The 115,343-nt window shown below is 55.8% G+C and carries 97 protein-coding genes and 2 pseudogenes (1 of these 99 running past the window's edge); 37 read left to right on the forward strand and 62 right to left on the reverse strand.

Going from position 1 to position 115,343, the window contains the following annotated elements:
* Positions 1–109: 109 nt before the first annotated feature.
* The 3 genes from ACR0IY_RS08235 (at position 110) to ACR0IY_RS08245 (ending at position 6,242) form a co-directional block, all read left to right on the forward strand.
* Positions 110–1,087 carry an HpcH/HpaI aldolase/citrate lyase family protein gene (locus tag ACR0IY_RS08235; RefSeq protein WP_480672110.1) on the forward strand — a complete coding sequence of 326 codons (978 nt, stop codon included), beginning with the start codon at positions 110–112 and terminating at the stop codon, positions 1,085–1,087.
* A 169-nt stretch (positions 1,088–1,256) separates the two neighbouring features.
* Positions 1,257–2,405, forward strand: a complete 1,149-nt coding sequence (locus ACR0IY_RS08240) for an amidohydrolase (protein WP_480672112.1) — start codon at positions 1,257–1,259, stop codon at positions 2,403–2,405.
* Positions 2,406–3,062: 657 nt separating this feature from the next.
* Positions 3,063–6,242: an AAA family ATPase gene (locus ACR0IY_RS08245; protein ID WP_480672113.1), complete on the forward strand. Its 3,180-nt coding sequence runs from the start codon at positions 3,063–3,065 to the stop codon at positions 6,240–6,242.
* 33 nt (positions 6,243–6,275) lie between these two features.
* On the opposite strand, the gene ACR0IY_RS08250 is transcribed toward ACR0IY_RS08245, so the two are convergent.
* From ACR0IY_RS08250 to ACR0IY_RS08275, 6 genes are all read right to left on the reverse strand, one after another.
* A complete protein-coding gene (locus ACR0IY_RS08250) occupies positions 6,276–7,334 on the reverse strand; it encodes a 2Fe-2S iron-sulfur cluster-binding protein (RefSeq protein ID WP_480672115.1) in 1,059 nt (352 codons plus the stop codon).
* An 8-nt stretch (positions 7,335–7,342) separates the two neighbouring features.
* On the reverse strand, positions 7,343–7,816 hold the full coding sequence (locus ACR0IY_RS08255; RefSeq protein WP_480672117.1) for a hypothetical protein: 474 nt from the start codon (positions 7,814–7,816) through the stop codon (positions 7,343–7,345).
* Between the two features lie 2 nt (positions 7,817–7,818).
* Complete coding sequence (locus ACR0IY_RS08260) at positions 7,819–8,976, reverse strand: aromatic ring-hydroxylating oxygenase subunit alpha (RefSeq protein ID WP_480672119.1); 1,158 nt, start codon at positions 8,974–8,976, stop codon at positions 7,819–7,821.
* Positions 8,977–8,985: 9 nt separating this feature from the next.
* Positions 8,986–9,249 (reverse strand): hypothetical protein, encoded by a 264-nt coding sequence (locus tag ACR0IY_RS08265; RefSeq protein WP_480672121.1) that lies wholly within the window; start codon positions 9,247–9,249, stop codon positions 8,986–8,988.
* Positions 9,246–9,836 (reverse strand): TetR/AcrR family transcriptional regulator, encoded by a 591-nt coding sequence (locus tag ACR0IY_RS08270; RefSeq protein WP_480672123.1) that lies wholly within the window; start codon positions 9,834–9,836, stop codon positions 9,246–9,248. Before ACR0IY_RS08270 ends, ACR0IY_RS08265 begins: the two co-directional genes overlap by 4 nt.
* Positions 9,837–9,952: 116 nt before the next feature.
* Positions 9,953–10,804, reverse strand: a complete 852-nt coding sequence (locus ACR0IY_RS08275) for a Rossmann-like and DUF2520 domain-containing protein (RefSeq protein ID WP_480672125.1) — start codon at positions 10,802–10,804, stop codon at positions 9,953–9,955.
* A 178-nt stretch (positions 10,805–10,982) separates the two neighbouring features.
* Here ACR0IY_RS08275 and ACR0IY_RS08280 point away from each other — a divergent pair, with 178 nt between their 5' ends.
* The 7 genes and pseudogenes from ACR0IY_RS08280 (at position 10,983) to ACR0IY_RS08310 (ending at position 19,321) form a co-directional block, all read left to right on the forward strand.
* Positions 10,983–11,348 carry a putative quinol monooxygenase gene (locus tag ACR0IY_RS08280; RefSeq protein ID WP_480672127.1) on the forward strand — a complete coding sequence of 122 codons (366 nt, stop codon included), beginning with the start codon at positions 10,983–10,985 and terminating at the stop codon, positions 11,346–11,348.
* 96 nt (positions 11,349–11,444) lie between these two features.
* Positions 11,445–11,660, forward strand: a pseudogene (locus ACR0IY_RS08285) (double zinc ribbon domain-containing protein); the annotation flags it as partial.
* Positions 11,661–11,780: 120 nt separating this feature from the next.
* A complete protein-coding gene (locus ACR0IY_RS08290; RefSeq protein ID WP_480672771.1) occupies positions 11,781–14,900 on the forward strand; it encodes an adenylate/guanylate cyclase domain-containing protein in 3,120 nt (1,039 codons plus the stop codon).
* A gap of 42 nt (positions 14,901–14,942) precedes the next feature.
* Complete coding sequence (locus tag ACR0IY_RS08295) at positions 14,943–15,884, forward strand: hypothetical protein (RefSeq protein ID WP_480672129.1); 942 nt, start codon at positions 14,943–14,945, stop codon at positions 15,882–15,884.
* A complete protein-coding gene (locus tag ACR0IY_RS08300; protein ID WP_480672131.1) occupies positions 15,871–16,347 on the forward strand; it encodes a hypothetical protein in 477 nt (158 codons plus the stop codon). Before ACR0IY_RS08295 ends, ACR0IY_RS08300 begins: the two co-directional genes overlap by 14 nt.
* Positions 16,344–18,248 carry a GMC family oxidoreductase gene (locus tag ACR0IY_RS08305; protein WP_480672133.1) on the forward strand — a complete coding sequence of 635 codons (1,905 nt, stop codon included), beginning with the start codon at positions 16,344–16,346 and terminating at the stop codon, positions 18,246–18,248. Before ACR0IY_RS08300 ends, ACR0IY_RS08305 begins: the two co-directional genes overlap by 4 nt.
* Positions 18,245–19,321: a ferritin-like domain-containing protein gene (locus ACR0IY_RS08310; protein ID WP_480672135.1), complete on the forward strand. Its 1,077-nt coding sequence runs from the start codon at positions 18,245–18,247 to the stop codon at positions 19,319–19,321. The genes ACR0IY_RS08305 and ACR0IY_RS08310 overlap by 4 nt, the downstream gene beginning before the upstream one ends.
* 61 nt (positions 19,322–19,382) lie before the next feature.
* Here the strand turns inward: ACR0IY_RS08310 and ACR0IY_RS08315 are convergent, their stop codons facing one another.
* Both ACR0IY_RS08315 and ACR0IY_RS08320 read right to left on the reverse strand, forming a co-directional pair.
* Positions 19,383–19,967, reverse strand: a complete 585-nt coding sequence (locus ACR0IY_RS08315; RefSeq protein WP_480672137.1) for a UbiX family flavin prenyltransferase — start codon at positions 19,965–19,967, stop codon at positions 19,383–19,385.
* Positions 19,964–21,472 carry a UbiD family decarboxylase gene (locus ACR0IY_RS08320; protein WP_480672773.1) on the reverse strand — a complete coding sequence of 503 codons (1,509 nt, stop codon included), beginning with the start codon at positions 21,470–21,472 and terminating at the stop codon, positions 19,964–19,966. Before ACR0IY_RS08320 ends, ACR0IY_RS08315 begins: the two co-directional genes overlap by 4 nt.
* A 136-nt stretch (positions 21,473–21,608) precedes the next feature.
* Between ACR0IY_RS08320 and ubiT the strand changes: the two genes are divergently transcribed.
* The 5 genes from ubiT to ACR0IY_RS08345 all read left to right on the forward strand — a co-directional run bounded on the left by ubiT (position 21,609) and on the right by ACR0IY_RS08345 (position 25,752).
* Positions 21,609–22,151 carry a ubiquinone anaerobic biosynthesis accessory factor UbiT gene (ubiT, locus tag ACR0IY_RS08325; RefSeq protein WP_480672139.1) on the forward strand — a complete coding sequence of 181 codons (543 nt, stop codon included), beginning with the start codon at positions 21,609–21,611 and terminating at the stop codon, positions 22,149–22,151.
* Positions 22,151–23,128: a ubiquinone anaerobic biosynthesis protein UbiU gene (gene ubiU, locus ACR0IY_RS08330; RefSeq protein ID WP_480672775.1), complete on the forward strand. Its 978-nt coding sequence runs from the start codon at positions 22,151–22,153 to the stop codon at positions 23,126–23,128. The genes ubiT and ubiU overlap by 1 nt, the downstream gene beginning before the upstream one ends.
* 4 nt (positions 23,129–23,132) lie before the next feature.
* Positions 23,133–24,035, forward strand: coding sequence for a ubiquinone anaerobic biosynthesis protein UbiV (gene ubiV, locus ACR0IY_RS08335; RefSeq protein WP_480672141.1), 903 nt, complete (start codon positions 23,133–23,135; stop codon positions 24,033–24,035).
* Positions 23,999–25,297: an NnrS family protein gene (locus tag ACR0IY_RS08340; protein ID WP_480672143.1), complete on the forward strand. Its 1,299-nt coding sequence runs from the start codon at positions 23,999–24,001 to the stop codon at positions 25,295–25,297. Before ubiV ends, ACR0IY_RS08340 begins: the two co-directional genes overlap by 37 nt.
* A 191-nt stretch (positions 25,298–25,488) precedes the next feature.
* On the forward strand, positions 25,489–25,752 hold the full coding sequence (locus tag ACR0IY_RS08345) for a hypothetical protein (RefSeq protein ID WP_480672145.1): 264 nt from the start codon (positions 25,489–25,491) through the stop codon (positions 25,750–25,752).
* A gap of 49 nt (positions 25,753–25,801) precedes the next feature.
* Here the strand turns inward: ACR0IY_RS08345 and ACR0IY_RS08350 are convergent, their stop codons facing one another.
* Positions 25,802–26,695, reverse strand: coding sequence for a helix-turn-helix domain-containing protein (locus tag ACR0IY_RS08350; RefSeq protein ID WP_480672147.1), 894 nt, complete (start codon positions 26,693–26,695; stop codon positions 25,802–25,804).
* A 662-nt stretch (positions 26,696–27,357) separates the two neighbouring features.
* Here ACR0IY_RS08350 and ACR0IY_RS08355 point away from each other — a divergent pair.
* The 3 genes from ACR0IY_RS08355 to ACR0IY_RS08365 all read left to right on the forward strand — a co-directional run bounded on the left by ACR0IY_RS08355 (position 27,358) and on the right by ACR0IY_RS08365 (position 32,033).
* Positions 27,358–28,326, forward strand: a complete 969-nt coding sequence (locus ACR0IY_RS08355; RefSeq protein WP_480672149.1) for a hypothetical protein — start codon at positions 27,358–27,360, stop codon at positions 28,324–28,326.
* A gap of 512 nt (positions 28,327–28,838) precedes the next feature.
* Positions 28,839–29,252, forward strand: a complete 414-nt coding sequence (locus tag ACR0IY_RS08360; RefSeq protein ID WP_480672151.1) for a hypothetical protein — start codon at positions 28,839–28,841, stop codon at positions 29,250–29,252.
* Between the two features lie 33 nt (positions 29,253–29,285).
* The gene (locus ACR0IY_RS08365) at positions 29,286–32,033 is read left to right on the forward strand and encodes an aminotransferase class I/II-fold pyridoxal phosphate-dependent enzyme (protein ID WP_480672153.1); all 2,748 of its coding nucleotides are present in this window, start codon (positions 29,286–29,288) and stop codon (positions 32,031–32,033) included.
* Positions 32,034–32,224: 191 nt separating this feature from the next.
* Here ACR0IY_RS08365 and ACR0IY_RS08370 read toward each other — a convergent pair whose 3' ends face one another.
* The gene (locus tag ACR0IY_RS08370; protein ID WP_480672155.1) at positions 32,225–33,502 is read right to left on the reverse strand and encodes a tetratricopeptide repeat protein; all 1,278 of its coding nucleotides are present in this window, start codon (positions 33,500–33,502) and stop codon (positions 32,225–32,227) included.
* A gap of 126 nt (positions 33,503–33,628) precedes the next feature.
* Positions 33,629–34,507, reverse strand: a complete 879-nt coding sequence (locus ACR0IY_RS08375; RefSeq protein ID WP_480672157.1) for a LysR substrate-binding domain-containing protein — start codon at positions 34,505–34,507, stop codon at positions 33,629–33,631.
* Between the two features lie 118 nt (positions 34,508–34,625).
* Between ACR0IY_RS08375 and ACR0IY_RS08380 the strand changes: the two genes are divergently transcribed.
* From ACR0IY_RS08380 to ACR0IY_RS08390, 3 genes are read left to right on the forward strand one after another with little or no spacing between them, the layout of a single operon-like run.
* Positions 34,626–35,375, forward strand: coding sequence for an SDR family oxidoreductase (locus ACR0IY_RS08380; RefSeq protein WP_480672159.1), 750 nt, complete (start codon positions 34,626–34,628; stop codon positions 35,373–35,375).
* A 50-nt stretch (positions 35,376–35,425) separates the two neighbouring features.
* The gene (locus tag ACR0IY_RS08385; protein WP_480672161.1) at positions 35,426–36,190 is read left to right on the forward strand and encodes a maleate cis-trans isomerase family protein; all 765 of its coding nucleotides are present in this window, start codon (positions 35,426–35,428) and stop codon (positions 36,188–36,190) included.
* Positions 36,191–36,202: 12 nt separating this feature from the next.
* Positions 36,203–36,592, forward strand: coding sequence for an ectoine synthase (locus ACR0IY_RS08390; RefSeq protein ID WP_480672163.1), 390 nt, complete (start codon positions 36,203–36,205; stop codon positions 36,590–36,592).
* Positions 36,593–36,738: 146 nt separating this feature from the next.
* On the opposite strand, the gene speB is transcribed toward ACR0IY_RS08390, so the two are convergent.
* The 4 genes from speB to ACR0IY_RS08410 form a co-directional block, all read right to left on the reverse strand.
* The gene (speB, locus tag ACR0IY_RS08395) at positions 36,739–37,704 is read right to left on the reverse strand and encodes an agmatinase (protein WP_480672165.1); all 966 of its coding nucleotides are present in this window, start codon (positions 37,702–37,704) and stop codon (positions 36,739–36,741) included.
* Positions 37,705–37,726: 22 nt separating this feature from the next.
* Positions 37,727–39,007, reverse strand: a complete 1,281-nt coding sequence (locus tag ACR0IY_RS08400; protein WP_480672167.1) for a TRAP transporter large permease — start codon at positions 39,005–39,007, stop codon at positions 37,727–37,729.
* Complete coding sequence (locus tag ACR0IY_RS08405; protein ID WP_480672169.1) at positions 39,004–39,618, reverse strand: TRAP transporter small permease; 615 nt, start codon at positions 39,616–39,618, stop codon at positions 39,004–39,006. Before ACR0IY_RS08405 ends, ACR0IY_RS08400 begins: the two co-directional genes overlap by 4 nt.
* Positions 39,619–39,687: 69 nt before the next feature.
* Positions 39,688–40,701: a TRAP transporter substrate-binding protein gene (locus ACR0IY_RS08410; RefSeq protein WP_480672171.1), complete on the reverse strand. Its 1,014-nt coding sequence runs from the start codon at positions 40,699–40,701 to the stop codon at positions 39,688–39,690.
* Between the two features lie 139 nt (positions 40,702–40,840).
* On the opposite strand from ACR0IY_RS08410, the gene ACR0IY_RS08415 reads away from it, so the two are divergent.
* Positions 40,841–41,734 (forward strand): LysR family transcriptional regulator, encoded by an 894-nt coding sequence (locus tag ACR0IY_RS08415; RefSeq protein WP_480672173.1) that lies wholly within the window; start codon positions 40,841–40,843, stop codon positions 41,732–41,734.
* A gap of 60 nt (positions 41,735–41,794) precedes the next feature.
* Here the strand turns inward: ACR0IY_RS08415 and ACR0IY_RS08420 are convergent, their stop codons facing one another.
* Positions 41,795–42,691, reverse strand: coding sequence for a LysR family transcriptional regulator (locus ACR0IY_RS08420; protein ID WP_480672175.1), 897 nt, complete (start codon positions 42,689–42,691; stop codon positions 41,795–41,797).
* An 85-nt stretch (positions 42,692–42,776) separates the two neighbouring features.
* Here ACR0IY_RS08420 and ACR0IY_RS08425 point away from each other — a divergent pair, with 85 nt between their 5' ends.
* Positions 42,777–43,223 (forward strand): PACE efflux transporter, encoded by a 447-nt coding sequence (locus ACR0IY_RS08425; protein WP_480672177.1) that lies wholly within the window; start codon positions 42,777–42,779, stop codon positions 43,221–43,223.
* 514 nt (positions 43,224–43,737) lie between these two features.
* Here the strand turns inward: ACR0IY_RS08425 and ACR0IY_RS08430 are convergent.
* Together ACR0IY_RS08430 and ACR0IY_RS08435 are read right to left on the reverse strand one after the other, a co-directional pair.
* The gene (locus ACR0IY_RS08430; RefSeq protein ID WP_480672179.1) at positions 43,738–43,980 is read right to left on the reverse strand and encodes a glycine zipper 2TM domain-containing protein; all 243 of its coding nucleotides are present in this window, start codon (positions 43,978–43,980) and stop codon (positions 43,738–43,740) included.
* Between the two features lie 396 nt (positions 43,981–44,376).
* A complete protein-coding gene (locus ACR0IY_RS08435) occupies positions 44,377–44,679 on the reverse strand; it encodes an SH3 domain-containing protein (RefSeq protein ID WP_480672181.1) in 303 nt (100 codons plus the stop codon).
* A gap of 170 nt (positions 44,680–44,849) precedes the next feature.
* Between ACR0IY_RS08435 and ACR0IY_RS08440 the strand changes: the two are divergent.
* The 4 genes and pseudogenes from ACR0IY_RS08440 to ACR0IY_RS08455 all read left to right on the forward strand — a co-directional run.
* Positions 44,850–45,574, forward strand: a pseudogene (locus tag ACR0IY_RS08440) (ATP-binding cassette domain-containing protein); the annotation flags it as partial.
* Between the two features lie 106 nt (positions 45,575–45,680).
* The gene (locus ACR0IY_RS08445; protein ID WP_480672183.1) at positions 45,681–47,177 is read left to right on the forward strand and encodes a trimethylamine methyltransferase family protein; all 1,497 of its coding nucleotides are present in this window, start codon (positions 45,681–45,683) and stop codon (positions 47,175–47,177) included.
* A gap of 4 nt (positions 47,178–47,181) precedes the next feature.
* The gene (locus tag ACR0IY_RS08450) at positions 47,182–49,599 is read left to right on the forward strand and encodes a GcvT family protein (RefSeq protein WP_480672185.1); all 2,418 of its coding nucleotides are present in this window, start codon (positions 47,182–47,184) and stop codon (positions 49,597–49,599) included.
* Positions 49,600–49,604: 5 nt separating this feature from the next.
* Positions 49,605–52,019: an FAD-dependent oxidoreductase gene (locus ACR0IY_RS08455; RefSeq protein ID WP_480672187.1), complete on the forward strand. Its 2,415-nt coding sequence runs from the start codon at positions 49,605–49,607 to the stop codon at positions 52,017–52,019.
* A 35-nt stretch (positions 52,020–52,054) separates the two neighbouring features.
* Here the strand turns inward: ACR0IY_RS08455 and ACR0IY_RS08460 are convergent, their stop codons facing one another.
* From ACR0IY_RS08460 to ACR0IY_RS08485, 6 genes are all read right to left on the reverse strand, one after another.
* Positions 52,055–52,978, reverse strand: a complete 924-nt coding sequence (locus tag ACR0IY_RS08460; protein ID WP_480672189.1) for a GlxA family transcriptional regulator — start codon at positions 52,976–52,978, stop codon at positions 52,055–52,057.
* A gap of 106 nt (positions 52,979–53,084) precedes the next feature.
* A complete protein-coding gene (locus ACR0IY_RS08465) occupies positions 53,085–54,344 on the reverse strand; it encodes an aminotransferase class V-fold PLP-dependent enzyme (protein ID WP_480672190.1) in 1,260 nt (419 codons plus the stop codon).
* Positions 54,345–54,363: 19 nt separating this feature from the next.
* Positions 54,364–55,377: a glutamate cyclase domain-containing protein gene (locus ACR0IY_RS08470; RefSeq protein ID WP_480672192.1), complete on the reverse strand. Its 1,014-nt coding sequence runs from the start codon at positions 55,375–55,377 to the stop codon at positions 54,364–54,366.
* Positions 55,378–56,640, reverse strand: coding sequence for a PLP-dependent aminotransferase family protein (locus ACR0IY_RS08475; protein WP_480672194.1), 1,263 nt, complete (start codon positions 56,638–56,640; stop codon positions 55,378–55,380). It abuts the gene before it with no gap.
* Positions 56,637–58,121 carry an aldehyde dehydrogenase family protein gene (locus ACR0IY_RS08480; RefSeq protein ID WP_480672196.1) on the reverse strand — a complete coding sequence of 495 codons (1,485 nt, stop codon included), beginning with the start codon at positions 58,119–58,121 and terminating at the stop codon, positions 56,637–56,639. Before ACR0IY_RS08480 ends, ACR0IY_RS08475 begins: the two co-directional genes overlap by 4 nt.
* Positions 58,122–58,239: 118 nt before the next feature.
* Positions 58,240–59,616 carry an aminotransferase gene (locus tag ACR0IY_RS08485; protein WP_480672198.1) on the reverse strand — a complete coding sequence of 459 codons (1,377 nt, stop codon included), beginning with the start codon at positions 59,614–59,616 and terminating at the stop codon, positions 58,240–58,242.
* A gap of 106 nt (positions 59,617–59,722) precedes the next feature.
* Here ACR0IY_RS08485 and ACR0IY_RS08490 point away from each other — a divergent pair, with 106 nt between their 5' ends.
* Positions 59,723–60,649, forward strand: a complete 927-nt coding sequence (locus ACR0IY_RS08490; RefSeq protein ID WP_480672200.1) for a LysR family transcriptional regulator — start codon at positions 59,723–59,725, stop codon at positions 60,647–60,649.
* A 1,202-nt stretch (positions 60,650–61,851) separates the two neighbouring features.
* Here the strand turns inward: ACR0IY_RS08490 and ACR0IY_RS08495 are convergent.
* The 8 genes from ACR0IY_RS08495 to ACR0IY_RS08530 all read right to left on the reverse strand — a co-directional run bounded on the left by ACR0IY_RS08495 (position 61,852) and on the right by ACR0IY_RS08530 (position 69,663).
* Positions 61,852–62,475, reverse strand: a complete 624-nt coding sequence (locus tag ACR0IY_RS08495; RefSeq protein WP_480672202.1) for a class I SAM-dependent methyltransferase — start codon at positions 62,473–62,475, stop codon at positions 61,852–61,854.
* Positions 62,476–62,484: 9 nt separating this feature from the next.
* Positions 62,485–63,231 (reverse strand): CDP-diacylglycerol--serine O-phosphatidyltransferase, encoded by a 747-nt coding sequence (gene pssA / locus ACR0IY_RS08500; RefSeq protein WP_480672204.1) that lies wholly within the window; start codon positions 63,229–63,231, stop codon positions 62,485–62,487.
* A gap of 15 nt (positions 63,232–63,246) precedes the next feature.
* The gene (locus tag ACR0IY_RS08505; protein ID WP_480672206.1) at positions 63,247–63,918 is read right to left on the reverse strand and encodes a phosphatidylserine decarboxylase; all 672 of its coding nucleotides are present in this window, start codon (positions 63,916–63,918) and stop codon (positions 63,247–63,249) included.
* A gap of 364 nt (positions 63,919–64,282) precedes the next feature.
* Positions 64,283–65,560: an MGH1-like glycoside hydrolase domain-containing protein gene (locus ACR0IY_RS08510; RefSeq protein WP_480672208.1), complete on the reverse strand. Its 1,278-nt coding sequence runs from the start codon at positions 65,558–65,560 to the stop codon at positions 64,283–64,285.
* Between the two features lie 12 nt (positions 65,561–65,572).
* Positions 65,573–66,613 (reverse strand): ABC transporter ATP-binding protein, encoded by a 1,041-nt coding sequence (locus tag ACR0IY_RS08515; RefSeq protein WP_480672210.1) that lies wholly within the window; start codon positions 66,611–66,613, stop codon positions 65,573–65,575.
* Positions 66,614–66,636: 23 nt separating this feature from the next.
* A complete protein-coding gene (locus ACR0IY_RS08520; protein WP_480672211.1) occupies positions 66,637–67,473 on the reverse strand; it encodes a carbohydrate ABC transporter permease in 837 nt (278 codons plus the stop codon).
* Positions 67,470–68,315: a carbohydrate ABC transporter permease gene (locus ACR0IY_RS08525; protein ID WP_480672213.1), complete on the reverse strand. Its 846-nt coding sequence runs from the start codon at positions 68,313–68,315 to the stop codon at positions 67,470–67,472. Before ACR0IY_RS08525 ends, ACR0IY_RS08520 begins: the two co-directional genes overlap by 4 nt.
* Before the next feature lie 79 nt (positions 68,316–68,394).
* Positions 68,395–69,663, reverse strand: a complete 1,269-nt coding sequence (locus ACR0IY_RS08530; protein ID WP_480672215.1) for an ABC transporter substrate-binding protein — start codon at positions 69,661–69,663, stop codon at positions 68,395–68,397.
* 213 nt (positions 69,664–69,876) lie between these two features.
* On the opposite strand from ACR0IY_RS08530, the gene ACR0IY_RS08535 reads away from it, so the two are divergent.
* The gene (locus ACR0IY_RS08535) at positions 69,877–70,887 is read left to right on the forward strand and encodes a LacI family DNA-binding transcriptional regulator (protein WP_480672217.1); all 1,011 of its coding nucleotides are present in this window, start codon (positions 69,877–69,879) and stop codon (positions 70,885–70,887) included.
* Between the two features lie 183 nt (positions 70,888–71,070).
* Here the strand turns inward: ACR0IY_RS08535 and ACR0IY_RS08540 are convergent, their stop codons facing one another.
* Both ACR0IY_RS08540 and ACR0IY_RS08545 read right to left on the reverse strand, forming a co-directional pair.
* Positions 71,071–74,391 (reverse strand): ATP-binding protein, encoded by a 3,321-nt coding sequence (locus ACR0IY_RS08540; RefSeq protein WP_480672219.1) that lies wholly within the window; start codon positions 74,389–74,391, stop codon positions 71,071–71,073.
* Between the two features lie 453 nt (positions 74,392–74,844).
* Positions 74,845–75,990 carry an aromatic ring-hydroxylating oxygenase subunit alpha gene (locus ACR0IY_RS08545; RefSeq protein ID WP_480672221.1) on the reverse strand — a complete coding sequence of 382 codons (1,146 nt, stop codon included), beginning with the start codon at positions 75,988–75,990 and terminating at the stop codon, positions 74,845–74,847.
* Positions 75,991–76,121: 131 nt separating this feature from the next.
* On the opposite strand from ACR0IY_RS08545, the gene ACR0IY_RS08550 reads away from it, so the two are divergent.
* From ACR0IY_RS08550 to ACR0IY_RS08560, 3 genes are all read left to right on the forward strand, one after another.
* Positions 76,122–77,048: a LysR substrate-binding domain-containing protein gene (locus tag ACR0IY_RS08550; protein WP_480672223.1), complete on the forward strand. Its 927-nt coding sequence runs from the start codon at positions 76,122–76,124 to the stop codon at positions 77,046–77,048.
* Positions 77,049–77,682: 634 nt separating this feature from the next.
* Entirely contained in the window at positions 77,683–78,735 is a 1,053-nt protein-coding gene (locus tag ACR0IY_RS08555) for a hypothetical protein (RefSeq protein WP_480672225.1), read from the forward strand.
* Between the two features lie 31 nt (positions 78,736–78,766).
* Positions 78,767–79,816 carry a TAXI family TRAP transporter solute-binding subunit gene (locus tag ACR0IY_RS08560; protein WP_480672227.1) on the forward strand — a complete coding sequence of 350 codons (1,050 nt, stop codon included), beginning with the start codon at positions 78,767–78,769 and terminating at the stop codon, positions 79,814–79,816.
* 10 nt (positions 79,817–79,826) lie between these two features.
* Here ACR0IY_RS08560 and ACR0IY_RS08565 read toward each other — a convergent pair whose 3' ends face one another.
* The 3 genes from ACR0IY_RS08565 to ACR0IY_RS08575 all read right to left on the reverse strand — a co-directional run bounded on the left by ACR0IY_RS08565 (position 79,827) and on the right by ACR0IY_RS08575 (position 83,847).
* Positions 79,827–81,449 (reverse strand): ExeA family protein, encoded by a 1,623-nt coding sequence (locus tag ACR0IY_RS08565; protein WP_480672229.1) that lies wholly within the window; start codon positions 81,447–81,449, stop codon positions 79,827–79,829.
* Positions 81,450–81,985: 536 nt separating this feature from the next.
* Complete coding sequence (locus ACR0IY_RS08570) at positions 81,986–82,639, reverse strand: DUF1826 domain-containing protein (RefSeq protein ID WP_480672231.1); 654 nt, start codon at positions 82,637–82,639, stop codon at positions 81,986–81,988.
* Complete coding sequence (locus ACR0IY_RS08575) at positions 82,636–83,847, reverse strand: GTP-binding protein (protein WP_480672233.1); 1,212 nt, start codon at positions 83,845–83,847, stop codon at positions 82,636–82,638. Before ACR0IY_RS08575 ends, ACR0IY_RS08570 begins: the two co-directional genes overlap by 4 nt.
* Positions 83,848–84,525: 678 nt before the next feature.
* Between ACR0IY_RS08575 and ACR0IY_RS08580 the strand changes: the two genes are divergently transcribed.
* Positions 84,526–87,000 (forward strand): CoA transferase, encoded by a 2,475-nt coding sequence (locus ACR0IY_RS08580; protein ID WP_480672235.1) that lies wholly within the window; start codon positions 84,526–84,528, stop codon positions 86,998–87,000.
* A gap of 4 nt (positions 87,001–87,004) precedes the next feature.
* Positions 87,005–88,639 (forward strand): N,N-dimethylformamidase beta subunit family domain-containing protein, encoded by a 1,635-nt coding sequence (locus tag ACR0IY_RS08585; RefSeq protein WP_480672237.1) that lies wholly within the window; start codon positions 87,005–87,007, stop codon positions 88,637–88,639.
* A 191-nt stretch (positions 88,640–88,830) separates the two neighbouring features.
* Here ACR0IY_RS08585 and ACR0IY_RS08590 read toward each other — a convergent pair whose 3' ends face one another.
* The 18 genes from ACR0IY_RS08590 to ACR0IY_RS08675 form a co-directional block, all read right to left on the reverse strand.
* Positions 88,831–90,627, reverse strand: a complete 1,797-nt coding sequence (locus tag ACR0IY_RS08590; RefSeq protein ID WP_480672239.1) for a cobalamin-dependent protein — start codon at positions 90,625–90,627, stop codon at positions 88,831–88,833.
* Positions 90,628–90,937: 310 nt separating this feature from the next.
* On the reverse strand, positions 90,938–91,072 hold the full coding sequence (locus ACR0IY_RS08595; RefSeq protein WP_480672777.1) for a hypothetical protein: 135 nt from the start codon (positions 91,070–91,072) through the stop codon (positions 90,938–90,940).
* A 60-nt stretch (positions 91,073–91,132) separates the two neighbouring features.
* Complete coding sequence (locus ACR0IY_RS08600) at positions 91,133–91,273, reverse strand: hypothetical protein (protein ID WP_480672241.1); 141 nt, start codon at positions 91,271–91,273, stop codon at positions 91,133–91,135.
* Between the two features lie 305 nt (positions 91,274–91,578).
* A complete protein-coding gene (locus tag ACR0IY_RS08605; RefSeq protein ID WP_480672243.1) occupies positions 91,579–92,274 on the reverse strand; it encodes an RraA family protein in 696 nt (231 codons plus the stop codon).
* Complete coding sequence (locus ACR0IY_RS08610) at positions 92,271–92,966, reverse strand: alpha/beta fold hydrolase (protein WP_480672245.1); 696 nt, start codon at positions 92,964–92,966, stop codon at positions 92,271–92,273. Before ACR0IY_RS08610 ends, ACR0IY_RS08605 begins: the two co-directional genes overlap by 4 nt.
* Positions 92,963–94,087, reverse strand: coding sequence for a cobalamin-independent methionine synthase II family protein (locus ACR0IY_RS08615; protein ID WP_480672247.1), 1,125 nt, complete (start codon positions 94,085–94,087; stop codon positions 92,963–92,965). The genes ACR0IY_RS08610 and ACR0IY_RS08615 overlap by 4 nt, the downstream gene beginning before the upstream one ends.
* A 10-nt stretch (positions 94,088–94,097) precedes the next feature.
* Positions 94,098–94,700, reverse strand: a complete 603-nt coding sequence (locus tag ACR0IY_RS08620; protein WP_480672249.1) for a class I SAM-dependent methyltransferase — start codon at positions 94,698–94,700, stop codon at positions 94,098–94,100.
* A complete protein-coding gene (locus ACR0IY_RS08625) occupies positions 94,697–95,662 on the reverse strand; it encodes a cupin domain-containing protein (RefSeq protein WP_480672251.1) in 966 nt (321 codons plus the stop codon). Before ACR0IY_RS08625 ends, ACR0IY_RS08620 begins: the two co-directional genes overlap by 4 nt.
* A 192-nt stretch (positions 95,663–95,854) precedes the next feature.
* Entirely contained in the window at positions 95,855–96,844 is a 990-nt protein-coding gene (locus tag ACR0IY_RS08630; protein WP_480672253.1) for a nuclear transport factor 2 family protein, read from the reverse strand.
* The gene (locus ACR0IY_RS08635) at positions 96,841–97,884 is read right to left on the reverse strand and encodes a LacI family DNA-binding transcriptional regulator (RefSeq protein ID WP_480672255.1); all 1,044 of its coding nucleotides are present in this window, start codon (positions 97,882–97,884) and stop codon (positions 96,841–96,843) included. Before ACR0IY_RS08635 ends, ACR0IY_RS08630 begins: the two co-directional genes overlap by 4 nt.
* Positions 97,884–98,648 carry an SDR family NAD(P)-dependent oxidoreductase gene (locus ACR0IY_RS08640; RefSeq protein ID WP_480672257.1) on the reverse strand — a complete coding sequence of 255 codons (765 nt, stop codon included), beginning with the start codon at positions 98,646–98,648 and terminating at the stop codon, positions 97,884–97,886. The genes ACR0IY_RS08635 and ACR0IY_RS08640 overlap by 1 nt, the downstream gene beginning before the upstream one ends.
* On the reverse strand, positions 98,648–99,700 hold the full coding sequence (locus ACR0IY_RS08645; protein WP_480672259.1) for an ester cyclase: 1,053 nt from the start codon (positions 99,698–99,700) through the stop codon (positions 98,648–98,650). The genes ACR0IY_RS08640 and ACR0IY_RS08645 overlap by 1 nt, the downstream gene beginning before the upstream one ends.
* Positions 99,697–101,028 carry a histidinol dehydrogenase gene (gene hisD, locus ACR0IY_RS08650; protein ID WP_480672261.1) on the reverse strand — a complete coding sequence of 444 codons (1,332 nt, stop codon included), beginning with the start codon at positions 101,026–101,028 and terminating at the stop codon, positions 99,697–99,699. Before hisD ends, ACR0IY_RS08645 begins: the two co-directional genes overlap by 4 nt.
* Positions 101,029–101,039: 11 nt before the next feature.
* Entirely contained in the window at positions 101,040–101,570 is a 531-nt protein-coding gene (locus ACR0IY_RS08655; protein ID WP_480672263.1) for an ester cyclase, read from the reverse strand.
* A gap of 128 nt (positions 101,571–101,698) precedes the next feature.
* Positions 101,699–102,853, reverse strand: coding sequence for a carbohydrate ABC transporter permease (locus ACR0IY_RS08660; RefSeq protein WP_480672265.1), 1,155 nt, complete (start codon positions 102,851–102,853; stop codon positions 101,699–101,701).
* A 1-nt stretch (position 102,854) separates the two neighbouring features.
* Entirely contained in the window at positions 102,855–103,877 is a 1,023-nt protein-coding gene (locus ACR0IY_RS08665; protein WP_480672267.1) for a carbohydrate ABC transporter permease, read from the reverse strand.
* 65 nt (positions 103,878–103,942) lie between these two features.
* The gene (locus ACR0IY_RS08670; protein WP_480672269.1) at positions 103,943–105,154 is read right to left on the reverse strand and encodes an ABC transporter substrate-binding protein; all 1,212 of its coding nucleotides are present in this window, start codon (positions 105,152–105,154) and stop codon (positions 103,943–103,945) included.
* Between the two features lie 73 nt (positions 105,155–105,227).
* A complete protein-coding gene (locus ACR0IY_RS08675) occupies positions 105,228–106,274 on the reverse strand; it encodes an ABC transporter ATP-binding protein (RefSeq protein WP_480672271.1) in 1,047 nt (348 codons plus the stop codon).
* A gap of 152 nt (positions 106,275–106,426) precedes the next feature.
* Between ACR0IY_RS08675 and ACR0IY_RS08680 the strand changes: the two genes are divergently transcribed.
* Positions 106,427–107,440, forward strand: a complete 1,014-nt coding sequence (locus ACR0IY_RS08680) for an ester cyclase (protein WP_480672273.1) — start codon at positions 106,427–106,429, stop codon at positions 107,438–107,440.
* Positions 107,437–108,306, forward strand: coding sequence for an amidohydrolase family protein (locus ACR0IY_RS08685; RefSeq protein WP_480672275.1), 870 nt, complete (start codon positions 107,437–107,439; stop codon positions 108,304–108,306). Before ACR0IY_RS08680 ends, ACR0IY_RS08685 begins: the two co-directional genes overlap by 4 nt.
* A 268-nt stretch (positions 108,307–108,574) precedes the next feature.
* On the opposite strand, the gene ACR0IY_RS08690 is transcribed toward ACR0IY_RS08685, so the two are convergent.
* Positions 108,575–109,852 (reverse strand): cytochrome-c peroxidase, encoded by a 1,278-nt coding sequence (locus ACR0IY_RS08690; protein WP_480672277.1) that lies wholly within the window; start codon positions 109,850–109,852, stop codon positions 108,575–108,577.
* A gap of 6 nt (positions 109,853–109,858) precedes the next feature.
* On the opposite strand from ACR0IY_RS08690, the gene ACR0IY_RS08695 reads away from it, so the two are divergent.
* Positions 109,859–110,329, forward strand: a complete 471-nt coding sequence (locus ACR0IY_RS08695) for a tetratricopeptide repeat protein (RefSeq protein ID WP_480672279.1) — start codon at positions 109,859–109,861, stop codon at positions 110,327–110,329.
* Between the two features lie 30 nt (positions 110,330–110,359).
* Here ACR0IY_RS08695 and ACR0IY_RS08700 read toward each other — a convergent pair whose 3' ends face one another.
* The 6 genes in view from ACR0IY_RS08700 to ACR0IY_RS08725 are tightly spaced (at most 53 nt apart) and all read right to left on the reverse strand, a layout consistent with a single transcriptional unit that may run on beyond the window.
* A complete protein-coding gene (locus ACR0IY_RS08700; RefSeq protein WP_480672281.1) occupies positions 110,360–111,421 on the reverse strand; it encodes a TRAP transporter substrate-binding protein in 1,062 nt (353 codons plus the stop codon).
* A 25-nt stretch (positions 111,422–111,446) separates the two neighbouring features.
* Positions 111,447–112,736, reverse strand: coding sequence for a TRAP transporter large permease (locus ACR0IY_RS08705; protein WP_480672283.1), 1,290 nt, complete (start codon positions 112,734–112,736; stop codon positions 111,447–111,449).
* The gene (locus tag ACR0IY_RS08710) at positions 112,737–113,324 is read right to left on the reverse strand and encodes a TRAP transporter small permease (protein ID WP_480672285.1); all 588 of its coding nucleotides are present in this window, start codon (positions 113,322–113,324) and stop codon (positions 112,737–112,739) included.
* 53 nt (positions 113,325–113,377) lie between these two features.
* A complete protein-coding gene (locus ACR0IY_RS08715) occupies positions 113,378–113,893 on the reverse strand; it encodes a flavin reductase family protein (RefSeq protein WP_480672779.1) in 516 nt (171 codons plus the stop codon).
* Positions 113,893–114,783, reverse strand: a complete 891-nt coding sequence (locus tag ACR0IY_RS08720) for an aldo/keto reductase (RefSeq protein ID WP_480672287.1) — start codon at positions 114,781–114,783, stop codon at positions 113,893–113,895. Before ACR0IY_RS08720 ends, ACR0IY_RS08715 begins: the two co-directional genes overlap by 1 nt.
* Positions 114,783–115,343 carry the 3' portion of an LLM class flavin-dependent oxidoreductase gene (locus ACR0IY_RS08725; protein ID WP_480672289.1) on the reverse strand. 594 nt of this gene lie beyond the right edge of the window, so only the last 561 of its 1,155 coding nucleotides appear in the window; its start codon lies off the right edge, out of view; it ends in the stop codon at positions 114,783–114,785. The genes ACR0IY_RS08720 and ACR0IY_RS08725 overlap by 1 nt, the downstream gene beginning before the upstream one ends.

A 115,343-nucleotide genomic window follows, 5' to 3' on the forward strand; every position in this document is an offset into this window, starting at 1 on the left:
TGGCGAAGACGGAAACGGAGCAGTCGAAGCCAAGGTCAAAGCCGAAGTCGCCGACCTATGCGCCAAATTCCCAATCTATCCGAACCTGTAAGACGAAGGACACAAACCCATGAGCTTTCATTCCATCGACCAAGCCCCCGCCCGCCTGAACCGCAGTGAGTTGGCCGTGCCCGGCAGCCAACCCGATATGTTCGAAAAAGCCGCAAAATCGGATGTGGACGTCATCTTCCTCGATCTGGAAGACGCCGTAGCGCCGGACGAAAAGGAACAGGCCCGCAAGAATATCATACAGGCGCTGAACGATATCGACTGGGGTAACAAAACCATGTCGGTGCGGATCAACGGGCTGGACACCCACTACATGTATCGTGACGTGGTGGATGTGGTCGAACAGGCTGGCGAACGGCTGGACCTGATCATGGTACCCAAAGTCGGAACCGCCGCTGACGTTTACGCTGTCGATATGCTGGTGACACAAATCGAGGACGCCAAAGGCTATAAAAAACGGATCGGGTTCGAACACATCATCGAAACGGCGCTGGGTATGCAGAATGTCAGCGACATTGCAGCAGCGTCGAAGCGCAATGAAAGCCTGCATTTCGGTGTGGCCGACTACGCGGCCTCGACCCGCGCACGCACCACGATCATCGGCGGTGTAAACCCGGACTATTCGGTTTTGACTGACGCAGATGCGGACGGCGGCCGCCTGACCCATTGGGGTGATATGTGGCATTATGCGCTGGCGCGTATGGTGGTTGCAGCCCGCGCCAATGGCCTGCGCCCGATCGACGGACCTTTTGGCGATTTTCAGGATCCCGACGGCTACAAAGCCGCCGCCAAACGCGCCGCTGTTCTGGGGTGTGAAGGCAAATGGGCCATCCACCCAAGCCAGATTGCACTGGCCAATGAGGTGATGTCGCCATCAGACGCCGAAGTCACCAAGGCGCAGCGCATTCTTGTCGCCATGGCCGAGGCCGAGGCCGCCGGCAAAGGCGCAGTCTCTCTGGACGGGCGGTTGATCGACTTTGCCTCGATCCGTCAGGCCGAGGTTCTGGTTGAAAAAGCCGGCCAGATTGCAGCGGCCTAAGTGACTTAAATCAAAAAATGGCTGCGGGGCGAAAATTAACCCCGCAGCAAAAGTCGCCGGTCGATGACAAAGATCACTTGGCCCCGCATCACTCCCTGCCTTATCACTCGGTTAGAGAACTTCAGAGCATCGAAAAGCGGTGTGCCGGAAGGGAATAAAGGAGGCACGGATGGAAATTGACTTTGAAGAGCTGAAGAGCTTGAGACAGACTTTTCATCAATTTCCAGAATTGGGGTTTCAGGAGGAGCAGACCAAAGCCAGAGTAGCGGAGGAGTTGCGCAGCTATGGTCTTGAAGTTCACGAAGGCATCGGGGTTGTAGGCGTCCTCAATGCAGGCCGTGGCAACCGCGCGATCGGCTTGCGTGCCGACATGGACGCGTTGCCTATTTCTGAGGCCAGCACTCACGGTTACGTGTCTCAGAACGCTGGCGTCATGCATGCCTGCGGTCACGATGGGCACATGACAATGCTTTTGGGCGCAGCCCGCGCGTTGTCCGCTGACCCCAAATTCAGCGGCACCGTTGTGTTCATCTTTCAACCCAACGAAGAGGTCGGCCTAGGCGCACAGGCAATGATGGACGAGGGTTTGCTGGACCGCTTTCCGATGGAAGAGGTTTACGCCATCCACAACCTGCCGGGCGCGCCGGTGGGGCAGATATCCACGCGCGACGGGCTGATCTGCTCGTCCGAGAGCCTGTTTGAAATCGCGATCACCGGTCAGGGCGGGCACGCATCGATGCCTCAGGCCGGTCGCGACGCCATCACAATTGGTGCCGAAGTTGTGCAGGCCCTGCAAACCATCGTAGCCCGCAAGCTTGCACCCGGTGCGGGTGCTGTGGTTTCGGTTACCGAATTTACGACAGATGGTCAGCGCAACGTTTTACCGGGCAAGGCGATTTTAAAGGGCGACGTTCGCGCGCGCAGCCCCGAAGATCGAGACAGTATCGCGGTTTATATGCGCCAGATCGCGGCAGGCATCGCAAATGCGCATGGTGCGACGGCAGAGGTCACATTCAAGACCGAGTTCATCGAAACCATCAACTCCACCATCCCGACCGATGCCGTGATCCGAGCAGCCTCGGCGATAGGGTTGGACACAATCCCGGATCGGCAGCCGATGAGTTTTTCCGAGGATTTTGCTCATTTCAGTGCTGCAGTGCCAGGCTGTTTCATTTTGCTGGGGAACGGCGAAACCGGTTCTCATGGGCAACCGTTGCATTCGAATGATTACGATTTCAACGACGCGCTTCTGCCCATCGGTGCGAAGTTTTGGTCAGCACTGGTGCGTGACAGACTACCCCCGCAGGACGGCGGCTGAGCAGAGGTGCGGTCGGCCCCTAATTCTATTACTGCTGCGAGCAATTTCACCAATTCCCATTCGGTACAGTAGTGGCGCAGGGAAATGCGAATGCCGTCCGCCAATCCTAAAAGTTAAAAAAATGTTTCCGCTGAAATGATCTGCCTTACGGGTTCGTGTTCTGATCCCCTGTCGGTTCGGACTTTCTTCGACGTCCGCAGTGACCATGCCTTTTATGGCACTGGAAACCAGCCTTTCGCGCGCAGGGTTGTCCGCGCCTGCCACTTCGATCCAATTGCGGGGACCCGTTGCATCCAAAGACTGTGGCATACGAACCTGCATCCTGTGTTCCAAACGCCCACCTTGTTGCCAGCGCATCGACCAGGGCGGGGATGTTCTGGATCATCTTTTTGGTTCCGGCGGCAAACCTTAGAACGCAAAAACAATTTCTGTGGCACGCATCGACTGCAGCAACGCACTCAGACTTGCCGGGTTTCAACGTCACAGTATACGTTTGGATCAACTTTTAAGTTTTTTACAGATGCCCGTGCAGCGCGATGTCTGGGAGTTTACCTTCGGTACCGTGGGGTTCCACTTCGGTTGACTAGTATAACCCTACAGTGACAGTGGGTGCACCCACGATAAACCGTAGTCAGTATTAGGGGTTTCAAAAGAGACATGCCCAATCTGCGTGAATGGTTATTACAAAAGAACCTTGGCCAGCTCGAAGAAAGCCTGGCCGAAAACGAAATTGATCTGGATGTTCTGTTTGACCTGACGGATGAGGACATGCGGGAAATGGGGCTTTCTCTGGGCGCGCGGAAAAGATTGCGCGCCGCGATCCAAACTCATGAGGACGATAGCCCCCAAAACCAGGTGGATGGCGTACGCACGGCTGAACGTCGGCATCTGACGACCTTATTTGTTGACCTCGCGGACTCGACGGCTCTGTCTTCCCAGCTGGACCCCGAAGACATGGGTGATCTTATCAAAGCATATCAGAACACCGTCGCCGGTATCGTCACACGCTACAAAGGGCACATCGCCAAATATATGGGCGACGGCGTGCTGTGTTACTTCGGTTGGCCAGAAGCGCATGAGGACGATGCCATTCGCGCGGCGCGATCGGCGTTGGAAATCACCCGCACTGTGGCGACAATGCGTGCACCGGACGGACGACCGCTGGCTGCACGGACCGGGGCGGCCACGGGAATGGTCGTTGTCGGTGATCTCATCGGGGAAGGTAGCGCTCAGGAAGAGAGCGTTGTAGGCGATACTCCAAACCTAGCGGCACGCCTGCAAAATGCGGCCGATCCCGGCCAGGTCATCGTATCCGAGACCACAAAACAGCTCGTTCTACAGGCGTTTGAGTTTGAGACGATGGGAATGCTGAACGTCAAAGGGTTTAGCGACCCGGTTCCCGCGTGGCGTATTGTGTCCAAGCGCAGTCTTGAAAGCCGGTTTGAAGAGCAGGACTCCGCCCCGATGTCACCTATGATCGGACGCAGTCACGAACTGGGGTTAATCATGGAACGCTGGCAGCGCACCCTGTCGGGTGAAGGGCAGGTCGTTGTTTTGACAGGCGAAGCGGGCATAGGAAAGTCCAGGCTGACACGGGCTTTTACGGACGAGATCAGACAGCAGGATCACTACCGGATCAGCTATCACTGTTCACCCTACCACACGGACTCAAGCTTTCACCCGGTTATCCGGCAACTATCACACGCGATGGATTTTTTGGAAACGGACACTGCGGATCAAAAACTTGAGAAACTACGCCGCCAGCTACGCGCCGCTGACCCACAAATTATCGCTGAGCTTTTACAGGTTTCAACACACGAACCAGGTGACATACCTGGATTGACCCCCCAACAGCTCAGAGTTCGCATTATGCAGGAAACGTCTGCCGAAGTGCGTGCCCTGTCAGAGGAGAAACCGGTTATTGTCGTGGTCGAAGACGCCCATTGGAGCGACGCGTCTACGCTTGCAATGATCGAGGCCTGCCTGAACCAGATCGCAGATGCGCGGGTCATGATGCTTATTACGGCACGGCCTTCATTTGCATATGGGTTCAGGGGCCACCCAATCGTTTCCAGGCTGGCGTTGAACCGATTGGGATCGAATCAAACCGCCGACATTCTGGCAAAAATCACTGGCGGCAAACAGTTGCCGGATGAACTTGTCACCGAGATAATCAACCGAACGGACGGTATCCCTCTGTTCATTGAAGAGCTTACAAAGACGATAGTCGAATCCCGCGACTTGGTGGAAACTGAAACCAGCTTTGAACTTGCCGGCCCGCTCAGCCGGGTGAGCATTCCCGCGACCTTGCATGACTCGCTAATGGCCCGCATCGACAGGCTGCAACCCGTCAAGGAAATCGCCCAGATCGCGGCCTGTATCGGTCGTGAGTTCCGTCGGCCTGCGCTGGCAAAGATAGCGCGGGTCGATGACCAGACGCTCGATCATGCATTGGAACAACTGGCGCGAAGCGAACTTGTGTTTCGGCGCGGCGCGCCACCGGATGTCTCATACGTTTTCAAACATGCCCTCGTTCGGGATGTCGCCTATGACAGCCTGCTCAAGCGTCGTAGAACCGAAATTCACCATCGCCTGACGACGTTGTTCGAGGATGACCCGAACGTACCGCCCGAGCTTGTGGCACATCACGCGACCCAGGCCGGATTGACCGAGAAAGCCGTTTTGTTATGGCGCGAGGCTGCCAAAAACGCAGAGGCGCGTCCCGCCTATGTCGAGGCGACCAATCATCTGAGAACCGCATTAAAGATGGTGACTCTCCTGCTCGACAATTCCGAATGGAGGGAAACCGAGCTGGCATTGCTGGTGCAGCTTGCGCAAGTGCACATCGCCAAGGATGGCTATGCTTCGCGCGAAGCAAGTGAAACATTCTCTCAGGCGCTCGACCGTGTCGAAGCAACTTCAGATCCCGAATTGAAGATCGCCATCTACTACGGCACCTGGATCGGGCCCTATATCGGAAATGACATGCACCGGGCGTATGAACTCGTGACCCGGCTATTGCAGGATATGGCCGATGCACCCGGACCCATTCCCCTTTTAATCTCGCATCGCATGCGGGCTGCAACATTGATTGCAATGGGTCGGCCGTCTGACGCCCTGACCGACCTTAGAACAGCGTATGAGCTGTACCAGACCGCAGAGCTGACAGACTTCTCTACAAAATTCGCACAGGACCCGGGGGTGCAGATCTGGTGTTATATGTTGCTGGCGCAATGGTTGACCGGTGACGAGGACGAAGCGTGGAATGTCGCAGAAAAAGCGATTGAGCGGGCACGCGAGCTCGGGCATGCGAATACTCTTTGCTATGCCATGTTACACGTCGCTACCCTGTCGATTTGGGCTGGAGATATTAATCGTGCACGCAGTCTGAATGACGAAATGCGCGCCGTCGCACAAGATCACGAAATGACCCTTTGGCAGGATTTTGTCATGATACACGACGCAATTTTCGCCTGCATGTCCGACGAACCCGGTGCCGTGGCTGCACTGGACGCAGCCCTGGAACATTACCGGAATAAGGGGTGCAGGCTATGGTTTACGCTATATCTGTCCGAACAGGCAAAAACCATTCTGCGCACCGGCGATCCGCGCGCAGCGCAGGATGTCATCAGCCTCGCTTTTCGCGAACAGGTTGAGACCGGAGAGCACTGGGCTGAGGCCGAACTTTATAGGATTGAAGGTGAAATCAAGGCCGCTTTGAAAGACTTGGACGGAGCCGCAAAAGCAATTGATAATGGTATTTTAGTCGCAAGAGCGCAAAAAGCACCGATCCTTGAGGCCCGTTTACAAACCACCAGAAAGCAATTGAACATTTAGCCGAGCCCTTTTTGCGCAATGTATAAACCATATTCAGCCCTCAAAACTCAAAGCCAACTTTTCTTGCGTTGCCACGCTTTGACAACACAGGATGAACCCCTTTGAAACGTCGTCGTTGTCAAGTGCTACGCAGTTCCGCATATGGACGCCCCCCTCCGTCAGGTGGGCGACACATGCGCCACAAACGCCAGACTGACAGCTGAATGGCGGATTCAATCCGGCTGATCGGGCTGCTTCCAGTATTGTTTGACCGGCAGCAACGGAAACTTTGGTGATTTCACCGTTCAGCTCAATCCGGACAGTTGCGGCAACACCCCGCACACTCAGGTCGCTGTCAGTATTGCCTCCAAAGCTCTCGCTATGAATTCGATCGTCGGGGACATCCAGATTTTGCAACGCGGCCCGAACATCCGCATTCATGCGGCCGGGCCCGCATATCCAGAACTGAGTGTCCTGCGCCACAGGGGGTGTCTCGGATATGGCGGCCTGAATGGCAGTCGCATCCAGCCGCCCGGTGCGCCAGGGCGAGAACCAGTTTAGCATAGAAGGTCGCGACAGGATGTGTCGCACCGTCAGCCGCTGCGGGTGCTGCGCCTGTAATTGTTCAATCTCTTCCCCGAAAATAATGCTGTTGGCATTTCTGTTGGCATAGATCAGATGCGCGGTTGAATGCGGCTCGTGATCCAGAACGGCATTGATCATCGCGTAGACAGGAGTAATTCCGCTGCCTGCCGCGAAAAAATAATGGGTGCGGCGTTTAAGGGCCCCGGGTTGCAGGATGAAATGCCCGAACGGCGGCATGACCTCAACCTGATCATCGGGCGAGAGCGTATCGCCAATGTGGTTGGACACCAAACCGTCGTTCACCCGTTTAACCGTGATGCGCAGGGGCGCGCCGGGTGGGTTCGAGATCGTATAGCTGCGCCGGTATTCCTCACCATTAATCCGGAACCGGACAGTCAGGTGTTGTCCGGCCTCCCATCGAAACACATTCGCCAGCTCGGACGGAACACCAAAGGTGACGCTGGTGGCTTCACCGCCAATTTCCTTGCGGATGCCCGCCACCGCCAGAGTGTAAAAGTCGCGTTTCATAGGCTCTGTCACCGATAATCGTAGGTCGTCGTCATCGAGCGGATCACTGGTCCGCCAAGATAGGTTTCAAAGACAAAATCGTCCGTTTGCAGCATGCTGCCTGTGTACCCCTGCCAATCATACTCGACACGGGTCACGGCGGTCACATGCGGCGCGCCATCCATGTTTGTTGAAGAAATCTTGGGCGCAGTGCGGCCCGTTTCCTGATATCCCTCCAACGCCTTTGCAATCTCGGGATCATCTAAATCGGTGGCATCAGCGACCTTGTATGAGAACACATCGTCCTTTTGCCCCAGTCCGTATTTTATGATGACCTTATGTTCTGCATCGGGGTGCCAATTGTCCCAGGTCGCCGAAAGGCTGTGTTCGTCCTGCGCCTGCAAGACTCGGGTGACGACATCCTCGGGCGAAGCAGCTTGCGCCGTCAGCACTAGGGCCGAGGCCAGTGTGATACCGATCAGAGTTGCGTGAATTGGTTTCATTATCAATCTCCGGTGCCTTGCATGTATCCAAGCACTGTTTTCTGGTGCTGCGTCACCGGGCTTTCGCCCACCCCGGCGGGCCCGATTTCAAAATAAGGGCTTTTCAGGGACTTCTGCTGTTGCTCGCAGGCAAAGATATCCTCGGTCGTGAAATCGCCGGAGGCCATCGGATCGTCATCTCCGGCAGCATCCTCACCTTGGTATTTAGGCCCGCCGAAGTTCTTCCAGAAATTCCAGCTTTTCCACTGCTGTTTCTGGAACGCCCAGTCCGATACATTGGCCAGCTTGGTGCGGTTTTCCACCCGGGTCAGATCTGGGGCAAGCGGCGTGATGACAAATATGTTCCAACTGTCCTCCCCTGCGCCAATGCCAATTCCGGGGAATAGCATCGGAACCCACGCCCCCACATGAGGCTCAGGGATCACACGCGGCGTCGGCAAGTTGGCTTCCAAGTTCTTTGCATATTCGGCAGCCGGGGGTTCCCAAAAATGATAGTGCGGCCCTTTCCAGCCATACTCGGCCTTGGTGTGGTCATACATATGCAGCGTGTTCGAATGCAGGTGGCTCAGATGATAGACGTCAATGTAGTTTTCAACGACAATCTTCCAGTTTGCCTTGATCTCATAGGAATTCCGCGCGTCGGTGTATTCGACCAGCTCCTCGGGCTTGTGGGGGCCAAGCAGCGGGTCGACCTCTCCGAACCATTCGGCCAGCGTCGGTGCATTTGGATCGGGATGCACAAACAACATGCCGCGCCAGACATCCACGCTGGCCGGCTTGAGTCCGAGGCAAGACTTGTCGACACCACTGGGAAATTCGGACGTCTCATCGGGGACCGACATCTGGTTGCCTTCCAGATCATAGGTCCAGTCGTGATACGGGCAAGTCAGCGCCTTCTGAGTTTTACCAACCGCACGGATCAACTGTGTGCCACGGTGACGGCAGATATTGTGAAATGCCCGCAGACGATGGTCGCGCCCCATAACGATGAACAGGTTGTTCAGCCCCGCCTGCACCGACAGAAAGTGACCTGGCCCCGGAATGTCCTCGATTAGCCCGGCAAAGCGCCAGGTGCGTGAAAAGATCAGGCTCTGTTCCCGGTCGAACCAGTCTTGCGATGTGTAAGCCTCGACCGGCAGATGGTGATACATTTTGGTCATCAGAATACCTCAGGCAAGAAGATGGGCGTATTGGGGAAACAGGCTGGCGGCGATCATCGTCACTCCGAGCAGTGCCCAGAGCGCAACGATAGCCCAGAACAGAAACGGGTCTTCGTCGCGGTTGATTTCGAACACCAGAAAGGCTTGTCCGTTCATGATCGTCGGAACAATCCACCAAACAAACAACAGCCCCCAGATCCAGTAGATACCCAACACCGTGGCGACCAGCAGTACTGGCAAGGCGATGTAATTCGCAGTTCTGGTCGGGCTCATTGTTTGGCCTCCAGAACGGAAGCCAGCAACGAAGCCGCCAGTTTCAACTCTGCCCGCCAGATTGCGGGTGGTTCCAGTGGGGACAAGGCATCCATACTGACAAAGATCGCTGAAATGCCCTGTGTCACGGCGCGAATGTTTGCATCTGATTCAGATGGGGCCGCACGGCGCAGGATGACTTCGACCACATTGAAGAAATCTGTGAGGCTGTCCATCAGGTCCTGCCGCAAGTCAGGGCGATCCGGCACGGCAGTAACCAATGCCTGATAAGCCAGCATCAGCCTCGGATCGGTTCCGCTGTCTTCTGCAAACAACGCATCCACCAGATCCGAAGGCGTCGCAGAGTCCGGCAGAGCGTGACGCAACCCGTCCAGCGACGAGTCAAAGCCCAAAACCACAAACGCGGCCAAGGCCGTTATCATCTCGTCCTTGTTCCCAAGGTAATGGCGCAGCAACGGACGTTTGACACCGGCTTCGTCAGCAATCCGGGCCTGAGTTGCGCCCTCTAGCCCGAACCGTGCGACGCAGCTCAGGTAGGCGTCGAGAATCTCATGGGATCTTTTGTCTTTAAGTGATGGTCTGGGCATGTGTATCTCATTTATTGTCACAGATGACAATTAATGCTGATGCCTTTATTGTCAATGATGACAATAAATAAATTGCCAAACAAACCCGCCCCTCTCGAACTGTGGTCAATCGCGCACTAGCCTGGTTTGGTCGAACCGCCCTTTTTGAGGGACCGCGCCAGATCACTCAAGACGCGATAGACTTCACCCGCCTCGGGATGCCAGTTCGCAACGTCATCGCCCTGAGAGATGACGACTTTTTCGTCCCCCCTGGCTGCCGGGCCTGTCAGTGCCTGCTGCGGCCCCAATGCTTTGACGTTTTCGACGGTGCTTTCCAGCAACTTGGCGTTCAGTTGAGGAATCATGTCATCTGTAACACCCGCCTCGGACCACGCTTCGCGTGCGATGGCCTGCAAGACCACGCTAAAGTTGTTCGAGATTACAGCCGCTGCGTGATAAAGGCTTTTCCTTTCGGAACGGATCGAAAAACACTCTGCCCCCAAGCGTTCTAATAACGGTCGAAGGAACGTGATCGCGTCTGCATCACCCTCCAATCCACAGAGCGTACCGCAAAACTGGTTTTTGGCCTTTTCTGGATCCGCGAAGGACAAGACCGGGTGAACGCTTGCCAGATTCCAGTTCAACTTGCGCAGCGGTGACATTTCTTCTGCCGGGAAAAACCCACTGCAATGAAAGGCAATTGGGTGCAGTTCGGTCGAGTTTACCCCTGAACCGGATTCTGCAAGTGTAGATGCAACAGATGAAATCTGCGTGTCCGGCACCGCGATGATCCACAGATCAGCTTCTCGCAAATCGGACAGCTCTTGCACTGCCCGACCTGCACCGACCTGTTGAACGACACGTTGCGCCGACGTGTAACGCGCGCTCAGAACATCCTGTATCTCACAACCCTCTAAGTCAGCCAACAAGGCCAGAAACGTCTGCCCTACTGCCCCTGCACCAATCAGGTTTACTGTGATCTGGTTCATTTTTAACATTCCGCAGAATCGATAGTGTGTGCTCAGTCGACGAAGATAATTGCAGCAAAACCGCGCTTGGCCAGAAGCAAAAAGTTAATCTTGGATACCGGCCGTCTCTGTTAATTGTCTGCGCAACCGCCGGGTACGAACTGACCGTCCGGGCCGCGTCTCGAAAGGGGATGTAGAGATGTATAGCACAATCGCAACTTGGTATCTGAAACCGGACCTCCAGTCAGAAGGCATTGCTGCGCTGAAGCAATTGGCCAAGGATGTCGAAGAAAATGAGCCCAACACTTTAGGGTACCTGATCCATACCGGTGCCGCAGGCTCTGCCCCGCCTTGCAGTGATGGAACGATTGTGTTCGTAGAGATGTACAAAGACAAAGAAGCATTCCTTTATCATTTGAGCGGCCCGGTTTTTTCGACGTTCCTGAAAGAAAAAGGCCATCTTTTCCAACCGACGCCAGGCAGCGACACCCCATTTGTGCTGGTTGAAAACGTCGATCGAATTCAGGGTTTCCTGCGGCCAGAAGCCGGGTCTGACCAGGTCTAAGTTGACCAGTTGGGTGTCAGGGCAATCTACCCGGAACACTCCGTTGAGATGCCTAAAACGCCTTTCGGAATTGGTTGACGACGCATGGTCGATAATATGCTACGAAAGGTTGTGAACTATGTCTTTTGTTTCACCATTGACGGGTTCTTTTTGCAAACAGGGGCGACCAGATTGGTAAGTCCGAACGTCAATTGCCAGGGATGTGGGGCGGCCAGTCCGGCCGGGTCGAATTTCTGCCACAGCTGCGGAAGTGCGCTGCCCTTGGCGTGTGGGGCATGTGGCGCGGTCGCTGTGGAAAACGCGCGATTTTGCACGGCTTGTGGAACACCGTTGTCCAGTTCGGTCAGGGAACCGGTCCAGACTGACCAACCAGACCCCCAAGAACAAACACCACCAAAACAACCACACGAAAACGTCGCTGAACGCCGCCAGTTGACTGTTGTTTTTTGCGACCTGGTCGGCTCTACCGCCCTTTCCGAAAAATTCGACCCCGAAGATTATCGAGAACTCATAACCCGATACCGTGATCTGGTTGGTCGGACGGTCGTCAAATATGGCGGTGAAGTTGCGAACTATGCCGGTGATGGTGTGGTTGCGATCTTTGGCTATCCGACCGCGCAAGAAGTAAGCCACTATTCTGCGGCGCTTTGTGCGCTCGAGATTGCCGGTACGGCGCGTGACATGGACGTTGGGTTCTCGCGCCAGACGGTTTCCACAAATGTGCGCATTGGAATCCACACCGGGCCGGTTGTTGTTGGAACGGCCGCAAGCTCGTCGACGAACGAAAAAGTGTGGCTGTTCGGAGATACTCCAAACGTGGCAGCCCGTATTCAATCCGCCGCCGATGTGGGCGAGGTGGTGGTTTCCGAGGTCACACGCCGGTTGATCGGTGAGCGTCTGGATTTCACATCGATCGGCAGCCCGCCCCTTGCCGGGGTGAGCACGCCGATGGAGCTGTATCGGGTGCAAAGAAAGGTTTCGGGGTTCGAGTCTGCCCGCAAGGATTTTTCCCATGACACGACGCCGACAATCGGACGGACCGCTGAAATCGCGTTGGTCCAGTCAAGATGGGAAGGCGCGCTGGATGGTGAGGGGCAGGTTCTGCTGCTGACTGGCGACGCCGGAGTAGGAAAATCCAAGATCGCGTTCGGACTTAAGGATGGGCTATCGAGTGAAGATTCGACCCAGTTCATTCTTTTCGGGTCGCCTCTGCATCAAAGCAGCGCCTTTTTCCCAATCAAGAATGCGCTGACCACGCTGACAGGAATGTCACCCAACGCGGCACCAGACGATAGCAGAGAAAAGATTGTCGGTTTTCTGACCGAACTGGGCTTAGACACTGAATCCTACGCCGCCCCAATTCTGCGTTTGATGGGTCTGGAGGACAGCACGTCCCTGGTCGAGCCGATGGCGCCCGAGCGCGAAAAAGGGGCGTTAATCGAATCCCTGCTGCAACTTTGCGCGGGGCTGGAACAAAACAGGCCATTGCTGCTGTTGCTTGATGATGTTCATTGGTTTGACGCCTCGACGCTGGAGTTTGTTAATACCTGGGTAGAACAGTTATCGAACCGGCGGTGTCTGGTACTGATGACAGCCCGTACCGAGTTTCAGTCGCCCTGGCGGAACCAGTCTCATGTCACTAGCCTGGAGCTGAACCGCCTCGTGCGTCGCGACATCTATAAGCTGGTGGAAAGCATTTCCGGTGTCCGGCCATCCGAAGAGGTTCTGAGCCAGTTGGCCGAGCGAACCGACGGCGTACCCCTGTTTGTCGAAGAACTGACCAAGATGGCGATGGAATCCGGCTTGCTGGCCAGCCGGGGCCAAAGTCAGGCCGAATTGTCCATGGCAATCCCTGAAACACTACAGGATTCACTCATGGCCCGGCTCGACCGGTTGTCCGCCAGTCGTGAGATCGTGCAGGTCGCCGCCGCGATCGGGCGGAACTTTGAGCGGGACCTGTTGTCCGAGGTTTTGGACTGGAGCGACGATGACATCGCGAACGCGCTGGATCAGCTGCTAGAAACAGAGTTGATCGTTTCGGTGGGACAGCCCGGTGGCGAAGACGCGTTCAGGTTCCGGCACGCGCTAGTACAGGATGCGGCATATCAGTCTATGTTGCGATCAACTGCATCCAGATGGCACGGACAAATCGCGGACGTCCTTGAGGCAAAATACACGGAAACCGTCGCGCGCGAACCGGAAATTCTGGGCCACCACTATTGGCGTGCGGGCAATTATGCGGCCGCTGAAGGCAAGCTGATGACGGCAGCGCGCCAGGCGCTGGATCATTCCGCCAATGTCGAAGCCATCACACATCTGAAACATGCGCTGGAATGCCTTCAGGAAATGCCTCCCTCGCAAGAGCGCGATCGGCGTGAGATTGATCTGCAAATCATGATAGCCGTGCCACTGGCCTTTGTTCGGGGCTATGCGCACAAGTCGGTTCTGTCCGCTTATTCCCGCGCGCAGGCTTTGTGCCGCGAATACGGTGAAACGGAACGGCTGTTCAAGGTTGTGTATGGCCAGTTCCGGTCAACGATGCTGGGTGGGGAATACGCCATTTCGAAACAGAACGCGGACCGGCTGGTTTCCCTGTGTCAGGATTTGGACAGCCCATTGGTTCTGGTCTCTGCCGAACGATCGCACGGGGCGTTACAGACGTATCTGGGCCACCCGGTGGATGCCTTGAGACATCTGGATGCGGGGATTGAGGTCGACCTATCGATCGAGCACCGATTTGTTGGTCTGGACTATGACGTCGTGGATCTTTCGGTCGCCCTACAGGGTTATCGAGCCTTGTCGAGCTGGCTGTCCGGGGATGAGGCCACCGCGCTTGAGGCCATCAACGCCGCGCTTGTGCATGCCGAAGAGACCTCCCACCCGTTCAGCCAATCCTTTGCCCATGCATTCCTGGGATGGATTTCTTTGTTCCGCGGGGACGAAGGGTCAGTAAAGGACAGTTCGGCGACGTTGATCGCACTTTCAGAAGAGTACTCATTTCAATTCTGGCGCGGTTGGGCGCGGGTCATGAACGGATGGGCACGTCGCAACACAGATGGCGAGAAATCGCTGGACGATATTGAACTGGGCCTGCGGGAATGGCGCGACACCGGTTGTCGGTTGGGGCTGAGCTTTTTTCTGTATCTGTACGCAGATGCCGCCATTTCACATGAGCGGCTTGAGCTGGCCGAAGACCTTTTTCATCAGGCCGACCAGTTCGCTCAGAACAGCGGTGAGAAGTTCTGGATCGTTGGCCTAACTTGCCTGCGGGGCAAGCTGGCGCTGGCACATGGCCAAGACCGCGACGGGATCGAACATTTCAAAGACGCCGCACTGCTGGCGCTTGAGCTGGGTCACTACGGCCCGCTTCTGATCGTAGTCAAAGAAATGGCCGGACTCCAATCTTCCTCAGGTTACCTGGATGAGGTGGGCAAGGCTGTTCAGTCAGCACTGGATCAGGCCGCTGGAGGTGCGCCTGCACTGCTTGAGGCACATACTATTTTGAAGAATTTATCGACAGCCATGCCGGAGGCATCAACGGACAAGAATTGAGTACATAAATTTGTCAAAGCCAGTGGGGAGGACACAGCCATCATGACAAAGAAAAAAGCCAAAAGTGACCGGTGCCATCAAACCGACGTCACCGGAGTTATGCCGAAGCTGCCGAAACTTTTTGACACCTTCCCCTTCTACTACGCCTCTTTGCAATGCCAATGGATGTACTGGTACACCTCGGTCGAAGTGGCCAAGCCTTTCGTCAAAGGCACTGGCCTTTGCGTAGCTGAGTTTCCCGATGAGAACGGCGAAAACAAAGCCGTCATACTGCTGAATTTTCAACGCTACACTGCGCACTACGATAACTCTCTGGGGTTCGTGAACGAGGTAGAGTTCAACCTTCTGGCCTACCCTACGAACCGGGTGCCGGGTGTGCCCAAAATGTCCCTGACCGAATATTTGCACGGCCGGGATCAAACCAAGACGATTGGCCATTTGCGCATCCATGTCGCGGCGGACAATGCCGTAGCAGTTACGGCAGGCCGGCAAGCCTTTGGCGAACCTAAGTTTCTGGGGCATTTCAACTACAAGGTTCCTTCCTTGAACGCCAAGATGAAAGGCGAACCGCCGATTTCCCCAAAGAAGTGGTGGATACAACTGGTCAACCCTGACGATCCGCAAACCATCGTCTACGACCTGAAGGCCGATCTGGGAAAATTGAAGGGTGACCAGTGGACCTTGACGAATTGTACGCCAATCCCGGAATTCGCAACCGGGCTTGGTCGAACTGTCTGGACCAGATGGACCATCTCGGGCCTGTTTGAAACGGCGATGCTGACAACCAAAGACACCAAGCGCATTGCAAAGAGTTTTCATCTGAAACTGGGCGAGAATGATTTTCCGATGACACGCGACATGCACAAGCTGTTCACGGATATGACGCCCGTCGCCGTGCAGGTCTTTGAAAGCCCACCCGCCTGCTTTGAACCGCGCGGTTTCTATGTGGACGCCATCGACGGGGACCGCCATGACCATGCATGATGAAACACCTGACTATCAGGCCTTTCTGACCGTAAGCGCCGCACTGACCGGATATGACAGTGCCGAGTTGCAGGGGACGGGCTGTGCCAAGGAATACTGGCACCAGTTCCGGCAGGTTTTGCCCGAGAACATATTGAAGATGTTCCTGTCTCATGCACCACAGCTGGGAAAAGAGAATGATGATGAGATTATCCGCCAGTCCTACCTGTCCGACAGGTGCCTTGGCCCGGTGGCACGTGTACTGATTCAGCTTTGGTACACCGGCCAATGGATGCCCCTTCCACAGGAATGGCGCGAAATCTATGGGGCTTCTCGGTTCGACGTAGTCAAGATCATCTCGACCCGCGCCTATAAGGAAGGATTGGTCTGGGATGCCATCGGCGCCCACCCCATGGGAGCGAAACAACAGGGTTTTGGGGCATGGAGCCTTGAACCCCCTAAACAACGGGGGGCAGGCAAATGAGTGCTATTACGGACGACGACAGAACCTATGACGTGGTGATAGTGGGGGCCGGGTTTGCTGGCGGCATACTGGCGAAAGAACTTGTGTCTGCAGGCCATTCCGTTCTGATCCTCGAAGCGGGAGCAGATCACGGTAAAACGTGGGAGACCTATCGATCTTATCTGGACCAGTATTACCTGTCTCTGGCCAAGACGCCGAATTCACCCTATCCAGACCTGCCGACACTTCCGTCACCTTCGGTGCTTGATATCACGGCGGTTCGGGGCACTGAACCCGACACGAATGGCTATTTCGTGCAACGCGGTCCGCTGCCATTCGGCAGCAACTACCTGATGGCATATGGCGGCACGTCTCTGCACTGGCTGGGCACCAGCCTGCGAATGATGCCTGCGGATTTCGAAATGCAGAGCCGTTTTGGTCTGGGCGTCGATTGGCCCTTTGGCTATCAGGACATCCGTTCTGATTACGAACGGGCCGAATGGGAGATCGGAGTTTCGGCTGATGCTGACGAGCAAACGCCCGAGGCGCTGGGAATTCGCACTTCTGGCCGATACGATAACAAAGGGTATTTCGCAAAGGGTTATGATTATCCGATGCACTCAATCCCTTCGTCCTATGTTGATAGCTTTTTTGCCCGCGCGGACGGAATGCCCATCGAAATCGGTGAGGATGCAAGGGACTCTGTCAGTCTGAAAGTGTCGCGCACACCTCAAGGAAGAAATTCCACCCCTCGAACTCCAAAAAACTCCAAGGATATCCCTGTGGGCGGAGAGCGGCGGCCGCAGTTCCGCCCGCGCGGATCAACCGGACCGTTTGCTTATATGGGCCAGCGATGCGAAGGCAATTCAAGCTGTATTCCGATTTGCCCCATTCAGGCCAAGTACAACGCGATGAAGACGCTGGAAGATGCAAGGCACGCGGGCAAGCACCTTATGGAGACGATCACCCAGGCGATTGCATCAAAGGTCGAACTTGCCGAAAGCGGCCGCGTTTCAGGCATCGTCTACAAGAAATACCCATTTCCCGGTGTGCCCCAGTACGAATTGCGCCGCGCAAAAGGTAAGCAATATGTATTGGCCGGTGGGGCCATTGAAAACGTCACGCTGGCGCTGGCCTCCGGCATCTGCAAGACCAGTGGCGAGTTAGGGCGCAACCTGATGGATCATCCTTACATGATGACCTGGGGCGCCGCGCCTGAACCCGTAGGTCCGTTTCGTGGGCCAGGATCCACATCCAGTTACGCGAATTTCAGAGACGGCACCTTCCGCGACAAAACCGCGGCATTCCGGCTTGAGATCGGAAATTGGGGCTGGAACTTTTCTGCGGGGTCACCGAACTCGGACGTGACGCGGTTGGTTGAACAGGAAAACCTGTATGGCAAAGCCCTGCGGGACAAACTCTATCACGATGTCCAGCGACAGATCCGCATCGGCACTCTGGTCGAGCAACTGCCCCGATCAACGAACCGAGTCACAATCGACCCGGCCTATCGTACGCCGATGGGAGAATACCGCCCGGTCATCAGCTACGATCTGGATGACTATTCGCGCGCCGGTCTGGCGGCAGCATACGATACATGCGCTCAGATTTTTCAGCGGTTGGGTATCAAGAACCACACGGCATATAACCCTTCGGATGCGGGGTATTTCACTTATGACGGGCGCGGATACACCTTCTTTGGGGCCGGTCATCTGGTCGGTACGCACCGGATCGGTTCGGACAAGCACAATTCGGTGACCAACGACGTGATGCGAGCCTGGGATCACGACAATCTGTGGCTGGTCGGTGCAGGTTCGATGCCCACGATTGCGACGTCTAACCCGACACTGACGCTGTCCGCCATGGCCTACAGAGCTTCCAGAGCCATCAAAAAGGCCGTTCAGAAAGGGGGTGCGAAATGACTTCTCAGGACAAGCTGGACAAAACACGCGAGAAACTGTGCGGGTTGCTTCAGGATGCGCTGATACTCGAGCTGACGACCATCCCCCCCTATGCGACCGCCTGCTATTCCATCCTGGAACAAGGACAATACGACCGGTCAGAGCCAACCATTGTAAATGCCGAACCCATCGAAGTGATCCGGCAAGTCATGGTCGAGGAAATGTTGCACATGGTGCTCGTGGCGAACGTCCTGAACGCGATCGGCGGATCTCCGGTCCTGAACGACCCGGATCAGTTGCCCACGTATCCCCAGCCGCTCCTGCAAGGGCGTGGTCCAACTGTTCATTTGCGCCGGTTTTCGCCCAAACAGGTCAAAAGCTTTCGCCTGATCGAAACCGCGCCCAAGGATACGGGGCCTGCAAAAAAGGGTGACTATCACACCATTGGTGGGTTCTACACGTTCATCAGACAGGAACTGGAAAAAGCCTGCGACACCTTCGGAGACGATGCGATTTTCATCGGTGACGCTATTCGGCAAATCTCGAACGACGACTATTTTGGTGCCGGGGGCGAAGTGATCGAGGTGACCGGAACCCCGGCGCAGCGCCGCAAGGCTGCGATGAAGGCAATCAAGGAAATCATGGAAGAAGGTGAAGGGGCCGACATGGGGCACAGGGCCGGTGACGGAGACACCATACCCGGACCCGAAGGACGCGAAGACATTGCGCATTATTTCAAGTTCAATGAAATACTGCACAGCCGTTACTATCACCCGGACGATAGCGTGAATGATCCGCCCACAGGCGGTGATCTTATTGTCGATTGGAGTGCTGTCTCGCCGATGCAGGACGACCCGTCCGAAGACAACTACAAAAACGCGCCCGAGATTGCAGCAATTTCCGCCGAGTTCAATGAAGCCTGGTCCGGATTGCTGGACGGTCTGCAAGTCGCATTCAACGAAGACAAAAGCGCTTTGCGTGATTTGGTGCCCGCGATGTACACTATTAAATCACTGGCGCAGAAGTTGATGCGGATACCCTTGCCGGATGGATCGGGCGAAACCGCCGGGCCAACGTGGAGGTACAGTAGGTAGACTTAAGGGAATTTTCCTTTGTGTACCTCGGCAGCGGTTACATGATGTGCGTGGAGTGGGATCATTGATTTACGTCCGCCAAGGACTGCCATCGCTTTGCAACCGGAGCGTTGACGCCCAGACAATCAACGGCACGTGCCGCGATCTGATCGGTAATGTCGGTCAGACCGCGCGGCCCGAGGTAGAAGGCGGGAACCGGTGGCATGATCACCGCGCCCATTTCGGTGGCTGCAGTCATATTCCGTAGATGGGCGAGCGTCAGGGGGGCTTCGCGGGTCAGCAATACCAACGGCCTGCGCTCTTTCAGCTGCACGCTGGCTGCGCGGGTCAGCAGGTTGTCGTCCAACCCATGTGAGATCGCCGCGAGGGACCGCATCGAACAGGGCGCCACGATCATACCCGATACCGGAACCGAACCTGATGCGATGCTGGCACCAACGTCGCTGGCAGCATGATATCGAGTGGCCAGATCGCGCAGGTTTCCAAAGGCATTGGCACCGCATTCCTGTTCCAGAGTAAGGCGGGCAGCCCGACTGACCACAAGATCAATCTCGATACCAAGCGTCGACAGAATTCGGGCGGTCGAAAGGCTGAGGGCTGCACCGGACGCGCCGGACACCCCCAGTATGACACGAGAATTGTTCATTTTCTCAGCTCCGGCAAAATTCGGTCCACAAGATCGGTAGCAAAGGTGACATCCGAATCTGCAGATCGCATGACCTGCCCCCATTCACGGCGGGTTTCACTGCCGATTTTGGTGGTTGCATCCAGCCCCAATTTCCCCGCCAGACCGGGTTGCGGAGACGCAAAATCGAGATAGTCCATGGGCGTATTCTCCAACACCATCACGTCGCGAGAGGGATCCATGCGTGTCGCCAGCGCCCAGGCTATGTCATTCCAATTTCTGGGGTCGATGTCGGAATCCACCGCAACAATCATTTTGGTATAGCTGAACTGAGGCAACATCCCCCACAACGCCATCATGACCCGCCGCGCCTGCCCGGGATAACGTTTCTCGATGCTGACAACGGCAATGCGATAGGAGCAGGCGGCAGGGGGCAGCCAAAGATCGCGGATCTCGGGAATTTGGGCGCGGATCGTTGGCAAGGCGAGCTGGTTGAAGACTTCTCCGATAATCGCGGGTTCATCCGGCGGACGACCGGTATACGTCGACAAGTACAAAGGGTGTTCGCGGTGGGTCACGGCACTGACCTGCATCACGGGAAAAGGTTCCGCAGGGTTGTAATACCCGGTGTGATCCCCGAAAGGGCCCTCTGGCGCGGTTTCGGTGGGTGAAACCCAGCCCTCCAATACAATCTCGGCATCTGCTGGAACCAGTAGGGGAACGGTTCGGGCCGGGACCAATCGCGGACGAGCGCCATTCAGAGTACCTGCAAATGTCAGTTCGGATACATTTTCAGGCAGCGGCAATGCCGCCGACAGCAGAGTCGCCGGGTTTGCGCCCAGAACGATTGCGACGGGCAACTTTTCGTTGCGCTGTGCCCAGCTGCGATGATGCGCGGCCCCTCCCCTATGCGGCAGCCAACGCATGATCACGCGACTTTGGTCCAGAACCTGTACCCGGTAGACACCCGCGTTATAGCTTCCAACGGATTCCGGACTACTGGTATAGGGCCGAGTGACTACAACCGGCCACGTAATAAGCGGCCCGGCATCGCCCGGCCAATGCGTTTGGATCGGTAGGGCTGACAAGTTGACGTCTTCCCCACTGTGGATCACGCTTTGAACCGGGGCCGACTTGGTGATCTTTGGTCGGGTCGACAGCGCAGCCTTTAACAGGGGCCAACGCGACAGTGCATCCCGCAACCCATCTGGCGGGGCCGGAGCCCGAAGCGCTGCAAGGAATGAGCCTAGATCGTCCAGCCCATCCATCGAAACCCCAAGTCCGGCGGCAACCCGTTCCATGGTTCCAAAAAGGTTCACCACAACCGGAATATCCGCCTTCTGGCCCTGGCCAAATGTTGGGTGGTCAAACCGCAGCACCGGCCCGCCTGCCTCCAGAACGGTGCGGTGTACCGCCGTCATCTGATGGCGCACGGTAACCGGGTCGGAAACAGCGCAAAACTGACCGTTGTCTTCGCACCAATTCAGGAAATGTCGAAGAGTGGGATATTGCGGCAAAGTGCGAATGGGACGGCTCCGGTAAACTACCACCCACCTAGCAACGAAAACAACCGGCAGAATTGACAACAGTCAATTCAGGGAAACCCGGCGCAGCATAGGAAAGCGGGATTGATCCACATCGCTTAGGTGGCAGGAGGCCTGTTTGTCCGATCCCAAAAACTCGATACCGCACTGCCCTGCCCCATTGGCAACCGGCCTGCGGGTCATGCCACTTGCGCCGCTATCGCTATCCCTGACTGTGTTTGCCCGCAAAATCGCCAAAACCCATCCCTGCATGTTCCAACGTCTTGGCGAGCACGGCCGTACGGAATTTGTCATTGATCCGACCGACCTGCCGATTGTCCTGTGCCTCAACCCGAATGGCGGACGGCCAAAGGTGAGACTCACCCGGCGCCAGCCGTCAGGCCCTGCGCGGATATCTGGCCCGTTGGCAGCGCTATTGGGGTTGGTTCATGGCGCGTTTGACGGCGACGCCCTGTTTTTCTCACGCGATCTCGTGGTCGAGGGCGACACCGCCGCAGTCCTGGCTCTGCGCAACGCGATCGACGACGCAGAGCTGGATTTGGCGCAGGAGGCCGCCGCTCTTTCCGGCCCATTTTCGCGCCCGTTGCACCAGCTGATCGCATTTGCCGAGCGTCAGACCGGGCTGTGTCTGACCAGACCTGAGGATGCCACCCTATGGTGATGGAAATTGTCTGCCCCGCAGGGACACCTGCCGCCCTGCGTGCTGCCGTAAAGGCAGGTGCGCATACGGTTTATTGCGGCTTTAACGATGAAACCAACGCCCGCAATTTTCCCGGTCTGAATTTCAACCGATCCGAGATGAGAGAGGCCGTGACCTTCGCCCACGGGCACGGTGCCAAAGTGCTGGTTGCCATCAACACTTTCCCCCGCGCCGGGGATGAGGCGATCTGGCACCGCGCCATCCATGATGCCGAAGCCTGCGACGTGGATGCGGTGATTTTGGCCGATCTGGGGTTGCTGGACCACACGGCCCGAAACCACCCAGCCCTGCGCCGACATCTGTCGGTACAAGCGGCTGCGGCCAATGCTGATGTCATAAATTTTTATGCCGAGACCTTTGGTGTCAAACGTGTCGTTCTACCCCGGGTTCTGTCGGTGCCCGAAATAGCCGCGATCAATTCCGAAACCGAAGTGGAAACGGAAGTGTTTGTCTTTGGCGGACTGTGCGTTATGGCCGAGGGGCGCTGTTCACTTTCCTCCTACGCCACTGGGTTGTCACCCAACATGAATGGTGTCTGCTCACCCGCCAGCCACGTGGAATATATTGATGATCATGGCGCACTGGATGCCCGACTTGGTGGCTATCTCATTCACCGTGTCGCTAAGGGTGAGCCCGCCCCTTACCCGACCCTGTGCAAAGGGTGTTTCTCGGCTGGTGACAAAACCGGACATCTTTTTGAAGACCCCGTCAGCCTGAATGCCGAGCGGTTGATCCCTCAGTTGCAAAAGGCCGGAGTAACTGCCCTCAAAATCGAAGGGCGGCAGCGATCGAAGTCCTATGTAGCGCAGGTGGTGCGTAATTTCCGCGCTGCGGTCGATGCACTGGAGGCCGGGCGGCCCCTGCCCGAAGGCATGCTGGCACGGCTGTCCGAAGGGCAAGCCGCAACAACCGGCGCCTACAAGAAAACGTGGAGATAACAGGATGGAACTGACAGTAGGGCCCAACCAGTTTTTCTGGCCTGCCGAAACCTGGAGCGGATTTTACGACGATTTGACCGCCTCACCCGTGAACCGTGTCGTGATCGGAGAGCTTGTCTGTTCCAAACGATTGCCATTCTATCAGGATCGCATCCCCGAAGCGGTCACAAAGCTGACCGAGGCCGGGAAAGAGGTTGCCCTAACCAGCCTTGCCTTGGTGACCCTCAAGCGAGAACGCAAGCTGACGGCGGAATTGGCCGAGATGGGCGCTATGGTCGAAATCAACGACCTGACCGCGCTTGCCAGTCTGCCTGGGGACTGCGGTTTTTCCGTTGGCCCTCTGGTGAATGTCTACAACGAAGGCACGTTGCGGTGGCTGGCCTCTCGTGGTGCGCGGCGCGTATGCCTACCGCCGGAATTGCCCCTTTCATCTGTCGAAGCGCTGGCAAAGGAAGGCGCCGATCTTGGTATTGCAATCGAAGTTTGGGGCCATGGGCGCCTGCCGCTTGCGATATCCGGGCGTTGCTATCACGCGCGACTGCACGGTCGTACCAAGGACAACTGCCAGTTTGCCTGCGAGGACGACCCGGACGGGCTGGATGTGCTGACTTCGGATGGCAAGCCGTTTATGGCGATGAACGGCGTGCAGACCCTGTCCGATAGCCATGTCTGCACCGATCACCAAATTGATCTGCTGCGATCTGCCGGTGTGTCCGCCCTGCGCCTGTCCCCGCAATCGAAAGGGTTCGGTCTGCTTTGTACCCTGTACCGCCAACGCATTGATCAGACCCTGCCCAAAGGGCGTCTGGCGCACGAAGTTCGCATTTCGAACCCCGATATTCGGTTAAGTGACGGCTTCTTGACCGGGGCTTGCGGCGCGGACTGGTCGGGCGCGTCACCCAAGTGAAAGCCGCCGCGGGCGAGACCGGCGCAATCCGTGCGTTCTGGCAAGCCCCGCATCGGCCGCTGTTTTCGGCAGCTATATTATATGCTCTGCTGACCGTCGGCTGGTGGCCTTTGGGTGTTGAGTTTGGCCTGCCCCTCCCTGGGTTCGAGCCCGTGGTTCTATGGCATGTTCATGAGTTGACCTTTGGCTTTGCCGGTGCGGCCATTGGTGGGTATCTGTTGACCGCTCTGCCAAGCTGGACTGGGTGCCCCCCGGTTCAAGGCGCAGGTCTGGTCACCCTGTTGATACTTTGGCTATCCGCGCGTCTTGCGATGGCATTGACATACTTTACCCCTATTTGGCTGATTATCGCCCTGAACTTCGGGTATTTTCTGCTATTGGCGTTGGTTGTCGGGTTTCAATTGGTAAAAAATGGGGCCTGCCATAAGATCGTATTTGTGTTCGCCGTTGTTGGGCTGGGTTGCGGCGAGGTTGCGTTTCTGACCACCGCAACCAATGCCTCGCCCTGGGACAGTCTGACGTATGCTCCGACCCTGCTGATCGGGATCGGCATGCTGATGGGTGGCGTTGGCATGCGGGCGATACCTGCCTTCACCAACAACTGGTTTGCTTTGTTCAGTCGCCCGTACCGTGCGCGCACCGCTTCAGACCTTCTCATGCGGCTTGTACAAGGGCTTCTGGCCACAGCCATTGTTGCGTTCTTCGCTGGCCTTCACGATATCGCATTTATCTCCATGATCACCGCAGCATTGACGATCCTATGGGGGATGCGGGGATGGCGAATGACAAGGGCGTTTCCCAATCCGCTGCTTGCCGCGCTTCATCTTTCCTTCCTCTGGTTGCCTCTGGGGCTGATTGCCGTCGGCGTGTCAGGCCTTGCACATGCAGTCTATCCAATGTCCGACGCACTACATGCCATCAGCATCGGTGCGATGTCTGGATTGATTATGGCAATTGGCGGACGGGCAGCAGCACATACCGAAGACGATAACATGAAGGCCAATGCATGCATTGCCATCGGGGTTGCACTGATCTGGGTAACAACATGGATGCGTCTGATGGCTCCGCTAATTCCCGATTTACCAGCTGTGCAATTGGCGGCTGCGACGTGGTGCATCGCCTGGATCGCATTTGCAGTTGGGTTTTTACCGGCGTTGACCGGCCCGTTACGGCGCCCGGCTCTAAGCGGTCGCAGATATTCCAAGCCAGAGAATGATATGAGTAAGATGCCACCACAGCGGGTTCACCGAGACAATCAATAACCGGACCGAGATGCACCCTAGGTATTATGCCTTACGTCAACACCTCGCCAAGTTTTTCCACCTGCCCGCAGTTTCTGTAACCAATTCACAGACCTTTCTTTCGCCCGCCAAAGTCTTGTGACTTCGCGCCACTGACCTTGTCTGCATTTTTGCCGCTCCCACGTGTGTTCCAACCTAAGGAGGCGTATTTCATGATTGATGACGAACCCCGACCAGCCAGTTACTACGACGACCATGACATCTGGACCCTGGACCCAACACCTGCGGACAAACGCGTTTACGAGTCCTTTGCCACAGGTGTAGTCGATCTTGTGCAGCAACTGGACGACAACAAACCCCAATTGTCACGTGACGTTTATGCCAGGTTTTTTGCGTGTTTGCTGAGTCTGTCCAGAGTATTGGGGAAATACGAAGACGGCTGGAAACCGGATTTTCGAACATCAGACCGTCCCTAACCGATCTGCCCGAACCCTCGTTCACAATCCCAAACCCGCAGCCCAGGGATCAGTCAATTCCGAAATGGGCTGAATACACCTTCTGTACCTTCGGACTACGTCGCGCAAATAGCGAGGCGGACATGGTTTTCCCGCTCAGGCACCAAAACTCCAGATCTGCATGCTGTGCATGCGGGCCGAGGAACTGGAAGCTTAGGTCCCGACAAAGCTGATGGCCTATCGGGCTGGCAGCAATCGCAGCCAAATTCCTCAGGTACACCTCACGCTCTGCAAGGTTCTCTAAGATGCTGACAAAGCCGGTTAACAAAGGAAGCGCCGCTTTCTGATGACCTGACGCGATATAGACACCGGCGCAATAGCCGAAGTATTCACCCGGAAGGACTGGGCGCCGAAGCTCTTCCAAGCTGAACTCAGATTCGATCAGACGACGCGCGCGAAACTGCGCCTCAAGTGACTCATTGAGGAAGACCAATCCGATATGAGCTACGAGAACCCCATCCTTTGTCACATATACACCGGACATTGACCCATCCTTTAGGATGTCCACCCAAATGGGATCTCCGGCAGAGAACCCGACGGGAAACTCATGTGCGCCTGAACGTTCCAACGCCTGAACTGCAATGTCGACCGCCTCAACCGACCCCAGTTCGGACGCCACTTCATATTCACGAAGAACCCGATAGCCATTCGGCAACCTCTTCAATCGGGCGTCCCAATCCTCGCGACACGCGACAATTTCATCCAGGGTCCAGCCAAGTTTTTCCATCAACCGGTGTTCCAGATCACCGCGCATAAAGGACAGAGAACGCTCGTACTTGCTGATGGCGTCTACACTGAGGTCAAGCACACCCGCCAGTTCCTCTTGCGTCATCCGGCCATGCACCCCGTTGGACGCACGATAGCTGCGGAGCTTTTGGGCAAAAAGGGAATGAGGAATGGTCATATTGCCTCCGAAATGGCGGAGCGGTTGATGACCAATATGCCCGAAATTGGAGCTTTTCCCAAGCGACTTACGGATGGCTTACGGGTGATTGCGGATTACGTCGGTGGCTGAATTGAACGTATCAACGCAGAGTCGTGGCAGGTAACGAGAAAGGACAACGCCATGACCCGTCGCATATCACCTTTACCCGGCGCGCTTGATGCAATCTTCTTCGGAGCACTGTCAGATAAAGACACCCGGCTTCGGCGTAATCCCAATGATCCGTGGCACCAGAAACGACCAAAACGCGAGGGACCGGTTTCGCCCATGCGCCGCCATCGATTTGCATCTGATCCCGAAACTTAGAACGTCTTCGTCATATTTCCCGGTTTCTGTGGCTTGCGCGATTGACTGGATAATCTACGCGAGCTCAGCACGCTTCCACCCAAACATTTTTTTCGGCAGAGCCCCGCCCCCGGCAGCACAGGGTCAGTGCAAAGGTGCTTTTCTCAGCGCTTAAACCAGACAGGAGCGCCCTTCAATTTCCCTTGACCTTTCTCCCATTATTGCTCAGATTTCTGCAATCTTAAGCTGAATTGAATTTTAATTTTCGAGCAGTGTATTAGGAGTAAGAAATGAATTTGTTTCGGTTTTCGCGACGGTGCGGGCTATTGTGCTTTGGTTTGTTCGCCGCAAGCTGCGGAAGTACGCAAACAGGTGTCAATTCACTCGACCAATTGACAACAAGCACCAGCAATCACGGTGTTCTGAGCAAACCCATCAATTTCAAGTACCCTCTTCAAACTCGATTTCTTGCAGTAAACGGCCTTTTGCCAGTTTCAGGCCCAGGAAGCGCCTGCCTGGCAGACAGCTACCGCCCATCTAGTGCTATAATCTGCTATAGCGATAGTGGCCGGACCGAGGTTGCATACAGGGAATACAAAACCTCTGCCACGCTGGCAGATCTAAAAAGCATCCGAGACGGTCTTAATGCGCTGCAAGTTGAATTGGTGAACCTGCTTCAGGCCGAAGTTGCGGCGGCGGGAGACCCTGCGCTTAACGCGCAAACTCAGGTGGCCCGCGCAAACTCAGCCCAAGCAATCACGAACGCCGCCAAGGCAATCGAAGACAAGGCCCAGAAAGAGAACGTTTTTCTGTTCCGCTGGCGTGGTGATCAAGCGGCTGGCGGCGAAGGAGGGTTCGGCGGCTTTTTCTCTGGCAAGGCGTCAGCGGAAGCATCACAAAGTGGCGTCGTTATCGTTGGTGGTTTGGTGCTGTCACAGTTGCTGATCGGTAAAAATGACTACCAGAGCGTTTTTTCGGGTTATTCCCGAAGCACGAAGATTGCCACCCTCTCTATGGGGGCGCAAAAACACCTGATGTATTTTGCGGATGCCAGTCTGAACGCTGCAATAGCGGCAGAACTGGACGGTACCTTGGACGATCTGTCTAGCAAACTATCCCCCGCGACCGAAGTCGCACTCAAGGCCTACGCCGCAATCGGCTTGGCACAAGAGAACCAGGGCAACTTCTCAGCCGTGCCACTAAGGACAATGCCACTGCAGCAATATCAGGCATCCAGACCAACCGAACAGGTCTTTTATTCGACACTCACGGATGTCGAAACACTGCTTGATGCTTTGAACGACTAGAGGGATTACATCAAGACGACGAAAGTTCTGTCCTAAGAAGGGGAAACGGCGTGTTGTGCGTCTGCAAAAGCTGGTTACCCCAATTACGTTCCTTCCAACCGCGCATTACCAGAACTGCGGCCAATATGGCGGGCGACGGCAGAGTTCGTTATGCCGCCCTCTGGCGCATCTACCCCCAAGCCAGTGTCCTGTCCGCAAAGGTGCGGGTGTTCATGGATATCTTGCTTGAACGCATCGGGCGATACCCAGCGGGGATCAAGGGCAATCCGGGAGTGCCCTTAACGGCAGACGATCCGCTGCCAACAGTCATGATCATAAAAATTAGCCCTTCTTCGTCGCTACTCGATTCCATCAGTGGGCTGCGTGCGCCTCCGGGAAAGAGGCCAAATGATTGCCATAGCCGGTGACCTGTGGACAGCAGGCTTGCACGAACACACAGTTTTATGTTCCGATGAAGAAAGCTGGATCACAACGGCAGTCGCAGTCGGCTAGAAAAAGAGAAGAAAAACGAAATGACACCCTATGGGCCGATCGACCGTTTTGCGCAGCCCGTTTCAAATGAAGACCTGTCCTGCTTTCATGAAGCCGCGCAGCGCTATGGGAACCGGCTTACTTCTGGCTCGATGTTCGACACGCGCAAAGACGAACGGGTCTTAAAAACGTCTTTGGTGATCAAACCGACTGGAGAGATCATTTCGAATTACTCTAAGCTGTTTCCGTTCAAGCCTTATGAACAGAACGCCATTTCTGGTGCAGGTGCCGATCTACACACAGTGGGTCCGCCGCGCATTCCGCAGAAAGGTGATGCCACAGGCATCGCGACATCCAACTCCAGAATGGCGCTGGGATACTCCGAAAACACCGCGAACAAGCAATACATTTTTGTTTTTAGAAAAGGCGCACAGGCACGGACAGATAGCACATAACTGTTCAGCTTCGGCAGAAAGGACACGGGATTTATGCACGGCACTTCCGACAACGAAAAGCTCGACTCCATCTCGGACTATTACAGCGCCTCGCAACTGAGGGCTGACAGGTGGAGCGCGCTGCGGGAAACGGCAGAATCTCTCGATCAACGCGGAAGCGACAAGGATCGGGACCGCGCGCGGCAACTGCTTCGGGCGCTGGCACCGATCGAGATCTACTTTGCATTCCCCGGTGGGTCCGCTTTCGACTATCTTCGACGCTTGCTGGATCACGGCAATTTCGCCGATTTCTCAACCGCCGTTCGCCGGGTGTCGCGGGCACTTACCTCGGGAGCTTTTCGCCGTCGCTCGATCGCGCTGATTGCCGATGAAAGCGAAATTGATGAGTTCGAGGATGAATCAACCCAGAGCCATGAGGCCCGTGCGCTGGGGCGGCCCTATTTTGAGGTCATGATCGTCGATAATGTCAACGAGCATCAGGAACGGTTCCTGCAATCCAGCCTGCAACGCATGCGCCGCAGCGAAGACCCGTTTATTTATGAAACCGTCGTGGTGCCCAGCGTCGAAGACGCCCTGATCGGAGTTCTGTTCAATCAGAATGTACAGGCGGTCATTGTCCGCCCGGGCCTAAGCCTGAAATCCAAAAACGAAACCAATGTATTAGGCCGATATATCAGCCTTTATGGCGAAGGCGCGGATCTCGGAGAGCTGACGCCCTCGGAATACGGACCTGAGACCTGTCGCCGGATAGGTATGCTGCGTCCCGAGCTGGATGCCTACCTGATCACGGACCGCTCGGCCGAAGATATCGCAGGGCTAGATCTGGGCCTGTGCCGCCGGGTGTTCTACAATCAGGAAGACTTTCTGGAACTGCACTTGAACATCCTGCGCGGTGTTCAGCGTCGCTATAAGACACCGTTCTTCACAGCGCTCAAGGAGTACTCCAAACAACCTACGGGCGTGTTCCATGCCATGCCTATCAGCCGCGGCAAATCAATCAGCCGCAGCCACTGGATTCAGGACATGGGGGCATTCTACGGCTCGAATATTTTCATGGCCGAAACCTCGGCCACGTCTGGCGGGCTGGATTCTCTGCTGGAACCAAAAGGGCCGATCAAAGAGGCGCAGGAGGCTGCCGCCCGCGCATTCGGTTCTAAACAGACGTTTTTCGCCACAAACGGCACGTCGACCTGCAACAAAATCGTAGTTCAGGCGTTGGTCCGGCCAGGTGACATCGTGCTGGTCGACCGTGACTGCCACAAATCGCACCATTACGGCATGGTGCTGGCAGGGGCGAGTGTTGTCTACATGGACAGCTATCCGCTGCACGATTACTCCATGTATGGCGCGGTTCCGATCCGTGAGATCAAGCACAAGCTGCTGGCCTTGCGTGCCGAGGGCAAGCTGGACCGGGTGCGTATGGTGCTGCTGACCAACTGCACTTTCGACGGCATCGTCTATAACGTTCAGCGGGTTATGCAGGAATGCCTGGCGATCAAGAAAGACCTTGTGTTTTTGTGGGATGAGGCTTGGTTCGGCTATGCCCGTTTTGCGCCAAACACGCGCGTGCGCACTGCGATGAGATCCGCCAATATCCTGCGCGAACAGTTTCGCACGTCCGAACATGCCGAGGCTTATGCGGCGCAGCAGAAGGAATTGGAGGGCAAGGACGATGACGCGTGGCTCGAAACCCGCCTGATTGCGCCGCCGGATGCGCGCGTTCGGGTTTATGCAACGCAATCAACGCATAAAACGCTAACCGCGCTGCGGCAGGGTTCGATGATCCACGTTAACGATCAGCAGTTCAAAGGCGCGGTCGAAGAGGCGTTTCACGAGGCATATATGACCCACACCTCGACCTCGCCAAACTATCAGATCATCGCCTCACTGGATGTGGGGCGCCGGCAGGTCGAGATCGAAGGATATGAGTTTGTCCAGCGGCAAGTCGAAAGTGCGATGGCAATCCGCCGGGCCGTGACGACTCATCCACTGCTCAGGAAGTATTTCAAGCTTGTTACCGCAGGCGACATGATCCCCGAACAATATCGAGAAAGCGGCATGACCAGCTATTTCGATCCCGATCAGGGCTGGGCCGATGTCTGGGATTGCTGGGCCAAGGACGAGTTCGTTCTGGACGCCACCCGCATCACCCTGCATGTGGGCGCGACCGGCTGGGACGGTGATACGTTCAAGACCAAGATCCTGATGGACAAATACGGTATCCAGATCAACAAGACCTCTCGCAATACCGTGCTGTTCATGACCAATATTGGTACCACGCGCAGCTCGGTCGCTTACTTGATCGAGGTACTGGTCGAGATCGCCAAGGAACTGGACGATCTGATGGAAGATGCCTCGAAGATGGAAAAGCTCGCCTTTGACAAACGAGTCAGAAACCTGAGCGAGCACGTCCCCCCGCTGCCCGATTTCAGCCGGTTCCACGACGCTTTCCGCTGTGAAACAGGTACCGAAGCCGGTGATATCCGCACGGCGTTTTTCCTGTCCTATGACGAAGAAAATTGCGACTACGTTGAACCCGACAGTGAGATGTTGGAACGGCTGGAAGCGGGGGAAGAGATGGTTTCGGCCACTTTCGTGATCCCCTATCCACCGGGTTTTCCCATTCTGGTTCCGGGTCAGGTGATAAGCCCTGAGATCCTCAAATTCATGCAGGAATTGGACGTCTCGGAGATTCACGGTTTCCGCGCTGATCTGGGCCTGCGCATTTTTACCGGAGACGCTTTGAAATCAGTCCAGAAAACAGGAAAGTCGCGAAAATAAGTTCCATGAATGCCCCTCTGGTCATGCCAGGGCGTTTTCCCCGCCTCGGCCAATGTGGTGTAATCCAAACATTCAATGCCCAGACAAACATAACTAGCCAGTGGACCATTACTTTGCGGCCTTGATGGTCACTGGCAACTTAGCTCGTCGCGTAGTGCGCAGTCAGCTGATTAATCGGAAACTCTGCCCACTCAGACAAAGCCGGAAACGGGGGCCTTCCGGCCGAAGATCGGGCGGCGTGTTTCGATCATTCGTTGCGCCTCAGGGGCGGATCCCAATTTCAGTAGCAGGTTTATGTAAGTCAACTCCAACAGGTCACGCTGCGCCCGGCTGCCGCCGAGACGAGCATGATCTGCCATAGCCGGAGTAAGAAGTTGCAGCGCAGCCGCCCAATCTTGCCGCGCGATTGCACCCCATGCCTGTGCCACTGGGCGCACAAGGTCTGCGGCATAGCCCAATTGTGTTTCAGTCAGGACCGCAAGGCCCTCTCCGTCTCCAGCCATGGCGTGAGCAAGGGCGCTGTGAATGTCTGCAAAACTCATACCCGGATTTGGAAAAAACCTTGATGCGTAGTCACTCAGGTCGCTCCAAAGTTCAGGCGCCACTCTGAAGCCCGCTATCTCAGCCCGATGCAAAAGTGCAGCAGCATCGGTCAGCACATTGAGAGGCAGCGAATGAGACGCGGCGGGAGCAATCGCACCCTTGTATATCGTCCATAGCTCCGCCTCGTCTCCCTGCTCCAAAGCCCACAACGCGAGATGCCAGCTCAGGTGACCATGAAGCACTGAACGCCTGTCATATTCGCCGATCCAATCGGAAAGGTAGGCACGGCCAGCCTCCCCCGCCCCCTGTTCGTACAGCGTATGCGCCTTGAAGTGTGACGCATTCGCATTGGCATTATTCAGGGCAAGTGAGCGATCCATCATGGACATTGCCTCATCAAGCTGTCCGACTTCGCACAGCGCCTGACCATGCACGCTCAGGATCCACCAATCCTCGCCTAAGGCGTCATATAGTTTGGTCGTGTATGCAAGTTGCAAGCTTTCCCGACCGGGTTCGCCCGACGTTCCAATCAGACCAAAAATGTTGGTGCAAATCTGCGCGACCAAGACGTCTCGCGGATAGATTGCTGTATGGTCCTGAACCGCGCTGCGTGCTTCGGAGACGCGCCCGTGAACCAAAAGATCGAAAATCGCGAGATGGCTCGCTTCGCGATCAGTCAACCCAGGCGCGCAGGCATGGGCAGATATTATTGCCTCTTGAGCGCCAGGAATATCACCGTCATACATTCGCGCTCGGGCAACTCCAACATGCGCCAGCGCAAAGCCCGGATCTGCCGCAACGGCGGCGCAAAAGGCGTCACGAGCACCAAACGTTGCCGCAAGAATGTGATTAACCCCCTCAACATAGGCATGCTGCGCTTCGGGTACGCTGGTTGTCAGTGTCAATCCGTATTGATCGGCTAGCATTTCCAGACCTCGTTATTCATCGGTACTTTCAACCGTGCCTGCAAGCATGCGCGCAACGTTAGCACAAATTCAAAACCCAAAGCAGCCGAGTGGATTTCCGTCGCCCTTAGGCCTTGAACGAAAGGCTCAAATCGACATGAGCCACTTCTTGAAGATTCTCACAGCAACGCGCTCTTGATCGCCCTGGCGGCAGACAAAGTATAGCCCGCGGTCCAAAGGTAAACTGCTGTCATCCAGACGTATCAGCCGTCCAAGGTCCAGGTCCCTCTCTGCCAAAAGATGCCTTGCCAACGCGACACCTTGCCCGTCTATCGCGGCCTCCAGCAAAACGGCACTATCCACGTATTTAATGCTTTGCGAATGGATTCGATCAGCACGCAGCCCAACTTGCGAGGCCCAGCTTTCCCATCCGACATTGAAGGCATCGTGCAATAGCGGGAGATCAGCAATGTCCTCGGCGCGCATCGGCAGCCGCGTTTTCCCAACAAGGGAAGGTGCTGCGACGACAATCAATTCCTCTTGTCTTAATTGCTCATGGTACAGCCCGCCCCAACCGGGTTCCCCAAACCGCAGGGCCACATCAACCGCAGACGTATCGAAATCCGCAAAGGCATCATTTGTGTCCAGCAATAGCGCGATACCCGGATGCTGTTGCTGAAAAGAACTGAGCAGCGGCACAAGCCATTTGAGTGCCAGCGATGTCGACAAGGACACCGTAATCGACTGGCGGTGATGCAGCCGCTTCACCTCCATGACCCCCAGCTGCAATGCGGAAAACGCCCCGCGCGTTGATTGATACAGACGCTCTCCGGCCTTGGTCAGTTCAACGCCATTGGGGCGGCGATGAAAAAGCGTCACGCCAAGATGCAGTTCCAGCAACTTGATTTGCCGACTGATCGCTCCGTGGGTGACATTCAGCACATCCGCCGCTTTGGACAGGCTGGAATGGGTTGCGGTTTCGTCAAAGGCCTGCAGGGCCCGAAGGTGTCTGAGGTTCTCCATCATGTGAGAAAATCTAACATCTACGCATCAAAAACTCGATAGGTTCCTTCTATCTAAGGGAGTTACACTGACATCAACCCAGCAAATCTCACACACTTTTCACTCGAGGAGGGAAGAAACCATGCCTGAAGCCAAAGTCGCGATAATGACCGGTACAGGACAAGGCATAGGCCGGGGATGTGCCATCGAAATGGCAAAGGCAGGCTACAAGGTCTCGCTGATGTCCCCTTCCAATCGCTCGGTCGAACTGGCGGAGCAGCTTGGCGGCATTGGTCGCCGCGGTTCTGTGCTGGATGTCAACGATCTGCAAGCGATGATCGACGACACCATGAGCAAGTACGGGCGTATCGATGCAATCGTCAGCAATATGGGCCACGGCGGAACGGTGCCCGAAGCCATCAAGACCGTCGGTTTCGATCCTGACTTTGACGGGCCGCTCTTGGAACTCAGCGACGAGTTGTGGCACGAAAGTCTGGATATGTATGTGCTGAACGTCGTCAAGATCGCCCGGATCGTCACGCCGATACTGATCGAACAAGGTGGGGGTGCTTTCGTGAACATTTCCTCGATGAACACAACCGAACCACGTGCGCCCTACCCCATGAGCATGCTGCGCGGCGCACTGCACAGTTTTTCAAAGCTCTATGGCGATCGGTATGCACGGCACAATATTCGCATGAACAACCTGCTGCCGGGGTTCTGCGAAAACGTAAACCTGTCCGAACAGGCCCGTCGAGAGATCCCTGCCCAGCGTCCCGCAACGTTTGAGGAAATTGGTCAGGCCTGCGTGTTTCTCGCCAGCGAGGGGGCTCGGTATATCAACGGTCAGAGTATACTGTCCGACGGCGGGATGAACCGTGCAGTCAGATAAATCGAAGCGCATCTGAACAACTGTTACAATAGTCACTGATGGAGCCCCAGATGCGGGATTTACCGCCGACCCAACAAAGCGTTACCGCGCATCTTGACGCGCTGCCGGCACCTTACAAAATCGGCCTTATTGCCTTGTCTAGCGATATGGTAACGGAACGGGATTTTAGTCTGATGACACCACGAGGCGGTTCGGTCGCCTATTACACAACTCGAGTTCCGCTTACGATCCCGGTAACAGTTGAAAATCTGCGACTGATGGCGCCAAAGCTCGTCGAGGCCGCTTCACTGATTCTGTCAACCGGGGATCTAGATGTTATTGCCTATAGCTGCACCTCTGCTTCAGTCGCCATTGGTACTGATAAAGTGACGGCGCAAATCCGCGAGGGGCGACCGAATGTCAAAGTGGTGACGCCGATTTCGGCCGCGATGGCTGCTTTCAGAAAGTGTAATGTAAAGCGGATTACCCTGCTGACCCCATACACTGCTGATGTCACCCAATCCATGGCGAACCACATAGAAGAACACGGGGTAGACGTGCTGAACTTTGCGCATTTCGATCTGCTTGATGATCAGGATATGGCGCGTATGGCGCCAGAGCGCATCCATGATGCAGCTTTCGCGATCTCGCACCCAGATGCCGACGCGGTATTCATTTCCTGCACGGGCATTCGATCGGTAGAAACAATAGAGCGACTGGAAAACTCGCTGAACAAGCCGGTATTTTGCAGCAACCAATGCATGTTCTGGCAGTCTTTGCGATACTGCGGCTACGGTGCCCCCGTTACCGGGTTTGGTCGACTTTTGACAATGTAGATGGGCTTCAAAATGATTGTAACTTCATTGAACGAAATCGTTGGCACAGATCGGGACGTCTCCGGCCCGGGTTGGAACAGCAGACGGCTATTGCTTGCCTCTGACGGCATGGGGTTTTCACTTACCGATACGATCATCAAAAAGGGTGCAGTGCTCGAGCTTGAGTACACCCACCATTTGGAGGCGTGTTATTGCATCGAGGGAAACGGGCAGATCAGGACGTCCAGCGAAGAAACCTGGCATTCCCTTGAGCCATATACCCTTTATGCCTTGGATCAGAATGATCGGCATTTGGTGCGGGCGACGGACTCTGATTTACGGCTTGTGTGCGTCTTCAATCCGCCGCTAAGCGGGCGGGAAGTACACCGAAAAGATGGAAGCTATGCACCGGCTGACGACTAAGATTATAGCCCGCTCTGATCCGGACTGAGTATTCGAGGTGACGGTGTCGGCATCGTCGTCGTGGTGGATCGCCCCGACGCGCGATTTTGTATGGCCGCGCGTCGGGACAGCTGGGCATCCGGGATGAAGAATGCCAGGGAGGGAAACTAAGATTTGTTGTGGAAAATAAACCCGATGAAATTCAGCAGAAGCTGTGCTGCAAGAATTTGTGTGCTTTCGGCTGGATCGTAGGCGGGGGCAACCTCGACCAGATCTATGCCAACGACGTCCCCACGTTTGCTTAACCCCTGAAGAATCTCCAGAACATCATAGTATTGGAACCCGCCATGGCTGGGCGTGCCGGTACCCGGAGCGATTGAGGGGCAAAAAGCGTCGATATCGATTGTCACGTAGTACCGGGTACCAGCCGGGATACGATCCAGAACACCTTGAGTACCTAGTTTGCGAACCTGCCGGACAGATAAGATATCGGACCCACGCGCGCGCGCGTCTTCATAGCCTTCTTTTGCTGTCGAGGACACATTGCGGATGCCCAGTTGGGTCATCCCGGAAACATAGTCCTTTTCGATAGCGCGGCGCATTGGATTGCCATGACCTTCGGTCACGCCGTGGCGTTCATCGACAAAGTCGAGGTGCGCATCAATCTGGATCACATGGATCGGACCATTTTTTGCGCAATCCTCTTCATACGCGCGGATGCATGGAATGTTGACCGAGTGATCACCGCCGATGGTGACCGGAATGGCACCCGCATTTAGGATTTTCTTTACACCATACTCAATATTGGCGTGACTTTCCTTAGTCTTGGTGTGGATGATATCCGCGTCACCCAGATCGACGATGCGCACGTCGCTGCCCAGATAGGTGGCGTCATCTTCGTGATCATAAGCGCCCGCATGGCCAAAGCTGAACAAGGTTGACGCCTCACGGACCGAGCGCGGGCCAAACCGCGCACCAGAACGGAACTGACATCCAAAATCGAACGGGGCACCAAGGATTGCAACGTCGGCGTCGATTTCATCCCAGTTTTCTACGTAAGGTTTCTTGCCAAAGGTCGAGATGCCGACAAAAGGCAGGTTCAGGCGACCAGCTTCATAACCATGTCCAGACATGATTTCTCCGTTTCATTTTTTGTTAACGATAGGCCAGTTCCGGCAGGAACAGAGCGATTTGAGGAAAGGCGACCAGCAGCCCCGTCACAATCAGCAGGATGATCAGGAACGGCGGCACACCGCGGACAACTTCGACAAAAGGTCGACGGAATACCGCGATTGCTGTGAACAGATTGCAGCCGAACGGGGGTGTAGCCGCTCCGATGGCGACCTGCAGTGTGATCAGCACGCCAACCAGTACCGGATCAAGCCCGGCTGCCTTTATCATGGGGGCGAAAATCGGCACGAGGATCAAGATGACCACGATCGAATCCACAAACATGCAGCCAACGAAGAACGCGATGTTGACGGCCAGAAGCGTCATCAGTGGCCCGGCCTCGGACAGACCAAGGGACGCAATGATCTGTTGCGGCACCTGAGCAAAGCTCAGCGTCCAGCTGAACGCGGCGCCAGCGGCGATCAGGATGAAAACAACAGACGTTATCGCACCCGTCGACAAGGCTATATCCCAGAGATCAGACAACTTGACCGAACGGAAAATCACCAGTTCCAGCACCACCGCATAGAGCACGCAGATGGCAGCCGCCTCGGTGGGTGAGAAAATTCCGCCGTAGATGCCGCCTACAATGATCGCGGGGAAGCCCATCGGCCACAGCGCGCGGCGCATGGCGGTGAAACGCTTTCCCCAGTCTTCACGTGGAAGCACTGGAATATCGTGGCGATAGGCGTAGACCATGCAATAGGCCGAAAACAGCACCACGATCAGCAACCCGGGCACGATGCCGGCAATGAACAGTTGCGAAATCGAAGTGCCAGAAACCACGCCATAAATGATCATGCCAATGGACGGAGGGATCAGATAGGCAAGGTCAGCGGCATTCACGATCAGCCCAATGGAAAAGCTGTCGGAGTAACCGGATTTCAGCATCCGTGGACGCATGGCACCACCGATGGCCACAACAGTTGCCTGCGTCGACCCGCAAACCGCGCCGAACAGGGCGCAGGCAGAGGTGACCGAGATTGCCAACCCACCCTTGATATGCCCCATAAAGCTCATGACTACGTCAATCAGACGGTTGGCTGAATGGCCACGGGTGATAATGTCAGCCGCCAGAATGAACATGGGAACCGCTATCAGCGCCGCAGGTTTGACCCCTCCGATCATCTGTTGGATCAGGATCTGCATGTTCATATCGGGGAAATAGATCAAAAAACCCAGTACCGCCGCCGAGATCAGCGGCATTTTCATCGGGAACCCCGCCAATAGCAGCAGGATCATCACTGCCAGCATCAGTTCCGTCATTGGCTCACCTCCTCGGGTTTTTCTGATTCCTCATGTCGGCGGATCGCTGCCGCGGTCTCGGGGTCCTCGTAACTATCGACTTCCAGATACGAGACGTAGACCTCTTCTTCAGCGAAATTCAGGTTTCGAAGGGCCGTGAGAAGATATTGGAAGGATGTCAGGGCCAGGCCGATCACCACCCAGACGTAGGTCAGATAAAGCGGCAATTGCAGCGCCGGGGTGATGCGGCCCCGTGAGGCAACTTTTTGCACATATTCAAACGCGTACCAAGCGAGCACGGCCATCACCAGTGATGTTGTAGCCGCGATGATGATCATCAGCCCTTTGCGCATCTTGATCGGAAGGGCGTCATAGATCGCGGACATGCGGATATGGATGCCCTTGCGTGTGGCATACCCGAGCCCCATGAAAGTCACGATGACAATCAGGAACTCGTTGAGTTCTTCGGAAAAATAGATGGACTGGTTGAACACGTACCGCCCGAAAACATTGGCGATTGTGTTGACGGCCATCAGTATAATCCCCCAGCTCAGGATCCAGACCTCAACCCGCCCGATGACGGCATCAATCTTTCCCAGAAAGCCGAAAGGAGTGGCGGTGCCGCTTTGCATGGTGTCCCTCCCTTTTGACATCCCTCACGCGCCGAACGCGTGAGGATTTTTTCTGTGAGTGGTCTGGGATCAATTGCCCAGTTCGGCCTGAAGTGCGTCCAGCAATTCCTGACCGCGAGGGCCGACGATTTCGACATATGCAGCCGATGTATCCGTGCTTTGGGCGCGGAAAGCGTCACGCTCGTCTTCGGTCAGAACGACCAGGCCAATATCGGGTTTGGCTTCCTTGATGATATCAAGCCGCTTCTTGTTGAAATCTGATACTACACCGTCAATGAAACCGGTCATGTCGGCCATAGTGTCCCGCACAAGTTGCTGACGATCGGGGCTGAGGGTTTCAAACCAGTCGGACCCTGCCACGACAGTGGTGACCAGCTCTTGCTCACCGGCCCAGATCAGGTGGCTGGTGACTTCGTAGAACTTCATTTCTTCAATGGTCGGGATTGGGTTGACCTGACCATCGACGGCCCCGAGTTGCAGCGCGCCAAAAACCTCACCAAATGGCAGCGGAGTCGGGCTGGCACCCATGTTTTTATAGGTTTCCAGCAGGATTGGAGACACCATTACGCGCATCTTGAAGTTTTCGAAATCCTCAGGTGTGCGGATTTCGCGGTTGGTGGTCCAGACCTGCGGGCCTTCCGAATACATGGTCAGAACTTCCAGACCACGCTGGCGGAAATCCTCGTTCAAAGGACCGTAAATGGTTTCCGAGCTGCTGAGCATATCCGACGTCACGGCCGGATCGGACGGCAACAGATATGGCAGCAGGAAGACCTGACTTTCAGGTACGATCGTGCCCAGGTTGCCAATCGACACGTTGGTGAACTGGATGATGCCGTCGGCTGCTTGCTCGACGGTTTCGGTGGGGGTGCCAAGGGTTCCCATCGGATAGACGGTTACGGTCACTTCACCATCGGTTGCCGCTTCGATGCGTGATTTGAACTCCTGCGCGTAGGCATCCATGATGGAGCCCGGAATTTCCTCGATGGCGAATTTCCAGTCTTCTGCCAACGCGCTGATCGGCGCCAGGCTGAACAGCGCCGCCGCCATGGTCATCTTTGTTTTGTTTAAAGAGAATGTCACGCGAATGTCCTCCCATTTCGCTTTGCTAACCAAGGATTGCTGAGGACAAGCACAACATGGTTTGTTTCATGAAAAAATACTATCTTGATTATCTTTGCATGAAGTATTTTTATGTTATGACCATCAAAGGGGCATGCAGTTGAGACTGCTTAGAAATACACTTCTCGAAACATTTGTTGCCGTGGTCGATTGTGGCGGTTTTACCGATGCCCAGTTTACACTGGGCATCACACAATCCGCCATCAGCGTTCGAATTCGCGATCTGGAAACGGCGCTTGGATACCGAGTGTGCGAACGTGGCCGCGGGGGATTCCGCCTTACTGAACGGGGTGAAATCGCTTATGCCAAAGCTAAAGATATCTTGCGTAGCGCGCGTGATTTCGACGCCGAGCTTCTGGAACTTCGGAACGTAACAACCGGCGATCTACGGATCGGTGTCGTGGATGCCGTCAATACCCTTGCCGAACTGAACTTTGGTAAGTCGCTCAAACGGTTTCTGGATCGGCCAAACGACGTTCGCCTGGAAATCGTTGTTGCCTCACCCACAGAACTAACACAGCAGTTGATTACTGGTGAGTTGCACGTCGCGATTGCGCCATTCCGCAATCAAGTTGCCGAACTGACCTACACCAAACTATGCCAGGAAGAACACAGGCTCTATTGCGGCCCAAACCATCCTTTGTTCGAATTGCCCAACGACCAGATAGATCTGAACGTCATCCCAGAGCATCAAATATGCCAGCGATCATATAGCATGCTGGTATCGCCCGAGCTTCAATCCAGCGACCCGCAAGCTATCGTGGCAAATATGGAAGCAATGGCCACCCTGATCGAAACCGGACATTTCCTGGGACCACTACCCGTTCACTTCGTGGAAAGCAGAGTGCAAAACAGGAAACTCCGCGAGCTGGCACCGAACAGATTGAACTGGACTTCCGAATTCTACCTTGCAACCCGATCCACAAGCCTGCTCAGGCGGGCCGTCGAGCTTTTCGTTGAAGATGTAGTTCAGTCTTGCGGGGCGGGTACCTAGCCGCGAAACGCCTAAAATGTTCTGACCAGTAGGTATCAACCTAATATGGATATTTTGTGCTCAGCCCCGCCAAACATCTTGCGGGATGTTAAAAAGCTGCCCCTGAATCCACTGGCCCGCCTTGCCCAGAACGTGTTGTTCTGTCCAAACAAGATCAATGCCTTCCAGTGCGTCGCTTTGTTGGAAGGTGTATTCCATTTGAGCCATCTTGTTCGATCTCACCAGATCTTTGACAACCGGCAACGGTAACTCAGCCCACCCCAATCCACGCAGGACCAGTTCAACAATCATATGCGGGCTTTCCGCGTACCAAATCGAAGCACTCTTGATTTCGCCAACCTGCCCATGAACATCGCGCGACCGGCTTCTGAGAACCAATTGCCGATGTTGCCTGAGATCCCTGTGAGCAACACGATCCAATTCGGCCAGAGGATGGGATGTACAGCAAACCGGAACCAATGCTGAGTGTCCAACACCTCGAAACTGAAAGCCGGTCGGATAACTTTCCTGTTCGGTCATAAGGCCCAGCATTGCGCGCCCCTCTTTCAGCAAAGTCGCTGTATCGTTGGGACCGGTGGTCAGGACCTCGAGCGAGACGTTGGGAAATTTATCAGAAAAACCGCTTAACACTTCCAAAAACGGTGTCAGATTGATCCCCTGTTCAACCGCAATGCAAAAGTTGTCTTCTAACCCTTCCGACATCGACGTCGCCTTGGAATGAAATTCCTGATTTCCAAGTAGGATGCCTCTGGCATAGGGCAACAGCGATTGGCCGGCCTGTGTAAGCGTCGGGGACCTGCTGCTTCGGTCAAAAAGCTGAAGATCCGTATCGATTTCAAGGTTGGCGATTGCAGTTGATACCGCCGACTGGGCTTTCTTCATTTTCCGCGCAGCCGCAGAGAAAGAACCAAGTTCTGCGGCAAACACAAAGGCCTGCAAACTCTCGGGTGATGGCATAACCAACCTATCTGTTTTTCAGATACTAATTAACTATAAATGTCTGGATTATTCAATAGAAGCATAACCAACAATGGAGTTGGAAATGTCGGACAAAGTCAACTTGAGATCGGGGAAAGATCGTCTTCGCTATACAATCAGCTTTGAACTGTTGCTGATGGCGATATTGGTGCCCCTTGGAGCGGCGTTTTTCGACAAACCGGTTACTGATATCGGGGCCCTTGGAGCGGTTCTTGCAGGCAAGGCGATGCTGATAAACGTCCTGTATAACTGGGTCTTCGACAGGATTGATGCCCGTGCCGGTCGCGTGGCCAGTGAACGCTCGCACCTAGGACGAATATTGCACGCGATTGGCTTTGAGGCGTCGTTGGTCGTAACATCACTTCCTATTTTCGCTTGGTGGCTCGGCATCGGGCTATTGCAAGCTCTGATGACCGACTTAGTCATCACGTCTTTCGTCGTTTTCTATACCTATGTCTTCACATTGGTATATGACAGGGTGTTCCCCTTGAAAACCAATCCGGTTTTGTAGCTTCTGTAAGACGGGTAATTGATGAAGTGCCTGAGACAGGGGCGCATCCAGCAAACGGGCTAACGTTTCGGCTTAAAGGTACGCAATACCTGCCGTAACCCCGGGTGTACGGAACCGTGTTTCGATACCAGGATCAAACACGCTCGGGGCTTCCACAATCGTCGGGTCGATATCGGCCAGGATTGTCAGCTTCGATTTGTCGAGCTTAGGACCGACCGCAGCAGGCATCCATTGCACCATTTGGCCGGAAACCCGGCAGAACACTTCAAACCGGAGTCCGTAAAGAGGTTTTGGTCTCCAGAGTTTACGGCTACTCGAATGAAGCATATGTGACCTGAATGCCGTGTCTGGCCTCAAAATCAGATCGGAAGTTACAAACATGGGTTCACCATGTCCCCATGGGCTTGCCAGCTATCGTATATACGCGCAGCATCCAAGCTCAACGGTGATGTTGCCATTGAGCTTGATGCCGGAACTCGAAAAATCGCACGCTAATGCTAATTGTCTCTTTTCGTCAGTTACACGCTGATTGACCTGCGTACATTCCAAGTCCAGCACCGGCTGCCGTTGCAAGGGTCTTGCCCGAGCCTGCACCAATCTGGTTGCCCAAAACGCCACCAATGGCTGCGCCCCCCAGGATACCAGCAGCACACCGAGCGTCACTTTGTGCTTGAGCCTGCGTTGGCGTCGTCGGGGCACCACATGCCGCCAAGAGCAATGTACCACCAAGCAGGCAAGCTAACGTTGTCTTCTTCATGTCAGTTTCCTTACGTACAATCGCGTATAGCGATCTTTAGTTTCCAGACATGTAAGTTCTGCCGAGCCACTCTCCAACCCGTACGCGGCCCGGACGCAAAAACCCGCCTACAGGCCGGGCAAATCATCGGCAGAGTCATCGAACTTGGGGTACAAAGACAAACCCACCTTGCCAGCTTACTTATCCTTAGCAGATCGCTCAAAAGGCCCGATTTTTGCGGGGCTGAGGCCGGCTTGCTTGACGTACACTCAACGTGAGCACAACACCCCGATTAAACTCCTTTTCAGGCCCGTGAACTTGACGAACTTTCCGATTGATGCGGCCTGCAAAGCCTTATTGGCGTTTTCTAGCACCAATCATGATCGCCGTTAAAATGCGGTACCAACCCCTTTTGGATTAAATTTTTCGCAAATATGCCCATGAGACATATCCCTTTAACCCACGCGCCCGTTTCAAGGAAACCCGGCACCAACGAGTGCCGCCGGTCTGCTCGCAGCTGTGCACTCGTAACGCGGTTCCATTTGGAAGGCCAACGATCACGTTGAACCCTATTCCAGGTCCAGCTCGCAATTTCAGCATTTCCCCATCATCAACGCCAAAAACTTCGTATTTTCCAAGTGAAGCCGCCGTGGCAGGTTCAGCGTTAATCAACGCATTTAGAAGGAATACCGCCAATGGGGTAAAAATTGCACTACGCATCACAAAAACCTGCTTGTTGCCTCAAATACAATCGTAGCGGATCAATTCAATAAGAGGAACTACCCGAAGCGTAAAAGCGCAGAAAGCGGATTGCGAGAAGGCCTGATCAAACCCCTACCCATTGAAGTGTGCACGTCGCGCGTAATGCGTTTCCTTGATTGAACGAAAACGCCCTGCCCAATGCCGCGCGTCCTCTGGTTGCGGAGTTTGGGCTACGGCTTTGCTTTGTTTTCCTGACGATCTCGGCCCTATCCTTTCTGGGTCTTGGCATTCAACCTCCGTCGACGGACTGGGGGTCGATGGTGCGAGAAAACGCCTCGCTGATCACCTTTGGGGATCTGACACCGCTGATTCCGGCTGCGGCCATAGGATTGCTGACCGTGGCGGTGAATTTCATCGTCGACTGGATGCTGCACAAAGAAAGCGGCCTTAAAGGGCGCAAGCTGACCGAGGAAATCCGCGCCTTACTGGATGATATCGAGCTGGAGCCGGATCAATACATCAACCGTTTGCCCTCGGAATTGTCGGGTGGGCAAAAACAGAGGATCGGGATCGCGCGCGCGTTGGCAGCCGGGCCGAAACTGGTGATCTGCGATGAGGTGACCTCGGCGCTGGATCAACTGGTGGCCGAAGGTATCCTGCGGCTGGCGGACAAGCTGCAGCAGGAACATAACCTAGCCTATATGTTTATCACCCATGATATCTCGACCGTGCGGGCCATTGCCGATGAAGTGGTGGTGATGCAGCACGGCAAAATTTTCGAGCAAGGTCCGAAGACACAGATATTCTCGCCCCGTACTATCCCTACACCGATCTTTTGCTGTCTTCGGTTCCGGAAATGGATCCCGGCTGGCTAGATCGGGTACTGGCCGACCGCGCCGCAAAACGGGCCTGACGGTTTAGTGTGAAAATCGTTCACGAAAAACTGCAAATAATGGAATTGAGCTAATCACTGGCCCTTCCTAAGATGCGTGAGAAAACACTTCACTGAGGACGCGTTTATGCGGCGAACACGAACAAAACGGGCGGCAAAATCCGCCACGCCACAGATGACTTTGCCGCCCGTAGGCGGTCGTTTCATGCCACTGGACGGCAGCAAACTGGCCCACATCACCGATACTGCATTCAACATTCTCGAGCGTATCGGTGTGTCCGGAGCGCCTGACGATATTCGCACGCTGGCAATGGAAAACGGGGCAACCGCACGGGATGATGGGCGCATAACCTTCCCGCGAGCTTTGGTAGAAGACATGATTGCCAATGCCTGCAAACGGGTTGAGCTTCCGGGATTTGTCCGTGACCGCGGGATCGAGGTTGGCGGCGGCCGGGTGCATATCGGAACCGGTGGAGCCGCCGTTCAGATTCTGGATGCTGCGACTAACACGTTCCGGGACAGCATCTTGCAGGACCTCTATGGCCTGATGCGGATTGTGGATGCCAGTGACTGCATCCATTATTCCCTACGTCCGGTGGTGGCGCGCGACTTGGAAGACCCGCTGACACTGGATATCAACACCGCCTTCACAGCAATGAAGGCAACCTCGAAACCCATAGGCACCAGTTTCTTTGAACCGGCCAATGTGACACCGGTGATCGAAATGTTCGATGTGGCCCTAGGCGGGGAAGGTGCGTTCCGCAAGCAGCCCTTCTGTTTCGCCTCTGTCTGCCATGTTGTGCCGCCTTTGACTCTGGCCGAGGAAGCCTGCGGCGTGATGCAGGAATGCGTACGGTTGGGGATGCCCCTGCAAATCTGCTCGGCAGCGCAAGCAGGGGCGACTAGCCCGGCCTCACTGGCCGGTGCTCTGGCGCAGGGTCTGGCGGAATCACTGGCCGGTTTGGTGCTGGTCAACATGATGCAGCCGGGCTTCCCCTGTATCCTCGCCTTCCTGCCCTTCATTTCCGACCTGCGCACTGGGGCGATGACCGGCGGATCGGGCGAGGCTGCAGTGGCCAATGCTGCTGCCGCGCAACTGTTGTTGAACCTCGGCCTGCCTTCGACCGTCTCGGCTGGCATGACCGATGCCAAAACGGTGGATGCGCAGTCAGGATACGAAAAGGGCTATACCATCGCTTTGGCCGCGCAGGGCGGAGCTGACATGATCAACCTGTCCGTGGGTATGCTGGGCTCGATCATGGCCGCGAGCAAAGAGGCGCTGGTGATCGACAACGACATGTGCGGCGCGATCCTGCGCACCGTACGCGGGGTCGAAATGTTCGAAGGCTCGATTGATCTGGATATCATCGAAGAGGTTGTCACCGGTGAGGGTCATTATCTGGGCACCGCCCAGACGCTGGACCTGATGACCAAGGAATATGTCTACCCATCCCTCGGCGATCGCCAGAGCGTCAATGATTGGCTGGAAAGCGGTGCTCAAACGGTCTGGGACCGCGCCATAGCCCGCGTCGCCGAGATCGAGACGCAACCGGCGCCGTCTCACCTGCCTGCCGAGGTCGAGACCACTCTGCGCGCCCGCCTGCCTATCCATCTGAAAGATTAAGACCATGAAAAGCCATGCCAAAGTTGTGATCATCGGGGGCGGAGCGGTCGGCGTCTCGACACTCTATCATCTGGCCAAAGCCGGTGTGACCGACACCCTGCTGATCGAAAAGAATGAGTTGACCAGCGGCTCAACCTGGCACGCGGCGGGCAATATCCCGACCTATGCCAACAGTTGGGGTGGGATGCGCGCAGGCAATTATGCCTGGCGTCTGTACAAGGATCTGGCCGAAGAGGTCGACTACCCGATCACCTACCGCCATACCGGTGCATTCTGGCCCGCCCATACGCAGGACCGCATGGACCTGTTCCGCCACCTTGTCGGAATCTCCAAAGGGTTGGGCTATGATATGGCCATGCTGACCCCGTCCGAGATGGACGACATGCACCCCTATTTCAGCTCGGGTGACAGCATAATCGGCGGGATTTTCGACCCGTATGAGGGCGATGTGGACCCGTCGCAGCTGACCCAGGCACTGGCAAAAGGCGCGCGGGATCAGGGCGCGCAGATTGCACGGTTTACAACGGTCACCGGCATCAGTCGCCGCGCTTCTGGCGAGTGGGAAGTGCAGACTGACAAGGGCAATGTGATCTGTGACATCGTGATCAACGCAGGTGGCTATTACGGCCGCGTTGTCGGTGAGATGGTCGGCCAGAAACTGCCCGTCATCTCGCTGGAGCATCAGTATCTGGTCACGGAAAGCCTGCCCGAGCTTGAGGCTAACCCCGAGAACTTCCCCCTCATCCGCGACCCGGACATTATGTATTACCTGCGACGCGAGCGGAATGGGCTGCTGTTGGGCTCTTACGGTCACGAAGGGCGGCCCGCATGGCTGGACGGGATGCCCGATTGCTTTGCCAACCAGCTCTATCCCGATAGCGTTGATGACATCGCCGAAATTCTCGAAGCCGCGTTGGAACATGTGCCGCTATTGGGCGAAGCTGGTGTCAGCCGTTTTGTAAACGGCCCAATTCCCTACAGCCCCGACGGCGCACCGCTCTGCGGCCCAGCTTTTGGTTTGCCGAATTTCTATCATGCGTGCTGTTTCCCTGTGGGCATCACTCACTCGGCCGCTGCGGCGAAAACCCTGACCGAGTGGATCACCGAAGGTGAAACCGAATGGGACATGTCTTTTTGGGATCCCCGTCGCTTTGGTGAGGAATGGGCAACGTTTGACTACACCGTCAAACGGTCCAGCGAACTTTATGGGCACCAATACGCGATCCCTTACCCGCATCGCCTGTGGAAATCGGGGCGTCCGGTGCAGACGACACCGCTCCACGACACGCTGAAGGCAAAGGGCGCGGTGTTCGGACAGGTCGCGGGGTGGGAGCGCACCTTCTGGTTCCAGACCGCTGACGTCAAGGATGACGGCCAGCTCAGCTTTCATCACGAAGCTTGGCACGATGCGGTCAAAGCCGAATGCGAAGGCGTGCGCGACCGGGTCGGCGTGATGGATCACGGCGGCTTCACTCGGTATGAGGTTCAAGGACCAAAGGCCACCGAGTTCCTCAATCATGTCTTCTGCGGCGCAATGCCCGCCGTTGGTCGGGTCAAGCTGTCCTATATGCTGACCCCCAAGGGCAAGATTTGGTCCGAGGCCACGATTGCCCGGCTGGACGAGAACAAATACCTGCTTTGCGGCCCCACTCTGGCTGATCAGCGCGACCACGACTGGATGTCCAAATTCCTGCCGGATGAAGGCGTGACCCTGACCCGAGGCTCCGACTTTGACGCGGCACTGATGGTCATGGGGCCGAAATCCCGCGAGGTGCTGCAACCGTTGACCGAGGACGATTTGTCTAAGGAAAACGCTCCGTGGATGTCCGTGCGCGAGATCACCATCGCAGGTGCTCCGGTGATTGCCCTGAGGGTTTCCTATGTTGGAGAGCTGGGCTGGGAGCTGCATCTACGCAGCGCCGATCTGGTCCGCATTTATAACTCCATCATGGAACAGGGCGCAGATCAGGGCATCGTTGAATTTGGCTCTTATGGGTTGAATGCGATGCGGCTTGAGAAAGGCTATCATGGATGGGGTGCGGATTTCGGTATCGAATACACCGCATTCGATGCAGGTCTGGATCGTTTCGTCAGCAAGAAAAAGGACAGCTTTGTCGGCCGCGAAGCATTTCTGGCGCAAGCTAACCAGCCGAAAGATTTTCACTTCACCGCCTTTGTGCTGGATGGCCACGGAGCGGATGCCCTGTCTTCTGACCCGATCTGTCGCGATGGCAAGCCGGTGGGCTATGTCAGTTCGGGCGGCACCGGGTTCCGCATCGACAAGCGGATTGCTCTGGGATACCTGACCGAGGTCGCCCAGCCCGGAGATGTATACCAGATCGAAGTGCTGGGTGTTCCGGTCAATGCGACCGTGTCCACTGTGCCGTTTTACGATCCTGAAAACGACCGGCTGCGGGGATAAGAACCATGGCCAAACCTCTCCCGACCGACGTGCAGGTCGCGATCATCGGCGGCGGCATTGTCGGCTGCGCCACCGCTTACCACCTCGCTAAAGCAGGCTGGTCGGTTGCTCTGTTCGAGCGCAAGAAACTGACCTCAGGCACAACCTGGCACGCCGCCGGGCTGGTCAGCGAAACGCAGGGCGTTCCGGTTATGTCGGCGCTGGCGAAATACGGCCTCGACCTGATGGAAAGCCTTGAGGATGAAACCGGCCAGAACACTGGCTTCAAACGCAACGGCTCGATGACCGTGGCGCTGACCGAGGCGCGTATGGAAGAGCTGCGCCGTAAGGTCGATTTTGCCAATGGCAGCGGGTTGTGCGCAGAAGAAATCAGTCTGACAGAGGCGCAGGATCGCTGGCCACTCTTGTCCGTCGAGGGCGCAATGGGTGCCTTCTGGTTCCCCGGTGACGGCTACACCAACCCGATCGACACCACGATGGCTTTGGCCAAAGGCGCGCGGACACATGGCGCGCAGATTTTTGAAGACACCAAGATCAACCGCGTCGTGATCGAAGGCGGCCGGGCGGTTGGTGTAGAGACAGCCGAAGGACTGGTCCGCGCCGAGCATGTAGTCAATGCCACCGGCATGTGGGCCCGAGAATTCGGGCTGACTCACGGGGTGCAAATCCCTCTGCACTACACCAACCACTACTACGTGGTGACTGATCCAATTGAAGGCGTGACCGGCGATCTGCCCGTTCTGCGGGTGATGGATGAATACGCCTATTACAAGGAAGACGCGGGCAAGCTGCTGATTGGCTGCTCGGAACCCAACGCGACTCCGTGGCTGCCCAAGCATGGCCTGCCCGAGACGTTCGAATTCGACGAACTGCCCTGTGATGAAGAACACCTCTACCCCATTCTCGAAGCGGCGATGGAGCGGGTTCCGGCGCTGGAAGAATCCGGCATTCGCAAGTTCTTTAACGGGCCAGAGTGTTTCACCCCGGACGCCAGGCACTATCTAGGCCCAGTCCCGGATGTGACGAGCTATTGGGTCGCCGCCGGGTTCAACTCGACTGGCATCCAAAACGGCCCAGGCGCGGGCAAGGCGCTGGCCGAGTGGATCATGGCCGGCCACATGACCATGGATCTGACCGATGTGGACAGCCGCCGTATCGTTCCGGGGCTGAATGCCCGCAGCTACACAGCAATCAAAGCTGCTGAAACCCTTGGGCATGCCTATGCGATGCATTGGCCCTATCTGCGCAAAACGCAGGCGCGCGGCTTACGTCGGACCCCCTACAACACCCATCTGCGCGACGCGGGTGCGCAATTCGGCAGTGCCAACGGCTGGGAACGACCGCTCTATTACGGTCGCGAGATGACCGACGGGTTCGGGCGCGAGCCATGGTTCGACGACTGGCAGGCCGAGCATCAGGCGCTGCGCACCGATCTGGGCTGCATCGACCTGACTTTTGGCCGGTTCATCGTGGACGGACAGCACGCCCAAGCGCAGATGCAGCGGCTCTGCGGGGCCAATATGGCGGTTGCGCCGGGTGCTCTGGTCTATACCCACATGTTCAACCCCCAAGGCGGGATCGAGGCCGACGTGACCGTCGCGCGCCTGAGTGCAACCCGATTCATGGTCATGGGCTCTGCCGGGGCAGAGCCGCAGACCGAATATTGGATGAAAACACAACTGGCGGGCACCGGGGTTTCGGTGGTCAATGTCACCTCGTCCGAGGCCACATTGGCCCTGATGGGCCCGCGCGCACGGGATTTCCTGGCCGGATTGACCGATACCGACCTGTCGAATGAGGCCTTCCCTTTTAGCTCATGGCAAGCGCTACATGTGGGTCACGCCCCGGCGCGGGCGCAGCGGATCACCTACGTCGGAGAGCTGGGCTGGGAACTGCACGTTCCTTCTGAGTTTGCCCAACAGGTGTTCGAGACGATCATGGCCGCCCCGAATGTACCACGTCTATGCGGCGGTATGGCGGTCGACTCATGTCGGATTGAAAAAGGGTTCCGCCATTGGGGCCACGATATCGGTCCCTTTGACAACCCGGTAGACAGCGGCCTGACCTTCGCCTGCGATTTTGCCACAGAGTTCACTGGAAAAGAGGCCGTACAGGCGCGTAAATCAATAGGCGCGACAAGCCGTCTTCTGTCCTTCCGGTTGGAAGACCCCGACGCGCTGGTTTTTGGCAAAGAACCCGTTCTGTGTGACGGTCAGATCGTGGGGCGGCTGACCTCGGCCAGCTATGGCTGGACCGTGAGCAGCGCCATTGGATTGGGCTATGTCACCCGGCCTGAGCGGGTGCAAATAAAAGACCTCGCCGCGCGCGGCTATCATGTGATGGTGGCTGGGCAGCCTGTTCCGGCACAGGCCAGCCTGCGCCCGCTATACGATCCGGAAAACGCCCGGATGCGCAGTTGAGCCTGCCGGCCAAGACCTTCAGAACGGCCTCGTCACTAGGGGCCGTTCTGTTCTGCATGTGGCGACAGACCGAATTGCTTTCGGTACAATTTCGAGAAATGGCTGACTGAAGAAAACCCGCAGGCGATGGCGACATCGATGACGCGCATGTCGGTCTGTTGCAGCAGCATCCGTGCCCTCTCCAGCCGCAATTCCGTCATATAGTTCTTGGGCGTGCTGCCCATGTAGCGCGCAAATAGCCGTTCAAGTTGCCGCGTTGATAGGCCTGCCTGATCCGCGATCAAAGAGGTTGGGAGAGGATTATCCAGACAGTCCTTGATAACGGCCACGGCTTTCGAGAGTTTCTTGTTCCGGTGTTGCAATCGGCAAACGTCCGTCATGGTCTGGCGGCTGCTGACTGATCGTATAGAAGCACAGAGCAAGTAATCCGCCACCTGGTTCGAGGCCTCAGCCCCGGCCTTTTGTCGGATCAACTCGGAAAACAGATCCAACGTCGCCGCTCCACCGCCGCAAGAAGCGATATTTTCTTCGGTTTCGTAGATGGTACAGGCAGAGTCCAGTTTCAGAAAACTTTCCTCGAAAATAGGCTGCAGGCGCCAATGAGCGCTGATCCTGCCCTCAACCGCCAGGCCGACGCGCGCCAGGAACAAAGCGCCCCCGCCTATCCCGCATAAGCGCGACCCAAGCCGGGCTGCCTGTCGCAGCCAGCCCGTGATCTTCTTGGATGGCGATTGCTGCTGCGCATCAAGTGCCCCGCACACAACGATGCAATCATCACGTCGGACATCCGGCAAATCCCCTTCTACGTCCACGGTCATGCCAGACGAGGACCGGATGGGATTCCCACCCTCGCTGACGATATGCCAATGGAACACGGGTTTGCCCAACGCAGTGTTGGCGGCAGCAAGCGAGTCGGTGCCGGATGCCAGATCCAAGGCGGAAAATCCCGGCAAAACCAAAAAAAGACAAATCGGTGCAGGTCGACCCGATCACCCCGGTTTACTCTGAGGTCCGTATCGAAGTGACCCACACTCGTTCTCCTGCTTCAGGTCAACACTTAGGCCGTCAGCCCTCCTGACCCAACACCTTGATCGCGCCCAGCAGGCGGGCAATCTCTTGTTCGGTGTTGTAGTGACAGAACGAAATGCGAATGCAGTCCGGCAGCCCAAGCGGTGTAAGGACGTTGCCCGAGTAGTGGTCGGCCTTGCGCACATGCGTTCGAATGCCCTGTTCGTTCAGGGTAGCGACTACATCTTCAGACGATTGCCCATCGACCACGATCGACACTAATCCTTCACGTGCAGGATTATCGGTTCCGGCCAGAATGGTCACGTGATCCATGTCGCGCAGACCCGGCAGGTTGCCGGTGCCATTGATTGCGGTCCGGGTCAGGTGGGTTTCATAGGCGTGGATGGCGCGCCCTGCGGCCTCGATGCGCGCCCGAGGTTCGGTTTCGTCAGACACTTCTCCGCCCAGCCAGTCGAAATAGGAGACCACATCCGAGACGGTGGCATACGAGCCGGTGTCACGGGTGCCAAATTCCCAGCCGGTGGCAGGGGCATCGATCAGCATGTCATGGGGCGTGGCGCTCAGCTTGTCGGAAATCCAAGCTATGCCGTAGCCGTGACGTGAAAAAACTTTGTAGGGCGAGATCGCGTAGCCGTCGACTTTGTAGTCATCCAGATCCAACTGCCCATGGGCCGCGTGCTGGATGCCGTCGACAATGATCATGCAGTCGGGTGAAACCGCCCGGATTGCGGACGAGATTGCGGCCACATCCATGCCCATGCCGGTAACGGGCGAAGCATGCAGGATTGTCGCAACCGCCACATCCGGCGTCATCAACGCGGTGTAATCCTCGGGCGTGACCAGCCCGGTCTCATTGTCGTGAGGCACGTTTACGTAGTCCAGCCCGGCAATCTCGGCCCAGCGGCGCGCCGCGCTGCGGGTGGCGGGATGTTCGATAGAGGATCCGATCACCTTTGCGCCCTTGGGTGCGGCCAAACAAGCGGTGCGGATCATGCGGAAAAGCAGCTCGGTTCCGCTTTCTCCGGCGAAAAACTGCCCGGTTGAGGCGTTCATGAACACAGCCAAGTCTTCCTTGGCCTTGTTGATCACATTCTGCGTGCCCTGCCCCGCCGGGTTGATGCGGCCCGGATTGTCCGGGATCGCAGCATAAAATGCCGAGGTCTCGGCCACCGATTTCAGAGTCAAAGCACCACCGGCGTTTTCGAAGAAGATACGCTCGCCCTGAAATGGGCAACTATCAACATGGGCAAACCGGTCACGAATGGCGTCGATAAGGGCGGGGTTGTCTTGGATCATGGGTCAGTCCTGTGAGTTGTCAGAGCGCGCGACTCACGATCGTGCGGCAGAGTTCGGCGACCGCAATATGGCTTTGGCGGGGGAAGCCGTCGACACTGTCATCAACGATCCCGAGGGTTGAGTTGATCAGGCCATTAGCGACCATCGTATCAAGAAGCAGTGCCTCGCGTTCAGGCGTGTGCAGCAGTTTGGCATTGCCCGCGCGGGCTGCCATGGCGGCGACAATCGCGGTGCAGCCCCAGTTGGAACAGGCGGCCGTCACCAGCACGTCACAGCTGGTGACCGCTCCGATCCCGCCGCCACAGCCGCATTGGCAGGTGTCACCATAAGGCACATGCGCTTTCACATGGTCAGCGACCTTGCCCATGCCGATCTCATTTCCGCCGTCACCGACGGCCACCACCGGAATGCCGCGCTCCAGCGCCAGATCGAACAGCAAATCCACGCGCGCACGGCCCATGCCATAGTCGATGCCACGCATCGAGTGATAGACGCCGAATTCGTTGCGCCCGACGCGCTCGGTCGAGAAGAGAAGATCGGGGTTCAGTTCGTTCAAAAGTGTCTCGGCTTGCGCCTGACCACTTGCGTCATCGGTGGCGTAGGGCAGCATGACGATCGTGGTGAGGCTTTTATCTGCCTTGGCAATCGCCGCCTGTTCCAGCGTCACCGGGAACAGACCCGCCGCCTGACAGGTGTTCTGGATCGCGGGCAGCAGTGTCTCTTCACACAGCATCACGCAGGTCACGTTGCGCGCCAGTACCAACGTCCGCGCAATCGCCGCCGCGCCCGAAGGCCCATCGTTTTCGCCCAGTTCCGCCGTGATCCACGCGCGTGAGACTGAACCGGTTGTTAACACGACCGTCCCGCCCTCGGGCACTGCCATAAGCGCGTCGGCTGCGGCACCGATTAGCGAGCGACCCTCAAGCGAACGCGCAGCTTCGAACAAGTGCTCAACACCACGCTCACCCATGTCGATGTTCACCAACTGGTCCAGCCGATTGTCCAGCCGGGTGATCAGAGCCGTATCGGCCATTCAAGTCTCTCCAAACAGTGTGGCTGCAAACCAAGAATTGTCGTTCAGATGGGCTGCCGTCTGGCGCATTGCCGACATCAAACAGTCAGCTACCGCCATTGCGCCCCCGGCCCGCGCCACCGCACCCGTAGTTGGCTTTAACCGGATCGAAACGCGCCCGCCGGGTTGGCCGTGTGTGTTTACCGTCACGATCCCTTTCTCCCGCAGCATCAACATGCCGATGGCCGCAGTGACCTCGGCAGGCACCACATCGGTTTCGTCGATGCCTGCCATACCCAGAACGATCTCCATCGCGTCCTGTTCGTCGATCTTCGGCCCGAGCGCCGAACGGCTCACATGCCCATACCCAAGTGCAGACTCCAGCGCGTCGGCCAAGTCTTGCCCATCCTGCGCCTCTTGGATGAGCAGATCAGGGGTAAAACCTTGCAGGCTGCGCATTGCCCCCACGGCGACCGGCGCGCGGGCTTCCATCCCCAACTCACCGGCCTTGGCCTGAGCCGGGATCAACGCTGCCGGGTCGCCGCACAATACTCCGGCACGCGGACCTGAGAGACCGGCCTTGTCCGCATTGGTAATAACCAGATCGGCCCCAAAGGACAGCGACGCTCCGCCACCATGCAGCACCGGACGAAACCGCGCGCCATAAGCATCGTCGAGAAAGGTAACGCAACCCGCCTTTTTCCCTGCCGCGACGGCGTTGCGGATCAGTTCATCGCTGAGCATCGACAGTTCGGAGGTCACAGGCGTGATCACAAACAGCGCCGGGCTGGCTTCGGCCAGCCCCAGTTTCACGGAGTCAAAGTCATGCACCTCACGCACAGGAACTCCGGCCAGCCGCGCACCGCGCAGGACCGAAGCATGGCTGCGGTCGCCTTCTGCCACCAGAGACAACACCGGCTTGCCGCCAGAATGGGCCAGTACAGTTGCCACGATCCCGGCACTTGTGCGATTCACGACCGCCGCCGTTTCATGCCCCTGCCCGCCCAGATGGGCGATAGCGGCCTGACGCAGTTCTTCACCAAACAGACCGGGGCCGATCCATTCCTCGCACAACAGGGGCAGATCGTCCGGCGTGGCTGGGTAGAACCGCAAGTTACCGGTGCAGATGGCGATCTTGTCGATGCCTTCTCGTGCCACAAAATCCGCGGCCACGCGAGCGGCCTGCGCCAGCCTGCGCACCTCATCTGCCGAGCCTTGCAGCAGCGATCCCCGGGCATATCCCACGCCCGGGTCAATGGCATTGCCGAACCGGTCCGTGCTCACGCGCCGCCCTCGATATTGATGGTGACGCATTTACGATAGGTATAGGCCTCGAGCGCACCTTCGATGGAGTATTCGCTGCCCATGCCCGATTGCTTGGTGCCACCATAGGACATACCAGGGATTTGCCCGCCGCCCTGGTTGACTTGAATCCAGCCTGCGTCAATTGCGCGGGTCAGTCGGGTGATCCGGCTGACATCATGCGTAAACAGGAACGCGGCCAGCCCGTAATGGGTGTCATTGGCCATCGCGATCACTTCTTCTTCGGTCTCAAAGGGAATGGCGACCATGACCGGGCCGAACACTTCTTCCCGTGCGATCCGCCAGTTGTTGTCGACGCCGATGATAATCGTTGGATTGGGGCAAAACCCAACCGGGTCTTCAGTTGGCGTTTCGCCAATCAGGAAAGTTGCACCTTCGGCCTCGGCCTCAGCCACATAGGCACGGATTTCACCATAGCGTTCGGCGTTCACGACCGCACCCATATCCACTTCCGGGTCCAGCGCGTCGCCGACTTTCAGCGCCGCTGACTTCTCGGCCACTTTGGGCATCAACTCATCCCAAATGTCCTTGTGCACAAACAGGCGCGAGCCAGCGGTGCAGCTTTGACCCTGACGGGCAAAGCGCATTGCATTGGCAACCTGTTGCGCGGTGCTGTCCAGACGGCCTTCGGCAATGGCATCCGGGAAAACAATCGTAGGAGACTTGCCGCCCAATTCCAGCGTTAGCTTGGCGATGCGGTCGGCGGTGGCCTTACCGATCAGCTTGCCCACTTCGCTTGATCCGGTGAACGAGACCTTGTCGATGCCGGGATGCGAGGCCAGCGCGGCCCCTGCCTCTTCCCCCAGCCCGGTCACAACGTTGAACACACCTGGCGGGAACAGACCATCGGCCAGTTCGGCCAGTTTCAGAATCGCCAGTGGCGCGTCTTCTGCGGGTTTCAGCACCAGGCAATTGCCGGTCACCAAGGCCATCGAAATCTTCACTGCCCCCAATTGCAGCGGTGAGTTCCAGGGGATGATCGAGCCTACAACCCCATGCGGCTCACGGGTGGAATAGCTCAGCAGACCGGGGCCAAGCGGCAGGGTCTCGCCCTTCTGCTCAACCGCTACACCACCATAATACTTCAACACCCCGGCGGCGCCCTTCGCTTCACCACGCGATTGCGTCTTGATGGCGTTGCCCGACTCGGCGGCCAGAACACGGGCCACCTCTTCAGCATTCTCTTCCAAGCGACGCCCGAGTTCTGTCAACAACTTGCCACGCTCGCTCGCTGCCAGAGAACGCCACGCTGGTAGCGCGGCACGGGCGGCGGCGACAGCCAAGTCAACCTCGGTTGACGTGCCGCGACCGACCTCACAAATCGGCGCACGGCGTGAGGGGTTCTCGACAGCCAGACGTCCCTCAGGCCAGTGCCAGGCTCCGTTGATGTAAATTCCGGCAAGTCCTGCGTCGGGCAGTTTCGGTTCCAGGTGTGTCGTCATCCCTGTTCTCCTTGGCAGGCTGAGGGCATTCCAAAAATAAAGCGCGCCGCCTAAGGGTGGGGAGAGTCGGGCGGCGCTGGGATCGGATGAGAGCTTGGCCCCGATCCCGGAAAGGTGATCAGATCTTGGCGCGGACCACGGCCCAAGCGTCATCCAATGCGCCCTTGAACCGTTCGGTTGCAACGTCGATCTCGTCTTCATTGATGATCAGCGGCGGCATAAAGCTCATCCGGTCACCGATCGCCCGCAGATACAAGCCCCGATCATGGGCAAAGTTCTGCACAAGCTCACCCACTTTCCAAGAGGGATCGAACGGTTCGCGGGTTTTTGCGTCCTTCATCAGCTCGAAGCCGCAGAACAGTCCGACGCCGCGCACTTCGGCTACCAGAGGGTGGTCGGCCATGGCGCGGCACTTCTCAAGGAACCGGGTCGACACTTTGCGGACATGGCCCACCAGATCAATCTCATCGTAGATATCCAGCGCCTCGAGCCCCACCGCAGCCCCTACCGGGTGACCGGCATAGGTGTAACCGTGGCCAAAGGTGCCGACTTCGTCCGAGTTCTTCATCATGTCGGCATACATCTCGTCTTTGAACATCAGGGCCGAGATCGGGAAGAACGCCGCCGACAGAGCCTTGGCGCACGAGATCATGTCGGGCTCAAGCCCCCAAGTCTGTGACCCCCACATATTACCGGTGCGTCCAAAGCCGCAGACGACCTCATCGGCCAGGAACGTGATGTCATATTTGCGCAGAACGGCCTGCATTTCTTTCCAGTAGCCCTCGGGCGGCATCAGCGCGCCGCCACCGGAAATGGCGGGTTCGGCAAAGAAGGCGGCCACGGTCTCGGGGCCCTCGGCAAGGATCAGCTCTTCGAACTTGGCCGCCATCCGGGCCGAGAATTCTTCTTCACTCTCGCCGTCGATGTGGAACCGGTAGTAGTTCGGCAGTTCGGTATGTTTGAATTCAGGCAGAGGCAGGCCGAACTTGGCGTGCATATGCGGCTGGCCGGACAGCGACACGGTCGCCACTGTGTTACCGTGGTATCCGCGCACCCGGCCGATGATTTTGCGGCGGTTCGGCTCGCCCTTGGCGGTGTTGGTGTACCACAGCAATTTGATTGCAGTGTCGTTCGCCTCAGATCCCGAGCACTGGAACATCACGCGGTTCATGTTGCCGGGCGCCATGCTGATCAGTCGCTCGCCCAGCTCCGCCACACGCGGGTGCGAGCGGTTGTAAAAAGTCGGTGCAAAAGGCAGAACGTCCATCTGCCGTTTGGCCGCGTTCGACAGCCGTTCGTTGTGATAGCCTAGCGAGACACAGCCCAGACCGGAAAATCCGTCGATGATTTCGCAGCCTTCGCTGTCATAAATGAACACCCCGTTGCCATGAGTTATCATGGTCGGACCTTGCTCGGAATGCTGGCGCAAATTCGACTGCGGATGCACGTGATGTGCCTTGTCCTGTTCGATCGCGCGATTGGCGTCAACGTTCATAGAGGATGCTCCAAATGAAAATCTGGGGCGATTTCACATTTATATTGACTGAAATTCAATTTCGAAGTTTTTTCGATTTCGTGAATTTTTTTCAGGCTAAGAACCCATGAAACCTCTGCTCGATCTGCGTCACCTGCAACTGATACAGGCCATAATCGAAACCGGCCGGATCACCGATGCGGCCAAGAAACTTGGGGTTACCCCTTCGGCCCTGTCCCATCGCCTGCGCGAGGCTGAACGCCGTCTGGACGTGCCGCTGTTTACCCGTATGCACAAAAAGCTGCGGCGGACTCCTGCGGCGGATTACATGGCCGTCGTGGCTGAGCGAATCCTGACCGACCTCAGCCGCGCCGAAGAGGACGTGCGCCGCATGAATGCCAACGTACAGCACGTGGTACGCCTGTCGGTCGAAGCATACAGCAACTACCGCTGGTTGCCGTCCTTCATCAAATTCATGAAATCGCGCACGGACGGTATCGACATTCAAATTATGGCCGGTGCGCACAGCGATCCGCTGAGCGGGCTACTGAACCGACATCTGGATATTGCGATCATGTCCGGCAATGTCTCGCAAGCAGGACTAAGCAGCATGGATCTGTTTGAAGATCCGCTGCTGTATATCATGCCGCCCAACCACCGACTGGCCGGGCGGGACTTTATCGAGGGTGCCGATATTGTGGGCGAACCCTTCATCACTTACACTAAGGTGCCCGAGCCTGACCGCGAATTCGCGCTGCTGTTCCGTCCCACCGACAGCTATCCTAAATGGGCGGCCACCGTTGAGTTGCCCGAAGCGATCGTAGAGTTGGTTGCGTCGGATTTGGGCACAAGCGTTCTGTCGAGCTGGGCCATACAGTCCGCGCTCAAAGAAGGTCGTATCGTCGGCACCCGTGTAACGGAAGACGGCATCTCGGTCCCGTGGCGTGCTGTTCTTCGGACAGAAGACATGGAGGAAGGCGACCCGATTTTTCAGATAGCTGAATTGTTATCAGAGTGGTGTAGTCGGTCCGACAATGGATTTTATACGATGTGATACAACGGTACCCGATTGCCCCGCCACGTTGAATGCGCGACTTGGTTGGTACAGCATCGGATCGGGTGGGTTGAAGGCCGGCACGAATTGTTTGCCCAAAGACGCATCCGTCAAGCCCGGGTGATGCACGAAAACGTCGCTCCGATAAGGATGTTATCCACATTCCCAGAAACAGAAATCAAGGCGTTTCGGAAATTCGTCAAATCAGCCCATCCAGACCAGTTGAGCGACGCATCGCACACATTTGTGGACGAATTTATCGACTTGGGTCGAAAGCAAGGATTTTTGGTCAAACCGGACCAGTACAGCCGTACAAACGCCAGCTGGGTATCCTTTCCTTTGTTAAGATCAGAAAAAACTGCCATCGCGGCAATCTCGGTCGCAATGGAAAATGATTAGATTCCGAAGATTGGCGAAACGAACGAGTTGGTAGAACAGCTCAAGGATTTGATTGGCCAGTTCCAAAAGCATTTGGATGAAGATCCTGAGCAGACGGCAACTCCAAACGACTTTTTGTCAAACGAAGAATTTTTTCTCTCACTGACAAATGAAGGCCCGGAAACAGTTCCCGCGCCCATGTGAGGCGCGGGCTCGATTACGCGGCCCTATTGTTTATTTCAACCACACACGCCTCGACCTGCTGAGCCTGTCTGCAAATACATCTGCGGCCTGAGCCGTCAATCGGTTCCTTTTTATGAGTCTGAAAATTGGCCACCAGCACCGCCGCAGGTACACCCGGCATTCATATTTGAGGAGATAAAACCACGCCTAAACTGGAAAGGTTTTGACAGGTAGTTTTACCACTTTAATTTGTTAAAGCCGAATTGGTCAGCTTCATTGTGAAACGACTACATCCGGAGTTTACGGCTACGGCACAAAAGGGGCATGAAGGCCATCCTATCTTCCCGCAATTTACCGCGGGGGCGCGAGATACGTCGATCAGGATGGGGACCTTCAAAATTGTGCTGGTTCTGGCACTGTGCGTCAATCAAGCTTTCTTGCTGTTACGACAATGGCGGGACTTGTTTAGAATTTTGCCAGTAACCATTGTAGGATGGGAATGTGGCCGCTTTCCAGACACCCTGAAACTCTGCAAGCGAGGCGTTCATATTACATTTTAGGACGCAGAATGTGCTAAATGGCTCGGCAAAAGGATGTCACTCAGCTCCCATCTAGCCGCCCCGAGTAATTTTATTGGGCCGTTACACGCCCGCTTCTTTCCTCAAAACCAGAAAGGTCATCATTCCCAACGGAGGAATCGACCTTTGCTCTTCAACGGAAAGCGTATCCTCCTGCAGCACCGTTTCGATCTCGAAATCGGAATGCCAGCCGATCGTATTTGCCAACGGGGCAATAACGCGCTCTACCGACGCAAGCAGGCCCTGCGATCGATTGAAATGGTTGGTAATCACCACCCGGCCACCCGGTTTGCAAACTCTCGCAATCTCAGCCATCACCCTTTCCGGTTCCGGAACGACAGATAGCACGTGCATCGCGACAACCGTATCGAAATGGTTGTCTGGAAAATCAAGCGTGCGGGCATCCATTTGCCGTAGTTCCGCGACATGGTCCAGCGATAGATCTTTTACCTTGTCGCGTGCCTTTTTCAGCATGTCCTCGCTGAAATCGATACCTGTCACCTGCGTCTCGGGCCCGTAATGTGCCAGGGACAGCCCGGTGCCGACGCCAACCTCCAGTATCTTTCCAGGACGTCCATTGATGTATTCAACCGCGTGTTGTCGCCCAACATTGGTGATCGCCCCAAACGTCTTGTCATAGACGGGCGCCCAGCGAGCATAAGAGGTTTGAACGGCCTTGATGTCCATATCGGGTCCTTAACGCTTAGAATGTGTTTCCTTGTCGAACCATGCCCAGGCAACCATTCCTACATACCCACCACAAAGTATGATTAGAGTGGCCCAGGCAAATGTCAGCAGCGCAGCCCCTACAACCACGACGCCAATAAGAAAGTACTTTACGTTCTCGCGCGAGATCCTTGTGGTCTTGAAAGACCAGGTTGGAATACGGCTGATGAGTAGAAGACCGATGATCGCCATGTAAAGGCAATTCAAAATACTGGGCAGCAAGGGGGCATTCGCAAAAGCGAAGGATATATACATTGGCAACATGACCAACAAAGCCCCAGCAGGAGCCGGGACCCCCTCGAAATAGGCGCTGTCCTGATCGCTGGTCTCGGATTTGCTGTTAACATTGAACCGAGCCAGACGCATTACACAGCATATCGCAAAGAACAAAACGGCAATCCACGCCACACTTCGTATATCCTGCAAAGCCCAGAAGTAGAGCACGAGCGGGGGAGCCACTCCGAAGTTCAGGAAATCTGCAAGTGAGTCCAGTTCGGCCCCCAGTTTGCTGTCGCTGCTAAGTAGACGGGCAATCCGCCCATCCAACCCATCGAGCACACACGCGGCAATTATCAACTGGACCGCGAGCACGTAGTTGCCTTGAACGCCAAACCTGATTGCTGACAGGCCAGCGCAAATGGCCGTTATTGTCAGCACGTTCGGCAGCAAATGGATTAGTGTAAACCCGGCCTCTTCCTGTTCGGATGGTTCTGTCACTGATCCAGGCACCTACTATTCTTTGGGGGTGAGCAAACTGGCAAGAATAGTTTCGCCGGCGATCATCGTTTGCCCGACGCGTACCTGCGGCTCCACACCGTCAGGCAAGTAGACATCCAGCCGAGACCCGAAACGGATCAATCCAAACCGGTCTCCTGTCTGCATCGCGTCGCCTGGTTTCACGAAGCAGACAATCCGTCTGGCCACAAGACCGGCAATCTGAACGACGGCCAGATCCTGACCATTCCCCATCCGAATTCGCAGGCTGTTGCGCTCGTTATCGGCACTGGCCTTATCCAGGGATGCGTTGAAAAACTTGCCGGGACGGTAGGCGACGGCGGCAATCTCACCTTCTATGGGCGTCCGGTTCACATGGCAGTTGAAGACACTCATGAACACACTAACGCGGGTAAGAGGCGTGTCGGGCATGCCAAGTTCCTTCGGCGGCACTGCCGGTTCGATCAGCGAAACCACTCCGTCCGCAGGGCTAACAATCAAGCCTTCTCCTGCCGGGGGCACACGTTCCGGGTCGCGAAAGAAATAGTAGCACCAGACAGTGAGGCCGACGCCAATCCACCCCAGAATGTCGGACAAGAGAAACAAACCGACCGTGATGGCGGCAAAGATCGCGACAAACCGAATGCCTTCAGGGTGCATCGGTTTGATGAACGTATCGCGCATGCGCATCGCAAACTTTTCCTTAGGTCATTTGAGTGCTCTTTCATAAGTGGATTGGTGGGGAACGCAAGTGCGACCAGCGCGACCGGTATCGATCAATGGCTTCAGCCACATAAATCTTGGATGGCATCGAGTTAGTTAACATGATCCTTACGGGTCAATTCAAACCTAGGCTCCACCTGTTCAAATTAGCGGGAAAAACAGCTAACCAAATCAACTACCGCCGCTCTTAGCTACTTCACTCTACACTCCAACGAGAAGGGTGAATGTAACAGGTCCATTTTTTAAGAATCGCGGTCACGGTTGTCGGTGAAACCGTATGAGCAATCCATTTCATTGACTTCAAGCATGACTTCTTCGATGCCGGTACGAGTCACGCTGGCACTTTTAGGGTCTTGAGGATTTCAATCACCATCGCAGCGGTCCAGGTAAAACTGCCGCCGCCACATGGCTCGCCACTCATCGGGTCATAATATTCTGCAAAGCCACTTTTTTCTATGAGGTGCAAACTGTTAGCGTGGATACGTTCCGCCATCGCCTTCTGTCCTGACCGCGCCAGTCCTTCTGCAATCATATAGTTGACGATCAACCATGTCGGCCCACGCCAGTAGCGCTTGCTATCAAAGGCGTCATCTGCAGGGTCGTGGCTGGGCACCAAATAGCCGCAACGCTGGGCCAGCAATCCTATCCTTCTCGCCAATACCTCAGCCCGGGCAGGAGGGATATCCGCAATAGCTGCAAGCAGCCCGCCAACAGTAGGCGTATCCTGTAGGCGCCCGGTCATGCGGTTGTAACAGGAATATTGCCCCAACGCAGGATTCCAGAGGCTTTCCAATGCCGCCCGCCCTTTCGAGGCCATCGCACGGGCCTCAGATGCAATCGCATGATCGCCCAAGACGTCAGCCAAATGCGCAACATCATCGCAGGAACGTGTCAGAATGCCGTTAAAGCCGGGGTCAACCAGCCGGAAAGGCGAGGCATCGTGGAGCTTGGAGTTGTCCCAACCAAGCCCACGGAAATGTTCAACCAGCCAAATATAGCGCTTATACTGCTCGTCAGAAGGGCGGTGATCGGGGTTAGCGTGTGTCGTGTCACGTCGCGTGAAGGGTGCCAATCCCTCAATCGGGACAGCATCCAAGCCTTCGTCCCAGTCGACTGAGTTATCGCGCCCGGATTCCCATGGATGAATGATTGCCACCAAACCCGTGTTTTCAGGATCTCGGTAGCGATAGAACCATTGATGCCAAGCGTGGACCTTGGGCAGAAGCTTGGCCAGCCGCACGCGGGCGGCGGCTTTGTCTTCGGCTCGATCATAGAGCTTGCGCAAGGCTAAACCCGCGACCGCTGGCTGAGTAATGCCCGTCGTGGGCACAGTTTTTCCGGTTTGCCAAATCTCAGGACCGGGAAAATACCCGTCATCAGGTTCGTGGAAAACTATATGGGGCACCATTCCGTCATCCCACTGGTGCGCCATAAGGGTCTCCATCTCGACCCAAGCCCGGTTCATGTCGAAATGTGAAAAGCCAAGCGCGGACAATGCGCTGTCCCAGTTCCACTGGAAGGGATAAAGACCGTGGGTAGGCACGGTATAGTTGCCGCGGTCGTTGCCTTCCATAACCTTACGGGCCTGATCGATCAGCGCTTGGCTCATCCTGCTTCTCCTTTACGCAACGGCCAGAGTGGTTTCCGGGTCGAACCAGCGACCCCGGCCTTCTTGTGGCGCCAGGGTAAGCACGTCACCGGGCTTCACGTTAAGTTCACTGTCCAGCACCGCACGGAACTGGTGCCCCTCCACATCACAAGTCACAAGCAAATGTGCGCCCAAAGGCTCAACAACTTTGGCTCGCGCTCCAAAGCCCTGATCCGCAATGTGCAGGTCTTCCGGGCGAATGGCCCATTTCAGGGTCTTGCCATTTGCGGGGCCATCAAAGCTCTGTCCTGCAACTGTCCACCGACCAGAACCCGTTGCTTCAGCCGGAAGAAAGTTCATAGGCGGATTGCCGATGAAACTGGCCACAAACTCAGCCGCTGGATCCCGGTACACCTCAATGGGCGAGGCCGCCTGGACGATTTTGCCCTGATGCATGACGCTGATCCGGTCAGCCATTGACATGGCTTCGACCTGGTCATGGGTCACATAGATGGCAGTGGTCTTGCTTTCAGCCAGAACGCCCTTTAGCTCTGCGCGCATTTCCATCCGCAACAATGCGTCAAGGTTCGACAGAGGCTCGTCCATGAGGATCACATCCGGCTCCATCGCCAACGCACGGGCAACTGCGACCCGTTGGCGTTGACCACCGGACAACTCGCCGGAATAGCGCTTAAGAAGCTGCTCGATATGCATCAAACCAGCGGTGCGCTCGACCCGACGTTTGACTTCATCATCAGGCAGCTTTTGCATTCGAAGACCAAAGCCGATGTTCTCGAATACCGTCAGGTGCGGGAACACTGCGTAGTTCTGGAAAACCATCGAGATACCGCGGTCCTTGGGCGACAGGTGATCCACCCTGCGGCCTCCGATCCAGACTTCCCCGGTCGTCGCTGTCTCAAGCCCGGCTATGATGCGCAAAAGCGTTGACTTACCGCAGCCCGAAGCCCCCAGAAGGACCATGAATTCCTGGTCTGCAATAGTCAGGTTTATGTCGTGCAGAGCTTGGTAAGTCCCAAAATTCTTGGCAACGTTCTTGATCTGTATTTCAGCCATAACAGTTTCCTTTCAGCCACCGCTCAGCGGTTGGCGATGCCCCACATGGCAAAGAGATATTTGCGAACCGCGAAGATGAAGATCAGCGCAGGCACAACAAGGATGAACCCACCTGCAAACTTCAGGTGCAAAGGGGCCTCACCCAATGTCTGCAACAAAAACGCAGGAAGCGTTCGATTCTCGATGGTAAGCACGGCGGCTGCGAACACTTCGTTCCACGAGATCACGAAGGCGAAAATCGCAGAGGCCGTGATCCCCGGAAGCACCAAAGGCAAGATCACTTTGGTGAAAGCGGTCAGCCGTGTGCAGCCCAAAGTCCAGGCCGCTTCCTCAAGTTCCAACGGGATACCCGAGAAGAGAGAAAATGTGATGAGCACCGCGAAAGGGATCGCCAGAGTCGTGTGGACAAGCGCCAGACCAATGGCTGTGTCATCCAGGCCCGTGCGTATAAACAGAACCGCTAGCGGCAGTGCCAGAAGCGGCAGCGGAAAGGCCCGTGTCAGTAGGATCAGCAGCCGGAACAGCTCTTTCCCTCGGAAATCGAAGCGCGACAGGGCATAACCTGCCGGGGCTCCGATTGCGATGGACATCACCATCGTCATCAAGGCAACCACAACCGAGTTCCACAACGCCGCCAGCATTCCCTGGAACCCCATGAAAAATTCCAAGGATCCCATGTCGAATTCCGGGAGGAAGCTCTTGGGGAAGCTGTTCACCGTATCCGGTGAAGACATCGTGTTCACGAATAGCAGGTAAAGCGGCACGATCACCCATGCACACAACAGGATCACTCCCGCCCGGTAAAGTCCCCTACCCGCTTTACGGGCGTCAGGGGCTACTACGTCAGCAACAGCCGTCATATCGTAGCTCCTTTCGGGACGCGCAGAGCGCGAAGGATGATCAGAGTGAAGACGATCGATATGATCAGAACGATGATCGCAAGCGCAGCAGCCGCCCCTCCATTTTGAAGGTCAAACTGATAGGCGTAGATTTCGCCCATGAGCACAGGGAATATCGTGCCACCAAGAGCTGCGACCACGGCGAAGACTTCGAAAGCCAGGATGACGCGCAGGATCAGGGCCGTTTGCAGCGACGGTCGCAATAGCGGCAGGGTAATACGGGTGAACTGCTTCCAGCGCGATGCTCCAAACACATCCGCGGCCTCGTAGTATTCCTTGGGAATCAGACCGATACCCGCCACAAGGATCACCAGCATAATCGCGGTCGCCCGCCAAATCTCTGCCAGCATGATCGCCAGAAACACAACCCAGGGGGTTTGATAGCTCAGCAAACTCGCGGGTTGCTCTGTGACACCAAGCCCGACCATCATCGAGTTTAGGAAGCCTGACTGTTCGAAAATCGCCAGCCAGATGATACCAGCCGCAAGATCCGAAATACCCAGCGGGATGGTCCAGATGTACAGAACCAGATCGCGGCCCTTTTCCATCCTTGTGACCATTGTGGCCATCAAAAGCGACAGAGCCAACTGAATCGGCACCACGGCTGCCGCCAAAAGGAAGGTGTTCTTCATCGAGATCGGGAACTTCCAGTAGCTCACAACCTCACGAAAATTATCCAGTGAGAAGCCGTTCTCAGTTCCAAACGCCTGCTGGGCAACCAAAGCAAACGGATAGAGGAAGAACAGGCAAAGAAATAGGGTCACCGGGAGGATCAGAAAGTATGGCAATAGCCGCGCTTCCATCGGACCGCTCCTTTACGCTGAGGGGGGAATTCTGGGAATCCGGGCCATTCTTGTCGTGGCCCGGCCATTTGGAAGGGCCTTACTCGACCGGGCAAGCACCTTCTGAAGGCGCATCTGGTGCCCAGCAGGGCGCGCCAGTTTCGTTCATGATCTTTTCAAGCTGTTTCTTTTGGTCCTCCAATACCTGCTCGATGGGCTGACCGGCCAGAACGATGCGTTCGAATGCATCTACATAGACACGGTTAAAATCACCGCCCATGCTGCCCAGACCGGCAGGCAGCAATCCTGGGTTGGCGTCTGCCGAACCGCTCATTTTGGCAACCGCTTCACCGGCCGCTTTGACCGAAGGCGGCAGATCGTCAGGCAGCTCGACATCAACCACTGGGAAGAAGTTTGTAGCCTTCAGGGTTGCGATCTGCGTTTCGGGCTGCATCAAGTAAGACACCAAGGCTTTGGCGCCTTCGGCATCCGGTGCTGTTCGCGGGATGGCGACACCTGCCAGAACCGGCATAAAGCCACGACCGGTTGGGCCCGCCGGCGCCGGGAATGCGACGAAATCGTCAGGGCGCTCATTGAATGCCTGTGCCAGACGCGAAGTATGATCGAAGACGATCCACGCATCTCCGTTCAGCAACTGTTCCTGCATGAACGAGAAGTTGGTCGAGGCTGGGTTCGTGTGACTCCACAACTCCTTGAATTTCTCCCATGCCGTCACAGCCTCGGGCGAGGCAAACGTCCGCACTACGCCGTCCGTGTAAGAGGGATACAGATAGCCTTGGAAGAAACGGTGTTTCAGCCCCTTAGGGCCAGCCGGAAAGCCGAATTTCTTTTGACCTGTCGCTTCTTCGACATTGGCTGTCCAGGCAATCAGCTGATCGTAGGTCAGCGCGTCAATATCTGCCCCTTCAGGCAAGTACTGCAGTGCTTCCTTGTTAGCGGCCATAATATAGCTCGCTTGCATCCACGGCATGTATTGCAGGCTGTCTGTTCCAAGCTTTGCCAGCCCGTTGAAGGTGTCAGAGGCGGACATAACGCCAAGATCACTGAGATCCATCAGATCATCAGGATTCATTGCCGAGAAGTTGCCATGCAAAGAGCCCAGCAGGTCAATGCTACCCGAACCCGCTTGCAGTTCGGCTTGCAAACGAGTCAGCCAGGGACCATCTTCATTTGGCTGGTAATCTACCTCACCCTCATAGCCACTAAGAACCTCGGTCCGCATGGCTTGCGCCTCTTCCGCAGGACGGGCTTGGGTCGACCAAAACAGCGTTTCGGCCTGCACGACGGTTGCGCCAACAAGCATAGCCACACCGGATACAGCACCCACCAGTTTCGAATGAATGGACATTTTTTCCTCCGCATTTCCGAGGCCGACCGAAAACCGGCAACCTCCCTCCCTCGCCGGCAACCTTGGACCAGTTTCTGGGCGAGTGGCGCTAATATGATATATCGTTTTATCACGAGTCAAGTCAGTTAACTCATCACGGATATCATATTTCACTTGAAGTAATCGACTTTGGCTGCCAGCATGAGATAACGATATATCTAAAAAGCTGTATTCATGGCGAAGAAACCCACCTTATCAAGCGTAGCCAAAGAAGCTGGCGTATCGGTTCCAACGGTTAGTCAGGTTATGCGTGGAACGGGCCGAATCTCGGAGAAGACGCGTCAAAAAGTTCTGAGCGCAGCCAAGCGGCTTCGCTACGTCCCAAATCACGCAGCTGCCACAATGCGATCGGGCGACAATCGCGAGATCGGCTTCATCCTGAACAAACTGGCAAACCCGTTCAACGCGGAGGTCGTCAGCGGTGCCGTCGACTTACTGGAGGCCGAAGGTTTCATGGTGTCGGTCCTCGACGCACAGGGGGACCTTCAGCGCCAGGACCGTCTCCTGGAAGCTTGCATCCGATTTGGTCGCCGTGGCTTAATCTGGGTTCCGGCGTTCAACACAAACGAAGAAGCTATGGAGCTTTTGGATGCTCATGGTGTTCCCGCTGTTACATTCATGCGAAAGGTTTCACAATCTCTGGATCACGTTGGCGTTCTAAATACCGAAGCGCTCATTCAAGCCACGCAACATTTGATTGGTTTGGGGCACAAGCACATTGCCTACTTTGGGGGCACTGAGCTTACATCCGTGCGTAAGGAACGGATTGCCGGCTATCTCGACGCCATTGATAATCTGGACGGCAAAAACCCAATAATCTGGCCGTGTGAAGAGACCAAGCGCGCTGGTGTTGACGCCATCGCTGCGCTTCGCCAACAATACCCCGAGGTAACGGGCATCGTCTGCAATGGGGATGTTGTCGCACTCGGGGCGTGCTTTGGCCTCATCCAGTCCAACTTGAAACCCGGACAAGATTTTTCAGTGGTGGGCTTCGACGATATCGAGGATGCCGAAGTCTCAACTCCTGGCCTGACGACAATGGCAATCAACCCAAAGAAGTTGGGTACGCGATTGGCAGAAATCCTTCTGGACCGAATGCAAAACCCCGCGATTCCAGTCCGTCATTTCGAATATTCAGCGACCCTGACAATTCGAGGAACATCGGGCCCGGCCCCTGACCGCTGAAGTGTATATCTCAGATGCTGCCGCAGGCCTCTATCGCTGGTTGCAACGATGAAGACACACCCATTCTGGCGCCCATAGTTGCACGTGCCGCTGATGGGGTGGGAACTCTTCAAATGAAGCGTTTTTCTAGAATCTGCTGAAACGAAAACGGGCTTTCACGACGCCACTCTGAATGGTCCAGAATTAACCCAGAGTTGCCTCACCAAGCAGATTATTAGCCTCGTTCTTCTCAACTGTTTGCTCTCCTCCAATAACTGTTCCTAGAACGGCGCTTAAGTCCACAGCGAAAGCTGGAGCATGTTTAAAATCCTTGCAGCTCCTAATGTAATCCACGGTTATCCGAAGTGCGAACATCTTCGCATTCTGTTGTTCGGCGGCACTCAATGCCTCACGAAACTCGGCGTCAGCGACCCGGCTTCCAGAAACTGCCATAGCGTAAACCCGGGCCGTTTCAGCTTGCGCCCACCCTTCATTAGTCAGGCTTTGCTGCCTGCGTGCATCGGCTAGCAACCGCAATGCACTTTCCCGATCACCTATTTTCAAGGTGAGTTCAGCAATCATGGTGAGAAAGAAGGGTTTGTAGTTTCCTGCTCCGCTGCCCCACCAGGCATCCGACGCCTTTCGCAGCGCGCGGATGGTTTCCGGCCCAGGCGAAAGAAATGCACCCACCCAACTACGCCAGAGTGCTGCAGTCAGCGACATGAAGGTGAAAGAGTGTTTGGAAGACAGCGCCTCGAGCTGATCCGCGATCTCAAGTACTTGCCGGGGTTCGCGGCGCAGAAGATGAAGCATGCACAAGTAAGTGAGCGACTGCGCAATACTGTGGGCATGCTCCAGCTTTTGTGCTGCAGCAACCGCTTGTTTCTGGATCTCCAGCGCTTTGTCGGGCTCTCCGCGCATCCATACAGCCATGCTTAAAAAGCACGACGTGATCGCTGCGTGGTCCGATCCATAGATGTAAGCCAAATGCCCGTCGCGTTTTCGGCTATAAAGCTCTAACGCTTTACTCAAGTGCTCGTAGGCGGGGTCCAGTTCCCCAATATGAAATAGCACTGCCCCCATCGCCCGATGCGCCACCATCTGATGCTGTGTCTCACCTGTCGAGTCCGCCAAGCTCAGCAATTGCGTCGAAACATTCCTGGCCAAATCATACTCAGCACGCACCAAATGAAAGGAATACAGACCATTCAATACCGGGAACAAGTGATCGGTTTCTTCCACCCGCTCACACAAGTCGCGTATTCTTGTGTAGACCGTCCCGGTTTCATCAGCGGCTATTCCTGCGGTCGATCGCAAAACCCCTGCCCTGAGAACCTGAACCTCGATTTCCTTCCGGTCACGTTCCACGCTATGTGTCAGTTGGCCCAGCTGCTCGATCGCCAAGGACAGTTGTGTATTCGCCTCGGTATTTGCAGAACGTTGAACTGCGCGTTGGCCAGCGAGATAACGGCAGTCAATGGCCTCCTTGCTCATCCCCGCCATTGTGTAGTGGTGGGCCAGAATTTCTGGACTGGCATCGCCAATGTGGGATGTTTTACTTGCCAGCGTGTGCGCCACTCGAGCATGTAAAACCCGGCGCTCGCTCTTTAAAAGGCTGTTGTAGGCGGTGTCGCGAATAAGGGCGTGACGATAGCTAAAGATTTCCAGGCCGTCCTCCTCGGAAACTGTAACGATGCCGGCGTCAACCAGAAGCTCCAATCCTGCGCGTAGCGCCTTATCGCTGATAGGAGCCACTTTGGCGATCAACGGAAACGAAAATTGAGGTCCAATTACCGCTCCGATTTGGGCTATTTCCTTGACGGAACTCAGGCGGTCAAGCCGCGCCATAAGCGCATCATGCAACGTGCTGGGAACCGAGCTTGCCGGAGACGCCCCACCCAGCGAGTATTTATCCTGCCCTGTCGTCAAAACCCCGGATTCCAGAAGATCTTTCGTCACTTCTTCAACGTATAGCGGGACACCGTCAGATCTGGCCGCGACTAGGTCGTACATTTCACCAGAGATCGACTGACCCTTGGCAACGTCGTTCACAATGCTTTTGACCTGGTGGAAATCCAATGGCTTCAGGACCACTTTAGAAAGGTTGGATTGCAACGCCCAACCTGGGTCGAATTCAGGCCTGAATGTCATAACAACCAATACCCGAAGGTCGCGAATTCGTTCTGCAATCCGATCAAGCAGCAAGTTAGTTGTGGGATCAATCCAATGCGCGTCTTCAAACAACAGCAACACCGGTTTTTCCTCAGCCTGCGAAGTCAGATTGCTCAGCAGCATTTCCAACGTCTGATCCATGAGTTGCTGGGGGGTCAGATTCAGTGCCCCCAATTGATCCTCGAACGGAACCGAAAGAAGAGACGCAGCCAGCTTCAGGGCATGGTCGGAATGATCGCTCAGAACGGACGAGATTTTTTTGAGTTTAACGTCATTTGGCTCATCCGAACGAAGGCCTGCCGTATTCTCAAGTTGACGAATGGCAGGATAAAACGCGCTCGCGTAGTGGTAGGGGGAACACTGATATCGAATTTGGGTGTGCGACACCTTCGGAATATTCTGTCTTAATTCTTCGACCAAACGAGACTTACCGATACCTGGTTCACCAGACACCAGCACAACCTGCCCCTGACCGGAACTTGCCAGCTTCCACTTTTCATTCAGGGTATCATATTCTGCTGTGCGACCGACCAGAGGGTTCAGTAGAGCGTCATCCAAAGCCATGAAGCGGCTGACTGTATCTCGTGCTCCTGTCACTTGCCAGGCTTCAACTTCCCTGGCAAAACCTTTTAGCTTGAATGCACCACGCAGAACGTATTCGAAAGCATCACCCGCCAAATGATGAGTATTAGGAGCGATGATCATCGTGCCAGGATCAGCCATTGCCTGAAGGCGCGCAGCAAGGTTCGGCGTCTCGCCCATCGCTGTTCCATCCTCAAACATTTTTTCGCCACGTAGATCGCCGACAACGACCAGCCCGGTTGCTATCCCTATTCGAACATTCAGCTTCGCATGAGTGCGGATATTTGGAATTTCCTCGACAATACGAAGACCTGCGCGAATGGCTCGCTCCGGGTCATCTTCGTGTGCGTGAGGAAACCCGAAAAAGACCATAATCCCATCGCCATAGTAGCTTGCGATGTGGCCATCAAAGGCCGCAACTGACGCAGCACATGTTTCTTTGAAAAGCCGAAGAACTTCAGATAAATCTTCCGGATCGATCCGCTGAGATATTTCCGTTGACCCGACCAAATCGATAAACATCACAGTTAGCTGCCGACGCTCTGCCACAATCGCGGGGCCTAACGCAGTATTACCCGGTCGATGCCCTTCATTCGCATCAGCTCGAACAGCTTTTATGAATCGCCGTCTTGGGCCCAAGGGAAGCCCAATTGCAATGAGATCTTCATCCGACAACTCAGTTAGATCGCCAAGTTCGATTTCATGCTCGGCAAAGGCCCCAGCATACTTGGACAAGCCATGTTTCTCTAGCCAGCGCGAGATATCAGACATTTGATCCTTTCGCTTGCGGTCACTGCAGAATTCCTGTCTGCGAACCACCAGCATGCATCCCCATTTCTATTCAGTCATTCTAGAACACTCAGTTGTCTTCTAGGAACACCTGAATTGCTTTCTTCCAATGAAGAGACCCGCATTTTATTTGATTAAGGAAAACGTCGCCCCCAAACGGCCCAGCAAATTTACGTCTCAGTAAACAGAGTAGTGACACGCGCGACTGTTATTGGCTGACCAACACGCTCAGAGAAGAGAAGGCGATTAGGATTGACGTTACCTAAAAGCCAATTTTACAACGTCCTGCTGAGTCATCCGAAAGGAAGGTGTGGCCGCCTGGTTGGCAGAACCAAGGGTAGCATGAACACCAGGTCACACGACATCTGCCGTAACAATGGGGAACCTTTTAACCTGTTTCTCACCGCTGGGCAGGGTTGGTGATTATGTCTAAGCTCACGATGCAAAGGTGCGGTTAAGTCCGGCGATCTTTTCAGCCAGGTATTGTGTGAAATCATAGATCGGACGTTCAAGATAGGACAGGTGCCCTGGCCGTGCGGTGTTGGCATTCAGACCCCGGAATACCTTTTCCGTACAACCCCGGTCTTCAGCATTCACGTCATCCAGCAGTTTCTTTAGCGTTGCTATATACTCGTCCGCCTTCGGGTCAGCCATGAATTCGGGCGACAGACCACCACCAAAGACGATGGAGACCTGTCCGGTACCTTTAGGATGCAACGACAGATACCAGAAGTAGCCCGGCGTCAGAGTAATCAGATGGCTGGGATAAATAGTGATCAGCGCCGTGGTTTTCCGCCAATCGCCTTCAAGATGCGTATTGTCCGGATGCGCGTTCCCCATCGGCAGCGAAGCTTCCTTGGTAATCCAGTGATAGTTGAAATTCTTCAGACCCGGCGGGCAATCCATCTCTTCAAGCTTGGAATGGCCCCCGACGGTATCGGCGTGGCAAACCGGAAGATGATAACTTTCCATGAAATTCTCTGCCAGGACTTTCCAGTTCGTGTCCCAGACATGCAATTCTCGGAAGCATTCGACATATGTCTCCATCCGATAGCGCGAGATCATCCGCTCAAGCTCGGACAATTGAGAGGACACACTTTCAATTTCGGGATTCAATGAGACGTAAATCCAGCCCAGCCATTCTTCGCACCGGATCTGAGGCAATCTGTAGTTTTCTTTACAGAACCCGGTGGTTTCTTTCATGAACGGGGCACCGCGCAAATTGCCCTCCAGATCATAGGTCCAGGCGTGATAGGGGCAAACCAGAACGCGGGCATTTCCTTCGCCTTCAACAATCGTGGACATGCGGTGCAGGCAAACGTTCGAGAAGGCGCGCAGGTCACCGGATTTATCCCGCAAAACCACCATGGGCTGTCCGGCGAGTTCAAAAGACATATAGTCACCGGAATCTGCCAGCCGGCTGGCCCGTCCGACGCAGACCCAATCTTTGCTGAATACCGACTCCAGCTCGCGGTTCAGGAAATCTGAACTTGTGTAGATCGAGGGTGGCATGGCCACAGCATCCACCATCTTACGATTTGCAGTATCGATTAGCTCTGAAACTGTTTGGTCTGACGACATAGATGGCTCCCGCTCTTAGTAGTGGTGCCGGCGCCATCAGTAGAAGGCTGATGTCCTCCGGGCAATTTTTAACTTGCCCATTTTTTAAAAATACAAAAACTTTAAATTATTCTCCTTAAGATAGGCAAAATATGGTTCGCTTTACCCTCCGCCAGTGTACCTACTTCCGAACCGTTGCCGAACAGGGTGGAATTGCGCAGGCTGCGCGGGCACTTAACATCTCGCAACCTTCCGTGGCCCAGGCAATTGACAAGCTTGAAAGTCTGACAGGATTGGTCCTGTTTAACCGCCATCATGCGCGCGGTTTAACGCTCACAATGCAGGGGCGATTGTTTCTTGAGCATGTTGCGCGTCTGGAAGCGCAAGCGGAATGGGTCAGCAATCAAGCCCACGCGATGGCTGTCGAATCTGCCGGAGAAATTCGTTTGGGCGCTTTTTGGACTCTGGCTCCGTTCTACCTTCCAATGCTCATTGGCGGATTTCGCACCGTCATGCCCGATGTTTCAATTCGGCAAAGCGAAATGGGTTTGTCTGCGCTTGCCTCCGCTCTGCGTGATGGCGAGATTGATCTGGCGCTGACCTATGATCGCGGCGCTTCGTTGGATGGTCTGGAAGTGATCCAACTTTCGACCCTACAGCCTCAGGTCGTTATCGCCGCCGATCATCCGCTGGCACATCGGGACAGCGTCGATCTCGCGGACCTTTCCGGTCTGCCTTATGTTATGTTCGACGGGCCCGGCAGCCGGGATTATTTCGACGAGCTATTGGCCGAATTAAGTCTGTCCCCTGAAGTCGCCTATGTGTCTACATCTCTGGAAACAGTGCGCAGCGCGGTTGCAGCAGGGTTTGGCTTTACTTTTCTGGTCATGTCACCCGCGACCGGTTCAACCTATGACGGAGGATCGGTGAAGACGCTTCGCTTACGCGCGCAGCTGCGTCCTTTGAATATCGTATTGGCAGGTCGAAATGGTTTTGCGCAGGGGAAAATTCATAAGGCCTTCTGTACCTATGTTCAGTCGCGTTTTGGAGAATTCGGAAATGACCCGAACGGTTACTAGTCTAAGGCACGCGACCTGGCAGCTTTTTAGAGCACCTGGAGTATTGCAGGGATTTCCCTCGGTTAATTACCGCACAGCCCCACACTCTGTTTTCGCCGGTCTCGTCGACCACAATCCTCGGTAGCGATCCTTTGACTAAGTGCGCTGTGATCCACACGAACGCATCGATCGCGCATAATTCTCTTAAGATACCGCTATGTTACGCCGTATCGGGCATAGACGAACACAGCGCACAAGCTCTCCTTCTGGTATGGCGGGGCATCCGTGCAGGGGGGTTGGCCACCTTGTCAGCGTGTTTGAACCGCTGTTTGTGCGGCTAATCTGGCACCCTGCCGCCCAATCTTTTTCGCAAGAACGTCAAGGTAGTGAAAACAGACATCAAGTTTACACCCTATCGCGACGCGGAACGTAATGAGGCGATCTTAGTCCGGTGACGCTATCAAAACCGCAGTCACCCCGTCAGGGTTCGGGTTAGAATTCCGCCTTCGCCGGACCGGCCTTTGCCAACTTCTGAAAGGTTTCGCGACACCCACCTTTCGATTTTGCGCAAAATGTGGTAAATTATGTCACTATTTCCGGTGTTTGGTGTGTGTTGGTGTTTATTCGGGTTCCCATTTTAGCAGCAGTTTTGTGTTTGATATCCTACGTCTCGACCTCGTGGGCGCAGACGTCCGAGGACGCGGCTCCGCCAGTTGACGATGAATACACAGTCGAGCTGCTGTCACAAAAGGCCGCGTCTTTCAGACGCGTCATCGCCACGCTTGAAACAGAAATTCAGGAAGCCGAGTCGCGTTTGGAAAACGCCTACACGCAGCTTCAGACTGTTCAGAGCGAACACATCCAGCTTTTGAAAGATATCGAGCAGCTGCGACGCGAGGAAACGGACACTGTTCAGCAGACGGCGCAAGCGCGTACAGAGCTGCAGAAACTGTTGGCCGAAGTAGAGAAATCGCAAGCGACACTGGCCGCTGCCCAAAAGGCCGAATCTGAGCTGTCCGACATGACGGCATCTCGGGACGAGGTACTGGAACAGACAAAAGCCGCGCAGTCTGATTTGGCAGCCCTGACAACGGACCGCGATGCGGTTTTGGAGCAGGCGCAGGCAGCAAAAGCTGAGCTAGCGGCGTTACAAACCAGTCTGCCGCAACTGCGGCAGACTCACGATGATCTCACAACACAGATTGCAGAAAGCGAAGCGGCGCAGCAAAGGGCTGATCAGCTGAGGAAAGAGGCAGAGGACGCACGGACTGCAGCAGTTGCCGAACACGAGGCGACCAAGACCAACATACGTTCCGCAGCGGCCGAGCGGGATGCCATAGCTGCCAGCGCCGAAGTGCTCCGAACCCAGTTGAACGAACTCAGAGAAGAGCAGGCAGAGACTCTGGCTGCGCTCAACCTGTTAAAAGCGGAACTGCAAGAGGCCATAGCGCCGTCGATTGCCGAGTCTGCTGATGACGCCGTGGGTTCTATTTCTTCAGATCGCCGCAGAGTGCCTCTGCCGCCTGCGCAGATTGCCCGCGCTATTGCGGCAGCCCCAGGGCTAGAACAGGCCGCACCGCAACAACGCAGTGAATTGCAGAATTTACTGGCGAACGGAGTTTGTACACATGAAGCACTGGAAACCGTATTTGTAACGATCAACCGGCAAACACTTGTCTCTCTTATTCGCGATCTTGGCCGCTGCTGAGACGAACCGCTTTACCAGGACGGGGAAACAAATGACCTATTTTAACAAGTATTTAATGCAGTCTCTGGTCATGTTGATGACTTTGTGGCTTGTGACAAGCCGTGCGGACGCACAGGAATTCGAAAAGAACATCCTGACCGGGGGACCGACCGGAACGTATATCCAGTTTGGTCAGGATATCTCGAATCTGATGGCTGGCTGTGGGCAGAATTTGATTGTTAACGAGAGTGCAGGGTCGCTGGAGAATTTTCTGGGCGTGCGTAAACGCAGGGCGACGCAATTCGGCATCGTGCAAAGCGACGTTCTTGAATATCTCAAGACCTATTCCGCCAATGATCCCGATATTGCGCGTGCCATTGCCGGAGTGCGCATTGCCTTTCCTTTGTATAACGAAGAGGTCCACATTCTTGCCTCCAAGGACATCGCATCCACCGATGATCTGAACGGCAAACGGGTGGCAGTAGGCGTAGCCGACAGCGGCACGTTTCTTACAGCCTCGCTGTTGCTCGATCTGATCGGCGTCAAACCGGCCGAGACGCTCACGATCGGGCCCGATGACTCGATGGCGCAGCTGAAGAACGGTGAGATTGACGCCTTTTTCTACGTTGCCGGGGCTCCAACGCGGTTGTTTGCGGAATCCGACATAGATCCAGAAGCGTTTCATCTGCTGCCGATAGTGGACCCGGTGTTGCAGGCCGTCTACACCCCTGCACAAATACCGGCGGGCACGTATGCCTTTATGACGGACCCGGTCGACCTTGTTGCGGTCAAGGCGGTTCTGATGACCTATGAATATGACCCGCGCCGCAATTCCTACCACCAGCAGAGCTGCGATGCGGTTTCCGATGTATCAAATCTGATCCTGACGCAGTTCTCGGCGCTGCAGGAAAGCGGCCATCCGAAGTGGAATCAGGTTGACCTGAACGATATTCCACCGGGTTGGGAAATCGGTGCCTGCGTCAACCGGGGATTGGCCGAGGAATATGAGCTGAATTGTGCGCCAGTGTCCGCGCAAACGGCTGACGAAAGCCCGGCAAACGCCGTGTATCGTAACAGGATCTGCGCCACAATCGGGTGCTGAAATGTCGGCCTCAGGGCTGATCCGGTCCGCCTATGGTTTGCCAACTGCTGGGTGCAGCGCCTTCTGCCGCGACACGCCATGTGGTGACCGAATCTGGTATTTGCAGCCGGGCCGCGGTTAGCGGGGTTTCAAACCGCCCCAGAACTTGGCCTTCGTCATCTGCAAACTCGACGAAAAAAGAGAGCCCCTGACCTTCCCAAATCAACTCGATTTCATCCGCAGTCCTGCTTGAGAACAACGGTTTGGGTGCAATTCCAGTCGCGCGCGCGCCTGTATTGACAGGCGATATCTCATCATTGGTCAGGTTGTACCAACGTGCTGCAACCGAAGGCGCATAGGCAACCCCATCTCCGGTTTCGAACATCTGAGCTAGATACTGCGCTGCCCGGTCATGCCCGCGTAGCGCGGCACGCGAATATAATACAGCCATGTCAGCCGTTTTGTTGCTGTTTAGCGCATTGCGAAAAAACTCCTCGGCCGCAGCATTGGGGGCCGCGTCAATCGGTTTGACCAGGGCGGAAATATCTGGAGGCGCAGTGAGGGTTTTCTTGATCGTGGGTTCAGTGGCCTCAACTGATACGGCGTCATCTGCCAATGTTTGTTCCACGTCTCTTAGGTTGATGATCGGTTGTGTCGCGGGCTCCTGTGCAATTTCTAAGACGTCCTGTGTCAAGGGAGGATTCCGAAGACGGTCCTTCAGAAAACTGTCCACCCACGGGTTCAACAAAATAGCAATTGCCGCCAAACACCCGGCGGTACCTGCCAAGGCTAGTCTGCTGTGTGAAGTGCGCCGAGGTGTTTTTGCCGGGATTGGAGGCGAGGCAGGCGCCGGATTGCGCAGGATGAGCGGCCGGTCTGCCATAGCGGGCGGAGTGATCTGCGTCGTGGACGTTTGCTTTGCCGCGGTTCTTGTTTCGCGGGGCTCAAGCAGTGTTACAGGGCTGTCGCCTCGTGGCCGGAACGCCAGTGTGACAGGGTCGACATATTCGTGCATCAACCGCAGGGCTGTGGGGCCGTCGATTACTTTCAGTTTTTCCTGAGCCGCAAGATACAGAAGTGCTTCGCAAAGCTTGTTAATCAGGCGCGGAATAGCGCTGGCTTTCTTATGGATGCGCCTCGCAGCATCAGGAGTGAACAGGTCACCTTTTGCCCCCGCCTGCACCAAACGGGTGCGGATGTAAGCGTCAACTTCGCCGACTGGCAACTCTCGCAAATAGACCGGCTCACCAATCTGATCTCGCAGGCAACGATATTCCGGCTTGCGTAGCAGACTTCCCAGATCGCTCTGTCCTGCCAGCAACACCGGTACCGGTCCTATCCTGGGATTGCCCGAGATACGGCTCAGAACCTCGGCCCCTTCCGGGGATAGGGTCTGCGCCTCATCTGCGACAATGACCGGGATGTATCCGCTTAACCTGATCTCAATCAGAGTTTGCTCGATTTTGGCCTGTGCGGCCGTGCCAATTGCTGTTTTGCCAAAGGTTAACAACAGCCGCTGGCGGACTTCGGCAGCATCGCCAGACAGGTTGGTCAACAGATGGACTTGGTGTTTCTGCGCAATTTCGGTGTCTTTGATCAGGGCATATGTCAGCAAGGTTTTACCCACGCCGGTTTTTCCGATCAGCGCGGTCATTGGTACATTCCCGAGGATTTCTGCCTTGATCATGTCAAAGGCACGCCGATGACTTTCTGACCAGTACAGGAAGTCCAGGTTCGGCGAGATCGCAAACGGCCGGTGCGCTAGATCGAAACAGTCCAGATACATAACAACCCTGAAGGACTACCTTAATAGTACAAAATCTCGAAAATTTCGAGTCAGTGCAGGCTTTATGCGATCTTTTCTCCTTCTGGTTGAAGGGGTTGCGTGGCTTTACCTTACTTTGCCCAAGATCGAACGGATCACCACCGGAAGCACGCGCGGCGACCAAAAGGCCCGGCTTGACGCAAATTGTTTTCCCCACAAGATTATTATCAACAGAAGCGGTGCAAAACAGAAAGCATCAAGACTAATCAAGGTCTCTGTAAATAGGGTCCCTTGCACCTTTGCCCGAGCCGCTCGACCTCACACGATGCAACAAAGCGAACATCTATCAAATAAATAGGAGTGTCGGCACGTTCTCGAGGTCAACCATCGCCACACCAATTTCGGTATGGCGTTTAATTGAAAAGTCAGTGATTCAATACATGGTCCAGTTCGTTCTCAGGTTCCACGACAGGATCGAGAACCAGCACAAGTCGTGTTTCTCCTGAGCCCTCAATCGGTGGCGAGCGGTGCAGCAGGCCTGAACTCGGCTGCTCAGGCCAGCGCGTTCCCTGCAAAACTATCGGAGCGGTTGTAGGAACGGTGAAGATGCGATCGGGTTCGGTGCCGTCGGTCGAACTGCCATATTGTGTACCTGTTCCTCGGTATGTGCAGACGAGACGCGCGGTAACAGCATCAATATGAAACTTGCGACAGGCATTCGTGGTCACAACATCCAATCGCAGGCGCAGCCATTCAGTTCTCATAAAGTCTGTAAAAATTTTTGCTAACGCAGCAACGTCATCAACTAAGCGGTCTCGTTCCTCGGTATTAGGTGTTCCGGACGCTTCGCATATCTGAAAGACCGCCTGCCGAACCGATTCCGGGCGCAGGATCAATCGAGCTTTCGGTAGGTTTTCCGATGGCAACCCGTCGATCCACGATTGAAAATGTTGCAAAGGGTTCCTGCGCCATATCACGGCAGCGCAGTCCGGGTTATGGATCGCTGTCAAACCATTGAGCGTTTCCGCGACGCTTACCCCAACAGCCGTGTCTTTCATGATTTCTCGAGCGTAGGTCATGCTGCCGCCTCGGCGCCGCGCCACATAGGGAAAGGATCGGGCAAGTTCGGCAAATTCTCGGGTCGGTCCGCTACAAGTGCGGGAAGCAAGGCTGCGTCCAGACGGGCCTTCAATGCGGGCCAATCAATGCCGCTTCCAATAAACACGATTTCCTGCCGCCGGTCGCCCCAGGGCTCTTGCCAATGCGCCTCCATGTAAGCCCGTGCGCTGTCATGATCAGGGCGTCGTTCTTCTGGAACAGTGGCCCACCACGTGCCAAGCGGTTTGATGGAGGACAAAGAACCGGCAAGTGAAAACTCAGCAACCCAATCCGGGCGGGTTGCAATCCAGAAATGCCCCTTGGCACGGATCACTCCCGGCAAGTCACCATTTAGAACAGTCAGAATTTTTTCGGGTACGAAGGGCTGCCTTGCTCGGTATACAAAGCTGGTTACGCCATATTCTTCGGTTTCCGGGACGTGGTCCGCAAACCCGTAAAGCTCTTTTGCCCACATCGGGTGTTCATGTGCTTTCTCGAAGTCGAATAGGCCGGTATTCAGAATCGCTTCGGCAGGCACATCGGAGTGATCGGTTTCGACAATCTGAGCATCTGCATTCAAGCTTCGGATGATCTTGCGCGCGGCGTCGACACGTTCTGGTCCAGCGTCGGTGACCTTGTTCAAGATTACAACGTCTGCAAACTCGATCTGATCTGTGAGCAGATGCACCAGAGTGCGCTCATCTTCATCCCCAAGTATTTCCCCCCTGTCCTTGAGGAAGTCGTGACTGGAAAAATCACTGAGCAGGTTTACTGAATCGACGACAGTGACCATTGTATCCAGCCGCGAGACGTCCGAAAGGCTGTTACCGTCTTCGTCTCGGAAATCGAATGTTGCGGCGACGGGCAATGGTTCGGAAATACCCGTTGATTCAATGAGCAAGTAGTCGAACCGGCCTTCAGCGGCCAATCGCCTGACCTCATCCAAAAGGTCGTCGCGAAGCGTACAACAGATACAGCCGTTGGACATCTCAACCAGCGTTTCGTCAGTGCGGGACAATTCCGTATCAGCGCGCACCAAATCCGCGTCGATGTTCACCTCGGACATGTCGTTTACAATGACCGCAACCCGACGCCCGTCACGATTATTCAGCACCCGGTTCAGAAGCGTCGTTTTACCTGCACCAAGGAAACCGGAAAGCACTGTAACAGGTAGGCGCGTGTCCATCATAGATTGTAATCCTCATCTGGAAGGGTTGGCCGGACCATCAAGCGGGTGTGAGGTCTGCATCCCTTCATCTTGAACATAATGTGCTTTGTTATGTTATAACGTATCAAACAACAAGAAGCATTACGCCTAAAAATTTCGGGATGTATCCTGAATACCTAAGGTATCCGGCAAAAATTGTTCGAAGTCCCGGTCAGGATGGATACAACACGGCGTGTATTAGTTTGGACTCTTTCCTGCCCTTCTCAGCGCTTGCTGCAGCGTGTGTTACCCTGAATTGCTAACGCCCAGCTGGCGCTTTGGTGGATAACGGCCAATGGAATGAACCACTATGGCATTGAAACCTACCAGCCATTTCCGCACGTCACTGGGTAAAAGCGACCGCTGAAAACCATCGTGGCATGGCCCTCTTCAATCCTACGACAAGAGCCGTCTTAGCGGATGGCACAAAACCAACCTTTCGCATGCTCCTCGTATGCTGAAAGGACGAGTGCCTCACGTACCCGTTGATCTGCGACGCAAACCTATGCCACCGAAAAAGACAACAAGATCGAGACGTCAGGTCGGCATCTCACCAAATCCACGCGTTTTTTGTCGGGATTAGAGCAGTTTTAGTGACGCCAAAGTTTCTAAACTCACTCAAAAACTTGGAGCATTGCTCCTGCAGTTGGAGAGACTGGAATGACCACTCGCCCTCTGGGACACATCCGGGTTCTCGATTTCGGTCAATATCTAGCCGGCCCCCTCGTTGGCATGATGCTGGCTGACTTGGGAGCTGAAGTCATCCGTATTGACCCGCCCGGTGGCCCTCGTCTGAAAGAACCTGCGACAGATATGTTGTCGCGTGGAAAGACAGCAATGACGCTCGATTTGAAAACGCCAAACGGTCTCGCCACTGCGCGCGACCTCATAGCGCGTTCGGATGTCGTGATCGAGAATTTCCGTCCCGGGGTTATGGAGCGGCTTGGGTTGGGGCCGAAAGATCTAGTTGCGATCAATCCACGTATAGTGTCGCTATCACTGCCGGGCTTTGCATCTACAGATCCTGCGTTGGCCACCCTGCCTGCGTGGGAAGCGATCATCGCGGCCCGCACTGGGCAGTTTACCGACATGGGTTTGAACCGCCGCCTGATGGGAATCAACCCTTCGTTTACGCCTTTGACACTGGCTTCGGCCTATGGGGCAGCTTTTGGGGCCATGGCAGTTCAATTCGCTCTGCTCGCTCGTGATGTTAATGGCGGCGAGCACATCGAAGTGCCACTGGCCTCGGCCCTGCTCGAAGGTCTCGTCTACAACTGCGAACAGATTGAGGATTATCCAGAACGGTACAAATCACCGCGCGAGGTCGAATTGGATCGACGCGCGGCTGAAGGTTTACCGGCAGACCTGAGTTTTACCGAGTTAGAGGAGTTTCTGGACCCGTTTTATCGCACCTATACTTGTGCGGATGGGCGTGGGTTCTATGTCGTCGCCGGCAGTGTGAAGACCCACCCGCGCAGGGTGCTGGAAACCTTGGGATTGGCTGAGTTAGCCGACGAGTTGCCCGATTTTGACGCCTATCTGGACAAGGTGGAGTGGCCCAACGAATGGTCTCTTCGCAACTATCCCGTGGGAGACCGGGATCGCGCACGGGTGTCTTCGGCCATGAAGACGGCATTTCTGACGCGGCCTTCGCATGAATGGGAGGCGCTGTTTGGCGCAGCCAAGGCACCTGCAACTGCGCAACGCTTTAGCCAAGAGTGGTTGGCCGACCCACACGCCCTAGCCTCGGGTCTGGTCGTAGAAGTGGATGACCAACGGCACGGCAAGATGCGGCAGATGGGCAATGTGGCTTGGCTTGCAGATGACGCTGGCGCCCTGGAAAAACGCCCTGGACCTGAGCCGGACAGCGCATCTGTTGCAAAAATTCTCGCTGAACCGAAACGATCAGGCGAATTTGGCGCGGCGACCAACGGATGGCTTGATGGTCTGAGGGTTCTGGACCTGACAAACGTGATCGCCGGACCAACCATAGGTTCAACCCTTGCCCGATTCGGTGCCAATGTGACGTCGGTCCAACCGGTCGAACCCTCGATAGACCCTTGGAACACCGTGGTATTCGGCCTGCATGCCCATCGCGGAAAGGACAGTGTTCTGCTGAACTTACGCAGTGACGACGGGCGGGACGCCCTGCACCGCCTGATTGCTGAGAGTGATGTCATCACCATGAATGGCACAGATGAGCAACGAGATGCGCTGGGATTGGGTGCACAGCAACTGGCCGAGATTAACCCGCGCCTAATTCTGGTGCAGCTGGGTGCATTTGGTGGTCCGGCGCGAGGGCCGAAATCTGACCACTTGGGCTATGACGATCTTGCCCAGGCCGCGACCGGAGTCATGCTCAGGTTTGGAGGCGGTATGCAAACACCAGAAGAACACGCCCATTTTGGAACGATTGACGTTCTGACCGGGTACTGCGCCTGCGTGGCGCTTGGGGCCGCCCTATTGCGTTTGCAAAAGACTGGAAAAGGTGGAATTGCTCGCGCTTCCTTGGCTGCTGCGGGCAACTTGATCCAAGCTCAGTTGATGTATGATTTCGACGGCCGCGCACCTTTTGACGAACCCTCAGGCAGAGAGGTATTAGGCTGGGGTCCGTTCTATCACTGCTATCGCGCAGAAGACGGCTGGGTGTTCTTTGCCGCCCCAACCGACCGAAAGAACGCATTGCGTTCAGTAGCCAAGTTGGCGGATCTTGCAGAAATGCCCGAGGATCAATTGACCGCAGCTGTGGCGGAACGTTTCGCAACCCAGCCGGCCGCATACTGGGCCGGTGCGTTTCAGGAAACGTCATCCACCGTCATGCCGCTGGGCTCTTTGCACAAGACTCGCGACGCGGCACTGCAGCTGGAAAGTTCGGACAAAGTTGACCTAAACCTCAATACGTTCAGCGCCATTCGCCATGACCTGCATCCGATGGGCCGCTGGTGCGATCTGGTCGCGCCCAATGCGGTACGCCCAACGCGGGCAAAGATCACCATTCCCGGCCCAATGCCGAAATACGGCGCGGACACGTGTCGCATTCTTTTGAATTTAGGCTATTCCGAAGACCAGATCGAAACCATGATTGAATCCGGCGCGGCCAGTGAAAGTTGGTCAGCGAAATACCTACCGGAATAGGCGAATGTTATCTTCAGAAGAACCATTGCCAGCCACAACACCCCGGACCCGCGCCAAGGCGCGGCATATAATCGATAACTACTTCATCGGACCAGCTCGGGATGAAGCCGTTTTGGAAATCTGGGGCTATACCCCCCGTATGAGTTATGCGCCTGGCGATACAGTCACGCTGCATGTTTCGACGACCGCCGTGACATGGGACTTGGAAATCGGTCGGGACGGGTCGAACTATGAGTCCGTTTTGCGAAAAGAGGGTTTGACTGGCAGCCATCAGAAGACACCTCTCGATTGCTCGGTCAAAGGATGTAACTGGCAGGCAAGCCATGAATTTACGATCCCGACGGATTGGCGCCCGGGCGGCTACCTGATCACGCTTGGTGCCGAGCGGGACGGTGACCGTGTTGAAGAACATCACCTTATCCTCGTGCGCGGTGCAGCTGAGTCCGATAGACCGCGCATAGTATTGGTCTGCGCGACAGGCACGTGGCTTGCCTATAACTGTTGGGGCGGGTCGAACCACTACGAAGGGATCACAGGACCGGAGCGCAATGCCTTTTCGCCCATGGTATCAACTCAACGGCCATGGAGTAGAGGTTTTTGCAAACTTCCCGCAGGCGCCCCTCGCGCCGTTCCCGAGATCCCTCATAAACCCGGGACAATGGTTCGTTACCCGTACATGGAATGGGCCTATGCCTATGGCTACTCCAAGAAATACGCATCTGCGGGTTGGGCCAGCTACGAACGACATTTCGCCCGTTGGCTGGAGGCCGAAGGGTTTGAATTCGATATCGTCACGCAGCATGATCTTGAGGAGCAGCCTGATCTTTTGGCACGCTACACATGCGCAATCTTTGTTGGGCATGATAAATACTGGTCTGCAAACATGCGGCACTCGGTGGACCGGTTCGTCGAAAACGGCGGCAAAGTGGCTCGGTTTGCCGGGAACTTCCTATGGCAGACACGCATCGAAGATGAAGGCCGTACCCAGGTCTGTTACAAATACAATGCCGATCAAGATCCGCTGTCGGGCACCGAGCAGGAGCATCTAGTGACTGGCGCTTGGGAAGTTCCACCAGTCAATTGGCCCGGTGCATATACCTTTGGCGCAAACGGCCTCAAAGGGATTTACGCTGGGTTGGGGCGCTGTGTCGGACAAGGCAGCGCGGGGTTTACCGTCTATCGCCCCGATCATTGGGCAATGGCAGGCACAGAACTCGGGTACGGTGATCAGCTTGGGGCTGGATCACGCATATTCGGCTATGAGGTCGACGGGTTGGACTATCAGATACAAGATGGTCTGCCCTACGCAACGGGGTCAGATGGTGCAGACCCGAAAATAGAAGTCCTGGCAATGGGACTGGCAACGAACGTCGAACCCGATCACGGGATACGGGGCGAAACTTTGTACATCGATGACGGAGACGCGAGGTTCAAAGCAAAGGCTCAATTCGGAACCATAACTGAAGAAACACTGGATCGCAGCAAACGCGGAAATGGCGTTATCTTGTATTGGCAGCGCGGAAAAGGAGAAGTCTTCACCGCGGGCACGTGCGAATGGGTAATGGGGTTGATTTGTAAAGATCAACAGGTGGAACGCGTTACGCGCAACGTACTAAGAAGGTTCGTAGCCGCTGATTGATTGCGCCAAGCAATTGATCCTAAGTTCAGAGTGGAACCCCAACCCATTGCCGACCTGGAATACGTCGTTGGATAACTACGGCCGCAGCCCGTTTTTTCGGACATACACCGTAGGTGCAACGTATTAATTCTGTCGAACTCACACATCGCACAATAAACCGCTCTTTCGCATTGCCTAACAAACGGCGGCTTTCACTTACTTCCCCGATCTTCAGGTCTGACAAGAATGGCCCTTAACGCATCACAGGCCGCTTCAAGATCAACACAAACCGATACCCCTATTCCTTTGAGCTCAGCAGTAACATCCACTGGTAAGCTTGTATTACTGCCTTCGGGGATTTCGTTCAGACGACCGCCAATCAGAACCGGCAGTTCAAGCCCTGCCTCACTCAGTTTGAGCATCAGCAATTTCGAATAGCGCAAGGCCACACCGTTATAGGTGCTCAGCGCGATCACATCGACAGACTTCTGTTTGGCAAGCGCAACGATATGATCCGGATCGCTCGATACACCACCGTCTTCTATTGCAAACCCGGCTTTGTGGAAAACGAGATCCAACAGCATTTTGCCATGTTCATGAACATCCGTGGTCGCAGTCAGAATTCGGACAGGTGTCTTCGCAATATCTGTAAGCTCCTGACCCGCGTCAGAGGTAATAAACGCTTCGGCTTCTTCCTCTAATTCACGATGGGTTGTTGCGCCAATGATGGGGGTTCGCCGCCCCGGCGCGTCCCTTCGCGGTGCACCTCCGCCAAATGACCGCTCCAAAATCCGCCCGCCAATGCGACGCAGAGACAGTAGCAGCTCAAACGGGTCGCTCGTATCAATACCTCCTTGCGACAAACCTTCCAGAACCCGGTCTGCAAACCCCTGCCCTTCTCGCATCAAGGTCTCGCTTACGCTGTCGATCTCATCGGTGTTGATCAGAGGTAAATAGCCATCCGCCAATTCGGTAAGCCTGCCTAAATGGCACTGGGCATCACAGATTTCCGCCACATCGGGAATGCGCTCATTCTCGCTGACCGGCACCGGGTTCAGGGCATGTCCAGTTGGCTGAAGCCGCTGTGCCACAATGTCTGACAGAAGATAAGTCGACAATCCGGCAAAATTCTCGGCATGGTTCCCCTTGTAAAGCACCGTTGCGCCATAGATCTGCGAGCCGGGCACACCGCCGCTGATCATTGACAAGGCCCGTTGAAAGGCAATCCGTGTTAGGGGTTCGGTGAAGTGATGGCCATAACAAACCGCATAGGGCGCGCCAATCAGGTCAGTTACGATGTATTTTTCAAGCAGGGCCTGACCCAGTGCCGAGGTTAGGTCTTCAAATACCGCCGCATATCCATCATCCAGATTGGAATGCACTAAAACCGGAACCGGTTGCGCGGCGATCAGCCCAAGCGCCTGAACCGTGGCCCGCGTCGTTTCCACGTCATCGTCATGCCCGGGCAAACGAAAGGTAAAATACTGTCCCAGATTTCCGATCGTTGTCGCACCTGCGGCCAACGCGGCACAGGTATTTTCAAACGCCGCGGGAAACCCCAGCATAAAGTCACCAAAGTGCATTGCGGCTGGGCTTGCGTTGGTCAGGCGCGCAAAAGCTTCGGCGTCATTCAGAAGAACCCCGGTTCCGCGCGACTGATCTGTGCGCTGGTCCCTAGGAAAGCCCATGGACCAGTCGAGGCACATGCCAAACCGATCAATCCGCACATCCCGTTTTGAACATCTGTCGTAAACCCGCTGGATGGCGTCAATCGTGTGCTCAAGATCACGAAACCCAAGATGTGCATGCTGCATCACATGACCGGATTGCATACGATTTTTTTTGTACTCGATCTCGTTCTTGAAACTGGTCGCGCGATGAAATCCACTGTCCCCAACAGACCAGCAGGACACCATTCCTTTGCCAATGCCAAGCAGATGTGCGCCCTTTGGCAAATCTTGTTCGGGAAGAATCTCGGCGCGATTAATTTTGTGAATTGGCTCGCTCATAGGGTCAAATTGATGAAATCCGGAAGGTTGGCAAGTTAGTTTTGCCAGCTTTGAGATAAATCAATTTTTCCCACTACAACTTTCGCGCAGGACGACCTTAGCTTTTGATGTAACCTGTCCAGGCTGCCTATAGTGCAACTAGTTCACACCATTGGGTCCATTTCAGCCGCGTAAGCCTGTAAGAGCTTTGACCCGACATACAGGCCCTAAGGCCCAAGATGTGCCGTCATGCATTCTCGGCTACCTCGACTAGATCAGGTTTGACGTCGCGAATGTGAGCCATCAATAAGTCGCTCTGCCGCCAGAGAGATCAAAAAACCGCGCCCGTTTTAAACGTGCAATCTTCTGAACTTAACCACATCACCAACCGTGCGACCTCTTCGATCCAACCTAGTCTTTTCATCGGTGACTTTTCGATCATGATCTGGACGAATTCGGAAGCCATCTGGTTCAGAATTGCGGTCTTGATCGCGGCAGGAGCGATGCAGTTCACGCGACTATAAATCTAGGCAAGCTCTTTGGTGAGCGATTTGGCAAAGCCGATCACGCCCGCCTTTGTACCCTTAAGCATGTTCACGCAATAACCCTTGCTAACATTTAGGCGACGCAGGCGGAAGAACACCGTCTTGGTCTGTTGGGCACACATGTGAGGATCGTCTTCAGCCAGCGCATTTGGCTATACAACTTCAGACAGGGCGTCCTGTGGCATGCGACGCTTGTATGATGCCATCGAATTTTCGTCGGTTTTGGTCAGTGGCAATTCACTTCCTTTGCGGTCCTACGGCGGTCTAGCCACTATCCACGTTCAGATTTGTCCCGGTGATGAAACCTGCTTGTTCCGACCTGCCATATTCAGAGCTTTCCATTGTTGCCCTTAGACCAGGCAGTCAAACCTTGGGCCCACTTGTGTCAATTTATTCAACTGTCATTCAATTTGATTGCCTCTCGCAATCAGGTTCTGGCTTTTTCAAAGGCTGACCAAGCGGTTTCGAATGCTTCGAAATTAAACTCCGGATGACTGGCTGCGTCCAAGACAATACGTTCTGTCGACAAAAGCTTTTGTATCGCAGCTACCAATTGATCGATGACATCCTCGGGCACGACCAGAGCGCCATGACGGTCGGCATGGATCAACTGGCCGGGACTAACTTTCAGGCCAAAAACTGAAACCGGCTTATCAATCTCGCGGATATGGACGAAACCGTGGCTCGGCCCAACAGAGCCAGCGACAACCGGGAAACCCTCTGGCAAGTCTCCGAGATCGCGCATAACACCATTGGTTACGACCCCGGAAATACCGAACCCTTTGTGAACAGAAGTATTGATTTCACCCCAATAGGCCCCGATACAATCCGGGTAATCCAAATCCTCAATCACAGCGACACAGGGGCTGGGTGCTTCAGCCATGTATTTGTAGTAGGCCATGCGCCGGGTTTTGATGACGTCAGCCGGTTCGGTCGGTGGGTTGACTGCCGCGATCTTGGCTGTGCGCGCATAGCCGACGATCGCGGGTTCGTCAGGTGCCGAGCACAGCATGGTGCCGCGCGTGAAATCGTCGAAGCCGCGTTTGCCCTGCGCCACTTCGATGGCATTACAGACTGTGGGAGTGTCTACCTTGCGAAGCAGGGACAAAAGGGATGGCGTCATGTGTCCTCCAACCAGCGGATCAAGGCCGCTGTGGTTTTTTGTGGTTGTTCCAATGTCGGAAGATGCCCTGCACCTTCAATGACCGCGAGCGCGCTATGCGGCATCAGTTCGTGCATCATTTGGTGGCGCTCAATAGGGCACAGCTTGTCTTCCCGCCCGCATAAAACCAAAGCGTTTCCTGTAAAGGCCCGGAGGATTGCGCTTTGGTCCGGGCGGTCCATCAGCGCCTGCGACTGTCGCAAAAAAACGTCAGGGCCCAAGTCAGCGGCCATTGCCATACACAGATCCAGTATAGCCCCTTGGTTTGGTCCGTCCGCGAGGTAACTAGGCTTCATCTCGTCACGCATCACCGTCCTCAGTTTCCCGTCGCGAACGGCAACCATCTGGGGCGCGCGACGGGCTTTGACCTCGGGCTTTTCGGCCAGCGGATTCGTGTCGAGCAAAGCCAAACGCGAGACACGTTCAGGAGCCTGACGCAATACTTCCATCGCCACGATACCGCCCATCGACAAGCCAGCCAATGCGAATTCGGGCGGCGCATTTTCCAGTATGTCAACCGCCATGGCCTGCACGCTGTCGTGCCTGGACAACGGGAAAGTCATTACAGGCATTTTTCCGGATAGAGCATTGATCTGCGGCCCAAAGAGGCGCGCGTCGCACATCATTCCCGGCAAGAGGATCAAGGGTGTCATGCCAAGACCAGCTTTGCCCCATCAGACAGTGCCGACAACTTGGCGTAAGCAATCTGAGGGTCGACCGCGCCAAAGCCCGCAAAAGTGCCAAAGCCGCAATCACTGCCCGCGATCACCCGGTCTGCGCCAACAATCCCTGTAAAGCGCTCGATCCGCTGGGCCACGAGTTCGGGGTGCTCGACAAAATTCGTAGTGGTGTCGACTACGCCGGGCACCAAAACCTTGTCATCGGGTATCTCGGCCCTGCGGTCGCGGAACACCGTCCACTCATGGGCGTGTCGCGGGTTCGAGGTCTCAAAGAGGACATAGCGCGATTTTGTCGCCATCAAGGTGTTGAACACCTTATCCATTGCAATGTCACAGCAGTGAGGACCCTCGTAGTTGCCCCAACAGATATGCACACGCACGCGATCCTGCGGAACGTTTTGAAGCGCGTGATTCAAGGCCTCGACATGCATATTGGCAATCTTGACGAACTCATCATCCGAGAGGTCGGTGAACAGCATATGCCGCGACAATGCCAGATCGGGGCAATCCAGCTGAAGATCCAATCCGGCGGCCACAATGGTTTCGTATTCCTCTTTCATTGCTTCAGCCAGCGCTGCCAGATAAGCCTCGCGCGTTGGGTAGAATTCGTTCTGCAAAAACAACGATATCACACCCGGCGACGCAGCATTCATGAAGCCGCGTTCTGCACCATGCTGTTTCATTGCGGCTTTGAGATTGGCGATATCTTTCTCTAACTCGCCCTGTCCTTTTGAGCGCACTTCGCCAGTGCACATTGGTCGTGCGTATTGCGGCGTGCCACCGTCATTGGCCAGTCGCTGCAAAAAACCGGGGAACATCTTCAAATCTGCAGGCGCATTTCGGGGGCTGTCACCCGAAAATCCGGTGTACCGATCCTTGACATAGGTCGCGTAGGAAATCTTCGAGGTTTCGCCGTCGCTGACAACGTCGATACCGGCTTCGACCTGTTTGCGCACGGTCTCAGAGACCGCACCGGTCATGCTGGCATCAAACGCAGCCGTTTCGTAGGATTCACCGTTTTCACGGGCAAAAATGAAATCCACCACGTCTTGCGTACGGGGCAGAGACCCAACATGTGTGGTTTTGATGGTCATCGGAGGCTCCTTAAATATTACGCGCCATCAGGATTGTATGGCTTTGGGTCTCAGGGTCCTCGGCCAGATACCCGGTCATTTGCAGCCCGTTTTCCTCAAGACACATCGCGTAACCGGCTGGTGACAGGGAGGCGTGGTAAACAAGCTCTGACCCCACCGTACCGCTTATTTCTCCGGCGCGGGGCCCGACGGTTAGCATGAGCATTCCACCGGGTCGCAAATGACGCGCCATGCGCGTGATACATTCTTTTTGCTCGCCTGACGTCAGATGAAAAAAGCTGTTCCAGGCGATTATGCCGTCGAATTGCTGATCCAGCTCAAAGTCACGCATATCCGCAAGCCGCCAATCCCCATCAGGCCAGCGATCACGGGCAATAGCCAACATTGCATCGGCGAAATCGACACCTGTTACTGCGAACCCCTCGGCCATGAACCAACGTGCAATCGGATCGCCTGTGCCACAGCCCAGATCCAACACATGATCCCCCGGCTTCAGGCTGGCGGTGAAGCGCGCCAGCCAGCGCGCTTCGAACAGAGCCTTTGAGCGGCGCCTATCATACTCTGTCGCTTGCCGTTCATAAACGGCATGTGTGTCTTCGGGATCAACGCTCATCTTGTCCAAGTGGCTCCTGCCGGGTCATCGGTTGCAGTAATCCGATACAGCCCCGCCTGCCCGGTCATCGAAGGTTGAACGCTATAGGATTCTCCGGACAGAACCACGGCCGTGTCGCCGGTGGACATAGTGGCTTCATGATCGTCGATCGTAATACGCCAGTGGCCGCTGGATGGCATAAGAACCACAGGTTTTTCTGCTACAACCGGTTCGGTCACAGAGGACCCTCGCCCAAGGAAATCAACCTCGAAACCGGGTTTATCCTTGATCATCCCGTTCTCGCCAATCACCGGTGCGGGCTTGTTGGCCGACAACGCCATCAGGTCCCAATACCGCGCAACGTATTTACCAACGACATCTTCAACCGGAACCTCGGGGTAATCTTTCAACTGCTCTTCAGTCAACAGAGGCATCGGGCGCACATTATGCGGCAGTTCCTGCCCTTTTTTGGAGTCGTACAGAACACCATTGTCACCCAGCATCAGCCCATGTGCCTGCGCGTCTTCGATGACTTGAGGTGCCCATGTCACTCCACCGCCCGCATCGTCGCCGCCAAGGATCGACATGATCATCCCATAATCCTGACCGACGTTTTCGAAACCCCGGAAGATACCGGTTGGGATGTTGAAGATATCGCCTTCCTCAGCAATGAATTCGCCGGCGGTGCCATAACGGCCCCAGAAAAACCGCCAACGGCCTTTGGCGACGAAAAAGACCTCGGCCGTCGTGTGACTGTGCAGAGAATTCCGGCACTTCGGCGGTTGGCCCGCAGCGCCGATGTTGAAACCGATCTTGTCCGTGATGTGCACGTGCTGGTCCGGGGATTCCGAAACGCCACCGCCGACGATAGTAAAGTTCTCTTTCTGATCGCTGCCCGGGGTATGGGCGTCAATAAAAGCGGTTTTGCATGGCCGGAGTTCACCATAGCGAACGATGCGGGAAGAGATGGTTGATTTCGACATTTTGTAAGTTCCGATACTACGTTTTCAGGAAGGATGATTTGCGTGCATGTACTGCACGCTCTCTCACTCTCCGGGCGGCCGCAGGTTTAAACGCCGGGCACGCAGACTTTGGCGGTGCATATGGGAACGCCGAAGGGTCCCGGTCTCACTCAGGCCGTCCAAAAGGATGCGATATGCGACCGGGGGCACCACTCAGATTTCACCGCTTTGCAACAGGATCTGCTTCCAGACTGAGGTTTCATCGAACAGAGTATACTCACGGCGCAACTGCGGTAAGCCACCCTTCAGGGCACCGAACTCGGCATGGCTGATGCCGAGGACATACACCTGTGCGCCGGTCGGTGCGCCAAACACACCCCAGCCGTCATGTTTGCCCCACAAGCTCCAGCGGATCGCGGCGCGGGGTGGCATATCCGGATCGTCTCGCCCGATCTGGTGATCGATCTTGAATTCAGCATTCGGGAAACTCGCCCGCAGACCCATCCAGAAACGGTCGACTGCGTCCCAGCCATGTCCAGTTACGCCACCTACATATTCTGACTGAACGGCCCGGTCATACTCGGACGCAATCGCACCCATATCGGCATTCATGATCCGGGTGAGGATATCGGCATAGCGCTGCCCCCACTCATTGCCGTTGCCGCGGCTCTTGTACGGGCCCGGCTGATCAGTTTCGGGGGTTAGGGGTTTGACGCAGTTTTCCTTACCTCCCTCTCGGGCAATCAGACCGGCAGCGTATTCCTTTGGATCCCATCCCATTTGACGGACGATGGCACCCTGATCGCGAATGAGCCATTCATCGTTGATCTGATTGTTGATGGCGTGGCAATCAGCCAAAATCCGGTACCGTAATCTGGTTCCGGTTGGTTTGCCGTAAACGCCCTCGGCCATATGCGTGGCCGTTGAAAGGATACGGTGAGAACTCAGCATCCCGTCTTCCGGGGTGCCGGACCAGATCACATCTTCGCCCAGTAATTGCCGATCCGGAAATTCGGCCAGCGTCGCCATGGTTGCACCGATCACATTTTGATTTCCCAGCACCACCGAACCGGGCGAACGCACGACAATATCCTCGCTGTAGTAGTCGTGCAGGGTCGCAATACCCCGGTCTTCCCAAATTTCTTTGGTGATACCGATGATATAATCGGGGAAGTCCCTGAATTTAGAATCAAAGCCTTTCATGTATTCGTCCTTTGTGGGGTCCAACCTTTGGGCAATCGGGCCGAAGTCCGCACGATCAGGGGACCGTCAATTGCAACCTTGCGCGTTTCGGCCGTCGCCGGGTCTTCTATGTGTGTCAGCAGCGCATCAACCGTTTCGGAAACCATCAGGTTCGCCCGCTGTCGGATTGTCGTCAGATTATAAGCTGGCCAACCTGCCGGAGGGACATCGTCATACCCCACGACCGAGACATCCTCGGGTACGCGCAGGCCCAGTTCAAACCGGATGACATCCATCACCGCAAGCGCCATGTGGTCATTGGCGATGAACACCGCATCCGGCCGTTTCTCCGGGGAAACATCAAACATCCGGCGGGCCGCCATACGCGCATCTTCGGTGTTAAAGTCGCCAAACTCATGCGCAAAAAGCTCTTTCCCTGCATCGCTCAGTGCAGCCCGGAACCCGGCTTCGCGGTCCCGTTGCGTTGATGCCCCCTGCCAGCCCGCGACATAGGCAATTTTCCTGTGCCCGCCCGCAAGCAGAAACTCGGCCACTTTTCGGCCACCGGCATAGTTGTCGGAGGCAACGGTTGTAATCCCATCGATATCTTGGCTGCGGTTGAACAGGACAACCGGTACGCCCGCCTGCTGACAGCGCGTTGCGATATCCGAGGACATGGGAACCGAGGCTAGGATGACGCCATCAACCTGATAGTCGAGGATTTCGTCCATCACGTTGTCGATATTTCCTGCCGACCGAGACGCCATGAAAATCAGAACGTGATAACCGTGTTTCTGCAGGCCGTTGGACAGTTTCTCAAGCGCTTCGGGGTAGAAGTAGTTGTCCAGATATCCGACCACCAGCCCGATGATGCGGCTTTTGCCGGAGACCATTGCACGTGCCAACACATTGGGACGATAGCCCAACTTAGCAGCGGCCTTTCGCACTTTCTCTTCGGTTTTCTTGCTGACCGATGCCCCGGGCGTGAAAACGCGGCTCACCGCAGATTGGCTGACCCCTGCAAGCTGGGCGACTTGGAGTGATGTTACTTTCTCAGCCATCAGTCTGCTGTCCAACCGCCGTCAATCAACATCGACGTGCCCGTGACCAGCGCCGAGGCGTCCGAGGCAAGATAGCGGACCGCACCCATGATGTCCTCGACCTCTCCCACCCGGTCCAGTTTGATTTTTTCCAAGATCCACGCCGCGCGTTCGGGGTTGTCAAAGGTGGATTGGGTCAGTGGCGTTCGGATGAAAGTCGGACAGACCGTATTAATCCGGATGCCCTGTTTGCCCCATTCGATCGCCATTGATTTAACCATGCCCTCCAGCCCGTGTTTGGTCGCACAATAAAGCGCCCGGTCGACCCCGCCCACGTGCCCCATCTGGCTTGAGATGTGGATGATCGAACCGGGTTTGTTGGCCTCAATCAAGGCGCGGGCCGCATAGGCCGAGAGGAAATAGGCCGAGCGCAGATTGACGTTGGTGACAACATCGAAATCCTCTGGCGTTGTCTCAACAGCGGCGCTGTGCCGTGCGACTCCGGCCGAATTCACGACAACTTCAAAGCAACGCGTTTTGAACAGCTGTTCCAGCGCGCCCAGATCGCCCTGATCCAGCACAAGAGCCTCGGCTGACCAGCCTTGTCCCCGCAGAGCTGCGACGGTGTCGTTCAACCGATCCGCACCACGGGCCGCGCAGACAACATGCGCGCCTGCCTCGGCCAATGCCACTGCACACCCCTGCCCGATGCCGGAAGAGGCGCCAGTAACGAGGGCGGTTTTTCCCTTCAGGGAAAACGAAGGGGTGCGCGGCAGGTCTGTCATCAGTTCATTCCATTCGGTATTTCAATGCTGCCCAAATTGCGGGCCTTATTGAATTCCCGCAGTCGTGCAAAGACGTCAACGCCAAGCTGCTGGTAAGCGTCCAACAAATCGACCAGAACCCAGTTTTCACGGATGCGACCGTTTTCCAGCCGCCAGAAATCGAGACTGCGCATGGTGATCTTCTTACCCGAGGGCGCGATTCCAAGCCAACCGTCATGCGTGACAGTCTGGACCATGTTGGGCCAGCCAGTGACGGCCGCATATTCGCCGTCACCAAAGAAATGATAGGTAATCTCGTCCACGTATTGCCCCCGATCAGGCATCCCTTTGAGAAACGGGATCTGGTGCCAGTTGCGAAAGCCTGCATACCCGCGTCCGGTACCGATGCCCGAAGGGCCGTACCAGTTCATGCGCGGGTGCCAGAAGCGCTCCATCTCCATCACTTCGGGGCCGCCTTGTGATGGATGCTTCTTGAGATGTTCCAGCATGTCGATAATGTGCTGGCAAGTTTCCTTGCCCTTGGCCGCGTCATAGGGGCCGGGTACGAAACCATCCTGCGTAGCCGGTCCAGGTACATGCCATTCGCGCCCCAGGCTGGGGGCCATTGGCCAGGCACCCGCCTGCATCATCACCTCGGGGATATCCCAAAGCGCCTGCATTTCAACAACCTTGTCGTCCTCAAAGCGGAAGAACTCGTGAAAGCGCATTGTCACCTGATGGCCCGTCGGCGGAATATCCAGCCAAGGCCCGGTAAAGGTACCGGTGTAATAACCGCCGCAACCGACCCATTCTGCACCGTCTTCGTCCGGTCCTGCCATGACAATATAGTCGCGGCGTTCCAGATCGGGCCAGGCGGCCAAAAGATCTTTATAGGCGCAGTCGTAAAAGGCATCGCCACCGATGCTATCGCCAAAGGGATGACACAGGTGGAACACCGTGTCCGGAGTTGCCACTTCGGCCAGCGCCTTGCGGACACCGGCCTCGGAAAAGTCATACATCGCGGCCCTGAGCAGAGCGATCAGGGCCTTGTGCCGGGTCTGCGGGTCACTCATTCAGCAGCATCCCGATACGGTGCGGGTTTACCATAGGGTACGTTGATACCGCCATAGCGACGCACACGGACGTTGCATTGCTCGGCGTGGCCAACGAAGCCTTCCAGCATACACAGTCGTGAGCCGTATTCACCGATCAAAGTCGCCGCTTCATCGGTCAGAACTTTCTGATAGCTGTGTGTTTTCAGATACTTCCCTACCCAAAGACCACCTGTATAGCGCCCGGCTTTCTTGGTCGGCAGCGTGTGGTTGGTGCCGATTACCTTATCGCCATTCGACACATTGGTTCGCGGACCAAGAAACAGCGCACCATAACAGGTCATGTTCTCGAGGAACCAGTCGTCGCGATCTGTCATCACCTGAACATGCTCGGACGCGATATCATCGGCAACCTGCAGCATTTCGTCATAGGTGTCACAGACGATCACCTCGCCGTATTCGTCCCACGACACTTTCGCTGTGCCCGCAGTTGGCAGGATGCCCAATAGGCGCTCGATCTCGGAAAGAGTCTCTTCGGCCAGTTTGCGCGAGTTGGTCAGCAGCACGCAGGGGCTATTATAGCCATGCTCGGCCTGACCCAACAGGTCGGTCGCGCACAGCTCGGCATCGGCGGCGGTCTCATCAGCGATGACCATGGTCTCGGTCGGGCCTGCGAACAGGTCGATACCGACACGGCCAAACAGTTGCCGCTTGGCTTCGGCAACAAAGGCATTTCCGGGGCCAACCAGCATATGCACCGGGTCGATCGTCTCGGTCCCAAGCGCCATCGCGCCAATGGCCTGAATGCCGCCCATGACATAGATCTCATGCGCACCGCCCAGATGCATGGCCGCGATCACAGCTGCATTCGGTTTGCCGTTGAACGGAGGTGTACAGGCGATGATACGCGGAACACCGGCAACCGAAGCTGTGGCCACCGACATATGGGCCGAGGCCACCATCGGGAATTTACCGCCTGGCACATAGCACCCAACCGACTGCACCGGGATGTTCTTGTGCCCCAGTATGACACCCGGCAAGGTCTCGATCTCGATATCCAGCATGGAATCGCGCTGCGCCTGCGCAAAGTTGCGCACCTGTTCCTGTGCAAATTTGATATCTGCCAGTTCACGGTCGGTCAGTTGCCCCATCAGGTCGTCAATCTGCTCCTGAGACAGGCGGAACGAAGGCGGCGAGTAGTTGTCGAACTTCTCGCTCAGCTCGCGCACGGCGGCGTCGCCGCGCGTTTCGATGTCCTTCAGGGTTGCCTCGACCACAGCGCGGGTTTTGGCGTCATCTTCGGCCCGGTCAGCGTCAGATTTTCCGCGTTTCAGATACTCGATTGTCATGTTTCCAATCCTCAGTTTTCGGGCCGGGGTGGAATTTTTTCTCCCCGGTCAAATGCTTCCCAGCCGTGGCCGTTGAACAGATCGACGCCCAGCTGTGCCGCGACATGTGCGAAATCGACATTCACCCAGTTGTCGACGATCTTGCCGTCGACCACTTTCCAGAAATCCATGTAGCGGATTTCAACCCGCTTGCCGGTCGGGGCGATGCCCAGAAACTCACCGGAATGGGTGGCTTCCTGACGGCCAAACGCAGCCGCCCATTCGCCCATATACAAACGCGCCTCGTCAATGCAGGTCTTGTCCGAGAATGCAGCCTGAAACGGACGCTGCCAGTTGTCCTGAAACTCTTTCAGGCCAGTCTTGGTGCCGCAGCCCTGATTGCCCATCCAGCGAAAGCCCTGAGCAAAGAACTCCCCTATATCGTCGATGCGGTGGTCGTTCAGACCATCCACCATGGTTTCGATTACACGGCGTGTTTCTTCAGTTTTGCCGAGGTTCGTGTCGCGGGTTAGAACGGCTTGTTCGGGGCGAGAACCTTTCATGTCTCATGTCCTTTTAGATTGCTTGGGGAAGAGTTTGGGGGCAGGTCCCCCAAAGCTCAGAAAATCCCTTGGCATTCTGTTCAGCGCCGGGTGGCGCGACATGGCGTTATGGCGGGCGTGCTTGCTCATCAGCCTTTCACCGCCCCCGCTGTCAGACCGCTGACAATCTGGCGCTGGAAGATCATGACCAAGAAGAACAGCGGTGCAATGATCGACACAGCCGCGGCAACAGCGACAACCTGGTCTGTGGTGGTGGTCTCGCGATTGAACATGCCGACGATAGCCGGAACCATGGTCTGGTTCTGCGCATCCAGTAGCAACGAAGTCACCAAAAAGTCGTTATATGCCAGCAGGAAGCTGAACAGACCTGTGGTGATCACTCCCGGCCACATAACCGGCATGATGACGCGGCGGAAGGCCTGAAAGTGGTTGCAGCCATCGACACGCGCGGCCTCGTCAAGCTCGGCCGGAATATTCTGGAAGAACGAACGCAGCATCCAGATTGTGAAGGGCTGGTTGATCGCAACCAGAACCGCAATCACTGCGAACGGCTTGCCGTACAACGTCGGTGCGTTTTCTCCGAGAATTGGCGACAGCCATTCCGCGGAATTGATGAAAACAGGCAGGTAACCTGCGACCAGAACCGAGTGCGGCAGCGCTCGAAAAATCAATGCAACGATCAACAACCAGAACGCCAGCGTCGAGCCCGACCGCGCCAATCCATAGCCCGCCAGAGTGCCCACGGTCAGCGACACGGTCACAACCCCGGTGGTCACAATCAGAGAATTTTTGAAGTTATTCGTAAATCCTCGGTCAATCCAGACGGTTTCATAGTGTTCGGTTGTCAGCCCCAGAACATCCCGCCCCAACGGGCCGAATAGTGGGCTCAAAGTGTTGAGCGCAGCAGGCAAAACTACAACGAAGACCAGAATGAGCCCAATAAGCGCAACAAGAACACCGATAATCCAACCCAGCCATTCCTGTCCGGGTTTGCTATAGGATTTGATCATCGAGGGCAGCTTTTTCATGATCAGCAATACGGCTACCCAGATTGCCGCGATACCCACGATGATGTCTAGTATCGATAGCCCCTTACCCGTTGCCAGCGTCGCTGGACCCAAGATCACGTTCAGCGCGTTGCTGTCATAAGCATCCACGGGTGACTTGAAACTCATCACCGTGATCCAAACGATAGGGAATGCTGCGACAAGGCACCAGAAAGCGAGGAATATGTTCGAAGTCAGCCGCAGGCTGAACGGTTGGCGAAGGGCACGCGAGGACATATTAGTGGCCTCCTTTGTGATCGCGCCAAGTCCGGCGCAGCGGAAGGATAAGCAGGATAACGATACCGATCATGGTCAGCATCGCGCTGGCCGAGGCCCGACTGATCGACCGGTTTCCGGCCTGATCCGGCACAAGGAAGTCGAAGGTCAGCCACTGCAGCGAAATAACATAGCCCTGGCTCGAGAAACCAACGACCTCTTCGAACACTCGATACGAGTCCATCAGGTGGATCATCGAGATAAAGATAATCAGGGGCATCAGGTGCGGGATGACGATGTATTTCATGCGCTGCCAGCGGGTAGCCCCGTCAATGACTGCGCTCTCTAAGCTGTCCTGATTAACGGTCTGCAAACCAGCATAGAATACGATGGCGGCAAACGGCGCCACGTGCCAGACGCGGTAGAACATCATCAGGACTTCGATAGTCCAGGCTTGTGCAAACAAAGCGATATCGCGTTGCAGCCACCATTCAAGAAAAGCCGTCATGATACCGTCGCCCCGGAACAACCAGTTGATCGAAAGGGCACCGATAACGGGCGTGATGATGAAGGGCAGCAGCGATATGAAGATCACCGGCCCACGGATCGACTTCGCAGCATTGTTGATTAGCACCGCGATCCCCAAGCCACAGACGATTACCAAGGGCAACGTGATCAACGTAAAGGTCAGGGTAAACCGCAATGCCTTCCAGAAGTTGATTGTAGACAGAACGCTCCAATTGCCTTCCGTTACCGCGCGCCAGGCGCGTTCGGGCTCGAGTACGTTTCGATAGCTTTGCAGACCCACATACTCGGTCTGGGTGACAATCTCGCCGTGCTCATCCAACACGGGTTGAGAAACTTCTTCAACCACACAGGTCTGTTCCAGAAAACCCGGCGTGCAGGTTTCCTTTTCCACCGTCTCATAAACCGGCTGCGTGACGTAGAAGCTTTGCGAAAACACGCTGACTAACGGGAACGCAATAAAGAGAAGCATCATAAAGACAGAGGGGCCAACAAAGGCGGCAAATGTCCTGAAGTTCATGGCTCTGCCTTTCTCATGGTTCTCAGAGGGTTTGCGGGAGGGCCGAGGCCCTCCCACTGGGAGGATCAGTTGCTAATCAGACCGGCTTCGGTCGCGGCGGTGACATAGGCCGCCTCGATATCTGCCAGAGTGGTTTGCGCATCCTTGGCACCTGTCAGGTAATCGGCCAGACCATTGCCCAACTCGGTGTGCATAATGCCCATCGGTCCCGATGACGGATATGCGTTGGCACCATTCTGAGCGGACGCCGCAGCACCAGCGGCCAACTCACCTGGTGAATAAGCCGAGTTCAGCCAAACTGCGGTATCGTTATTGGCTGCAACCATTTCGCCGTCGATCCCTTCTAGAGCAACCTGAAAGGCGGCCTCGGCCTCTTCATCGCTGATGTTCGAAGCCAAAACGATGCCGTCCCACCAGATGGTCGTAGCAGGTGCCGCCGATCCCATCGGAGCAGAAGACATGGTGACTTTGCCAACGACTTGGCTTTCGGCCTCGTCATTCATCGCAGCCGCGCGACTGGCCCACAGGTTCGCCATGGCGATTTTGCCCTGCTGGAACTGCTGCTGAACATAGGTCGAGTCGGAGACCAGGTATTCCGGATCCATGAACTCGGTCATCGCTTTCATGGTCTCAAGCGCGGCAACACCTTTTTCGTTGTTGATCGCGGGCATGTTGCCGTCGGTGAAGAATGTGCCACCCTCACCCAGGTACATGTTCACGAATTCCTGACCCAGATTCCAGCCAGTTTTAAATGTGCCACCGATCGGATAATCCATGACGCCAGCTTCTTTGATCTTGGCCGCTGCGGCCAGAACGTCGGCATAGGTCTTGGGCTCTTCAATGCCCAGTTCGGCCAGAACGTCATCGCGATACATCATGTGTTGAGCGTTGACCATAAACGCCACAGCCATGGTTTTTCCGTCAACTTTGATAAGTTGGTTCGGCAGCAAATCCTGGCCGTATTCTGCGACCAGATCATCCAGCGGGCGAATGGTACCAGCGTTCAGCAGTGGAATAATGGTCGCATTTGACACACCACCAATTTGGTAGAGAGCCGGATTTGCTGCAAAGGCTTCAGGTTGCTTTTCGCGGAATTCATTGTCCAGCGAAGCGCTGAAATTACCGCATTCAGCCATTGCATCTGTGACAGCCTTCCAAGCTTCGAAACTGGCAGTCAGCGACTTTACATCAACCGTGTTGTCATATGCACAGTCAGCCCATGCAACACTGGAGGCAATAGACATGGCACCAGCCATTAGAATTGTCTTGAGTTTCATACGTTTCTCCCTGTCAGGATCGGTCCGTCGTCGACGTCCGGACCGGTGTTTTGCCCAATTGGGCTTTTTGGGGTTAGCCCCCGATCCGCGCACCGCTTTCAGCTTCAAAAAGGTGACAGATTTCTGTTGGCACCGAGAATGAGACCAGCTCACCAATTTCGGCGCGAAAGGCTTTGTCCGCTTTGACCGAGACCAGAGCACCACCAACCCGGACCGAGATCATGGTCGCGTCGCCCAGTAGTTCCAGCGTGTAGATCGGTGCGGTAATCTGGCCTTCTCCGTCGGCAATGCTGGCATCTTCCGCCCTAAAGCCCAGTGTCATTGGGCCATCCGGCGCATCGACCGGAATTTCGACATGCTCGGCCCGGAATACGCCGCCCGACATCTCACCATCCATCAGATTCATAGCGGGCGAGCCGATAAAGCTGGCCACAAAAGTATTCGCCGGGCGGTCATAGATATCGGTCGGGCTGCCAACCTGCTGCACCACACCCTGTTTCATAACTACGACACGATCGGCCAGCGTCATAGCCTCGATCTGATCATGGGTCACATAGATAGTTGTCACTGCCAGTTCGTGACTAAGGTTTTTGATCTGTGCGCGCGTCGAAACCCGAAGTTTTGCGTCCAGGTTTGACAATGGTTCATCCATCAGGAACACGTTCGGCTCGCGCACAATGGCACGGGCCAGTGCGACACGCTGTCGCTGACCGCCCGACAATTCGGCAGGCTTCCGGTGCAGGAAATCGTCCAGTTCAACCATCGCGCTGGCTCGGCGCACCTTGTCATCATGCGTCGAGGGATCGATACCGCGAACTTTCAGTGGGAAACGGATGTTTTCATAAACGTTCATGTTGGGGTACAGCGCGTAACTCTGGAACACCATCGCCACATCGCGGTCCTTGGGCTCTAGGTCGTTAACCACTTTGCCATCGACCAGAATTTCGCCCTCGGTCACGTCTTCCAAACCGGCGATCATCCGCATTGTGGTGGTCTTGCCGCAGCCCGATGGGCCAAGCAGTACCAGAAACTCACGATCTGCAATTGTCAGGTCGAAATTGTGAACCCCAATGAAAGAGCCCCATCGTTTGCCGACGTTCCGCAATTGAATTTCCGCCATGGTGCCCCCTGCAAGGAATCATTTTGCATACGTTTGCAAAACTGTAATTCGCATATATCAAATCAGGCAAGACTTTTTTGCATACGTTTGCAAAAATGCTATTGTCACCCGACTCGTTCTGGCCATGAGCCTTTCGTAAACCCCTGATTACAATGGTAAACACCGTGAACTTTCAGAAAGAAAAAAAACTAGTCTCCTCGTTTCATACGACCTTGGTGTCCGCAACCGAGCAAAAATCTCCCAACGTCCTGAGCCAATTCTGCGCTCCGGACCTGAAGTGGCGCGGATTTCATCCATTCGACGAAATAATCGGAGCTGAACAGGTTGCCCGGCAATTCTGGCAGCCTCTAAAGTTCAGCCTGACACAAATGCAGAACCGAGTGGATATCTTGTTTGCAGGGCAAAACTCACTGAGTGATCAGGCCGATGTCTGGGTTGTATCCATGGGACATTTGATGGGCCTGTTCGATCAACCGTGGTTGGGTATTCGCCCGACAGGTAAATTGGCATTCCTGCGATATTGTGCGTTCCACAAAGTTGTCGGTGACAGGATTGTCGAGACGGCGATGTACTTCGACATACCACATCTGATGGTGCAAGCCGGTCAGAATCCGTTTCCCCCTCAAACGGCCGCACATTTGGTGCAGCCCGGACCAATGCATCATGACGGTCTGTTGTTGAACAAACAGCCCGAAGAAGATGGTGAAAAGACATTGGCGGTCATCAATGCGATGATCAAGGATCTTGGCCAATGGGACAGCGGCGCGCCGGTGGAGGAAGAATTGGCCCGAACCTGGCACCAGGACATGATCTGGTGGGGACCCGAAGGGATCGGCGCGACTTACACAATAGAACGCTATGCCAAGCAACACTCTGGACTGTTCCGAGCGGCTTTCAGAGACCGATCAAAGACCAAACATATCTGTCGCCTGGCGGAAGGGCATTATGGTGGCTTCTTTGGCTGGCCCAACTTCACAGCTACTCCTTCGGGAGGATTCATGGGTATGCCTGCCACTGAAAAACCCGGTGAGTTTAGGGTGATCGACGTCTACCGCCGCGCGGGCGACAAGCTGGCCGAGAACTGGATCTTCATTGATCTACTCCACTTCTGGAATGGGCAAGGCGTTGATATTCTTGCACGCACCACGGGGATCGAAACGCCATGAAGATAGATGCACATCACCACCTGTGGGACCTCACTGCGGTGACCTATCCCTGGCTTATGGAAAAAGGCATCGTCCGGTTTTTCGGCGACCCGGCCTCAATCCAGCGGAACTATATGCTGTCGGAATTTCGCGCAGATGCCGAAGCCGTGGGCTTCGGCGCTTCTGTACATATTCAGGTCGGAGCTGCTGACCCCTGGGCCGAAGCTCAATGGGTGCAATCTGTGGCGGATCATTACCCTGACTGGCCGTTGGTGCAGGTGGCCTACTGCGATCTCACCGCTGATGATCTGGACGAACAGCTCGACCGTCTTCAAACCCTGCCTTCATTGCGCGGGGTTCGCCAGATCATTGGCCGCGCTCCGGGTGAAGACGCGTCAACTGGCACAAACGCACTGCTTGAAGACCCGGCATTCTTGGCTGGGCTGAAGCAACTGGGTGCCCGTGGCCTTTCCTTTGACCTGCAACTCATACCTGAACTAATGGCCCAAGCCGCAGAAATTCTTACGCAAGCTCCGGAAACCCGGATTGTCTTGTGCCACGCAGGATCGCCTCACGACCGGACTGCACAGGGATTGCGAAGATGGGCGAATGAATTGACCGCGTTGTCGAGCCTACCACAGGTTTATTGCAAACTTTCCGGCCTTGGGATGTTCGACCATAACTGGAGCGCTGAAAGTGTCGCGCCGATCGTTTCCGGATGCTTGTCCCAGTTTGGCGCAGATCGCTGCATGTTCGGATCTAATTTCCCGGTTGATAGCCTCACCTCAACGTACAAGGACGTTGTCTCTCGGCATCAGGAACTCATCCCCAGCTCAATTCAGAATAACGTGTTCCATGGTACTTCAAAACGCTTCTATCGCATTTGATGGCGTCGACACGCACAGGATCTGTCGCAAACTTTTAACCCCTCTGTCTGAAGTGAAGTTCTCATCTTAATGCTGTCATGAATCTCAACAGGGGCACTTCGTGACACCATCTTTAAAGGGTGCACAATTTCCGAAGGTCGTAATCTTGTATGTAGATTTCTACTTTTTGCGTTACTCGATGTCGTACCGCGATCTTTTCACGAGAGAGAGCCAAGAAGGACGGCGGGACACGATACCCCTGACAATACTTCTTCGATCGGAGTGGTGGCTAAGGAATAAATCCTTTCGGCACACCGAATTTCGGTGAACCTACGCTGACACCCGTCAACGAATGCAGAAAAGCAATAAGGTTTTGAATTTCCAGCTCTGTGAGTTGGACCGGATCAATGTCATTTTTTTTGCGTTGACGCTCCATTTCATAGTGATCCTCCCAAACTAAAAAGTCAGTTTTTTGCAACCATGGCACCTCGGGTAATGCAGCCATTTGCGGGCTCCATTTGTCTAGGCTGGCCTGCGGATCTAAATGATGGCGAATGACGCTTTCAAGATCGGGGAAGGCGCCATTGTGACCGTAAGGCGCGGTCAGGGCAACGTTCCGTATCATAGGGGTGCGGAACCTATAAGCATCCTCCAGACGGTTGCTTTCACCCATGCGACCCACATCCCGGACAAAGGGATCCCACTGCCGGGTACGACCCGGCCCGAAGGGTGGTAAACCCAATGCATGGAACTTCTGATCTGACATGAGCGGCCCGGTGTGGCAGGTGGAGCAGCGGGCTTTGCCGTAGAAAAGCTTCATCCCATCCAGTTGCGCCGGTGAAAGGGCATTCGTGTCGCCCGCAAGGTAATGGTCAAACGGGCTGTCGGTGCTACGCCACTCAATCGCCATGAAAGCGGCCAGAGCATTGGCGATTTGCGTGATTGTGATGTCTTCGGCTGTCTCGACCTCATCAAAAGCGGCGACGATGGCTGGGCCATAGCGCGGATCGGTGCGGATGCGTTTGGCCAGAATTGGCCAGCCCTTGTCGATACGATCATGCACCGCGCCTGTGACCTCATTCTCGGCCACATTGCCCGCCATCTCGAATTGTGAGGTCAGGGGAAAAAGAGCCTGTGCCGCCAGCAGGGAATTCAGGCCCTCGGGCAGCCACTCCTGCGCCGGGGAATTGAAGCCATTGCCATAAACGTTCGAAATGCTCAGCCTGCCGTCGTGAAAGACGGTGTGAATGTCTTTCGCCCCGAGGTTCCATAGGCCTGGAGAGTTGCGAGGGATGCGCTTGCGTATTTTTTCGGACCCAATGCCGGGTGTGCGGTCCGGCCCCAATCCCTGTCCGCCCTCTCCTATCCCCAGTGACAACCCGTCCGAGGTGCCAAAATCCGGGTGGTGACAATGGGCGCAGGTGATGTTGCGGTTGCCTGACAGGATCGGGTCGTAAAACAGTTGGTGACCGATTGCCGCCTGTTCCATATCAAAGGGGATGAAATCATCATCCGTCAATGGACGCGGCAAGTCCTGCGCCGCTGCGGTGCCGACGAAAAGGAACACAAACCCATGCGCCAGCTTGTATTTGCTCTTTACCTTCTTGCGAGCCCCGCGCTGGCCGAACTGGAACAGGCCCGCGATCTGATGGAGGCCGGAGAATTTGAGGCCGCGCGCCAGGAACTGATGCCTGCTGCCCGGTCGGGCAATGCTGAGGCCGAAGAACTGATCGGTGTGATGTACGGGTTGGGGCTCGGCGTCGAACAGGACTATGAGCGGGCATTTGAATGGTATCTGCGTGCCTCGATGAAAGGGCATCCAGGGGCGCAGTCGGGTGTTGGCTGGTACTATGAACTCGGCCTTGGCATGCCTGCGCCCGATCTGGTGCGAGCTTACATGTGGTACACGCTCAGCGCCATTGGCGGTGATCCCGATGCGGCGATCAGCCTTGAGGAAGTGGTCAAGAAAATGTCGCCGGAGCAAATCGAAAGGGCGCATGTTCTGGTCAACGACTACAAAGGGTGGATGTACCCGTTTCGGTGAGGGTCGGGCTGTAAGACCCGACCCACTGTCTTAATTCAGGTCCGCATCGCGGGAGGCGTTGACGTCCGCCTCGGCCGCTGCAACCGCTTCAGTCAAAGCAACGAAAATCTCATCGCCACGGGCGACATTGGACTGGAACCAATCATAAACTGGCGTTGCGGCCTCTTTGAACGCGGCTTTCTGGTCGGGCGTCAGAACGTAGAGGTCACCACCACCGGCAACGAAGTCCTCATACGCCTGAATCGACTTGCGCTTGGGCGAAGCAAAGGTTGCCTGTTGCAGCGCATAAAAGCCGTCGACCACGACGCGGCGCATATCCTCGGGCATCTCCTGAAACTTGGCGTTGTTCATCCACCACAGCGCGCCCATGTAGGCGTGGCCGTCCAGCGTGACATATTGCAGACCCGCATCGGGGAATTTCATGCCCATGATGTCGGTGATGCCGTTTTTCGAGCCTTCAACGACGCCGGTCTGGAAACTGGTGAAAAGCTCCGGCCATGGGATCGGGGTCGGCGATGCACCCAGTGCCTTGACCAGTTCCTGCGGTAGGTCGGCGACCACGGTACGAATTTTCAGACCTTCCATATCGGCAGGCTCAGCAATGCGGCGCTGTGTGTTGGCGAAGTTGCGCCAGCCGCCTGTGTTGCCGATGGTCATCAGGCGGATTGCGCCGCCGGAATCCTCCAAGGCCATGTCGCGCATGGTGCGGGTGAAATCACCGGACAGAACGTGCTCGGCAATGCGGTCATCGGCCATCAGGTAGGGCAGGTCCAGAACCTGCACGTAAGGGAAGATACCCGAGGCCCCGCCGGAGGTGGATATATAAATGTCGATGGTGCCGTCGGCCACGCCTTGCAGGCATTCTGCACCGTTCGAACACAGTTGCGTTCCGATAAACAGCTCCACCTCGATAGAGCCATTCGACGCGGCCTCGACATAGTTTTTGAAAACGATAAGGCCGTCGTAATCTTCGTCGTTTTCGTTCGAGTTCGCAGTGGCGCGCAATGTGTAATCGGCGGCGGTAGCCGCAATGGCAGATGCGGCCACTAGCGACGTGGCCACCGCTGCGGATTTTATGAAGTCTCTGAGCATGCGTTTCCTCCCTGTGATACTCAGTTCAATTTGCAAATCCCGTTATCCTCGGGATCGTCATGGATAGTGCGGGGATGTATGTGATCAAAAAGATCACGATGATTTCAACGGCCAGGAACGGCAGGATCGCCTTGGCGATGGTTTCGACCCGTTCGCGTGACACGGCGGCGGCCACGAACAGCACCAGCCCCATGGGCGGGGTGGCGAGGCCGACAGTCAGGTTGACACTCATGATGATGGCGAAATGGATCGGGTCAACGCCGAGGCTGGTGAAGATCGGTCCAAGGATGGGCCCAAGGATGATGATCGCGGGGCCTGCATCCAGAAACATACCGACGATGAACAGCAGCAGGTTGATCAGGAACAGCAGGATCAGCGGGTTTTCCGATAGGCTAAGGATTAGCGAAGCCAGTTGTTCAGGCGCGTGACTAAGGCTGACCACCGTCTTGAACGCCATCGCCGCGCCGACCAGCAGCAGCACGACGGCTGAGGTCATTCCAGCGTTGCTAAGGACCTCGGGGACCTCTTTCCACGTCAGCGTGCGCAGGACGAGGAAGCCAATGATGAAGGCATAGCCAACAGCGACGGCGGCGGCCTCGGTCGGGGTAAAGATGCCACCCAAAATACCGCCCAGTATGATGACGGGCGTCATCAGCGGGAAGAAGGCCTTCAGGCTGGCCTGGCGCCGTTCGGGCCACGTGTATTTGCGGCTGGCAACGGGGAAGTCATAGCGGTCGGCCATCAGTTTGATCATTAGCATCAGGCCAACGCCCACCATCACGCCGGGGACGATACCTGCAAGGAACAGCGCGGCGACGCTTTCGCCCATGACATAGGCATAGATGATCATAATGCCCGAGGGCGGGATGATTGGTCCGATTACCGAACTCGCTGCTGTGATCGCGGCGGCGAATTTGCGGGTGTAGCCCTGTTTCTCCATCGCCGGGATCAGCATCGATCCCAAAGCGGATGTATCGGCCACGGCAGATCCCGAGAGGCCCGCGAACAGGATCGAACTCAGCACGTTCACATGGGCCAGACCGCCGCGCAGGTGGCCCATCAGGGCCTGGGAAAACTCGACAAGGCGGATTGTGATACCGCCGCGATTCATCAGCTCTCCGGCCAGCATGAAGAAAGGGATCGCCATCAGCGGGAAGCTGTCCATGCCGTTATAGACATTGCGATAGAGCAGCGTGATGTCGTTGGTCTGGCCGTTCAGCCACAGCAGGATACCCGGCGCGGCCAGAAGGGCGAAAAAGACCGGCAAGCCGATCAGCAGGAAAATCAGGAAGGTGGGCAGGAACCAGATCAGCATTTATTCGGCCCCCACTGCCGCGTCAGGAATTTCAGGAAGCAGGTGACCTCCGCCCAGCAGAGTGATGAAGGATCGCAGGATCAGCTCGGTATTCACCGAGATCAGAAGGACGATCCCCACCAGAAGCGAGGCCATCATCCAGCTGCGCGGAATGCGATACCATTCGTCAAACCCGAATGAGGTAGGCAGGTACAGCGCAGCGGTGGCGAATTTGCCGCCAAAGCCGGTGACTTCGGACCAGCCGATAGTGACGGCAACCAACAGGACCGCAAGCGAAATCAGAAGCAAGAACAGGTTGAGCGTCTGGCCGACAAAGCGTGGTAAAAGGCGTTCCAGCATGTCGATGGCCACAAAGCCACCGCGCCGAAAGGCGGTGGGGGCCATCAGACCGGTCATCCACAACATACAAAATCGCGCGGCCTCATCCGGCCAGGGCAGTGCGTTGCCGAGAACGTATCGGAAGAACACCTGAATCAGGATTGCGATCACCATGATTGCAATCGCAACAACACCAACCGCGCGGCCCAGACGCAGCGCGGTTTCGTTCACGAATGCAATCGGCGCAAGCACCGATGCCAGTCCGCCCATGCGGATCCTCCCTTGTTCAGCCGCGGGTATGTCCCACGGTCGTCAGATCGCGCTTAGTGCTGCGCGAATTGGCCGAGTTTCCCGGCGTAAAAGGTCAGCGCGTCTCCATCCGCCATGCTAACCTTAAGAACTTTTCCTACGACGATAACGTGATCACCCGCATCGTGATATGCATGCTGTTCACACTCAAACCGTGCCAGACAATCCGACAGCAACGGCGTTCCGTTCCCGCAGCGTTTATGCGCGATGTCGCGTAGGGCGAAAGCGTCCTTAGAACAGCCAAAGCACAACTCGGCCTGCTCGGACGACAGCACATGCACGCTAAAATGGCGGGCCTTCTGAAAATAGGGGAAACGGCGCGAGTTGCGGTCGCCCGCCCACATGATCAGCGGCGGATCCAGTGACAAGGACGAAAAGCTGTTAGCGGTAATGCAAACCGGGCCATCCGCGCTGTCGCAGGTGACGATGGTGACGCCGGTAGCAAAGCGGCCAAAGGCGTCGCGCAGGGTACGTGTATCGTCCTTATGCGGAACGAAAGTGTGGGTCATGTCCTTTGAGATAGCGTTCATCATGGTACCTCATGCCCCAGCGCCGCCTCATAGAGGCGGTACCAGCTTTCGCGATCCAGTTTGACTTTCAATGCGTCCGAGATGGTTTTGATGCGGTCCAGATTGTTGGTGCCCATCACCGGAAGGATGTTTGCGGGATGCGCCAACAGGAAGGCCACGGCGATGGCGGCGCGGTCCACTCCGAATTCGGCTGCGATCTCGTCTGCAACAACGCCGACCGGAGGGTTTCCGGCCATCAACAGGCCTCCACCCAACGGAGACCACGCCATGATCGGTTGCCCATGCTGCTGGTGAAAGGCCAGATCACCGTTGGTGAAGGGGCTGATCTCGCCCAGAGAAATCTCGATCTGGTTGGTGACCAGTTGCGTTTTCATCGCCGATTGCAGCAACGACCAATCCCATGGGCGGAAGTTGGACACGCCGACCGCGCCGACCTTGCCACTGGCGACAACCTCATCAAGTGCGGCCCCAGTTTCATGGTGGTCCATCATGGGATCGGGACGGTGGATCAGCAGCAGATCGATATAGTCAATCGCCATCTCGGACAGCGATGTGTCGACCGATTTCAGAATGTGCGCGCGCGAAGTGTCGTAGTATTTTACTTTCACATCCGCGTAGCGGCCAACCGGCGCGACGATGTCACATTTGGTGACAATCTCCATCTTCTGACGCAGGCTTGGATTGGCACGCAGGGCCGTGCCCAGCACAGCCTCGGCCTCGTAGCCGCCATAGATGTCAGCCTGATCGAAGGTGGTGATGCCCTGATCCAAGCAGGCTTGAATCTTGGCCTCGACATGGCCCACAGACGTGTCGCTGTCATCGCCCAACCGCCACATGCCATAAACAAGGCGGCTCATTTCCAGCGAGTCAGAAAGTTTCACACGTTGCATCAGCGGCGTTCTCCGTTGCCCAGCGGGGTGGCCGGGGTCGTCTTTGGAACCCTTCCGTAAGCTTCGGGAAGGGAGCAGGTTTTCAGGTTTGGTAGGACGCGTGCGCCGAAATGCTTGGCCTCGTCCATGTGCGGGTAGCCCGAGAAGATGAAGGCACGAATACCCATTTTTTGGTATTCTTCGATTTTCGACATTACCTGATCGGTCGACCCGACCAGCGCGGCTCCGCAGCCTGATCGCGCACGTCCAACGCCGGTCCACAGGCCGGGTTCAACATAGCCATACTCATCGGCCAAATCGCGGTTTTTGGCCTGATGTGCCACGCCGAGCGAAGTCGAATCCAGCGCCCGTTCACGAATGGCGCGACCGTATTCGTCGTCCAGCTTCGAGACGATGTAATCCGCGTATTCCTGCGCCTCAACTTCAGTATCGCGAACGATCATATGGACACGCAGGCCGTAATCCAGCGTGCGGTCATAGTTTTCGGCGACGGAGTGAACAGCCTTCATCCGCTCGGCCAGTTTGTCCTTGGTTTCAGGCCACATTAGATAGACATCGCA

The sequence above is a fragment of the Ruegeria sp. BC1 genome, assembly GCF_056539305.1.

Coding starts and splice junctions, on each gene's coding strand:
- ACR0IY_RS08235 (WP_480672110.1), top strand. CDS start 110: ATGAGCTTTCATTCCATCGACCAAGCCCCCGCCCGCCTGAACCGCAGT.
- ACR0IY_RS08240 (WP_480672112.1), top strand. CDS start 1,257: ATGGAAATTGACTTTGAAGAGCTGAAGAGCTTGAGACAGACTTTTCAT.
- ACR0IY_RS08245 (WP_480672113.1), top strand. CDS start 3,063: ATGCCCAATCTGCGTGAATGGTTATTACAAAAGAACCTTGGCCAGCTC.
- ACR0IY_RS08250 (WP_480672115.1), bottom strand. CDS start 7,334: ATGAAACGCGACTTTTACACTCTGGCGGTGGCGGGCATCCGCAAGGAA.
- ACR0IY_RS08255 (WP_480672117.1), bottom strand. CDS start 7,816: ATGAAACCAATTCACGCAACTCTGATCGGTATCACACTGGCCTCGGCC.
- ACR0IY_RS08260 (WP_480672119.1), bottom strand. CDS start 8,976: ATGACCAAAATGTATCACCATCTGCCGGTCGAGGCTTACACATCGCAA.
- ACR0IY_RS08265 (WP_480672121.1), bottom strand. CDS start 9,249: ATGAGCCCGACCAGAACTGCGAATTACATCGCCTTGCCAGTACTGCTG.
- ACR0IY_RS08270 (WP_480672123.1), bottom strand. CDS start 9,836: ATGCCCAGACCATCACTTAAAGACAAAAGATCCCATGAGATTCTCGAC.
- ACR0IY_RS08275 (WP_480672125.1), bottom strand. CDS start 10,804: ATGAACCAGATCACAGTAAACCTGATTGGTGCAGGGGCAGTAGGGCAG.
- ACR0IY_RS08280 (WP_480672127.1), top strand. CDS start 10,983: ATGTATAGCACAATCGCAACTTGGTATCTGAAACCGGACCTCCAGTCA.
- ACR0IY_RS08295 (WP_480672129.1), top strand. CDS start 14,943: ATGACAAAGAAAAAAGCCAAAAGTGACCGGTGCCATCAAACCGACGTC.
- ACR0IY_RS08300 (WP_480672131.1), top strand. CDS start 15,871: ATGACCATGCATGATGAAACACCTGACTATCAGGCCTTTCTGACCGTA.
- ACR0IY_RS08305 (WP_480672133.1), top strand. CDS start 16,344: ATGAGTGCTATTACGGACGACGACAGAACCTATGACGTGGTGATAGTG.
- ACR0IY_RS08310 (WP_480672135.1), top strand. CDS start 18,245: ATGACTTCTCAGGACAAGCTGGACAAAACACGCGAGAAACTGTGCGGG.
- ACR0IY_RS08315 (WP_480672137.1), bottom strand. CDS start 19,967: ATGAACAATTCTCGTGTCATACTGGGGGTGTCCGGCGCGTCCGGTGCA.
- ubiU (WP_480672775.1), top strand. CDS start 22,151: ATGGAAATTGTCTGCCCCGCAGGGACACCTGCCGCCCTGCGTGCTGCC.
- ubiV (WP_480672141.1), top strand. CDS start 23,133: ATGGAACTGACAGTAGGGCCCAACCAGTTTTTCTGGCCTGCCGAAACC.
- ACR0IY_RS08345 (WP_480672145.1), top strand. CDS start 25,489: ATGATTGATGACGAACCCCGACCAGCCAGTTACTACGACGACCATGAC.
- ACR0IY_RS08350 (WP_480672147.1), bottom strand. CDS start 26,695: ATGACCATTCCTCATTCCCTTTTTGCCCAAAAGCTCCGCAGCTATCGT.
- ACR0IY_RS08360 (WP_480672151.1), top strand. CDS start 28,839: ATGACACCCTATGGGCCGATCGACCGTTTTGCGCAGCCCGTTTCAAAT.
- ACR0IY_RS08365 (WP_480672153.1), top strand. CDS start 29,286: ATGCACGGCACTTCCGACAACGAAAAGCTCGACTCCATCTCGGACTAT.
- ACR0IY_RS08370 (WP_480672155.1), bottom strand. CDS start 33,502: ATGCTAGCCGATCAATACGGATTGACACTGACAACCAGCGTACCCGAA.
- ACR0IY_RS08375 (WP_480672157.1), bottom strand. CDS start 34,507: ATGATGGAGAACCTCAGACACCTTCGGGCCCTGCAGGCCTTTGACGAA.
- ACR0IY_RS08380 (WP_480672159.1), top strand. CDS start 34,626: ATGCCTGAAGCCAAAGTCGCGATAATGACCGGTACAGGACAAGGCATA.
- ACR0IY_RS08385 (WP_480672161.1), top strand. CDS start 35,426: ATGCGGGATTTACCGCCGACCCAACAAAGCGTTACCGCGCATCTTGAC.
- ACR0IY_RS08390 (WP_480672163.1), top strand. CDS start 36,203: ATGATTGTAACTTCATTGAACGAAATCGTTGGCACAGATCGGGACGTC.
- speB (WP_480672165.1), bottom strand. CDS start 37,704: ATGTCTGGACATGGTTATGAAGCTGGTCGCCTGAACCTGCCTTTTGTC.
- ACR0IY_RS08400 (WP_480672167.1), bottom strand. CDS start 39,007: ATGACGGAACTGATGCTGGCAGTGATGATCCTGCTGCTATTGGCGGGG.
- ACR0IY_RS08405 (WP_480672169.1), bottom strand. CDS start 39,618: ATGCAAAGCGGCACCGCCACTCCTTTCGGCTTTCTGGGAAAGATTGAT.
- ACR0IY_RS08420 (WP_480672175.1), bottom strand. CDS start 42,691: ATGCCATCACCCGAGAGTTTGCAGGCCTTTGTGTTTGCCGCAGAACTT.
- ACR0IY_RS08425 (WP_480672177.1), top strand. CDS start 42,777: ATGTCGGACAAAGTCAACTTGAGATCGGGGAAAGATCGTCTTCGCTAT.
- ACR0IY_RS08430 (WP_480672179.1), bottom strand. CDS start 43,980: ATGAAGAAGACAACGTTAGCTTGCCTGCTTGGTGGTACATTGCTCTTG.
- ACR0IY_RS08435 (WP_480672181.1), bottom strand. CDS start 44,679: ATGCGTAGTGCAATTTTTACCCCATTGGCGGTATTCCTTCTAAATGCG.
- ACR0IY_RS08445 (WP_480672183.1), top strand. CDS start 45,681: ATGCGGCGAACACGAACAAAACGGGCGGCAAAATCCGCCACGCCACAG.
- ACR0IY_RS08450 (WP_480672185.1), top strand. CDS start 47,182: ATGAAAAGCCATGCCAAAGTTGTGATCATCGGGGGCGGAGCGGTCGGC.
- ACR0IY_RS08455 (WP_480672187.1), top strand. CDS start 49,605: ATGGCCAAACCTCTCCCGACCGACGTGCAGGTCGCGATCATCGGCGGC.
- ACR0IY_RS08465 (WP_480672190.1), bottom strand. CDS start 54,344: ATGATCCAAGACAACCCCGCCCTTATCGACGCCATTCGTGACCGGTTT.
- ACR0IY_RS08470 (WP_480672192.1), bottom strand. CDS start 55,377: ATGGCCGATACGGCTCTGATCACCCGGCTGGACAATCGGCTGGACCAG.
- ACR0IY_RS08480 (WP_480672196.1), bottom strand. CDS start 58,121: ATGACGACACACCTGGAACCGAAACTGCCCGACGCAGGACTTGCCGGA.
- ACR0IY_RS08485 (WP_480672198.1), bottom strand. CDS start 59,616: ATGAACGTTGACGCCAATCGCGCGATCGAACAGGACAAGGCACATCAC.
- ACR0IY_RS08490 (WP_480672200.1), top strand. CDS start 59,723: ATGAAACCTCTGCTCGATCTGCGTCACCTGCAACTGATACAGGCCATA.
- ACR0IY_RS08495 (WP_480672202.1), bottom strand. CDS start 62,475: ATGGACATCAAGGCCGTTCAAACCTCTTATGCTCGCTGGGCGCCCGTC.
- ACR0IY_RS08505 (WP_480672206.1), bottom strand. CDS start 63,918: ATGCGCATGCGCGATACGTTCATCAAACCGATGCACCCTGAAGGCATT.
- ACR0IY_RS08510 (WP_480672208.1), bottom strand. CDS start 65,560: ATGAGCCAAGCGCTGATCGATCAGGCCCGTAAGGTTATGGAAGGCAAC.
- ACR0IY_RS08515 (WP_480672210.1), bottom strand. CDS start 66,613: ATGGCTGAAATACAGATCAAGAACGTTGCCAAGAATTTTGGGACTTAC.
- ACR0IY_RS08520 (WP_480672211.1), bottom strand. CDS start 67,473: ATGACGGCTGTTGCTGACGTAGTAGCCCCTGACGCCCGTAAAGCGGGT.
- ACR0IY_RS08525 (WP_480672213.1), bottom strand. CDS start 68,315: ATGGAAGCGCGGCTATTGCCATACTTTCTGATCCTCCCGGTGACCCTA.
- ACR0IY_RS08530 (WP_480672215.1), bottom strand. CDS start 69,663: ATGTCCATTCATTCGAAACTGGTGGGTGCTGTATCCGGTGTGGCTATG.
- ACR0IY_RS08535 (WP_480672217.1), top strand. CDS start 69,877: ATGGCGAAGAAACCCACCTTATCAAGCGTAGCCAAAGAAGCTGGCGTA.
- ACR0IY_RS08540 (WP_480672219.1), bottom strand. CDS start 74,391: ATGTCTGATATCTCGCGCTGGCTAGAGAAACATGGCTTGTCCAAGTAT.
- ACR0IY_RS08545 (WP_480672221.1), bottom strand. CDS start 75,990: ATGTCGTCAGACCAAACAGTTTCAGAGCTAATCGATACTGCAAATCGT.
- ACR0IY_RS08550 (WP_480672223.1), top strand. CDS start 76,122: ATGGTTCGCTTTACCCTCCGCCAGTGTACCTACTTCCGAACCGTTGCC.
- ACR0IY_RS08560 (WP_480672227.1), top strand. CDS start 78,767: ATGACCTATTTTAACAAGTATTTAATGCAGTCTCTGGTCATGTTGATG.
- ACR0IY_RS08565 (WP_480672229.1), bottom strand. CDS start 81,449: ATGACCGCGCTGATCGGAAAAACCGGCGTGGGTAAAACCTTGCTGACA.
- ACR0IY_RS08570 (WP_480672231.1), bottom strand. CDS start 82,639: ATGACCTACGCTCGAGAAATCATGAAAGACACGGCTGTTGGGGTAAGC.
- ACR0IY_RS08575 (WP_480672233.1), bottom strand. CDS start 83,847: ATGATGGACACGCGCCTACCTGTTACAGTGCTTTCCGGTTTCCTTGGT.
- ACR0IY_RS08580 (WP_480672235.1), top strand. CDS start 84,526: ATGACCACTCGCCCTCTGGGACACATCCGGGTTCTCGATTTCGGTCAA.
- ACR0IY_RS08585 (WP_480672237.1), top strand. CDS start 87,005: ATGTTATCTTCAGAAGAACCATTGCCAGCCACAACACCCCGGACCCGC.
- ACR0IY_RS08590 (WP_480672239.1), bottom strand. CDS start 90,627: ATGAGCGAGCCAATTCACAAAATTAATCGCGCCGAGATTCTTCCCGAA.
- ACR0IY_RS08595 (WP_480672777.1), bottom strand. CDS start 91,072: ATGGCTTCCGAATTCGTCCAGATCATGATCGAAAAGTCACCGATGAAA.
- ACR0IY_RS08600 (WP_480672241.1), bottom strand. CDS start 91,273: ATGTGTGCCCAACAGACCAAGACGGTGTTCTTCCGCCTGCGTCGCCTA.
- ACR0IY_RS08605 (WP_480672243.1), bottom strand. CDS start 92,274: ATGACGCCATCCCTTTTGTCCCTGCTTCGCAAGGTAGACACTCCCACA.
- ACR0IY_RS08610 (WP_480672245.1), bottom strand. CDS start 92,966: ATGACACCCTTGATCCTCTTGCCGGGAATGATGTGCGACGCGCGCCTC.
- ACR0IY_RS08615 (WP_480672247.1), bottom strand. CDS start 94,087: ATGACCATCAAAACCACACATGTTGGGTCTCTGCCCCGTACGCAAGAC.
- ACR0IY_RS08620 (WP_480672249.1), bottom strand. CDS start 94,700: ATGAGCGTTGATCCCGAAGACACACATGCCGTTTATGAACGGCAAGCG.
- ACR0IY_RS08625 (WP_480672251.1), bottom strand. CDS start 95,662: ATGTCGAAATCAACCATCTCTTCCCGCATCGTTCGCTATGGTGAACTC.
- ACR0IY_RS08630 (WP_480672253.1), bottom strand. CDS start 96,844: ATGAAAGGCTTTGATTCTAAATTCAGGGACTTCCCCGATTATATCATC.
- ACR0IY_RS08635 (WP_480672255.1), bottom strand. CDS start 97,884: ATGGCTGAGAAAGTAACATCACTCCAAGTCGCCCAGCTTGCAGGGGTC.
- ACR0IY_RS08640 (WP_480672257.1), bottom strand. CDS start 98,648: ATGACAGACCTGCCGCGCACCCCTTCGTTTTCCCTGAAGGGAAAAACC.
- ACR0IY_RS08645 (WP_480672259.1), bottom strand. CDS start 99,700: ATGAGTGACCCGCAGACCCGGCACAAGGCCCTGATCGCTCTGCTCAGG.
- hisD (WP_480672261.1), bottom strand. CDS start 101,028: ATGACAATCGAGTATCTGAAACGCGGAAAATCTGACGCTGACCGGGCC.
- ACR0IY_RS08655 (WP_480672263.1), bottom strand. CDS start 101,570: ATGAAAGGTTCTCGCCCCGAACAAGCCGTTCTAACCCGCGACACGAAC.
- ACR0IY_RS08660 (WP_480672265.1), bottom strand. CDS start 102,853: ATGTCCTCGCGTGCCCTTCGCCAACCGTTCAGCCTGCGGCTGACTTCG.
- ACR0IY_RS08665 (WP_480672267.1), bottom strand. CDS start 103,877: ATGAACTTCAGGACATTTGCCGCCTTTGTTGGCCCCTCTGTCTTTATG.
- ACR0IY_RS08670 (WP_480672269.1), bottom strand. CDS start 105,154: ATGAAACTCAAGACAATTCTAATGGCTGGTGCCATGTCTATTGCCTCC.
- ACR0IY_RS08675 (WP_480672271.1), bottom strand. CDS start 106,274: ATGGCGGAAATTCAATTGCGGAACGTCGGCAAACGATGGGGCTCTTTC.
- ACR0IY_RS08680 (WP_480672273.1), top strand. CDS start 106,427: ATGGTAAACACCGTGAACTTTCAGAAAGAAAAAAAACTAGTCTCCTCG.
- ACR0IY_RS08685 (WP_480672275.1), top strand. CDS start 107,437: ATGAAGATAGATGCACATCACCACCTGTGGGACCTCACTGCGGTGACC.
- ACR0IY_RS08695 (WP_480672279.1), top strand. CDS start 109,859: ATGCGCCAGCTTGTATTTGCTCTTTACCTTCTTGCGAGCCCCGCGCTG.
- ACR0IY_RS08700 (WP_480672281.1), bottom strand. CDS start 111,421: ATGCTCAGAGACTTCATAAAATCCGCAGCGGTGGCCACGTCGCTAGTG.
- ACR0IY_RS08705 (WP_480672283.1), bottom strand. CDS start 112,736: ATGCTGATCTGGTTCCTGCCCACCTTCCTGATTTTCCTGCTGATCGGC.
- ACR0IY_RS08710 (WP_480672285.1), bottom strand. CDS start 113,324: ATGGGCGGACTGGCATCGGTGCTTGCGCCGATTGCATTCGTGAACGAA.
- ACR0IY_RS08715 (WP_480672779.1), bottom strand. CDS start 113,893: ATGAACGCTATCTCAAAGGACATGACCCACACTTTCGTTCCGCATAAG.
- ACR0IY_RS08720 (WP_480672287.1), bottom strand. CDS start 114,783: ATGCAACGTGTGAAACTTTCTGACTCGCTGGAAATGAGCCGCCTTGTT.